Source organism: Pseudomonas sp. ARP3 (assembly GCF_001029595.1).
Taxonomy (GTDB): Bacteria; Pseudomonadota; Gammaproteobacteria; order Pseudomonadales; family Pseudomonadaceae; genus Aquipseudomonas; species Aquipseudomonas rhodesiae.
In genome coordinates this window covers 1-81,206 of sequence record NZ_LEKF01000030.1, presented here as the reverse complement: position 1 = coordinate 81,206, position 81,206 = coordinate 1, and the positions used below count along the sequence as shown (strand labels likewise).

Sequence of the window (81,206 nt, the reverse complement as noted above, 5' to 3'; positions counted from 1 at the left end):
AGCGCGGGGCAAGCCCGCTCACCACAGAGTTATTTCAGCCTTAGAAACGTGTGTAGAGATCTATGGCTATTGAGGCCAGATGCGCCGAGTTGCCGGGTGGTGGCCCAGAGGAATTTAACTCTGGGAGGGGCTCACCACAGAGCTATTTCAGCCTTAAAACGTGTGTAGAGATCTATGGCTATTGGGGCCAAATGCACCGAGTTGCCGGGGGGTGGCCAGAGGAATCTAACTCTGGGAGGGGGCTTGCTGTGGTGAGCGGGCTTGCCCCGCGCTGGGCTGCGAAGCAGCCCCAACCCCAGGCACCTCGGTGTGTCAGCTAAACCACATCGCCTGGAATGGGGCCAAATGCACCGAGTTGCCGGGTGCTCGCTCAGAGGAATCTAACTGTGGGAGGGGGCTCGCTCACCACTTGCGAGCCTGTTCACCATAAGCAAGCCCACTCGTCCCGGACAGGGTACGAGGTTAGAGGGGGACGATGGGCAGCGCGCGTTTGTGTGCGGTCTTGCGGTAGGCGCTTTCCACTATCGTGCGTACCTGCTCACTGACGGGTTCGCCCATCAGGTAGGCATCGATATCGTCATAGGTGCAGCCGTAAGCGACTTCGTCCAGTTTTCCCGGCGCCAGTTCTTCGAGGTCGGCGGTGGGGGCTTTTTTGACCAGGTTGGCCGGGGCGCCCAGTGCGGTGCCGAGCAGGCGTACCTGGGTCTTGGTCAGGCCGGACAGCGGCGCCAGGTCACAAGCGCCGTCGCCGAACTTGGTGAAGAAGCCCATCAGCGCTTCGGCGGCATGGTCAGTACCCACCACCAGGCCGTTGTGCAGGTTGGCCACGGCGTACTGCGCGATCATGCGGGCACGGGCCTTGACGTTGCCTTTGATGAAATCCACCTGCGCAGCGCTGGCTTCGCTGGCCGCCAGGCTGGCCATCAAGCCGTCGACACTGGCGGCGATATTCAGGGTGTCGATCTGGTCCGGCTTGATGAAGTCCAGGGAGGCCTGAGCATCGTGCTCATCGGCCTGGCTCTTGTAAGGCAGGCGCATGGCGATAAACCGCGCGGGATAACCATCGTCACGCAGTTGTTCGGCGGCCAGCTGACACAAGCGGCCTGCCACCAGCGAGTCGACGCCACCGCTGATGCCCAGCACCAGCGCTGTGCAGCCGGACTGGCGCAATGTGTGTTTGATGAAATCGATGCGACGCTGGATTTCCTGGGGCTCACCGCCCTTGACCAGCGCGCGGTTGATGTTCAGTTCCTGAGCGATGCGGTCCTGGGTTTGCATGTCACACCTCCACTTTGCCAACGTTGAAGACTTGCGCGGCGTACTGCAAAAACGAGGCGTCTTCGCAGACGTTTTTCACCGGGTCATCGGAAAACTTCACCACCGGTTCGCCGTGGACCCGCACCAGTTTCATCACAATGCTCAGCGGCTCCACGCCGTCCACATCGCAGGCCAGGCTGGTGCCCATGCCGAAACCGAAGCGGGCCTTGCCGCGAATGTGGCGCAGGATCGGCAGGCATTTTTCGAAGTTCAGCCCATCGGAAAACATAAGGTCTTTGGTCATGGGGTCGATGCCAAGTTCCTTGTATCTGGCCAGCACTTTATCGGCCCACACGATGGGATCACCGGAGTCCTGGCGCAGGCCGTCGTAGAGCTTGGCGAAGTACAGGTCGAAATCCTTGAGGAAAAAATCGGTGCTGATGCAGTCGGTCAAGGCAATGCCGAGGCGGCCGCGATATTCACGTACCCAATTTTCCAGCGCGGCGTTCTGACTTTCGCGCAGGCGCCCCAGTTGCTGGTGCACCATCAGCCATTGGTGGGCCATGGTGCCGATCAGCGGCAGGTCAAACTCGTAGGCCAGGTGGGCGTTGCTGGTGCCGACAAACTGGCCGGGGAAATCGCGGCGCATGATGTCTACCACTTCGCGTTGGGCCTTGAACGACAGGCGCCGACGGGTGGAAAAATCGGACACCCGCAGGTCGGCGAGTTCCTCGCGGCTGAGGTTTTTTTCCAGCCAGTCGAATTTCTGATAGAGCTTGCGGGTGACGTCTTCCAGAGTCACGTCGGGGTATTTATCGCGGTTGCGCAGTTCGCTGACCAGGGCCAGCACCGGTTGCTCGAACATGATGCAGTGCAGCATCGGGCCGATCACGCGGATGTTGAGCTGGCCGTCCGCTTCACTCACATGGATATAGCGCAGGTTGAAGCGGAACAGACCGAGGAAGCGCTCGTAGTCGGGTGTAAGGTATTCGCGAAAACGCGGGTTGAACAAAAAGCGCAGCTCGCCTTCGCGCATTTGCAGGCCAGCGAGTTTTTCCAGCTCGGCGCGCAGTTCGGGGATCAAGTGGCCGAGCTTTTCCTTGGAACGCACGATGAAGTTGTATTCGACATCCACGTTGGGGTGCTGGTGCAACACCGCTTGCATCATGGTGAAGGTGTAGTAGTCGGTGTCGAGCAAGCCCTGAATCACCGGGGATTCGTAGTCGTATGCACTTTCCATGGTGTCTCTCCTTAACGCGTGGCCATCGCGGCCAGTTCTTCGCGGGTGCGGCTGATAACGGCCCCCGCCTTGAGCAACTCATTGACGGCCTGCACACCGCCCTCCTCGCTGATCCCACGGCACGCCGGCAGGTGCAGGACCACTTCCAGGCCGGCCTTGAGCAGTTGCAAGGCGGTGGTCTTGACGCAGAAATCCAGGGCCAGGCCGCCGACGATCACACGGGCCACGCCGTGGGCTTTCAAATATTCGATGACACCAGTGGACAGCTTGTCGTGCAGGTCGTGGTAACAGGCGCCGTAGGGATGCAGGTCGGGTTCGACGCCTTTCCAGACGAAGTAATCGTAGTCATACGGGGTGGGCAGTTCGTCGAGCAAGGTAAAGCCTTCGGTGCCCGGCACGCAGTGGCTGACCCAGGTGAGGTCGGCGTGCTCCAGGCCGGTGGCTTGCATCATGTCGCTCTGCTGCTGGACCACCCACGGAGCGTTAGGGGTGTGCGCATCTTTGCTGCCGATACGATGGCCGACCAGGCTGGCCATGTAGTTCAGCTCGGCACCGATCTGATCACCGCCGGCCACGGGCAACTCGTTGGGGCACAGGGGCGTAAAGCTTTTCTGGGCATCGACGTCGAATGAAGCAATGGCAGTTTTGGAAAGGGTCATGGCGGTTCTCCTGTGGCGTGGAAACAAAAGTACACGTCATGTACTTTCATTGCAAGAAACATTTATTAATATGTATGGGCGCAAGTACATGACATATTTTTTCGATCCGTTAGACTGTGCCCCACCGCTGTTTAGAAGGAAGCCCCATGTCACTCAGCCCCTACCTCCACACCGTCGACCTGTGCGTGCTGTTTTATTGCCGCGAGTCGGGAGAGATCAAACTGCTGCTGAATCAGCGCGAAGCCGAACCGTTCGCCGAGCACTGGGCGCTTCCGGGGGTGGTGGTCAATGGCGACGTGCAAGATCTGAGCCTCAAAGATGCCGTGGAGCGATTGCGCGCCAGTGACAAGGTCGGCCTGGAACTGGCCTGGTGCGAACAGGTCGGCACGGTGGGCGATGCGTTTCGCGACCCGCGCTGCTGGTCGTCGTCGACGTATTACCTGGCAATCGTGGCGGGTGAGGTCAGCCTGGGTGAGCGTCAGGGCTGGTTTTCACTCAATGCCGTGGCGGACGGCAGGATCCGGCTGCCATTCGATCACAACCTGATCGTCGCAGCCGTGCTGGAGCGGTTGTTGTCCAAGTCGCTATACAGCAGCTTGCCGTTGATGTTCCTCGGGCACGAATTCAGCGCGCCGCAAGCGACGGCGATCTTTTCCGTGGTACTGGGCAGACCGGTGCTCAAGACCAGTATTCGTCAGCGTTTGTTGAAGCTGACCGAGGCGGGCTACCTGCGCGAGACTGGCCGTAAAAAGCCGGGCGAAGGCGGCAGGCCCCAGGCGACGCTGCAACAACTGAAGCCTGGGGCGGTGTACTTTTTTGATCGCAGTTTTGCCGAGTAGCCTGGCTGCCCGGCTGGCTCAGCTCATCCAGTTACCCCCGTCGACGTTGTAGGTCTGGGCCACCACGTAATCAGCGTCCTTGGTCGCCAGGAAGATCGCCATGCCGGTCAGATCCTCGGCAGTGCCCATGCGCCCGAACGGTACTTCGGTCCCCACGCGTTTTTTCTTCTCGCCCGGCGCCAGGCCCTCATGCCGGGCGAACAGCGCGTCGACGCCATCCCAGTGCTCGCCGTCCACCACGCCGGGGGCGATGGCGTTGACGTTGATGCCGTGTTGGATCAGGTTCAGCCCCGCCGATTGCGTCAGGCTGATCACCGCCGCCTTCGTCGCGCAGTACACCGCCACCAGCGGTTCGCCGCGCCGTCCAGCCTGGCTGGCCATGTTGATGATTTTGCCGCCGTGGCCCTGGCGGATCATCTGTCGCGCAGCCGCCTGCAGGGTGAACAGGGTGCCGGCGACGTTGATCGAGAACAGCCGTTCGAAGCTTTCGCGGGTGATGTCGACGATGGGCGCCAGGTCGAACAATGCTGCGTTGTTGATCAGAATATCCAGCTTGCCGGCGTGGGCCACCACGGCGCCAATGGCCGCATCGATGGAGGCTTGCTCGGTCACATCCATGGCCACCGCATACGCCTGGGGGCCCAGTTCGGCAGCGGTTTGCCGCGCCTGTTGCAGGTTGATGTCGGCGATGGCGACCGTGGCGCCTTCCGCGATATAGGCCTGGGCAAACGCGCGGCCAATGCCCCGCGCCGAGCCGGTGATCAACGCGCTCTTACCGTCGAGTCGTTTCATGGTGATGTCCTGATCATTATTTGGGATAGCCGGCGCGTTTCATCTCGCGTTCGGTGCTGGTTTGCGCCTGCTGCAAGGCTTGGTCGACCGACATGCCGCCCGTCAACGCGGCCGAGAACAGCTTGCCGACCGACGTACCGATGGCCTGGAACTCGGGGATGGTCACGTACTGAATGCCCACGTACGGCACCGGTTTAAGCGACGGATGGGCGGGGTCGGCGTGTTGCATCATCGCCAGGGTCACTTGGGCAAACGGTGCAGCTTTAAGATAGGCCGCGCTATAGGTGGACTGGCGGGTGCCCGGCGGTACGTTGGTGATGCCGTCTTGATCGGCGACCCATTGTATGTACTCCTTGGACGTAGCCCAGGTGATAAAGGCCTTGGCCGCATCCTTGTGCTTGGACGTGGCCGGAATCGCCAATGACCAGGCGTATAACCAGGAAGAGCCTTTGTCGGTGACTTCGGTGGGCGCCGCCGCGAAACCTACGCGGTCGGCGACCTTGCTCTGACTTTTGTCGGTGGTGAAAGAACCAGCCACGCTGGCATCGACCCAGATCGCGCATTTACCGCTGTTGAACAGCGCCAGGGTTTCGTTGAAACCATTGCTGGACACGCCCGGCGGCCCGTACTGCTTGAGGGTGTCAACGTAGAAATTGGCCGCCGCCGTCCACTCGGGGCTGGTCAGTTGCGGCGTCCATTGCTCGTCGAACCAGCGCGCACCGAAGGCATTGGCCATGGTACTCAGCAGTGCGATGTTCTCGCCCCAACCGGCTTTGCCGCGCAGGCACATCCCGTATTGGCCCTGGGCTTTGTCGGTGAGTTTGGCGGCGAATTCGCCGAGCTGGCTCCAGGTAGGGTGCGCGGGCATGCTCAGCCCGGCTTGCTGGAACAGGTCGGTGCGGTAGTAGGTCACGGTGCTTTCACCGTAGAACGGCAAGGCGTACAGGGTGTTATTGACCGACAGGCCCTGACGCACCGAGGGGAAGATATCGTCGACATCGTAGTCGGGCGGCAGTTGAGTGAGCGGCTCCAACCAGTGCTTGGCGCCCCATAACGGCGTCTCGTAAGTGCCAATGGTCAGCACGTCGAACTGCCCGCCCTGGGTGGCGATGTCGGTGGTAAGGCGCTGGCGCAAGACGTTCTCTTCGAGCACCACCCAATTGAGTTTGATGTCCGGGTGCTGCTGCTCGAACACCTTGGACAAGCGCTGCATACGGATCATGTCGCTGTTGTTGACGGTGGCGATGGTCACGGTGTCGGCAGCTTGGCTGGGCAGTGCCAGGGCCAGGCCGCTGAGCGCGAACAACGCATGGGCAAGTGTGGTTTTGCAGGTTGGGAGCATGGCGGTTTCCACCTGTTGTTTTTGTTGTTGAGCGCCGATTACAGCAGCTTGGTCACGCCCTCACAAACCCGTGGCGGATGCCCTTCTGGTACTTTTTTAACCCTTGGCGTAGAGGCAAAAAAGTATCAGTGGCGGGCCGAGGCGCGGGTAGCGCACGGGTGACCAGCGGCGTATTTTTAGGCATTCCCCTCCAACAAGAGGCATCCCCATGCCCGTCAGCCGCGCCACCCTGTTCGAACATCGGCCCGCCGAGCGCGAAGTGATCCTGCCCGAGCCGGACCATTGCTTTCGCTGGTTCGAACACGACTATCCCTATGAACTGGCGCGCTGGAACCATCATCCCGAGTTTGAAATCCACCTGATCCGCCACGGCAGCGGCAAGTTGGTGGCGGGCGATTACATTGGTGCGTTCAACGCCGGGCACGTCGCGCTGATCGGCCCCGACCTGCCCCACGACTGGATCGGCGACCTCGCCCCCGGCGAATACCTGGCCGGCCGCGACGTGGTGTTGCAATTCGACGGGGCTGCCCTGCTCGCCTTGCGCAACACCCTGCCGGAACTCGGCGACTTACAACGCTTGTTCGAACAGGCGAGGCGCGGCCTGGCCTTCAGCGGCGACACCGCCGTGCGGGCCGCGTGCCTGATGGAAGACATCGGTCGCGCCCATGGCCTGCAACGCTTGATCCTGTTCCTGCAATTGCTCGACACCTTGAAAAACGCCCCGACGCATCAGATGCAAACCCTGGCCAGCCCCTGCTACGCCCCCACCCTGGACGCACGCAGCGCCGAACGCATCCACAAGGCGTTCGACTACCTCATGCGCGAACTGACCGGCGACGTGCGCCTGTCGGAAATCGCCCGTCAGCTGGACATGAGCGAGCCGGGGTTCTCGCGTTTTTTCAAGCGCAACACCGGCCATGGTTTTATCGACCTGATGCGCAAATTTCGCGTGCAGCGCGCCTGCCGCTTGCTGCTGCAAAGCGAGATGTCGGTGGCGGATATCTGCTTTGAAGTGGGCTACGCCAACCTATCCAATTTCAACCGGCACTTTCGCATCGAGATGCAGCAAACCCCCAGCGACTATCGGCGCGACACCGCCGTGCACCTGTTCGACAGCAGCAAAAAATGACACCCAGCCAATGTTGATCAACAGGTCTACTATTAACCGAATTTCCCAGTTATTTCAGTGCGCTAACCAAAGTTGGTACAGCCTGTGCAAACGTTTGCGCTAAGAACTTGCCAGACAAGTTCCGAGCTGCCCGAAGAATCGGGTTCAAACCGCGCAAGAACAGGGATTTTCAATGCATCGCACCTCTCGGCTCCCCGCTCCTTTGGCTGTTTCTGTACTACTGGCCGCCGTTACGGGACTACTCAGCGCACCCATTTTGGCGCAGGCCAAGCCCACCGATGACTCAGCACAGGGCGAAACCCTGGCCCCCGAAGCCAGCCCGGCGAAAAAAGGCGTGTACCTGTCGGACTGGTTCAACCAGGACCTCACGCTGATCGGCAGTAAAGACATCAGCTTCGGCCCCAAGCCCACCGATGACATCTACCTGGAATACGAGTATTTCGGCCGCAAAGGCCCGTTCGAGCTGTATGGCTATATCGATGTGCCCAAGATCCTCACCATCGGTAACAGCAATGACAAAGGCGTATGGGACCATGGCTCGCCGGTGTTCATGGAGCACGAACCGCGAATCTCCATCGACTACCTGGCCGGCCGCAGCCTGGCCGTCGGCCCGTTCAAGGAATGGTACGTGGCGTTCGACTGGATCTACGACCACGGCAGCAACAAGGAAAACCGCGCCAATACGCTGTACAGCGGGCTGGGCACCGACATCGAGACCCATTCGCGGGTCAACCTGTCGGCCAACTTCTACGGGCGCTACCAGTGGGAAAACTACGGGGCCAGCAACGAATATTCCTGGGACGGCTACCGCGCGCAGATGAAGTACATCGTGCCCATCGGCAAGTTCGACAACGGCGCCTCGCTGACCTACATCGGCTTCACCAACTACGATTTCGGCTCGGACCTGCACAAGGACAACCCGGCGCGCACCGCCAACGCCTTGGTGGCGACCAACGTGCTGCTGTATTCGTTCACGCACCTGCGCTTCACCCTGGTCGGCCGCTACTTTCACAACGGCGGCAACTGGGAGGACGGCAGCGAGTTGAATTTCGGCGAAGGCAACTTCCGCGCGCGTTCCGACGGCTGGGGTTATTACGCCGGCGTGGGCTACCAATTCTGATCTAAGGAGCACTCGATGAATGTATTCAACCGCCTCTCAATCGCCATCGGCCTCGCCTTGCTGGCCCCTGTGGCGCTGGCACAGGCGCCGATCAAGCCCAAAGTGATGCTGATCACCATGTTCGCCCCCGAGGCGCAAACCTGGATCGACCGTCTGGCGCTCAAGCAGGAAGTGCGCGTGCCGGGTCTGTCGGCCGAATATCCAGTGATCCGCTGCAACACCCAGGATGTGTGCCTGCTGGTCACCGGCATGGGTCAGACCAACGCCGCCGCGTCCACCCTGGCCCTGGCGTTGTCGCCGCAGTTCGACCTGCGCCAGAGCTACTTCCTGGTCGCCGGTATCGCCGGTATCAGCCCCAAGCACGGCACCCTCGGCACCGCCGCGTGGGCCCATTACCTGGTGGAATTCGGCACTCAATGGGAGTTGGATTCACGGGATGCACCCAAGGATTGGCCGACCGGTTACCTGGGTATCAACACCAAAGGCCCCAACGAAAAGCCACCGCTGGACTACAAGACCGAAGTATTCGAGCTAAACCCGGCGTTGCAGGCCAAGGCGTTTGCCTTGTCCCATAAGGTCGAACTGAGTGAAAGCAAAGAGTCGGCCGCCTGGCGCAAACACTACCCCGCCGCCCCGGCCAACCAGCCGCCGCAGGTCACTCGCTGTGACACCCTGGCAGGCAACACCTGGTTCTCCGGCACGCGGCTGAGCGAACGCGCCGAGGTCTGGACCAAGCTGCTGACCGACAACAAAGGCGAGTACTGCACCACCCAGCAGGAAGACAACTCCACCTACGAAGCCCTGCTGCGCGCCAGCCGCGAGGGCCGGGTAGACATCCAGCGCCTGGCGGTAGTGCGCGCCGGCTCGGACTTCGACCGCCCCTACCCCGGCTACAGCGAGGTGGATAACCTGCTCAAGTACGCCGACCAGGGCGGCTTCGTGCCGGCGCTGGAGAACCTGTACCGCGCCGGTAACCCGCTGGTGCAGGCGATTTTGAACAACTGGTCGGCGTGGGAAAAAGGGGTGCCAGACGCCTGAGCGGATGGCCCCGCGCGAGGGGCGCTTGCTCTAGCAGGCAAGCGCCCTGGCCCTCTCACGGCAGCAGAATGAATTTATCCGCGCTGCCCCGGTTCACCGCGTCGTAACAAGCCACCCCATCGGCCAGCGCCACCTCGCGCAGGCCCGTCGGCAACGGCAATGTACCTTCATCGAAGAAGCGCCCGAATTGCGCGAGCATCACCGCACATTGTTCGCAGTTGTAGAGCAATGAATTGATGCCCACCACCGAGCCGCCCTTGCGATACAGGGCCAGGGCCGGTAGCTGCACATGACCGTCCGCAGGCGCGGCGATGATCGCGATGCGCCCGAACGGGGCCAGACCCGCTACCGCCGCCGGCAGCCAGAAACCGGTAGTGTCGAAGATCACCTCAGCGCCGCCCTCGAACACCCCATGCACCTGGGCGCCCAGCGCATCAGGCTCGCCCAGGGCAATGGCGGTGTACCCCTCGGCCTGCAACATCTCGACTTGATCCGCACGGCGCACCGCCGCCAGTACCTGGGCCCCACGAATCTTCCCCAAGGCCAGGGCCGCGCGGCCCACGGCGCCATTGGCACCGATCACCAGCAACCGCGTGCCGCTGCCGACACCGCTGCGCTCCAACGCATCCCACGCGGTGGTGTACGGCACGCCGAGGCTGGCGGCCTGAGCAAAGCTCAACTGCGCCGGTTTACGCGCCACGCCTTGGGCCGACACGGTCAGATACTGAGCGTGGGAGCCGTCGGCAAAGAACCCCAGGTCCCGGCCGGTGCCCCACACTTCCTGGCCGAGCAGCGCCTGGGGGCCCTGCACCACCACGCCGGCAAAGTCGCGGCCAGGGATGCGTGGCAGAGTGGTGTAGGGGAAACGCCCGAGCACGTTTTTGACGTCGCTGGGGTTTAGGCCGGCGGCTTTGATCTGCACCAGCACGTCACCCGCGGCCGGAACCGGCGTGGGGATGTCAACCAGGCGCAGCGCGGCGAGGTCGCCGGTGGCGGAAAATTGCAATGCGTTCATGTTCACTCTCCAGCAGAAGAAAAGGCTTCAGGACAACCAGCCGCTGACCAGATGCCGGCCCATGGGCCAGAGCTTTTCGCCCAGCAGCATGCCCAGCAGGCCCACCAGGGCGATGGCCGGCGGTGCGGGCGAGCGGAAATCCAGGGCGCCGTAGAGCACGCCCACCAGCAGGCCGATGGCAAGGGAAATCAGATAGTCCATGGGGATTACGCCGTGTCAGTTGAAGCCGCCAGTCTAGGCAGCGCGCCGCGCCGGTATCGGCCAACTGCTTCAGGATTTCGGCCAACTCTTCAACTGCAGTACTGCGACGGCGCCACTCCCAGCTCGCGACGGAACATGTCGCTGAAACTGCTCGGCGAATAGCCCAGCGCGCGGGCGATACTACTCACCGATTGCCCCTGGATCAGCGCTGCCACCGCCGTGGCCAATTGCACCTGACGTCGCCACTCGGCGAAGCCCATACCCAAGTGAGTCTGGAACAACCGCGCCAGGGTACGCACGCTGGCACCCGCCGCTTCGGCATGCTGCTCGAACGCAATCGCCAGGGACGGAGCCGCCATAACCGCCTGGCACGCGTTGATCAGGCGGCGGTCGGCGCCTACCGGCATGGCGATGCGGATCGACGAACGCCGCGCGCGGTGCAGTTCCAGCAGGGCCAGGCCCACCACCGCGTCGTAGTAGGCGCCATCGCCGCTGTCACCCTGCTCCACCAGCGTGACGATCAGCTCGCGCAGCAGCCCTGCGACCTCAATCACCTGTACCTCGGCATCCAGCGTCGCCGCCAACGCAGGGCGCAGGTAGATGTTGCGCATCTGCAAATCCGACACCACGCGAATCCCGTGTTCCACCCCCGGTGGCAGCCAGACCGCACGCTGGGGCGGCACCACCAGGGCTTCGCGCGGGGTTTCCACCCACATCACGCCGCTCATGGCGTAGAGCAACTGGCCCCAATCATGGCGGTGCGGTTCGATGTACAAGCCGCGCGGGTAAGTGCGCGCCAACGGCTGCACGGGAACGGCGTGATCGGTGAGGTCGGGGGGCGAGGCCAGGGCCATGGTCGGTCAGTCGGTGGCGAATGAGCCGCCATGGTAAACAGCACCGCTCGACAGTCCGAGTGAATTTTTAGCGCGCCCCAGGATCACTTGCTTACACCACCAGGGACGATGGCCCCATGAATAACGCAAAACTGTTTGTGATCGACTACACCCTTCATGGCGAAGCCAAGTCATTCATTATCCGCCTGGAAAAACTCGACATGCTGGAAGCCTGGCATTGGGCCAGTTGTGACGCGGGCGTCGGCCGTATTGGCCGCTTCGCGCGGGAACAGGTGAAAAAAACCAGCCCGGCCCAGGCTGAGAAATACGGCATCCAGAATGTGCAATGGCGCCGCTCGGACGCGCGCGCCCAGGCGTGAACAAGGAGATAACCCCATGGTTTTACCGCAAAGAGTCAACGGCAAGGCGCGGATCGATTACACCCAAGACACCCTGTTCGGTCCGCTGGCCAAACATGCCGAATGTCAGGTCAGCCTTCAGCACACACCCGATTGGCTGGTACTCGACGTGTTCCAGCCTTTACCTGAAGATCTTCAAGACGCGCAGACCGTGGTGTTCGCACTGGAGGGTCGACGCACCAGCGCCGTGGTCAAAGACCGTCAGCGCCTGGCCGACCATAGCCTGCGGTTGGAGCTGGAGACCCAGTAACGCCTGGAGGCCTGCGTGGCGAGCAAGGCTGCTCGCCACCATCACCGAACTTACGGCGCCTTCAGGTTTTCGCCGATTTGGCGCACTCACACCCCGTGGCCGAAGCACAAGGTTCACCGTGGGCATGGTGCTCGGCACAGCCCTGGCAGCAATAACCCTTACCGTCCTTCATTACCGCATCGACGCCCAGCACACATTTGCAGTGTGGGCAGGCACAGGTTTGATCTGGCATGGTCAGACTCCTCGTTCATGGTCGTCACGGTGCGGCGAGCGCCGGCACCATAAGCACTGACTGCCAGCCTGCGCGGATCGTTCCAACCATCAGTCGGTGCGCGTATTGCTGCGGTACATGAACACCAGCGCCAAGGCCAGACAGGCCATGGCGACGAGACGGCTGCCGGACAGTTCGATGGCCGGGTTGCCCAGCCAGCCGAAATTGTCGATCAGCATGCCCATGCCCAATTGCCCGACGATCACCGCCACGGTGGCCACCGCCGTGCCGACCACCGGCACCGCGCCCACCATGACCATCATGTACACCACGCCGAACAACGCCCCGGTCAATTGCCACTTCGGCACGTCCAGCAGGCTTACGGCCTGGGCCGGCTCAAAGAAGAAAATCAACAGCGCCGTGGTCAATGCACCGACCGCGAAGGTCAACAGGCTGCTGCGCAGCACGCCGACTGTCTGCCCCAGGCGGCCATTAATCGCCGCCTGCACGCTGAGGACCGCGCCGGCGGCAATCACCAATATCAGTAAAAAAATCAGATTCATCGCCTTACCCTCGTGCAATCAAAACAAGTGCCGCCACGATCAACGCCAGCGCGATCCAGCGCTCGCCATTAACCCGCTTGCGCGCCGTGCCGAACCAGCCGAAATGGTCAATCAGCACGCTCTTGCCCACCTGCCCCGAGAGGATCGCGATCATCGTCATTGCAATGCCGATGTGCGGCGTGGCCAGGGTCAACACCACTACGTACATCGGCCCGAGGAAGCCGCCGATCAACTGCCAGCGCGGCAGTTCGGTGAGCGCCGGGCCTTTTTGCGGGCCACTGAACAACAGCAGCAAAAACAGAATCGCCGCACCCACGCCGAAAATGCTTAAGGTCGCCCACAAATGCCCCACCTGCTCGCCCAACGGCCCCAGCAAACCGGCTTCCACCGATAAGCCCATGCCGGCCAGGATCACCAGCGGCAACAGCAGCAAGCGCAATAAATTTCTTTTCGGCCTGGCCTGGGCCGCGTCTTCGATGGAACTTGCCTGCATACATCACCCGCGTTTCAAGATTGAAAAGATGGCGGGGATTATCCGGTGGCCGCGCTGTGCGATAAATGGGAGTATGCGGACAACACCTTTGCGCAAAACGCACAGTACGGAGCCGCCATGCAGGGTTTGAATGAGCTGAGTTTCAAGGCGTTGCGCCTATTTGTCGCGGTGCTGGACCACGGCAGTTTTTCCGAAGTGGCGCGTCGCGAGGGCCTGGCGCCCTCTTCGATATCGCGGCAGATCCAATTAATGGAGCAGGCCCTCGGGCAACAGTTGCTGTATCGCCACACCCGCGCGGTCAGCCCCACCGAGGCCGGGCGCCTGCTCGGGCGGCATGCGCGCCTGGTGCTGGAGCAATTGGAAGCCGCCGGGCAAGCCCTGCAGGAGCAGGAGCGCGAACCCAGCGGCCTGGTGCGCATCAACGCGCCGATGGTGTTCGGCCAGCGCCACCTCTCGCCATGGCTGGGCGAGTTATGCCGGCGCTATCCGAAGCTGCAACTGGATATCCAGCAAACCGACACCTACGTCGACCCCTTGCAGGACGGTACCGACCTGCTGTTTCGTATCGGCGTGCTCAACGACTCCAGCATGCAGGCGCGTATTTTCGCGCCGCAGCGCTTTCGCATCGCCGCCAGCCCCGCGTATCTGGCCCGGCACGGCACGCCCAGTCATCCCGACGAACTGGTCCAGCACCAGTGCCTGGCCTACAAAGGCGTCACCGGCCAGCAACGCTGGTTCTTTCGCCGCGCCCAGGGCGACTGGACGCCGTACAGCGTCAAAGGCCCCATCACCGGCAACCACGCCGACACCCTCACCCACGCCGCCGAACAGGGCCTGGGGCTGGTGGTGTTCCCCTCCTGGTTGATTGGCGACAGCCTGCGTGCCGGGACCTTGCAGGCGGTACTGACCGACTACGAAGTGGCAACCACCCTCGAACCGCAACAGATCGCCGCGTTGTGGCCGGGCAGCCGGCGCCTGTCGCTGAAGGTGCGTACGGTGATCGATTACTTTGTGGAGTGTTTTGGCGCAGTGCCGTATTGGGACAGGTGACCGGTACCTATGACGAGGCGTGCGACTGTTGAGGATTTTTCTGATGGAAAAAAGTAGGCTCGTTCTGATTTCACGGGCCACTATTTAAGGGCAAGTACGGGTTACGGCAGACTTTGGCGACATCTTTTCAGGAGAGGCGCCATGGGCTTGACCTATAAAAAACACTCACGCACTGAGCGGGCCGCTGCGGTAAATGCTGGGTCCGTTTCCGATAGTTCACAGGGTTTTGGCTATAGCTGGCCAAAGGACGCGCAACGTCGGCGGATTGGCGCCATGAAAGGAAAGCTGGAGATCCCCGATGACTTCGATGATCCACTGCCAGATGAGTTGCTATCTACGATTGAGGGCAGCCTTCCATGAGAGTGTTGTTGGACACTCATATCCTGCTCTGGGCCTTGTGCGACCACTCGAAGTTATCCCACAAGGCCCGAAAACTGATCGAAAGTGCCACAGAGATTTACATCAGCGCTGCGACATTCTGGGAAATGGCGATCAAGGTCGGCCTGGGAAAACTCGATGTGGACCTGGAAGAAATGCGTGAATACTGCCTGGAAAGTGGCTTCCTGGAACTGCCCATCACCTCAGAGCACGCCATCGCGGTAAAAAATCTCGACCATCACCACAAGGACCCGTTCGATCGCCTGATCGTCGCAACCGCTATGAATGAGCCGATCAAACTGTTGACTGCCGACCTGCGCCTGACTCAATACACTGCATGGGTGATCCTGGTGTGACGATGCCTGGATTCAGAACAACCACTGCCCAATCAACCACGCATTCGCGCCACTGATCAGTGCGAACAGCAGCCACGCCAGCAAACGCGTCGGTAGCCGATTCACAAAGGGGCCCATCAGTTGTTTGTCACCGGTCATGCGAATCAACGGGTACAGCGCAAACGGCAATTGCAGGCTAAGCACCACCTGGCTGAGCACCAGCAGTTTGCCGATCGCCTCATCGCCCATCAGCCACACCCCGACAAACGCCGGGATCAGCGCCAGCCCACGGGTGATCAGGCGGCGTTGCCAGCAGGGAATGCGCAGGTTGAGGTAGCCCTCCATGATCACCTGCCCGGCGATGGTGCCGGTAAAGGTCGAACTTTGTCCGGACGCCAGCAAGGCGATGCCGAACAGAATACTGGCGAAGGCGCCGCCGACCAGAGGGTCGAGCAGGTGATAGGCGTCCTGGATTTCCACCACATCGGTGTGGCCAGTCTGGTGAAACGCGGCGGCGGCCAACACCAGGATCGCGCCGTTCACCAGCAGGGCCAGGGCCAGGGAGCCGATGGTGTCGATGCGCGCCAGCTTCACCGCGTCCTGTTTGCTGGCGAGGTCCTTGCCGATCAAGCGGGTTTGCACCACGGAACTGTGCAGATAAAGGTTATGGGGCATCACCGTGGCGCCCAGGATGCCGATGGCCAAGTACAGCGGCGCCGCATCGCTGATCGCCGACAATGACGGCACGAAGCCGCTGAATACCTCGGGCCAATGGGGTTTGATCAGCACCAGCTCGACAAAGAAACACACGCCAATGGTCGCCACCAACGCCAGCATGATCGCTTCCAGGCGACGGAAACCGCGGTTTTGCAGGGCCAGGACCAACAAGGTATCGAATGCGGTAATGACAATGCCGGTGGTCAGCGACACCCCCAGCAGCAAATGAAACGCCAGGGCGCAGCCAAGCACTTCGGCCAGGTCGGTGGCGATGATGGAGATTTCCGCCAGCACCCACTGGGTGCGCGCCGAGCGTCGGCTGTAGCGTTCGCGGCACAGTTGCGCAAGGTCTTTGCCGGTGGCGATGCCCAACCGCGAGCACAGGCACTGCACCGCCATGCCCGCCAGGCTGGCCAGCAACACCACGAACAACAGGCTGTAGCCGTAACGCGAGCCCGCTTCGATGGCCGTGGCCCAGTTGCCCGGGTCCATATACCCGATGGAGATCAATAGCCCAGGGCCGGCGAACATCAGGGCGCGCTTGAAAAACGACGCCTTGGGATCAACGATGACGGAGCCGGCCACTTCCGGCGGGCAAAAAGGGGCGGTAGCGATTTTTGGCAGGCTGAATTTCACGCGGTATCCCAGGCAAACGCACTCGACAAGCGTGCAGCTTATCAGTCGGACGCGACCGTGCGCATCACCGTCTCCCGAGGCAGGTCATACGCTTCCACCACCTGCACCACCAGGTCCAGCTCCTGATTCAGCGCTTCGCGCTCCATGCGCTGGCGAATCGCGCCGATCACCAGCACCGCCAGGGTGGTGACCGAATACGCCGGGCCGGAAAACGCCCGCACACCCGTTACCAGCAGCATCGCGGCGGCCAACGCCTGGCCCACCACCGGAATAGCCGTGGCCGCCCCACGCCGCAGGATAAAACCGGTCAACCCGGCCAGGGCGGTGCCGCTCAATGCTGCGGCGGCCGAACGCCCCTTGTCGAAACGACTGAAGACGCCCTGCTCTTTCTGCGCGGCCACCTTGAGTTCCGCATCGAACACCAGCCGGTCGGCGTTGCTGAGTTTGTCTTTGTACTGCGCGATCAGTTTTTCCGCGATCCGGGCCTCAAGGTCAGCCAACGCCAGGGTTTCGAGTGGCGCGTCGAATGTGATGCCCACGCGCTGCGCCACATCGTCGGCAATTTGCCGATAGCTCACGCCATGGCCACGGGCAAGGTTCATAAAGCTGTCACCGCCCATGCGTTGCAAGGCGATGGTCAACTTGAGCGGGTCACGCACCGTGGCGTCGATCGAGGCACTGCGTTTTTGCGCCAGCAGCTCGGCCAGAAACTTCAACTCCTCCGGCCGCCCTTGCACCAGGGCCGTATACAGATCCGCGTCCTCCTCCGCAAAGCGCACTTCGCTGCTGCGCTGGTCTGAACGGATCATGCCGCGCCGCTCGTGCAGCAGGTCGGTGTACTGCACCACTGTTCGCAATTGCGGCCAATAAGCCGCGTGATCGAAGGTGGCCAGGTGCACATTGCAGACCTTGGCTTTAAGCGCAGGGGTGACCGGGATCGGATAGCGGCCGATGCAACGCTCGGTGTCCGGCTTGATGGCCAGGGCCCAGTCCTTGCTGGAATGGCAGTTGATCACCCGCCCTTTCAGCAGCGCCGACACCTCATCCCACGGGCTCGACGTGCAGATCGCCCCGCCCATCAGCAGCAGGTTGTCCAGCGGCAACTCGCGAGCGGTGTCCGGGTTGGCCAGCAGGCTCTTGACCAGAATCCGCGCGCCCAGGGAATGCCCGATCAGGTTGATACGCTGCACCGGCAACGACGCTTGCTGCAGGTAGCTGGCCAATTCAGGCAGCAAACTCTTGGCCACTTCATCGACCCGCGCCTCAACGCTCTTGTAGTGATCGAGGAAATAGGCAATGGCCTTGCCTACCCCCACTGTCGCCGCGCCCAGGCTACCGCCGCCGAGCATGGCCGTGATCACGTCCTTGAACGGCGCGAACAGGTTCTCCAGAAAATGTCCCGCTGGCCAGAACAGCATCAGGTTGGTCGAGCCTTCGATGCCGGCCAGTTGTTGCGTGAAATTGCCCAACTGCTGCCGGTTGAAGAATGCCGAATACCCATGCACGTAGAGATTGAGCACCTCGCCCTGGGGTTCGCCGCACAGCAGAAACGTGGGCTTGCGGGTGCGGTGCATGTCATCCCACTGGTGCTGCATGGGGTAAAGACTCCGGGTAACGAGGGACGGCGATAGTAACAAACTGTGAGTGACGGCAAGGTGAATCCTGACCGGCGTGGCCGTTTCTAATGCTCGGCCTCCATGCATAAGCCCGAGACAGGCTCAGGCGATGGCAAAACGCCCAACTGGCGAAGTTATCGATTTTCCCCTGCCCATCCGGGAAGGTCGCCACCTGCTACGCAGCAAAAACACAATTCTCATCCTGTAAAAAGCGCTCTAATACCCGCCTGTTGATTGGTTTTGAAGATTTTGGAGTTCGCAATGCCCCATGAAGGCAACCTGTTACAAGCAGCCGTGGTGTTTCTGCTCGCGGCTGTGCTCACCGTGCCCCTGGCCAAACGCCTGCAATTGGGCGCGGTGCTGGGCTATCTGTTCGCCGGGGTGATCATCGGCCCGTCGGTGCTGGGTCTGATCGGCAACCCGCAAAGCGTGGCGCAGTTTTCGGAACTGGGGGTGGTGCTGCTGCTGTTTATCATTGGCCTGGAACTGTCGCCCAAGCGCTTATGGGTGATGCGCAAGGCGGTGTTCGGCGTCGGCCTGGCCCAAGTGCTGTTGACCGGTCTGGTGATGGGCGTGGTGGCACTGTGGCTATTTGGCCAGACATGGAACAGCGCCATCGTGCTGGGCCTTGGCCTGGCGCTGTCGTCCACGGCGTTTGGCCTGCAAAGCCTGGCCGAACGCAAGGAGCTGAACCAGCCCCATGGTCGTCTGGCCTTCGCGATCCTGCTGTTCCAGGACATCGCCGCGATCCCGCTGATTGCCATGGTGCCGCTGCTGGCCGGTAGCGATCACCCCACCACTGAAGCCCAGGGCCTGCAGCATGTGTTGCAGATCCTCGGCAGCATCGCCGTGGTAATCGTCGGCGGACGCTACCTGTTGCGCCCTGTGTTTCGTATCGTCGCCAAGACCGGCTTGCGCGAAGTGTCCACCGCCACCGCACTGCTGGTGGTGATCGGCACGGCGTGGCTGATGGAACTGGCGGGCGTGTCCATGGCCCTCGGCGCCTTCCTCGCTGGCCTGCTGCTGGCGGATTCGGAGTACCGCCACGAGCTGGAAGCGCAGATCGAACCGTTCAAGGGCCTGCTGCTGGGGCTGTTCTTTATCAGCGTGGGCATGGGCGCCAACCTCAGTCTGCTGCTCAGCTCACCGTTGATTGTGATCGGGCTGACCCTGCTGCTGATCGGTCTGAAGTTGCCGTTGCTGTACGCGGTCGGCCGTCTGGTGGGCGATCTCAATCGCGAAAGCGCCCTGCGCCTGGGCGTGGTGCTGGCGGCCGGCGGTGAGTTCGCATTCGTGGTGTTCAAGATCGGCCGCGACCAGGGCCTGTTCGAGCCGCACCTCTACGACGTGCTGGTGCTGACCATCACCCTGTCCATGGCCGTCACGCCGCTGCTGTTGCTGGTGTGCCCAAAGCTGTTCAGGCCCAAGGTCAAACCGGTGGAAGTGCCCGAGGAATACCGCGCCATCGAAAGCGACGCACCGCGCGTGGTCATTGCCGGCATGGGCCGAATGGGCCAGATCGTGGCGCGGATCCTGCGCGCGCAGAACATCTCCTTTATTGCCCTCGACACTTCGGTGGAAACCATCGAATTGACCCGCAGCTTTGGCGGCATGCCGGTGTTCTACGGCGATCCGCAGCGCCCCGAGATCCTGCACGCGGCCAAGGTCGACCAGGCGGAGTTCTTCGTGATCGCCATGGACGACCCGGAGATCAACATCAAGACCGCCGAGCTGGTACGCAACCTCTACCCGCACATGAAAATCATCGCCCGTGCCCGTAACCGCCAGCACGTCCATCGCTTGGTGGACCTGGACGCCTCACCGGTGCGCGAGACCTTCTACTCCAGCCTGGAAATGAGCCGCCGCGCCCTGGTCGGCCTGGGGCTCAGCCAGGCCCAGGCCGATGCGCGCATCGCGCGCTTCAAGAACCACGACCAGCAAGTGCTCGCCGCCCAACACGCGGTGTACGACGACGCCGCCAAAGTCATGCAGACCGCCCAGGAAGCCCGGGCAGAGCTGGCGCGGCTGTTTGAAATGGACCGACTTGAGGAAGAGTCCGACAAGGTGTGAGGTGAGGGATAAACGATCTTGCGAAATTTCTGACAGAATACGCCGCAATTTCGTTTATCCCTGGAGCGCTTCATGGCCACTTTCACCAAGACCGCCGTCCTGCTGGCCCTTGCGCTTACCGCCGGCAGCGTATTTGCCGCCGCCAAACCGACCACGCAAACCATCACCACCCTGGGCGGTAAGTTCAGCTTCACGCTGCCCAAGGCCTATGCCGCCGACACCCTGCCGCCGGACAAGGCCCAGGACGGCAGCGGTGTCACCCAAGGCACGATGTACGCCAACCAGACCACGAAAAGTGTGGTGATCGTCGCCGAAACCGTACGCAACGACGCTATCGACATCCAGGACAACGACCCGCAGTTCCTCGATGGCGCCGTGGCCGGCTTCGTCAAGGACCAGAGCGCCGCTCTGCCCGACTTCAAGAAACTGAGCGAGAAAAAACTCACCTTCAAGGGCCTCGGCCTGCGCCAGGTGGACAGCACTGCCACCCAGGGCGGCGGCAAGACGCTCAACTCCACGTTCCTTGGCGGTTCGGGCAACCATCTGCTGGTGATCCAAGCGATTTCTCGGGCCGACGACGCGAAGGGTCATGCGGCACTGGTCAAGCAAATCACCGGCGGCAAATAACCCGACTTGCTAGTTGTGCAGAAGATGAGTATCGCCCCATCGGGGGCAAGCCCCCTCCCACATTCTCGACCTACTGTAGGAGGGGGCTTGCCCCCGATGGCGGTGTGAAGTGCGCCCCAAAAGTTAGCTCAGGCATTACTTCAGGCTGTCTTCCAACCACAGCTTCACGTCCTGCACTTCCGCCTCGCTGATGGTATGCGGCATCCCCGGATACCCATGAAACGACGGTTTAAGGCCCAGCCCCCTCAACACCTCGTCCGCCCGCGTCGCCGATGCGTAGGGCAGCGCCTGATCCAAGGTGCCGTGGCCGATAAAGATCGCCAGTTCATTCAAGCGCGGATCGGGCTTGAGCTCAGCCTTGAGCACGGGCAGAACGCTGCCGCTCAACGCTGCGATGCCACGCACCCGCTGCGGATCACGCAACGCCACTTCATACGCCATGATCGCGCCCTGGCTGAACCCAATCAGGAACACCCGATCGCTGCGGGTATGGTATTTGGCGGTGGCCTGGCCCACGAAGTCCTGGATCAGCGCGGCACTGCGCTGCAGGTCGGCGATCTCGCCGTCGTATTCGCCCTCACCCGGGGTCTTGGTGAACCAGCGATAACCGCTGGGCGCCACCGGCATTGGGGCGCGTGCCGACAGGTAAGTCCACGTCGACGGCAGCGCGTCCTTGATGCCGAACAGATCTTGCTCGTCGCTACCGAAACCGTGCAGGAAAATCACCAGCGGCTGGTTGCGCGCCTCGCTCTGGGTCTGTTCCAGATAGGCCAGGGGCAAGTCGGTGTGCAGCTCGGTGTCGGCATTGGCGGCGCCGGCCATCATCGCCAGCGCCAGGGCAAAGAGTTTGAACATCGGGCGTTACCTCAGGGTTTGCGCAGCAAATAGGTGTCCATGATCCAGCCATTGGCTTGGCGCGCGGCCTTGCGCACCCGTTGGATATCTTCGGCCACGTCAGCCACTTTGCCGCTGATGAGGATTTCATCCGGCGTGCCCAGGTAGGCGCCCCAGTAGATGTCCAGGTCTTGATCGGCAACGGTGCGGTAGGAGTCTTCGGCGTCGAGCATCACCACCAGGGTATCGGCATCGCTGGCCTGCCCCGCCGCCAGGCGTCGCCCGGTGGTGATCTCCACGGACTTGCCGATGCGGTTCAACGCCACCTTATGCTGGGCCGCCAGGGCCTGCACGCTGGTGATGCCGGGGATTACTTCGAACTCGAACACGCATCGGCCACTGGCCAAGATCGCCTGCAGGATGCGAATGGTGCTGTCATACAGCGCCGGGTCGCCCCAGGCCAGGAACGCACCGACTTCGCCATCAGCCATTTCCTCGTTGATCATGCGCTCGAAGGTGGCTTGCTTGTCACGGTTCAGGTCTTGCACGGCGGTGGCGTAGTCGATATCGCCGCGCACGCGCTCGGGGCAGTCGGCCTCGACGAAGCGGTAGCCGGGTTCGGTGATGTAGGTCTCGCAGATCTCGCGGCGCAGGTCGATCAACTTGTCTTTGCTCTGGCCTTTGTCCATCAGGAAAAACACGTCGGTGCGATTCAGCGCCTTCACGGCCTGCATCGTGATGTAGTCAGGGTTGCCGGCGCCAATGCCGATGATCAGGATGCGTTTCATGGGGTGCTCTCAGTGCGGGGCGTGGATTTTGCCATGTTCATGGCTTGGGCGTGAGTTTCCAGACGCAGGCGCCACACCTCATTGAAGCGCAGCTCGGTGGCCGACAGTGGCTCGACATCGATGCGGTAGAACATCGACATCGGCAACGCCATAACCGATAGCAGCGCGGCACGAATCACGAACGGATGGGTGACGGCCACCACATGGCCCGGTTGCCCTTCAAGGGACTTCAGCCACAGCGCCACCCGCGCGCGCAGCTGGTCGACCGACTCGCCAGCATGGGGCGCACTGGCGCTGTCGGTGTGCCAGGTACTCAACTGGGCCGGCTCGATCCGGCCAATATCCCGGCCCTTCCAATGCCCCAGATCGAGATCGCCCAGGGCCTGGTCGATCTGCACCGCCGCGCCGAACAACCCCGCCGTCTGCCGGGTACGCGCCTCCGGCCCACTCAACAGTTGCGAATTTGGGCCGTATTGGTCGGCCAGGGATAACGCCGCGCTTTGCCAATCCATAAGCACCGACTCGTCATCGGCAAAGCGCCCCTGCTTTTGGTGGGGGGTGACGGCATGGCAGATCAGGGTCAAACGGGTGGCGCGCATCGCAGGCGGCTCCAACGCAGCAGTCAAGACCGGCAAGCCTGGCGCAGTTGCCGCCAGGACGCAACGACGGCTGCCCGATGGCACTAGTCAAACCAGTCGCGCCGCCCCTCAAATGTTCCGACGATCAGCTCGACGATCATCTGCACCGCTTCGGGGTGGCGCACCTGCGCATTCACCGCCAACCAGACCTGGCGCTGCATGCTGTCGGCCAGTAACCCCGGCAGGGCCACCAGGCCGCGGTCGACACTGCTCATATACTGCGGCAACAGACCGATGCAGGCGCCGCAGCGGATCATTTCCAGCATCAGCGCATAAGCGTGCACCTGCACCATGGCGGCCAGCCGTTGCTGCACCAGTTGGTTCCACGGTTGCAGCGCATCGACCTGGGCATCGGGTTGCCATTGCACCAGCATGTAGTCATCCAGGTCTTCCACACTGTCCGGGCGGGTGGTCAGGCGTGAATAACGTTTGGCGATATGCGGCAGGTAGCGCAGGCGCGCCAGGGCCTGGGGCGCGTGGGTGGCAAAACTCGGGCCGGATGCACGCTCGTCCATATCAGCCAGCCACAGCACCACGTCTGCCTCCACCGCGTGCAGGGATAGATGGCTGTCGAGGGCGATGATCTCCAGGCGCACACTGGCGTTGCGTCGCAGCAAGGCGATCAGGTCGCGCCCGAGGATGTCATGCAGAATCGGCGCGGCCACCGCCAGGCGAATCAGCGGCTGCTCCACCACCGGTAAACGCCGCTCATTGGCCAAGGCGAGCAGTTGCGCCTGCAAGTGCTGACCGTCGCGGCTGAGCACCAGGCCGTTGCCGTGGTAGCTGAACAGCCCACGGCGCAGCTGTTCTTCCAGTTGCGCCAGGCGTTTGCGCAGCAGGGTTGCCTTGACGTTCAAACTGCGCGCCGCCTGCATAAAACAGCCGCAACGGGCGCTCACGAGGAAATAGCGCGCCACCTCCGGGTCGATCTCATCGGCCAATGCCAGCCAATTGCGCCGCGACTCGGCGGGCACGCGATAGGCGGCGGTGCCCTGTGGGCCGGACGGTTCCAGTAATGCCATGGCAGACTCCTTGTCTTGTGGGTCGGTGCATCCAATGCCGCTTGCCGCGTGTTACTCCAGCACTTTGTTGAGTTCGGCGCCGTCGATGCTCAGGGTCGCCGTGTTGAGCATGCCCTCCAGATAAGCCTTGGCGATCTGCTCCTGGCGTTGGGCACGCAGGGCTTGGGTCAAGCGTTCACGCACCTCGTCGAGGGTGGCGGTGCGCGCCGGTTGCTGGGCGGTGAGTTTGAGCACATGGAACCCAGCGGCGCTTTGCACCGCGTCCGAAACCGCGCCGACCTTGAGGCGCGCCACCGTCTCGCGCACCTGAGGCACCAGTTGTTGCAAGGGTTGCAAGCCCGAATCGCCACCGCGTGCGGCGGTGTCCGGGTCCTGGGAAAACTGCGTGGCCAGGGCGGCGAAATCCGCCGGCGCGGCCTGGGCCTTGCGGCTCAGCTCTTGGGCCTGGCGGCGTACCGTCTCAAGGCTTTGCGGGTCATTCACGCTGAGGAAGATCTGACTGACGCGGTACAACGGCGGCGTCACCCATTGCGCCTTGCCGCTGTCATAGGCTTGCTGCAATTCGGCGGCGCTGGGGTAATCGGCCGGCACCTGACTGACCGACAGCATGTAATCGCGGAACACAATCTGCTCAGTGGCGGCGCGAGTCTGTTGCTCGACCTCCGGGCGTTGCCGCCAGCCCTGGGCGTCGGCCTGTTCGAGCACGGCCTTCTGCGCCAGGCGCGAGCGAATCCAGATTTCCAGCGCGCCGCGGTTGCCGCGCAGTTGCTCGCGGGTTTCGGCGGGCAGGCTGGCCAGCACACTTTTCAGCTCTTGCGGGTCGATCTGCTGGTTGCCCAGACGCGCCACCGCCGGGCCCGCAACGCTGGGGCTGGCCACCGGCGCCGGGGCTTGTGCGGCGACCGGGTCGCTGCCCGGGCGCAGGCTCAACCCCACGGCCACCACCAACAGGGCCAGCGCACCCGCGCCGACCATCAGGGTTGGCTTTTTCACAGCGTTGCCACCTCCTCTTCAGCCACCGCCGGAGCGGCGCTTTGCGCCTGCAGCTGCGCGGCGTTCTGGCTGTATTCGCGCAGGTAGACGATAAACTCCTGCAACAGGCGGTCCCACAATTCCAACTGACTGCGCAGGTGAGTGGCCGCGACACCCGCCACCACCACGTCCATTTCCATCAGCAAAAACTCGCCTTGCAGCGACAGCCGGGCGAAACGGCGCGAAGCGTTCCACACCTGGGCCAGGCCCTCAGGCAACTGGCCCTGCACCCGCAGAGCGCAGCTGTAGGTGAAATCCACATAGGCGCCCTGCTCCGTCGCCGGGTTGCCGAAGCGCACGGCAAACCCGATGCCCTGGCTGGCGCTGAGCAATTGCACGATGCCGTTCTGGTCGGTCTGATTGACCCGGTAGCCGGCCTCTTGCAGCAATTCGGTCAGGCTCTGGGCGGTGACGTGATTGATCAATGCGTTCATGTTCGGTGCTTCCTTGTCGATCAGGGGTGGGCGCCCGCCTGGGGCGCATCGAAACGGCTCTTGTACAAATCGTCGCCAAAGCCCTGGGCCAGTTCTTCGAACTTGACCCGCGCGCTGCTGGCGAAGGGCTGGCGGATGCTCATCACCTCGGCCACGTCGATTTTTTCGTAGGCCGCCAGCAGCTGCCGGGCCACGCCGTACATCTGTTGATTCTTGACTGAACATTGCTGCACTTGTGTGTCACGTTCGGCCAATTGCGCCTGCAAGCGCGCACGCTCGGCCTCCTTGCCCTTGGCCAGCACCAGCAGTTCGTCATAAGCCTTCTTGAACTTGCCGATCTGCTCGTTACTCGCCGCCACTTGGGCCTGGGCCTGGTTGTGCAGGCTCTGTTGCTGGCCGGCCAGTTGCTCGGCCACGCCGCGCGCCTTGTTCAGCTCGGCGGTCAGTTGCTGGATTTGCACCTGGGCCTGCTTGGCCTGGTTTTCGGCGGCCAGCCGCGCGGCACTGGCCTGGGCTTGCTCGCTTTGCAGGGCCTGCAATTGCTGGGTGGTGCTGCGCAGTTGCGTGCGCAGGCGCTCCTCCATGCCTTCGGCCGAGGCCGCGCCGGCGACCAGCAGCAATAACAACCCGCAGATTCGCGTGTTCATGGGGCATCTCCGTGCGCATCAGAAGCGCGTGTTGAGTTCCAGTTGCATCACATCGACTTCGAACGGCTGGCCATAGACTTCCGAGGCGCTCAACCAACGGGCGCTGGCGTAGATGTTCTTTTCGATGCCGTAGTTGGCGCCGATGAAATAGCCCTTGGCGTTGGTGCCGCCCAAGTGGAACGAGGAGTCGTTAAACCCGTCTGGCAAGGCGTCGGGCTGGATGTACTTGTAGCCGGCCAACAGGTTCCAGTCGCCGCGCTTGCGCATCTCCAGCGCGCTGCCGAGGGTGAACGAAACCATCAAGGCATTGCCGCCACTTTCAAACTGGCCGTTGCTGTTGATGTTGTTGACGATCTGGCCTTCGCTGCGCTTGAGCATCTCGCCCTTGTCGTAGGCCAGGTTGTGGATGAAGTTGGCCTGGGTGCGCAGCTTGAAGTCGCTGGGCAACTCGCTGTCCCATACCGCGTTGAGGTCCAGCACGTTGAACTTGGAGGCCAAACCGACGTATTGCGGTTCCGGCGTCGTGCCGGGCGTGGCCGGGTTGGGCGTGATATTGCGCAGGTTGAACACGCTGTTGCCCTTCTGCATAAAAGCCACCCGCGAGCCATCGGTGTCGCAGCCGGGTTGACCGGCCCATGGGCTGCACGGGCTGGAGCGCTCGCCTTCGATGTCCTGGAACTGGTAATAGGCCGCCGCGAGCTTGAGCGTGTTGGCGCGGTTGATCTTCCAGTCCGCGCCGATCTGCCCGCCAAACAGCCACTTGGTGTCGCTGCTTTCCTTGTCGATGCCGTTGCTGCTGGCGGTGTCGGAGGTGTATTCCACGGGGAAAGCGCCAAGGGTGCCGAACAGGCCCCATTCGTTGTTCAGCCGGTGATTGAAGATCGCCGCCACACCGTCGAAGTTGAGGTCGTTGGAATACATCATGTCGGTGGAATAGAACGGGTTGCCGATCCGCCCGCCGGTCAGCGTCACCCCGTCGGCGGCTTTCCAGCTCAGGTAACCCTGATCGAGCCAGATGTCTTTTTTGCCAAAGCCACCGCCCAGGGTCTGGGTGGTGGACACTGGGTTGTTGTCCGAGCCCGTGCCCAGGCGAATGCCCGCGGTCCACTCCGGCGAAATCACCGCTTTCATGCCCAGGCGTGCGCGCAGGCGGAACAGGTTGGAGCGGTCCTCGCGGGTATTGAGCAACGGCGGGAAGCGCGTATTGGAGCTGGGGTTGACGTCATACGGGCCGTTGTCGTTGAGCTTGGCGTAGTCGGTGATGGTGTCGTCGTTGCGCCCCGAGAAGTAACGCGACTCGTCACGCAAGCGGATATCGCCATCGAAACTCACGCGGGACACCCAGTCCGGGAACGTGTTGGGTTGCGCCCAGTTTTCCTGTTTGGCGGTGGCCATGACCTCAGCCTTGACCTGGTCGCGGATCTGGTCGCGCACCGCCTGCGGCACATACTGCACGCGCACATCCCCAGGCGCAGTGGGCGGGCCGCTGGCGACCACCGGCGCGGCATTGGCCTGGCGCGCCTGCTGGGCCTCTTTTTCGGCCTGGGCGATCAAGCCGTTGGCGGTGTCCTGGGTGAGCACACCTTGCTGCACCAACAGGCGGATCAGGTTGACGGTGACGTTTTCCGAGGGCGCCACCGGCGCTGCCGCCGCGGTGCCGACGAGGGTCGCGATGACCATGCCGACCGCCAGGGTCAGTCGATTCACGGGGGAAATCATGTGTACGCAACTCCTGTAAAAAACCGTAGAAAAAGGGTTCGATCAATCCGGGCGACGGCCCTTGAGCGCCAGGCGCACCGGCATGGTCACGGCCGCCGGCACTCGCTGTGTGGCATGGGGCGCACGCAGCGCCGCCAGCACCTGGGCGTCGGTCTGGGCATCGCCGCTGGACTTGACCAGCTCGGCGCGCACCACCTGCCCCTCGGCGTTCAGCCATAAATCCGCCTGCACCGCATACGCCTTCTTGCGCAGCTCGGGGTCGTCGCGCAGCAAGCGTTGAAACACGCCCGCCAGGTATTGCTTGTAAGTGCCGGTACCCAGGCCACCGCCGCCGGACCCGGCCATGCCGCCGCCCTTGCCCGCGCCGATGTTGAAACCGTCGGTGCCGGACTGGGCGTCGCCGTCGATCTGCATCGGGTTGGCCAGGTCATCGGCCGGTGACGGCGGTGCTTCCTCGGCCGGCTTGACCTCTTCCGGCGCCGGAGTCGGCTCCGGCTCAGGGATTTTTTCTTCCACCTTGGGCTCCGGTTCCTTGGGTTTTTCCGGCGGCGGTGGTGGCGGAGGCGGCAACGGAATGATGGTCGGCACCTTGGGCGCCTCGCGGCGTACGCCGCTCATGTCGTTGGCCCACTGCCACAACAACCAGGCGGCCACGGCGCCCAGCAGCAGGCCGGCGCCCCACTTCAGTGGGCGCAATGGCCGTGGGGTCTTGGTCGGCGGTGTGATCGGCATCTGTGCGGTCATGGCTCAGCCCTGGCTCGGTTTGCCGGTGACCAGCCCGACCTGGGACAGCTCCAACCGGCGCAGCAGGTCGAGCACTTCGATGACTTTCTGGTACTGCACCATGGCATCGCCGCGCACGATCACCGGGAAGTCCGGGTTCAGCGCTTTTTCGATACGCAGGCGCTCTTCCAGCTCGCCGAGGGTCACCGGGTAGGCATCGAGAAACACCTGGCCGCCGTCGTTGACGGAGATGGCCTTGGTCTTGGCCTCCGATAACGACACCGAGGCGCTGGCCTTGGGCAGGTGAATCTGGATCCCCGACACCTGGGCGGTGGCGGTGAGGATAAACATCACCAGCACCACCATCAGCACGTCCACCAGGGGCGTGATATTGATGCTGTCGACGGCGGCGTCATCGTCATCGTCGTGGGAGGCATTTACGGAAGCCATGGCGATTCTCCTCAGGCCGGAACAGATGCGTGCGGCGCGCGCCGATGCTCCGCTTCACTGTGCTGGCTTTCGCCGTGCATCTCGGCCAGGCGGGTGATGAACTCGTCGACGAACACCCGCATGTCGGCGCTGACTTCCTTGTTGCGCGTGATCAGGCGGTTGTAGCCGAACAGTGCCGGGATCGCGACGAACAGCCCCATGGCCGTGGCCAGCAAGGCCGCCGCCATGCCGGGGGCGATGGCATTGATATTGACGTCACCGGCCATGGCCGTGCCGAGAAACACCACCATGATCCCCAGCACCGTACCCAGCAGGCCGATATACGGGCCGCCGGCGATGGCGTTGGACAGGGTCGAGAGCTTGGCGCTGAGGGCCTGGTTTTCGCGGGTGCGCACACCGTCCATGGAGCAACGGATGGCTTCGATGGTGGCCGCCGAGACCGACGAGGTGTCAGCGCCCTGGGCGCGGCGGGTGCGGATTTCCTTGACCGCCACGCAATACAGGCGCCACAGCGAGGAGTGGCTCAGGCGCTCGGCGAGCAGCGCATCGTCGTAATACATTTCCAGGCGGGTGCCGATTTGCGCGAACTGCTCACGGAACGCTTCGTTGGCGCGGCTGACCCGGCTGACCTGGCGGTTCTTGCGCAGCATGATGAACCACGACTGCACCATCATCGCCACCAGCACCAGAATGATTACCCAGGCATCCACCGGCACCGCGTTGAGCAAAAAGCCCAAGCTGCCGAAGCCAAAGCCGGACTGTTCTTCATCCACGCCATACGCCACCAGCTTGGACTCGGCGCCCTGGGCACTGGCATCGGCCAGCAACAGGGCCGCCGGCCGCGCCACCTTGGAGAGGCGCAGCTCATCGATAGCCCCGGCGAACGGCAGGTGCCTGCTCGCGGCGTCCGGCAGGTCGGCGCCGATGGCCAGTGGCGTATTGAACGCCGGCAGCGCCACGCCCAGACGTGCGGTTTCGCGGCCGTTCACAAACAGCAGCCCATTGGCGCCCTCGGCGGTGAACGCCAGGTGCTGCCATTGGCCGGGGTTCAACGGCTGGGTCGACACCGCACGTTGCCCATCGACTTCCACAAACGGCACACCCTGGTTCAACCCCAGCAGCAGGCTGTGAGCACCGTCGCGGCGGGCCAGGACGATCTGCTCGCCACTGGCCTGGTCCAGACGCAGCCAGGCACTGAAGGTAAACGCCGCGCCGGCAGCGTGTTGCAGCGAGGGGCTGGCCGGCAGCAACAGCGCCTGGCCGCCAAATTGCAGCGCGCGGCCGATCACGCCGTCGATGCTGCTGCCGGTGGCGTTCGACGCGGTGTTGGCATAGGCCGTGGTGTCGCGCGGCGGTGTGGCCGGGGCTCCGTCGAAGTGGTACAGCGCGGTGTAATCGGGGTCGAAGGTCAGTTGGCCATTGGCGGTGGCCGGGGCCTTCTGGTTGCCGTAGTACATCCAAATGTCCTGGCGTTGGCCGCCTTCGACCTTGGGCACATCGACCCAGATCAGCGCCATGCCCATCAACGGGTCGAAGCTTTCGATCTGGTGGTTGAACACGGTCTTGTCATCGGCACTCACGAAGCGCAGGTCGGCCCCGTCTTCCTTGACCCCGTCAAAGCTGAAATTGCCGGTATGCAGGCGCACCAGCAGCGCGGTACGGCCCAGGGCCTGGTTGATCGCGGCGCCTTGGGCGGTGGTGTCCACGGAAATCTGTTTGCGGTAATGCCAGTCATCCTGCCACCAGGCGTGGGCGGTGGCCGGGAGCGCGAAGCCCAGGCAGATCAACAGGCTCAGAAATAGGCGTTGCATGGGTGAAGTCTCCGGAAGAAAAAGTCAGAAAGTCGCCTGCACACTGAAGTGCAGCCGCGAGTCCTGTTTCTGGGTGTTCGGTCCATCGAGCAGCGGGTAGCCCCAATCCAGGCTGCCGGACAACCATTTGCTCAAACTGGCGCGGGTGCCCAGGCCGACGCTGGCCAGGCTGTATTCGTCTTCTTGCTCGGGCAGCGGGTCGTGCAGACGCAGGCGCGCCCCCTCGGCGAAGGCGTAAAAGCGCCACTCCTGCACATAACTGCCGAGGAACTTGGCCAGGGACGGCGTGCGCAGTTCCTGGGAGAGCAAATACCCCTCGTCCCCGGTGCGCTCGGCCGCCAGATAGCCGCGCACTGACGTGGCGCCCCCGGCCGAGTACTGCTCGTTGGACACCAGCGGCCCCGAGGCCAGCTGGAAGCCGGCCTTGGACGCCGATTGCCAGTCGTTGGCGAAGGTGTAGGTGTAATTCAGGTCGCCCTTGAGCACGGCAAAACTGGCGCTGGCCTTGTAGCGCTTGTACGCAAATGCGTCGTCGTCGCTGCCGTAGCCAAAGAACGCACGGGTGCCGACCACCAGGTTCAGGCCCAGGCCCAGTTGGGACTGTTCGGTGTAGCGATAGCCGTTGTAGCCCAGGGTCAACGGCGCGTACTTGAGCGGCACTTGATCGCCGCTGGCGCCGAAGTTGAGCTGCTCGTCGAAGTCCTTGAAATCCACGCCGAGGGAGAACGAGTTGGCCCAGTTGTCGGCGGCCGGCAGGTTGTAGATCGCCGACACTCCGTACGAATGCCCCTTGCCCAGCACGTTGCTGCCGCCGATGGTGGCGATGTTGCTGTCGGACTGATAACCGGAGAACTGCAAGGTCCAGCGCTCATCCAGCGGCGCGCTGTAGGTGGCCGACCAGACCTTGGCGTTCTCGGTGTCCTGGGGCGCCGTGAAGTAGGTCAGGGAAATGCTGTGGCCCAATTGCCAGAGGTTGTCGTAGCCCAGGGTGGCGACCGAACGCAGCTTCTCGGTGTCGGCGCTGTAGTCGTTGTTCAGCCCCAGGCTGGCGTGCCAGGGGTTCTGGTCTTCCACTTGCAGGTCCACGTCCATGGTGCCGGGCCGCTGACCTTCGCGCACCAGCGGCGTAACCTGGCGCCCCGTGCCGCGATTGAGGCCGGCCAGTTGGGTTTGCACGCTGGCGAAGTCCGGCACGGCGCCCTCCTCCAGGGCCGGCACCTGCTCGCGGATCTCCACCGGCGAGTAATGCTTGGCGCCCACCACGCGCACCCGGCCGACCTTGGTTTCGCTGACCTGCAAATAGACGATACCGTCGTCGACCTTCTGCTCCGGCAGCTCGACGAACACCGACTGGTAACCGCGCGCCTGGTAGATCTTCTGCAACGCATCGCGGGCGCCTTCGATATCGTCCAGGGTCTTTTGCGGGCCCAGGAACGGGTACACCGCTTCCTCGATGGTCGCCGCGTCGAGCACGGTATTGCCGCGCACGAAGTACTCGTTGACGTCCACCCGGCGTACCGGGGCGTCGCCCTCGGCCAGCGCCGGTTGAACCGCACTCCACAGCACCAGGCCGCACAGCGCCAGCGTTGATTTGAACAGATGCTCCACACCGCCCCCTGAACTAGTTATGTTGTGCGTCGCCGCGCTTTGCACTGCGTCTGGCCGGTTCAATGGCTGGCGATCGCAGGGTTGCCATGCCGTGCCAGCCAGGTGTGCAACAGGGCGAAGTTCAAGGAGAACTCCGGCATGTGCAGCAAGGCGCCACAGAACACTTCACCGATGATTTTCTGAATCAGTTGCACCGCGCGCGGGTTGCTCAGCAGCGTGGCGATGTCGCGGGTCAACACCTGGATGCTCCAGACCTTCTGGTTCAACCCCAGGCCGACGAACCAGCGGAACAACAGGTTGTAATTGAGTTGTTCATGCAGTTGCTGCTCGCTGGGCACCGAATACAGCAATTGCAGCAACAGGATCTGCAGCACGGTCTGCGGCGCGATCGTCATCGACGGCTCGGCCGCCAGCCAGTCGCGGTGCTGGTCGAGCGCCTCGTCGATCTGCGGGCGCAGCAGCACCAGGGAATGACCGGCGGGGATATAGCTGGAGACCTCTTTCAACGCGCCCTGCCAATCTTCCTGGGACACGATCCACACCCAGGGAGCACCGTAGCGATAGACCGACACCGGCTTCTTGCGCGCCGCTTCGACGATCTTCGACAGGCGCTGATCAAGCTCCTGCATGCCCACTTTCGAATAACGTTCCATAGTTCCCATTGCCCCACTCCTGGCCTGCCGCATGCGCGTGATGAGCACCTTGTGGATGCTGTCGAGCGCGTTACACAGGAGAGACGGGAGTGGCCATGGGCTACCGAACTTTTGTCATGAAAGCTTCATTTGGGATTGGGTCGGGGGCATTTACGCGCTGATCACCCAGGGCTGCGCGCCCCAAAAAAACGGGGCGATCATAGATCGCCCCCAAGGTCCATCGAGAGGTTCTTGCACCCCGTCAAAGGCTGATCTGTCTGCGCTCCTCGTCGGTCAACCGCGCCCGCGCCTGTTCGCTCAGCGGCCCGGCACCCAGCACCTGCACAGGGCTGTCGGGGTTGTAGGCCGAGGTTTTCTGCTGCTCCTGCGGCTCACGCGGCACCGGCTCGGAGCCAAAGCTCAACACCTCCACGGTGACGATCGACGCCCGGCTCTGCCTGGCCGCCGCCTGCTGGCTGCGGGCCGCGTCTTCCGCAGCCTGGGAGGCGGCCGCCCCGGCGGCGCTGGCCGAACTCAGGGCGCCGGTATTGACCGTGGCCGTCACCGGCACGCCGCTGGATTTGCCCTGGGTCTGGATATTCGTCGCGTTCACCACTCGCAAGGCGGCGATGTTGACGTTGCCGGACACGCGAATGCCCGCCTCGCCCGCATCGATAGTGCCCAGCGGCGCGATCAGGTCGATATCCCCCGCCGGCACTTCCGGGATCGGGTTCAGGGTGGCGATCCCCGCCCCGGTGCTCGGTACCGAGGGCGACAGGCCGACGTTGCCCCAGTTGTCATAGACACGCTTGGGCGGTGTGTACACCACGGTGGTCTTGGAGCCACGGCCGGCGTTGATATCGCCCTGGGCGGTCCAGCCCAGGATCGAGCCGCCGAAGGTGGTCATGATGCGGCTTTGCCCCAGGAGAATGCTGCCCATCGAGTACAGCTGGATATCCCCCGCGCCTTGGGTGATCACACCCGCCGTCGACGGTGGCGCCGCGCCTTCGATACCGAAGGTCTGGCTACCGCCCGGAGTGAGCATCTGAATCGCTCCGCCAGCGTTGGTGTGCACACCCGAGCCGTTGAACAGGGTGATATCGCCCTGATACGTGATCGGGTTGCCGGCCACGTCCTTGGTCGGGAACAGCGCTGCAATCGCTGCGCGACCTCGCACGTAACTGCCCTGGCGCACGCCGCCGGCCTGGGTGTATTCGCGACCGGCGGCCTTGAGCTCGGCGAAATACACATCGCGGGCAAACACCCGTTGCTGCTCGGCGGGCAACGCAACGTAGTAGGCGCGAGCCTGGACGGTGTCGCCGACAAAGCCGAAGCGCTCGGCGAGCCAACTGACCAGTTCATCGTCGTAGGTCTTGGCCACTTTGCCGCTCTGCAAGGATTCACCGGCCTGCGCCTGATTGAGCGGGTTCAGGTAAGCCTCGACGAACCGACTGTAATCCGGCCCGCTGGCGCCCACACCGGCCTGCATAACGATGCTCGCGCCGGGGCGGTTGTCGCCCGGCAACACCGCGCCGAGGCTGGTTACGCTGTGCTCACCGCCGACACCGGTAAGCAGGATATTGCGCCCGGCCGAGACTTCCAGCAGGCCAGGGCCGGCCACCTGGAAGCTGCTGTAGAGAATGTCGCGCCCCGCGGCCACGATGGAGATGTCCTGGGTCGCGTCGTGCATAAACAGGTTATTGCTCGAACGGCCAAACATCATGTCATCGCCGAACGCGCGCCCGCTGCTGACGATATCCCGCCCGGCCAGCATGCGGACCGGGCCGCTGCCTTCGTACCAGGTCTGACCTTCATGCAAGCTGCCAGGGGAGGTGTCGAACCGAATGATCCGGCCACTGCTGACGCCCACCAGGTCGCCGTCCATGGCATAAAACCGCGCGGGCTCACCACGCCCGCCGGTGGATGCGGACGTGGTGCCGGGCCCGAACGCAAATAGCGCACGAGCATCCAGGTTGCCGCTGGCCGACAGGTTGCTCGCCACCACCTGGGTGCCTAGCATGCCCTGGAAGGCCGGATTCCACGGCGTCGCCATGGCACTGCTGGCAGTGCCGGAGCGGCTGACGGTCATGCCGCCGGCGTAGATCGAATCCTGGGCAAGGAACTGCAACTGGCCATTGTCGGCGGGCGCCAACAGCAAGGGGAACATGTAGGTGTTATCGCCGTTGGCCTGGGCCTCGGCCGCTTTACCGTAATACAGGCTGCCGCCGGCGGCGGTGGCCCTGAGGATCGAGGGATACACCACCGCCAAGTCGGGGAGCGCGTCGATGCGGCTGAAGGGCGTGAGGTTGCCGCCCAGGGAAAACAGGTCGATGGCGGTGTCTCGGGTCCACAGCGTAAACCAGCTGGAACCGCCACCAAGTGAGGCGCCTTGGGCAAACGGCGACACATGGGAGAGCACCACCCGGCCTGGGTCTTCGACGTTCTGCACCACCAGGTCGCCCAGGGTCTGCAGGTTGAACGTGGCATCACCGGGGACCAGGGTCATGCCGCCACGGGCAACGCCACGGGTCGCGACCTGCGGGTCGAACGCGCGGGTTTCACCCGGGCTTTGGCTGCGCGCCGTGCTGCCGTACAGCAGGTCGACACTGCCCACGGTAGCGCTGCGCAACTGCACGTCGCCGCGCAGGTTGACCAACACGCCGTCACGGTGGTCCGTGGTGGCGGCCACGCTGGCGGGGTTCAGCGCGCCGCCGATGCGGACACGCAAATCGCCGCCACCGGTCAGCTGCTGGCTGCCATCGGCGGCGATCCGTCCGGTACTGCCGACGGCCAGGACCAAGCCCTGGCTATGGGGGTTCACCTCGGGGCGATACACGCTGTAGCCCAAGGTATCCAGCACCCCGGCGTTGCCGCTCACATTGACGTCTAGGTTGCCGCCGCCCAGGGTGCCGAAGCCGGTGAAACCGAGCAGTTTGTCCGCCGCCGCGGTTGCGGTGTAACTGCCGAAGTTGATCCACCAGGCCGTCGGTTGCGCCGGCCCGCCCGTCGCCACGGCACCGCTGCCCTGGCGCCATAGCCAGTTGCCGACGGCCGCCGAGTCGACCCCGACATCCTTGGGGTTGGGGCGCACGCTGCTGGCTACGCTGCTGGTGATATGCCCGGTCAGGTCACCGCCCACATTCAGGGTCAGATTGCCGCCGGCTTCCGGGTACCAGGCGCGGTACAGACTGGTGGACGAGCCGTTGACGAACTGTTCGAAGAAGCTGCCGGCATCGTTCAGCACCGTACTGGTCAACGGATCGGCGCCCGCCCGTTTTGCCTTCGGCAGGTTGTAGGGGTCACCGGCGAAGGTGCCGGTCGATGAGGTGCCCGCGGTGTACACGCCGAACAACGAGTCCATCTGCAGGTTGCCCGCGCTCAACAGTTCAAGGTCGCCGCTGCCGGTGCGGATCACACTCCAGCGCGTACTCGACGGCGTGGCGCCGTATTCGGTCTTGCTCTGGGCCGCGCAGTAATCCGGCGCGACGGCGCACAGCTCGTCCACACCCGGCAACTGCAGGCTGGCCAGGAACTCCTCGGTGATCACCCCCCCTACCGGAACCACGATACTGGCCTGTTCCAACAATTCATCGGCCGCTTTCTGAGTCCACACGTAGGTCACTTTCATTGCGCAGTAGTCCGGCGAACTGGCACAGAAATCCTCGATCGAACCCTGGCCCATCGCGTCGAGCAACGATTGCTCGATGGGGTCACCTACCTTGACATCCACACCCGCGCCACTCAGTTCAGCCACCGCCAGGGCGGTCCAGGTCTGAATGCCCTTGCTCGGCAATTGCTTGGCGAACATCCCGTAGTGGTTGTCCGCCAAGTGCATATCGCCGCTGCGCGGATGGGCTTGCAGCAGACGGCTGTCCGCCGCCTCGGTATCGGCGCCCGCCACCAGGCGCAACGACCACGACTGGGTACCTTCGGCCAGCATCGGCGAAATCGCCCAGACCTGCCCGGCAGGGCCGGAAACCCCGACGCGCAGGGCGACCGAGGTCGCATTGTTGGGCAGTTTCACATCGGTCCCAGCCGGGATCAGTGCGCCCTTGGGCAAGGCTTTGCTGCCACTGAGCTGCACCGTGTTATTGGCCGGGTTCGCCTGGTGTATCGCCGGCAGCGGCACACCCTTAGGCCAGGTCATACCGTCCAGTCGGGTGCCTTGGGCCAACAGTGTGCCGGCGCCCAATTGGGTGCCGATCGCCAGGGTCTGCGCCTCACGCAACAAGGTGCCCGCAGCGAGCAACAGGTTGCCGCCGGCATCGCGCACATCGGCCGAGACCACGCTGCCCGCTGGCAATACCAGCTCCTGGCTCAACGTCGCGGCCACCGGCAAGCGGGTGCCGGCGGCCATCGTCAGCGCTTTGATAGGCAGGTCGTAATTCAACGTGCTGCCGGCCGGGAACGCCGTGCCATCGGCCAGGGTCACGCCGTTGCCCGGCACCACGATGGTGCCGCCGCTGAAGTCGACGCCCGGTAGCAGCACCCAGCCTTTGTCATCCTCGGACACCGGCGGTTTGGCGAAGCCATCGTTGAGGCTGCCGTAGATATTCAGGTCGCCGCCGGCGCGCAGGGTCAGGCTGCCGGATTCACCGGAGCCGTAGACCGCGTTGTCCTTGACGCTATGGGGGTTGAGGCTGGCATAGCGGTAGCCGGACAGGTCTAGGTCACCCTGCACCACCAGGTCGCCATCCTGGGTTTTACTGACGATTTCCACCCCTGGGCGCAGGTGCAAGGCATCGGCGTAGGTGGCGTTGTTCAGGCCGGCGAGTTTGTTATCCAGCAGGTTCTGATTGAGCAGCGCCGCATTGATAAAGGCTTCGCTCAGGGCGTGTTTCTGGTCCAGGTAGCCCTGGGTGATTTCCTGGTACGGCCTGCCGCTGGCGGTCGGGTCGGTTTTTTCCGGCGCATCGTCATAGCGCGCCATGCCGTTGAGGGTGATGGAACGCGCGCCTTGGATGGCTAACCGCCCGTGAGCGTCGATGGCCACGTCATTGCTGCTGCCATCCGGGTTGACCAGGCGCGGCGCATTCAGCTCCAGGGTGCCGCGCAGGTGCCCGTCGTTGCCGGTGGCGGCGGTGCCGTGGCGCAGGTCGATGCGCACGCCGTCGGCCAGGGTCAGTTGACCATCGCCGGACCCCAGCACCACCATGGCGCGGTTCGGCGCGTCGATGATCTTGCCGTAGCTGTCCACCCGCAACTTGCTGCCGTGGGCATCGAGCACGGCGCTGCCGTCCAGGGTCAGGCCGTGCTTGCCGGCCAGGTTGATACTGCCGACGCGCTCGCCGCTGGCATCCACCAGGCCAGTGACCCGCAGGCTGCCGTTGTCCACCGACACACTGATGCTGCCGGCCTTGAGCCCATCGCCGATGGTCAGGTCGCCTTGTTTGAGTTGGAAACTGCGCGCGCCGAACACCTGGCCCTGGTTCAGGCGTTGGTTGAGGTCAGCGAACTGTTGGTCCAAAGCACCGCTGCTGCCCAGGCGCTGCGCCTGGATCTCCACGCTGCCCGCCGGTTGCGGCATCGAGGTGCCGCCGGCGTTGAAATAGCCACTGCTGCTGCCGAGGATCTTGCCTTGCAGATCGACGATACCGCCTGCCGCATCCGTGGCCACCGCGCGCAATTTGCCGGCCTGGTTATGCTGGGCCGACAGATCGATGGTCGAGCCCGCCGCCTGCAGGATATTGCCGCTGCGGCTGTCCAGCAGCACGTCGCCGCCCCAGCCGTATTGGGTCACGTCGTTGAAGCGCATCGCACGGCCGGCCACATCGATCAGGGCGTCGTCGGTCAGCACCAGATCACCCCGTGTACTGAGGCTGACTTTGCCGCTGGGCAATACCACCGCACTGGCCACGCGCAGGCTGTCGCCTTGCAGGGACAGTTGCGCGCCCTGGCCGTTGGCGTTGCCACGGGGGCCTGACGACGCACCGATGTCAATCGCACCGCCGGCCTTGATGCTGTTCACCGAACCGGCCTCACCGGTCATCAACGGCGTGCGAATGGTCAAGTTGCCACCGCTGTACTGGTAACCGCTGACCGAGTCATAGGCACCCTGGCGCTGGTACACCGACAGGCTGCCTTTGTGGTTGGCGGTAATGCGTTCGCTGGCGTTGAGGTTCACCGTGGCAAAGCCCAGGGCCAACCGGTCGAAGCTTTTCACGTTGCTCGGCTGACCGAAGGCGCCATACCCGAACTCAATGCGCTCGGCGTTGATATCCAGGCGCCCGCTGCCGGTGCCCGCACCGCCCGTTACCACTGCGCCCGGGGCCTGGGTGGCGCCCAGCCAGATCAGATTGGCGGTGTGCAGGGTCGCCACGTCGTTGGCGTCGCCGGCGCCGTACAGCGCCGGAGTGGACAGCATCAGGTTGCTCAGCAGCGATTTGCCGGTCAGCGGGTCATAGGTGTCGAGGCTGGCGTTGCCATACAGGTTGAACCCGTCGCGCGCCGACAGTTGCAGAGTTTCCAAGGCCGGGGCGCCGAGTTGCGTGTCGCCGCGCAGCAGGCGGTCGAGCAGTGCCTGGTTCAGGGTCAAACCGGCCGGCAAGCGGTTGCCGGCGGCCGCCGCGGCCAGGGCTTCGACGCTGCCCAGGTTGATGGTGCTCACGCCCAGGTTGAGGTGACGGGTGCCATAGCGCACTTGGTCGCCCAGTTGGAACGTGCCGTCGGTCAGGGCCACGATACTGCCCTCGGAGTACAGCCCGGTCTGGCCGACGCAAGATTGGGCAGCGCAGGCGCCGATGTTGATCCCCTCGCTGATCACACCGCCGGGCCGCGAGGCGCTGACCACGTTGAGCAAGCCGTTGGACACCCCGAGCATATTGGCGACCTGATAAATAAACCCGTCGCGGGCATCGTAGCTGGCCTTGCCCCGGCCCAAGGTGTTGAGGGAGGCGCCCTGCTCCACCACGATGGCGCCGGTGTCGCTGACCAGGAACACTTCCGGCGCCGCCAGGGTGGCACCGGCCCGCACAGTGATGTTGCTGTTGGCGGCATTCACCCCGCTGGCCAGGCTGATGAAGTTACCCGACTGACCGTAATCCACCACCGTCATGCCGCCGATCATCAACCGTGCGGCACCGATAGCATTGAGGGTGTCGGCTCTGAGGCTAATGCCGCCGAAACCGGCGGTGGCAGACGCCTGCGGCGCCACCACCTCGATACCCAACCGGCTCTGGTCGAGCACCGCGACCGTACCGCCGTAGCCGCCGGTGGCGGCGTCAAAGCGCCCGATACCGTTGAATGAAAACCCATCGGCCCCCGCGCCGGGGCGCAAGGCCAACTTCAGGGTTTTGGCGTCGGCTTCCAGCAGAGGGCGCGGTACGCCCAACCGGGCGGCATCGGCCTTGGCGAACTGGGCGTAACTGGTTTCGTTGTATTGGGAATAGCGGCGCAGGGTGTCCGCCGAAGTCAGGATCAACGGGGTGGCGACGCTGTTGCGGATGCCTGTATGGGCAATCGACAACTGCCCGGAGGTGGCCCATGAGCCGTTGCGCATCAAGGTGGTCGCGCTGTCGCTGCCCAGCCCCGCCAGGCCATTGATCTCCACGCGATAAGCCCCCGGCATCAGCGCGTAGGTGGACGGCATCAAGGTGTAGGTGCCGGCCGGCAAGCCCGGCACCCCGGCGCCGATGGTGACCTGTTGGCCCACCAACGGCGCCACGGCACCGCCCTCGGCCGCTTCCGGCGCCGCACCCGGCTGCGCCCCCGGCACAATGGCGTAGACCGGGTTGGTGGACAGCCCCGGCAGCACGAACCCGGCACTGGCACCGAACTGCACCAGCGGGTTGTAGCGCGCATCCGTGGAGCCGCCGCGTCCGGAGATAAACCCGGCGCCCAGCAGCTCGCCACCGCCCGACAGATCGACGACCGCCCCCGCCTGCACGGCCACCGACTGGCCGCCCAGAATCACGCCGACGCTCAGGTCGCTGTTGGTATTGACCAATCCGCCCTGCCCGAGAAAGGCCACGGTCTTGCCGTTATAGGTGTAGACCTGCCCGTCCAGGGTGCCGCCATAGGGCAGCACCAACCCCTTGCCGCTCACCGAAGTGACGCTGCCCGGCAGCAATTGCACCTGGCTGCTGCCCATGCTGCCGATATTGATCAAGCCCAGCGGCGCGCGCACCACGCCGCCTTGCTTGACGGTGGCGGCGCCCAGTTGCAGGCGCCCGAACGCCGAATACGGCAACGCCGCCTCCGTGCTGCCGACGCGGCCAAGGGTCAAGCTGCGCAGCGGATTAAAGTCCAGGCCCTGGGTAATGGTGCTGGACTCACCGAGGTAGCCGGCAATCACTCGGGCACTGACGTCCGTGGCGGGGTACACCTGCGCCGCGCGCAGGGTCATGTCGCCCTGGGTCAGCAACTGGGTGCTGACGCCGGTGATGATGTCGTTCACGGAAGTCCCCGCTAGAAAGCGCAAGTCGCCCTGGCTGGTCAGGTTGACCTGGTCGAAGCCACGGCGCTCAAGGCTGGCCTGGCTGGCGTCGGCGCGGTACAGACTGCTGCGGTTACCGAAGATCACATTGCCACGCACTTCGACCAACTGCCCCTCGGCGTTGAACTGCGCCTGAGTGGCACGCTGGGACGGCACCGGCAGCACCGGCACCGGACGCACGTAGAAATCCTTGCCGCTCTCGGGGGGCGGCAGATAGCCCGCCAGCAGCAGGTGCGGCGCCGACAGGTCGATGCGTGCCGTGGCGGCGGCGTTGTCGCTCAGGCCATAGCCACGGCTGTACAGACGCAGGCTCTGGCCCATATTCAGGCGGATGTCGCCGTCAAAGCTCAGCAAACCATTGCTCAGCAGCGCGAGGTTATCGAAGCCGCCGGCCTGGACTTGATCCACGCCCAGACGTGCGTGCCCATAGTCCAGGCTATCGGCCGCCGCTTCGGCCGTGCCAGCCAGAGCGCTCGGTGAATGCCCTTGGCCGAGCACCAGTTCACGCACCTTGAGCACCCGGTCAGCGACCCCGGTCTTGGTGTAATACGGACTTTCCAGCGCCAGGTTAAGACTGCCGCCCGCCGCGCCAGCGCCACCGGCCCTGGCCATCACGCTGCCCTCCAGGTACAGGCCGTTGTTGGAGGCCAGGCTGATGCTGCCGCCGTTACTGGCTACCGACACCGTGCCCTGCCCCGGCACTGTCAGCTCGGTTTGGGTGCCGGAGGCGTCCAGTCGTGCGCCGTCGCGGACCACCACGAACAGGTCGCTGGCCTTGGCCAGGCCGGTGTTCAGGTCCAGCGTGCCGCCCAGGCTGATGCTGCCGCCGTCACGCACCACGCCATAACGGCGCCCTTGGCTGTCCACCGCCGTGGCTGCCCGCGCTGCCACGTCGATCAGCGCGTGCTCGCCAACCCAGATCGAGCGGCCATGACCGGCCGCATTCACCGCTTCCGAAGTGGCTGCAGTCAGCCCCTCAAGGCTGACGCTGCCGCCCCAGGCATTGAGCGTGCCATCCATTGTCAACTGACCGACGCTGCGCAAGTTGATGGCCTGCCCAGGATCGACGTTGATCACCGCCCCCTGGCCCACGGTCAAGGCCGTGCTCGCCAGTTGCGCCGCCGTGGCAAACACATTGCCGGCGGTAAGGCTCAAACCGGCGCCGCGACGCTGGGTCAGCACGCCTTTGGCGGCATCTTCCTGATACAGCGGCGAGGTCCACTGCTCCAGGGCCGCCGTCGGTGCGCCGCCGGTCGCCACCGTGGACGCCTGCATGCCCAATCGATAGGTCGGCAGGCTGACATTCACTTGAGTGCCGTCGGTGACGATCAGCCCTTCGTTGCCGGTGATGTCGTAGGCCGAGAAGCCCTTGTCGAAGAAGTCGCCGGCCAGGTGCAAGGTGTCCGGGTCCATCGCGCCGACACGGTTGCCGATCTGCACCGTGCGCGCCTGCAAGGCCAAGGTGCCGCCGCCATTGACGCCATAACCGCGCACGTCGCCATCCAGGGCCAGAGCGCCGAGAGCGCCCAGGGTCACGTTGCCGCCTTTGCCGCCGATCAACTTGCCGTCTACCCCCAGGGTGGCCCCGGAGGACACGTACACCCCACTGCCGGCCGCCAGGTTCAACTGGCTCGAACTGCGCAGCGAAACCTTGCCGCCGTTGATATACGCAAGGCCGCTGCCATTGCCGGGTTCCAGCAGCAGGTTATTCCAGCGCCCGCTGGTGTCGAGTTTGACGCCTGCGCCCAGCGTGACCTGCGCGCCACCGGCCAGGGCGGTGTCCTCGACCACGCCGGCCTTGAACGGGTTGACCTGGCTGAGAATGTTGCCGGCGTTAAGGCTGCCGCCGTGGGCCGTGAGGTTGGCATTGATGTCGACGCGCGGCCCGAACAGGGTGATATCGCCGCCGTCGGCCACGCGCAGCGCGCCATTGACGCTGACCTGCTGGCGAGCCGCGACCTTGATGGCGCCCAACGGCGCGGCATTGAGCAGGTCGCTGTCGAGCACGATCTTGCCCTGGCGGTCGGCCGGCAATGCATTGGCAAGGTCCAGGTCATCGGCAATCGCTTGCGTGTCGTTTTCGAGCGTCACCTGATCGGCGTTCCCCCCCAAGGCGTAGCGCAAGGTGCCGTTGGCTTTGTTGTAGAACGGCGTGTACTGGCCCACGATCAACTGCGCGAGCTGGGCCATGGCCTTCTGGGATTGCTGGTAACCGTCCAGGTTGGGCATGGGTGCCTGAGTCTGGCGATCGCCTTGGAACACATCGCTGATCAGGCGGCCTTCCAGTACCGCGCTGGAGGTGCCGACCACCAGTTTGCCGGCGTCCCGGCCCACGGTGTACCCGGCCTCATTGCGGCCTTGGGGGGCGATCAGCGGGTTGTAGTAATACTCGGTCTGGCCCCAGCGCACGCTAGTGTCTTCGTAACCCTTGTAGATACCGGAATAGAGAATGTCGCCGGGCGCTTTGGACAGCTCGTACAAACGGCGATTCGGCCCTTTGAGCCAGGTTTGGCGGATATAGCCGCCTTGCACGTCCACGGTGCCGCCCGACAGATTGATCTGCGCGCCCTGTTGGGTCACCGCTTCCTTGCCGGTAAAGGTCACGGTGCCGCCCTGGGCCATCCATTCACCCACCGAATGGCCCTGGGTGCCGAGGTAACCGCCGACTTCCAGCAGGCCACCGGCGGTGTACCAGCGGTCGGTGGCGTAGCCGTTGGTGCCGGCGGGCACAAACACCAGGTCGCGAAGGTCGACCCACACATCGCTGTTGATCAGTTGGCCGTTGTCGCGGTTGACCGACGCATCGCGCTGCTCGTTACCCTGCACGTTGATCTTGATGTTGTTGGCTTCCATCGCCACCTTGACGCCGACGGCCCCCGATACATCGATCATCGCCCCGTCGCGCACCAGGCTGCGCTGGCCGGCACTGACGGCCACCTGGCCGCCGGTGGCGAGGGTGATCGAGCCCTTGCGGAAATCCACAGTGCCGCCGCTGACGATCTCGATCCGTGACTGGTCCGTGCGGTCGACTACCGCGCTGAGGTGGTTGAACGCGCCGCCGATCAAATTGGCGGGGCTGCCGTCGAGTTTGATCAGGCCATTGTCTTTCTGACTGTTGAGTGCGGTGCTGCCACTGGCGTCCAGCAGGATCGCGGTGGTGCTGCCCTCCCCCAGGCTGACGCTGCCGCTGCTGTCGCTGGCCGCGTTGAGCAAGTGCACGGTGCCGCGGGTGTCCACCGAGGTGCTGGCCAGGGCCACGCCGTTCTGCTGCACCTGATGGCCGGTCAGGGTGACGTCGCCGGTGGACGCCATAATCAGGCCGCTGTTGGTCACCGCACCCGCCGTGCTGCCCGCCTTGAGGCTGGTGGCGACTTCATTGCCACGGGTGGTGGAACGCTCGTTACCCGCCGTGCCCACGCCTTTGCGGATGTAGAAACTGTCACCGGCCGCCAAGGTAGTCTGGCCCTTGGCGGTGATGATGGTGCCGGCGTTTTCCACGTCGCTGCCCAGCAGCAAGGCATAGCCGCCGGCGTCGGTGGAAGTGGCGGCGTTGTGGGTCTGGATCAATGCGCCGCGCTGCACCTGAACCTTGCCCGCCGCGTCGGTGAATGTCGGTTGGGTGCCATTGGTGTCGACATACAGGCCGCGCTGGGTGAATTGTTCATCGGTGATGTTCGCCGCCGCCGCTACCAGGTTGCGCACGTTGACCTGGCTGGTGCCGCTGAACACCACACCGTTACGGTTCATGATCATCACCGTCCCGGCGCCCTTGATCTGGCCCTGGATTTCGCTGGGGCGAGCCTGGGCGTCGTTGACACGGTTGAGTACTGCCCAGGTGGACTGCTGCTGGAAGTCCACCGTGGTGTTGCGCCCGACGTTGAAGGTTTCCCAATTGAGGATCGCCTTGTCGGCGGTCTGCTCGATGCTCACCGTGGTCTTGCCGCCGGCCTGGGTCTGGGTCGGCGCCTTGGCGTTGGTCCAGCCCTGGGTCAGGCTGTTGTCCACTTGCAGGCCGCCTTTGCCCAGGCCATCGGGAATCGTCGACACCTGGCCGAACGCCGCTTGCCGGCCGGCGGCCTGAGCGGCCTGCTGCGCCGCAATCGCCGCGACGCTGGTGTTCAGGGTGCTGATGGAACGCGCCAACTGCTGATTGACCCGCGCCTGCTGGTTCAAGGTCGGCACCGACGGCATTTGCCCGGCATTGATGCGCGCCGCCGTGGTCGCCTGGGTCGCCCCCTTGGCCGCGAACCAGGCCGGACTGAACGCCGTCGCCGCCGAGGCGTTGCCCGCCACCACCCATAAGGCGATGACCTGCGCCAGCGGCTTGAGACGCAACACAGTCTGGGCCCGTGAGCCCTGGGCATTCAGCTTAAGCGTGGGTTTGCAGCGGACCATCGGGACACTTCCTTCTTTGTTATCGCCAGGAGCAACACAGGCTCACGTATGAGGGTTAGGCGGTTGGCGAGGGGCCGGACTGAACTTCTGTCACGCAAAGTTCATATACGGCTGTTAGCGCAAAAAAAATCAGCAACGGCACGGGCCGTTGCTGATCGGTAAAGCGGTGCTGAACAGCGGGGGTTACAGCGGACGACCGATGGCGTTGCACACGCTGGTGTTGCCGATGCCTTGAGCGCTGGTGGCAGTGGCGAAGGTGTCACGCACGGCTTTTTTCCAGTTCGCTGGCAGCGGCACGAAGCGGTTGTTGTTGATGGCGGTGTCGTTGTTCACCAGGCTGCCGTAGTGGCGGTTGAAGAAGCCGCGCACTTGGGTGGTCTGGGTCGCATCGGCGTAGCACTGGCTGAAGATCAGGTTGGTGAAACCCAGGATCGGGTAGCCGCTGGAAGGGTAAGCGAAGGTGGCTGAGCCGCTGGCCGTGGCCGCGAAGACCGGTACCCAGTTGTCCTGGTTGGTCGCGTCGATGAACGAGCCGTCAGCCCGTGCTTCGGTGGGCGCAGGAATCTGGCCGATGGCGGTCGACACGTTGGCAGGCGCAGGGGAAACACCGGCGACTTTGGCGACTTTGGTGGCGTCATCCAGGCCGGCCAGGGTGGTCGCGGCGTAATCCGGGCTCATGTAGGTGATACGTCCTTGCGCTGCATTCAGCGCATCCATCACGCCCTGGCTACCGGCGGCGGCGACAGCGGTCGACGGCAGGCCACCACCGTAGCTGGACGAGAACGTGGTGGTCACGGCGAACGGTTGAGCTTCGGCGCACTTGGCGTTCAGGAAGCGCGTGAACAGTTCAGTGGTGCCGCTGGACTCGCTGCGATACACCAGGGTGATCGGGCCGGTGCGGCCAGCGCCGGTGATCTGGCTCCAGTCGGTCAGGCGGCCGGAGAACACGCCGCACAGTTGGTTGACGCTCAAATCGACAGCGTTGGTGCCCGTTTTGTTGAATGGAATCGCCACCGACGTGGCCACCGACGGCACCTGGATTAATTTGCCCCAGGTCGGTTGCTTGTTGGTTTTGTAAGCCAGCAACTCAGCGGCGCTCAGCTTGGAATCGCTGCCGGCCCAGTGCACGTTCTTGTTAGTCACGCCGGCCACGAACTTGGTGTAGTCGTTGTTCAGGAACGCCGACTTGCCGTTGCCGCTGCCCACACCGATGTAGGGTGCGAAGCCGGTGGTGAGTACGCCAGCGGTCTGGTACAGCGGTTGTGGCAGCGTGGCGCCACCGCCGTTGATGTCCGCCATGGCCGCCTGGGCCGAGCACAGTGCAGCGAGGGTCATGGATACCGCGAGAACGTTGCGCTTAAACATGAAGAATCTCCTTTCATCGTGTTTGTACGTTTGGGGTAGATGGCTCTTGCATGACGCCATGGCTTCGGACCCAGGCCGTGTTCCGGGGGTGGCGAAGGCGGAGGCCATGGGTAGGAAATTTCGCAGCATCCGATGACAGCTAAAGGAAAAAACCTCGGGAGAAAGCACTTGATTTTGAAAAAGATTCTCGGGTGTTTCGGTCATCGTTTTGAGCGGTTTGGGCGCCGCCGAGCGCAATGGTTTTCGCCACTGGCCGCAGGGCCATGCACGGGGTTGAAAGATGACGGAATGAGGAACCCGAGCTTGGCCCCGCGCCATCGGGAGCCAGGCAAAACCCGGCGCGTATCAGGTGACCAATTGGTTGATTTCGATGATCGGCAACAGCACCGCCATCACGATCACCAGCACCACCGCGCCCATCACCACGATCATCAGCGGCTCCAGCAGCGCGGTCATACCCATGGCGCGACGTTCGATATCCTTGGACAGGGTTTGCGCGGCGCGTTCGAGCATCGGCGGCAGCGACCCAGTTTTTTCGCCACTGGCGATCAGGTGGATCAGCACCGGCGGAAAGACTTTCTCCACCGCCAGCGCCGGCGCCAGGTTGACCCCTTCGCGCACCTTGGCCGTGGCGTCGCTCACGCATTGGCTCAGGCGCTCGTTGGACAGGGTTTGCCGCGCCGCTTCCAGGGCGCGCAGCAACGGCACGCCGGCACCGCCGAGGATGGCCAGGGTCGAGGCAAAGCGTGCAGTGTTCAAGCCCAGCACGAAGCGCCCGATCAGTGGCAAGCGCAGCACGCGGCTATGCCAGTTGAGGCGCGCCAGCGGATTGCGCAGGTATAGGCGCCAGCCCCAGAACGCACCGACCAGGCCGGTAAAGCACAACCAGCCCCAGGCGCGAATAAAGTCGCTGGCGTTGAGCATGGCCAAGGTCAGCCCCGGCAGGTCCTGGCGTGCCTGGGAGAACGCGCTGACCACCTGGGGCACCACGTAGCTGAGCAGGAAGATCACGATGCCGATGGACACCAGCCCCACCACGCCGGGGTAGATAAACGCGGTGAGGATCTTGCCCCGCAGGTTGTTGCGCTCTTCGATGTAGTCGGCCAGACGCTCCATGACCTGGGCCAGGTCGCCGGACTCCTCCCCCGCTGCGATCAGCGCGCGGTAAATCGACGGAAAATCCCGTGGCCGCGCAGCCAGGGCATCGGCCAGGCGCATGCCGCCGCGCACATCGGTGCGTACCGCACTGAGGGTCTGGGCGATGTGTTTTTTCTCGGCCTGCTCCACCGTGGCGCTCAAGGCCGCTTCCAGGGGCAGGCTGGCACCGAGCAGGCTCGCCAATTGCCGGGTGGCCCAGGCCAGGTCGTTGTCGGAGAGCTTGGCAGTGAACAGGCCGCCGCCTGCCGCTGCCGGGGTTTGCTCCTGCAACGCCAGCACGGTCAGGCCGCGACCGCGCAACAGGCTGAAGGCCGCGCTCTGGCTGTCGGCTTCGGTTTGCCCGGTCTCGATGCGGCCGCTGGCATCGGCGGCTTCATAGCGATAGCGATTCATCCGGCGTCCCGGGTCACGCGCAGGATTTCTTCCGGCGCGGTGGTGCCGCTGCGCACCCAGCGCTCGCCGTCTTCGCGCAGGCTGAACATGCCGGCGCGGCGTGCCGCCACTCGCAGGTCCTGTTCCCCGGCACCTTGATGGATCAGCCCGCGCACCGCATCGTCGACATAAAACAACTCATGGATCCCCGTGCGTCCGCTGTAGCCCACCTGATTGCACTGCGCACAACCCACCGGGCGCCAGGTGCCCGGCGCGGTCGGGTCCGGCTGCTTACAGTGCGGGCACAGCCGCCGCACCAAACGCTGGGCCAACACCCCCAGCAACGACGACGCCAACAGAAACGGTTCCACGCCCATGTCCACCAGGCGGTTGACCGCCGACACCGCGTCGTTGGTGTGCAGGGTGGCGAGCACCAGGTGCCCGGTCAGCGAGGCTTGCACGGCGATCTGCGCGGTTTCCAGGTCACGGATCTCACCGATCATGATGATGTCCGGGTCCTGGCGCAGGATTGCGCGCAGGGCCAGGGCGAAGGTCATGTCGATCTTGGCGTTGACCTGGATCTGGCTGATGCCCGGCAGGTCGTACTCCACCGGGTCTTCCACGGTGAGGATATTGCGCGTGCTGGCGTCCAACCGCGCCAGGGCGGCGTAGAGGCTGGTGGTTTTGCCGCTGCCGGTGGGGCCGGTCACCAACACGATGCCGTGGGGTTGGCGGATCAGCGTATCGAGGCGCGCCAGCAACTGCGGGTCCATGCCCAGGGTTTCCAACTGCAAGCGCCCAGCCTGTTTGTCGAGCAGGCGCATCACCACGCGCTCGCCGTGGCCGGTCGGCACCGTCGACACGCGGATATCAATCGGCCGCCCGGCCACGCGCAGGGCGATACGGCCGTCCTGAGGCAGGCGTTTCTCGGCGATGTCCAGCTGCGCCATGATCTTGATCCGCGACACCAACGCGCCGTGCAACGCCTTGCGCGGCGACACCACATCGCGCAGGGTGCCGTCGACGCGGTAGCGCACCACCGAGTGGCTTTCATAGGGTTCGATATGAATATCGCTGGCCTCGTCCCGCGCAGCCTGGGTCAGCAAGGCGTTGATCATGCGGATCACCGGCGCGCCGTCCTGGGTGTCGAGCAGGTCGGTGATCTCGGGGATGGCCTGCATCAGGCGGTCGAGGTCGACTTCGTTTTCCGCCGCGCCCACCACAGCGGCGGCGCTGCCGGTGTCGGCGTAGGCCGTGGCGAGCAGGCCGTCCAGTTCGTCGTCGCGCACCTGCTCCACGGGCGACTCGCCGAACTGGCGGCGCGCTTCACCGATGGCCCAACCGGGTGTCGAGGGGCACACGGTGAGCAACATGCCGCTGTCGCCGTGGCGCAGCAGGATGCGTTGGGCCTTGGCCCAGGCGTAAGGGAGAAGGCTCACAAGGCATCTTCCTGACCGAGCACGGTGCAAATGTGGGAGCGGGCTTGCCCGCGATAGCGGTGGATCAGTTTGTACGTCTGTGGCTGGCACACCCTCAGCGGGGGCAAGCCCCCTCCCACATTTGGATCTTCATTTAAATTCATGGTCGTGCGCCCACCGGCACTGCGCGGATAGCAGCCCTCGGCCCCGGTTGCGCGCCCGGAATCGCCCTCTCCACCGCCGGCAACTGCGGCGCCTGCACGTCCGGCATGGCCCAACTGTGTTCCGGTTGCAATGCGCCCTGGGCGCGGCGCATGAAGTTGTAGCGGTTCACGGTGATGCTGCGCCCGGCGCCGCTGTCGCGGATGATGTAGGGCCGCAGGAACACCATCAGGTTGGTCTTGTTGACGCTGCGCTTTTGATTGCGGAACAGCGCCCCCAGCCCGGGGATATCCGACAGCCACGGCACCGCGTCGTTGCTCTGGCTGTAGCCGTCCTGCAACAGACCGCCGAGCACCATGATCTGCCCGTCATCCAAGAGGATGCTGGTGTCGATCGCGCGCTTGTTGGTCACCGCGCCGGCACTCACGGTTGCCCGCGCATCCAGGCTGCTGACCTCTTGATAGATATCCAGCTTCACCGTGCCGCCTTCGGAAATCTGCGGGCGTACGTTGAGCTTGAGCCCGACCTCTTCGCGCGTGACGGTCTGGAACGGGTTGTTGCTGGTGCCTCCGCCGCCGGTCACATAGCTGCCGGTGACGAAGGGAATGGTCTGGCCGACGAAAATACTCGCGGCTTCGTTGTCCAGGGTCAGCAGGTTCGGCGTGGACAGCACATTGGTGCCGCCTTTGCTTTTCAACGCACGGGCCAGCACCTTGAGGTCCAGCACTTTGCCGATCCCCGGGATATCCACGGTGCCGTCCACCAGGCCGATATTCAGGCCCTTGGGCAGCACGTCGATAGTGGTTTTGCTGGCGGGGCTGCCATTGATACCAGTGCCGCCCAGGTTGACCCCGCCAAACGCGCCGTTGCCCCCCAGGTTGCCGGCCTGCCATTGCACGCCAAACTCGGTGGCGTCATCTTCCCCCACCTCGACGATGAGGCTTTCGATCACCACCTGGGCGCGGCGCTGATCGAGCATGTCGATCACCTCGCGCAGGTTGCGGTACAACGGGTCCGGCGCGGAGATCAGCAAGGTATTGGTGGTGGCGTCGGCCTGGATGGTCACCCCGCCGGCACTGAACGCGGTGTTTTGATCGCTGGCGGCGCTGGTGCCGCTGGTTGCGGTGGTGGCCGCGCCGGTTTGCCCATAGACGGGCTGCACGCCGCTGCCGGTGGGCGTGCCGCTACCGGTCTGGGCTGCGCCGCCGGCTGTCGTGTTCAGGCTGTTGCCGCCCATGGCGCTGAGCTTGTTGCGCGCTTCATCGCTGACACCCGACTCACTTTCGCCGGTCAGCAACCCACGCAATGACTGCGCCAGTTTGCCGGCCTGGGCGTTGCGCAAATACACCACATGCATATTGCTGGGGTTGCTCTGGGCGTTGTCGAGTTTGTAGATCAGGTTGCGCGCCAGCTCGGTGCGCTCGGGGCTGCCGGCGCGGATGATGATGGAGTTGGAGCGCGGGTCGCCCACCACATTGATCTTCTGGGTGGGGTCCGCGCCCTGGGTCTCCAACAGTTCGGCGACCATGGCCGCGATGTCCACGGCGATGCCGTTCTGCACCTGTACCACATCGGTGTCGATGGCACTGGGGGTGTCGATACCGCTGATGATCTGCGCGACGCGCGCGAGGTTGTCGGCGTAATCGGTGATCACGATGCTGTTATTGCCGGGGTATGCGTTGATCGGGTTGTTTGGCGACACGATCGGGCGCAGCACCGGGATCAGGTTGACCGCGTTTTCATATTGCAGGCGAAAGGTGCGGGTCTGCATGCCGCTGCTGCCGGCGCTATAGATCGGCCCGCCGAGCAGCTTGGCATCCGCCTCCGGCACCACCTGGGCCACCCCACCCACGTCCACCACGCTGAAACCCTGCATGCGCAGTGCCGCCAGCAGCATGTCGTAAGCCTGATGGGCCGGCACCTGGCCTTCGCTGACCAGGGTCAGGTTGCCTTTGACCCGAGGGTCCACCAGGAATTGCTGGCCGGTGGCACGGGACAACGCGCGCACCACAGCCTGGATATCGGCATCGACAAAGTTGAGCTGCACCGGCTGGTCCCCCAGCGGGTTGCGCACCTTCACGGTGGCCGGGGCCTGGCCACGGGCGCTGCTGGTCACCGCGTGCTTGACCGGGGGCCTGGCGGCCGGCTCGCGTTGGCGATCCAGCGCGGTTGCACCGCTACGGCGAGTGTCGGCCAAGGGCTGGCCGAGTTCGCTGTCCACCAGCAAGGGTTTGTGCGCCTCCTGGGAACTGCACGCACTGAGGGCCAGCAACAGCAGCGGCGCAACGGTGCGAAACGGGGGGACTGACCACTTCATGAAGCGTCCTTAGCGCCAAGCGCCTGATCCATGCGAACGGTCCCGGACACAGTGCCGGCCGAGTTGTCGACAGCATCCTCGGCACGTTGTAGACGCGCTTCGGACACCTCCAGAGAAAACGTGCGTACATTGCCCAGCAGCCAGCCCAGCGCCGCGTCGGCCGGGGCATTGTCGAAGGTCAGGCGCCATGCGCCGGGGTCCAGCGCCTGCAATTGGTAATGGCCGCGCAGACCGGCGCCATCAAGGGCCTGGCGCAGCGCGTTGTCGTCGGCGACCTGGGGTGCGGCGACATCCTGCAGCAACACCTGCAGGGCTTCGGCCTGGGCGCGCAGCTTGGGGGTTTCGGCCTGCCAGTAAGCGATTTTTTTCAAGGCCGGCTGCACCAGCACCAGCCAGGTCAACAGGCTGGCCAGCAGCAGCCCGGCACCGATCAGCAGGCGTTTTTCACGCTGGGCCAGACCGGCCCAGAACACCTGGGCCTGGCCGCGCACGCGCAGCCACTTATTCATCGCTGGCCTCGGCGTTCTCGACAGGTTGTGTGGGGCCGATGCTCCAGCCCTGCTCATCGCGCGTGGCGGCAAAGCCGGCCTGGGCCAACGCCGCTTGCCAATCCCCCGGCTGCGCCGGCTGACGACTGCCGACCAGCAGCGCCAAGTGCAGGCGGCCTTGCTCGAAGGTCAATTGCTCAACACTGCCGACCATAAACGGCAGCTGGTTGCCGACCAGTTGCAGCAAGGCGCTGAAACGCGGGCCGGTGTCCGTACCGCCCTGGCGCGCGGCCAATTGTTGTCGCGCCTGCTGCAAGGGGTTGAGCACCACCGGCAATTCGGGAAACGCCTGGCGCACTTGCTGGCTCATCTGCGTCTTGAGCCGTTGGCCTTCGTTAGCCTGCCGGGCAGCGTATAGGTTGAGGCCGAGGGTCCAGAGGGCGACGGCCAGCGCGACGCACGCCAGCGCCCTACCCCAGCCGGCGCCCGACGGTTGGCTTGGGCGCGCTTGCAAGCCCCAGCCGGGCAGCGCACCGCTCCAGCGCTGCGCGGGCTCCAGCGGGGGCGTCGCCAGTGGCGGCAAGCCCAGCGGATGCACCGTCGCCAGGTGCAGGCTGTCGCGACTCAGGCCGTAGCCGTCCTCTAACGCTGCGCCGCCCACCGGCAAGGCATAGGGCGCCGGATACAGACCGCGCAGCTTCAGTTGCGCCTGGCTCAACACTTGAGCCAACCGCGCCAGCCCGGCCTTGGGCACCCAGCCCACCTGCACGCGCCCATCGCTGCCCCGTGGGCCGTGAGCGACGTGCATCTGCTCCAGCGGCCCCAGCACCAGCGCCTGCGCCGCGCAGGTCACCGCTGCATGGGTTTTGCTCGGCGGCAGCGGCGGCAGCTCCAGACAGGTCAGCAGGCTGTCACGCGGGTGCAGAAAACAGTCCAAGGGCTGGCGAGTCTTGCCCAGTTCGGCCAGGCTGGCCTGCCCGTGGGCCACCACCGCGCCACGTTCAAGCCAGGCGAAGGTCACCGGGCTGTCGACACTCAGTTGGTCGAGGGGCGGCAAGCCGATACGCAGACGCTTCATGCCCCCACCCGCGACCAGATCACCTGGGGCTGGCGATTTTCCGGGCGGTGCAACAAGGCGTCGAGGGTTACCCGGCGCTGTTCGCGGCGGGTCTGGCCTTGCAGGCGAAACCACTCACTGGTGATGCCCACCAGCACCGACTCCACCGCCACCTGGGGCAAGTGCAGGCGGTTGACGAAATCGCCACGGTTGATAAACCAGCGCCCGCCGTCCCGTTCGGCCACCAGCGCCTGGGCCTGGCTCAGGCTCAACCCCGGTACCACCGCGCTGAGCACTTCGGCGCGGGCGGTGTTGCCGTTGACCCAGGTGACCCCGGGCAACACGCTGACAAACCCCTGCATGCGCTGCAACAGCAGCGGGTCGAGCCCTTCCACACTGCTCAGGTCGTCAAGGCTGCGCAGCATCGGGTACTTGGCCGGTTGGTTGGTTTGGTCATACGAGGCGATCACCCGCTGACTGATGCGGCGACTCAACGCCCCGTCAACGCCGATCAAGCCGCACAACCGTTCGAAGTTCTGCACCTGCTCGGCATCCGGCCGCCCCCGGTTGACCAGATTGCGCAGGTTGAACTTGCCCTGCTCGTCTTCCAGGCGCCCTTCAAATAGGCCTTTTTGAGCACGCGCCCACGGTTGGTCGAGACGGGTCAGCACGTCCTTCTGACGCGCCTCCCATAGCCGCTGCCGACTGTCCTCCAACGCACCAAGCAATAACCACTGGCCCTGGATACGCAATTGCTCGGCCTCCAGGCTGCGGGTGAACACGCGCTGGCGCGTCAGCAGACCGGCGGCAATCACCGCCACCACCGCCGCGATCAGCAAGGCGCTGATAATCGCCATGCCGCGCTGCTTCGCCGTCATGGGCGAATGCCGTTTCATGGCGGGCCTTACAACTGCCAGGAGCCGATATCGGCATTTACACCGTCGCCATCGGGTTGGCCGTCGGCGCCCAGGGAGAACACGTCGATTTCACCATTGGCACCCGGGTTGAGGTAGTGATACGGGTGGCCCCAAGGATCGTTGGGCAAGCGGTCGAGGTAGGCGCGCCAGTTGCTGTTCTTGGCATCCGCCGGGCGCTCCACCAGCACTTTCAGGCCCTGGTTCATGCTCGGGTAAGTGCCGTGATCGAGGCGATAGAGCTTCAGCGCCTGCATCAACCCGCCGATGTCCTGCCGGGCGGCGGTGGCGCGGGCCTGATCCGGACGGTCGAGCACTTTGGGCACCACCATTGCGGCGAGAATCCCGAGGATCACCACCACCACCATGATCTCGATCAGGGTAAAACCACGCTGGCCGCGAGGGCTGGGCAGTGGGCAGGTCAGGCGCGCGATATCCATCTCGACATTCCTTGGGGTGAGTGCGGTTCGGGGCGCAGTGTTGCAAGAAGACATGTCAGTCGTATTGAAAATCCTCGGGAGCTTCGGTCGCCAATCGGTCAACTCGCCGCGCTAGTCTGCGGGCCTGTTTCCGGGCTTGGAGAGCGCCATGCACGGCTATCGCCACGCGCAAGGTTTTACGTTGATTGAAGTGCTGGTGGCGCTGGCAATTATCGCCGTGGCCATGGCCGCTGCCGTGCGCGTGGCCGGGGTGATGACCCAGAGCAACGGGCTGTTGCGGGACAAGTCCATGGCTTTGCTCGCGGCGCAGAGTCGCCTGGCGGAGCTGCGTCTGGAGGGGCAACTGCGCAGTGGCAGAAAGACCTTCGACTGTGATCAGGGTCGCTTGAAATTACGCTGCGAGCAGACCATCGAACGTGCGGGCCCGCTGTATCAGGTGCAGGTGCAAGTACTCGACGCCAGCCGCGAGGCGCCACCGCTGGCGCGCCTGACCACCCAGGTCAGGGCCGAGTGAGCGGCGCCAGCGCCGGCGCATCCGGCAATTTGTTCATCTTGACCTGCAGGGTTTCACCGCCGCGCTCGATCTGCACCGCGTCGCCTTCAATGAGCGTCAAGCGCACCCCTGGGGCGAGGCGTTCGCCCACCTGGAAACTGCGCGGCGGGCCGTCATTGAGGCTGAGGATCGCCACCGCGCCACGGGCCCCGGCCAGCACCCCGGTGACCTTGACCTGCACCGCCGTCGGCGTGGTGGAGAACCATTGCAATGCCGGGTTATCGCTGCGCGCCGCCAGGGCCTGGGGCGTGGCAGCGGGCGTATGGGATTCGGCGGACGTGAGCAACAGCGGCGTCCACACCACCACCGCAGCCAACGCGGCCAGCAGCGCGCCGACCTGCACGCCGTGGGCTGCGCAAAGACGCAGGGAAATTGCCATGAGCGGGACCTCCTGTTTGTCCGTGCCATCAGCCTACCGCGCAATTCGCACGTTTTTATTTCACAAACACCCTGACTTACCGGGCACCGACCGATGAACCAACGCGGCTTCACCCTGATCGAGCTGATGGTGGTGCTGGTGATCATCGGCATCGCCAGTGCCGCCATCAGCCTGAGCATCAAGCCCGACCCGCTGCACCTGCTGCGCCAAGACGCCGAACGCCTGAGCCAATTGCTCCAAGTGGCCCAGGCCGAAGCCCGCGCGGACGGTCGCCCGATTACCTGGCGCGTGGACGCCAAGGGCTTTCGCTTCAGCCGCCGCAGCGACGATGGCTTGAGCCTGGACACCTTCCAGGGCGACCCTCAATTGCGTCCGCGCCCGTGGCAAAGCACCCCCATGCACATCGATATCGAGCCCCGCCAAACCCTGGTGCTTGACGCCGAATGGATCAACCCGCCGTTGCGAGTGCTGCTGTCAGACGGGCAACACCGCCTCAGCCTGCAACGGGACGCCGCCGGTGTGCTGCGCGTGGTGAGCGCACCATGAACCGCGCGCAGCAAGGCTTCACCCTGATCGAAGTGATGGTGGCGATTTTGCTGATGGCGGTGGTCAGCCTGATCGCCTGGCGCGGCCTGGACAGCGTCACCCGCGCCGATCAACACCTACAGGCAAGCACCGAACAGACCGAAGCATTACTACGGGCCTTGAACCAGCTTGAGCGCGACATCAGCCTGCGGGCCAGCGTGGAATTGAGCGTTCCGACGGACGAAACCAAGACCCCGGACGGACTGGCCGCGCTGACGGTGCGCAGCTCCGACACCAAGGGGTTCAGGCTAGAGGTGATCCGCAGCGCCGCCATCCCCGGCACTGGCCTGCAACGGGTGCGCTGGTGGCTCAAAGGCGACGACCTGTACCGCGCGGCCGCGCCGGCACGCGCGCGCTTTCCATTGCCGGCGGCCAAGGATGGGGTGCTGGTATTGAGTGGCGTCAGCGACCTGCAAGTGCGGGTATGGGAAGCCGACAAAGGCTGGCGCCAATTGAGCGGCAACCGCCGCGATGACCCTTTGGGGCTGGAGATCCGACTGGTCAGGCAGACACCTCAAGGCGTGGAACGCTATCGCCAGGTGGTGGGGCCGTTGCGGTAGCGTTTCTGCCCAGCAAGAGCAAACTTTGGGAGGGGGCTTGCCCCCGATGAGGGCGTGTCAGCTGATACAGGTATGGCTGACCCACCGCCATCGGGGGCAAGCCCCCTCCCACAGTTAAATTCCTCTCGGCCACCAACCGGTGGCTCGGTGCATTTGGCTCCGATAGCCCCTACACAGGTTTCAAAGGTTGAGCTAACTCTGTGGTGAGCGGGCTTGCCCCGCGCTGGGCTGCGAAGCGGCCCCAAACCCAGGCACCTCGGTGTGTCAGCTAAACCACATCGCCTGGGATGGGGCTGCTTCGCAGCCCAGCGCGGGGCAAGCCCGCTCACCACAGCAAGCCCCCTCCCACAGTTGGACGTGTTCAAACAGTTCAAAAGGTGGGAGGAGACTTGCCCTCCCACAGTTAAATTCCTCTGGGTCAGAAAGGGATCACCCAACACTCAACTCAGCAACACCACCCCACCCGGCAACTCCGTGCATTTGGCCCCGTAGGCATCGCGGATCAGCAGGGCCACACCGGCCAGTTGCTGCAAGCTGAAACGCGCCTGCACGCGGCGCTGGCCGAGTTGTTTGTTGAGCAGCACCAGCATGCCCGGCCGGTAGCGGTTGATCTCATCGACCACAGTGGCCAGGGTGGCGTTGTTGAACACCAGCACCTGCTCGCGCCAGGCCACCACGGCCTGGGTGTCCACCGTCTGGGGTTCGCCCAGGCCGGCGGCGCCATAGGTGAGCTGCAGGCCGCTGTCCAGGCGCACGTTACGTCCGCCGACGTCCACCGACAACGCGCCGTCCAGGCAGGTCACGCAGACATTGTGGTCGGTGTGCCGCACATTGAAACGCGCCTGCGCCGCGCTGATCCAGCCGGCACCGGCCTGGACCTTGAGCGGCTGCGCGGCGCGGGCGATGACTTCCACTTCGCCTTCAAGCAATTCGATGCCCTGCCCGACCCGGCTGATGCGGGTCTGGGTGTTGAGTTCCAGGCTCACCCCGTCACTCAAGGCCACGTGCCGTTGCTCGCCGACGTCGGTGCGGTAATCCGCCGTCAACCCAGCCAACCCGCCGGGCACGCCGACATGCACCATAAACGCCGCCGCCGACGCCGCCAGCGCGCCGCCGAGAAACGCACGGCGCCCCATAGACCGTGGGCGCTCGGCCTGCTCGGCGGCCACGCGTAATTGCTGCCACAACCCTTTGGCCTGTTCAAATGCCTGGGCATGCGCAGGGCTCTGGGCGCACCACGCTTTGAGCGCTTTGGCATCGGCCACGGTGGCGCGGCCCGAGGTCAGCAGGACCAGCCAGTCGCGGGCTTCATCGTGCAAAGGTTCGGCAGGCGTTTGCCGGGCGGTGGGAAAGCGGAAAATATTCAAGCGCGCACATACTCACGGTTTTATCAGGGACTCAACACTAAGACGGTTTTCCGGCGCCGGGACCGAACCGCTGAATCGCTTTTCTTTCCAGGCGCTTGGCACAGTGGCCGAGGGCAGCCTTGATTTCTTTCTCGACCATGCGCGTGGAAATGCCGAAACGCTGGGAGATTTCCAGGTGCGGCGCCTCCTCCAAGCGCGCCGCGATAAGGATCTTGCGGCGCCGCGCCGGCAGCTCGTAGAGGGCCTTGACCAGGGACTGGATTTCTTTCTGGCCGCCCACCACCCGCAACGGGTCCTGGGCTTCATCGGCACTTTGCAACAGTTCTTCCACCTCGCTGCCGGTAAGCAGGCGCGCATCCGCCTGACGACGGTCGGCGGCGATATTCAAGGCCATGCGGTACAGATAAGCATTGGGTTGCGCCAGGTTGGGCGGCACTTGCATGCGGTCCACCCGCAGGTAGGTTTCGTGCAGCACGTCGTTGGCCAGGTCCTCCGAGCCCAGGCGCTTGCGCAGGCGGACTTTGAAGTCCTCATAGGAGGCCAGGAACAAGCTGACCATCGTGCTGTGCCCGGTATCTTTCATCCGCTCCAGGCTCCTTTTGCTGCTGTGCATTCCATGCGTGTTCCTGTTGTGTCGGGCATTAAAAGCAACGTTACCGGTTGGCGCAGCGAACTGGGCGCCGGGCGCTCGACCCGGGTAGCGGCCAGGCTGCGAACCAGAGCGTCATCGCGTTGTTCATCACCGGTGGAGCTGACCAGCCGGCTGTGTTCGATCAGGCCATCGCGGTTGACCCACACCTGCACCAGCGCACGAAAACTGCCGGGGCGGGTCAGGGGCGAACGGCACAGGCTGGCCTCGATGGCCTGTTGCAAGGCCGTGGCATAACTGTTGTTGATCCGCGCCGCCTGACGCGCCGCCGCGCCTTGGGTGGGCGTCGGCGGGCTGATCTCGGGGATCTGCAAGGTAAACGCATCGCTGCGTGCATAACGGGCCATCAGGCCACTCCCTGTCAGCAACATCGCCAGTGCGTCCTGCGCGGTGAAACGCCCGCGCACCGCGATGGAACGCCGGCCCCGCGTCAACTCGCGGTCCACCAGCACCGCCATGCCGGTGGCGCGGCTGTAGGCTTGCAGGGCGTGTTCCAGGTCCTGCGCCGGCAGGTTCAGTGTCAGCAGCGGCGCATCGGCCTGGGCCACGCCGCCACCGGCCAGCAGGCAAAGCAAGGCCAGGGCGCATACGGCGCGCCGCCAGGCCCTTTGTTCACCCCACGCTTTGCCTCGCTGCACGGTCGACGCGCCCTAGAAAACCGTCATCCTGAGGCCAGTTTATGAACCTGATGTTACGGTCAAAGCAAAAAAAACATCACGGTGACGTAAGGCGCGCTGCACTAGACTGGCGAGCGTGAAAGCCATTGCCCACGACCCGCCAGGAGGCCCTCGATGAAACGCTTGATGTGCATTGCCAGCCTGTTGCTGTGCGCCACACTTGCCTCACTTGCCCACGCCGCCGCCCCCCCAGCCAATGGCTGCGCCGAGGTAACGGTGGATGGGTATAAAGCGCCCGACTATGCCTGCTTGAGCCAGCAGATGGGCAACGACACACGGGCGGCCAAGGCGGCCAGCAAGAACCGTGAAGCGCAGAACATCGGGGTGGATAAACGGCCGCCGAACAAAGTGGGCCTGGCCACCCCGGCAGCGACCAGCGTGCGCATGGGCAATACCTTCGGCACCTCGGGCAAACCACAGCGGCCTTGAATTATTCGATAACTGTTTGAGCCAATCAGACCCCCTGTGGCAGGGGGTCTAGAGGGGTTGGCAGATTGAGTTTCAAGCCGCGTGGCTTTCCTTTTTCAAGCTGTCCATATCGATCACGAAGCGGTACTTCACGTCGCCCTTGAGCATGCGCTCATAGGCTTCATTGATGCCCTGGATGTCGATCATTTCCACGTCCGAGACAATCCCATGCTTGGCACAGAAGTCCAGCATGTCCTGGGTTTCCTGGATACCGCCGATCAGCGAACCGGCCAGGCTGCGGCGTTTAAAGATCAGGTTGAAGACCGTCGGCGACGGGTGCGGGCTGTCGGGGGCACCGACCAGGGTCATGGTGCCGTCGCGCTTGAGCAGGTTGAGGAACGCATCGAGGTTATGCGGCGCGGCTACGGTGTTGAGGATGAAGTCCAGGCTGTTGGCCACGGCGGCCATTTCGTCCGGGTTCTTCGACACCACCACTTGGTCGGCACCCAGGCGCAGGCCGTCTTCGCGCTTGTTCGGCGAGGTGGTGAACAAAGTCACATGGGCGCCCATGGCATGGGCAATTTTCACTGCCATATGGCCGAGGCCACCAAGGCCGACCACGCCGACTTTTTTGCCCGGCCCAACCTTCCAGTGATGCAACGGCGAATAGGTGGTGATGCCGGCGCACAGTAGCGGCGCCACGGCGGCCAGGTTGCTGGCATCGTGGGAGATGCGCAGCACGAATTTCTCCTTGACCACGATGTTGTCCGAGTACCCGCCATAGGTGTTTTCACCACCGAACACCGGGCCATTGTAGGTGCCGGTAAAGCCGTTCTCGCAGTACTGCTCCTCGCCCTCGGCGCACGATGCACAGTGCTGGCAGCTGTCGACCATGCAACCGACGCCCGCCAGGTCGCCGACTTTGAAATTCTTCACATTGGCGCCCACCGCCGTCACGCGGCCGACAATTTCGTGGCCGGGTACCGAAGGGTAAAGGGTGTTGTTCCATTCGTTGCGCGCGGTGTGCAAATCGGAGTGGCACACGCCGCAATAGAGGATGTCGATCTGAACATCGTCCGCCCCTGGCGCGCGGCGCTCGAAGGTAAAGGGCTTGAGCGAATCCTTGGAGTCCCGAGCGGCGTAGCTGTAAGTCTTGGCCATTTCGTTCACCTATGTGATCTGACGTTGGAGGTCAGTGGACTAGCATAGACGCTGAAACGTTCAACCGAGCACGCCCGTACAATTCCCCCTGCGCACCGGCGCCTAACCTCACGGCTTTCGATCATCTAGAACGCTGGAGAATGGGCATGGTTAACAAAGCAATCAGGGCAAGCCTGGCAGTCACGCTGCTGGCCGGCGCAATGATGGGCAACGCATTCGCGGCGACACCAAGCGTGGCCGTAGCGCCGCAATATGACACCAGCCACGTGTACGTCGCCCCGGCGGATGTGGATCGGTTTGCCCAGAGCTTTCTCGCCACCTTCGGCGGGAAAAGCACGCTCCAGGTGGTGGTAAACGTGTTGCCGGTGCCGAGCAGCACCACTTCGCAATTGCTGCAGACGCCGGCCGGCACCGTGTCGCTGTTCGGCTTTACCACGCCGATCCCGCACCCCTTCGGCCAGGAACGCAACGGTTATCTGGTCAAGGACATGGACGTGGCGCTCAAGGCCGCGCGGGCAAACGGCGCGGCGGTGATCGTCAGCGACTTCCCCGACCCCATCGGCCGCGACGCCGTGGTGCAGTGGCCAGGCGGTGTGAACATGCAGCTTTACTGGCACACCAAGACCCCGGACTACGCCGCGTTCCAGACCGTGCCGGAAAACCGCGTGTACCTGTCCGCCGACCGCGCCGATGAGTTCATCAAAGCCTTCCTGGGGTTTTCCCACGGCAAAGTTCTGGGTGATGACAAACACGCACCCGGCGTAGAGGTGGGCCAGGCCAACGGCACCTACCGTCGCGTGGACATCGAGTCGCCGTTCGGGCGCATGGCGGTGCTGGTCACCAACGGTCAACTGCCCTACCCGTTCGGGCATGAAACCACCGGCTATCAAGTCGCCGACCTGAGCGCCACCCTGGGCAAGGCCACCGGTTCCGGCGCGAAGGTGCTGGTGCCGACGTTCGACGGCAAAGGCCGGCGCAGCGCACTGGTTGAATTCCCGGGTGGCTACGTCGCCGAGATTCACCAACTCAACGCGGCCCAATGATTCGTCGTACGGGCTGGAGCCTGGCCGTGCTGTGGCCGCTGCTGGTCGGCAGCGTCCACGCCGACCCGCAGCCGGCGCGCCCGACGATCAAGACCAATCGCTGGCAGGAAGACTGGTCGGTACTCAAGGATCCGGCGCTGCGCACGCAGCCGCTGGACAACCTGAAGTACATACCCTTGTCCAGCGCCAACCCGTTCACCTACCTGTCGTTGGGCGCGACGCTGCGCGAACGCTTCGAGATGAACGACGCCAGCGGTTTCGGTGTGAAGAACGTGGCCCGCGATCGCTATTTGATCCAGCGCTTTCAGGTACACGCCGACCTGCACCTGAACGAACACTGGCGACTGTTCACCCAGCTTGAAGATGTGCGGGCCTACGACAAAACCACAGTGGGCGGGGCCGACCAGAACCGCGTTGACTTGCGCCTGGCGTTCGCCGAATACGTGAAGCGCTTCGACAGCGGTACCCTGAAAGCTCGCGTAGGGCGCCAGGACTTTGCCTTCGACCTGCAGCGTTTTATCTCATCGCGGGACGGGCCGAATGTGCGCCAGTCGTTCGATGCGCTGTGGGCCGACTGGGAGACGGCGGACTGGCGTTTTATCGGCCTCGCCAGCCAACCGGTGCAGTACCAGGACGGCCGGCACTTCGACGACAAGTCCAACAGCGACGCGCGCTTTCACTTACTCCGGGTGGAGCGCCTGGTGGGCGGCAAGAATGAGCTGTCGGCCTATTACGGCGTGTACGAACGCAGCTCCGCGCACTACCTGGACGCGGACGGCAACGAAACCCGCCACCTGGTCGACGCACGCCTGGGCGGCGCGGCCATGGGGTTTGACTGGGACATCGAAGGGATGCTGCAAAGCGGCGCGGTGGGCAGCAAGGATATTCGCGCCTGGGCCGGTGGCAGCCGCACTGGCTACACGTTCGACAGCCTGGCCTGGAAACCGCGCATCGGTCTGCAACTGGACATCGCCTCGGGCGACCGCAAGAGCGGTGACGGCACGCTCGGTACGTTCAACCCGCTGTTCCCCAATGGCTATTATTTTTCCCTGGCCGGCTACACCGGGTACAGCAACCTGATCCACGTCAAGCCGTCCATCACCGTCAAGCCGATCGACAAGCTCAGCGTGCAAACCGCCATCGGCTTGCTCTGGCGCCAGACCACCGAGGACGCGGTCTACACTCAGCCCAACCTGCCGGTCGCCGGCACTGCGGGCCAGGGCGAGCGTTGGACCGGGGCCTATGCACAACTGCGCACCGACTATGCCTTTACCGGCAACCTCAGCGGCGCCGTGGAGGCGGTGCATTATCAGGTCGGGCAAACCCTGCGCGACGCCGGTGGCGATGACAGCAACTACCTGGGGGTCGAACTCAAGTTCAGTTGGTGACCCTCAAGCAAGCACAGGCGTACAAGCCGCCCATTCGCTTTACCCCAATAGTGACGGTTTTCACCCACCCAGGAGTTTTCCATGAGCACATTCGTTGCCAAAGACGGTACCCAGATCTACTACAAGGATTGGGGCAGCGGTAAGCCCGTGTTGTTCAGCCATGGCTGGCCACTGGATGCCGATATGTGGGAATACCAGATGGAATACCTCAGCAGTCGCGGCTACCGCACCATCGCCTTCGACCGCCGTGGTTTCGGCCGCTCCGACCAGCCGTGGACCGGCAACGACTACAACACCTTCGCCGATGACATCGCGCAACTGATCGAACACCTGGACCTGCGCGACGTGACGCTGGTCGGTTTCTCCATGGGCGGCGGCGACGTAGCGCGCTACATCGGGCGCCACGGCAGCGCACGGGTTGCCGGCCTGGTGTTGCTGGGTGCGGTCACGCCGATTTTCGGCCAGGCTGCGGATTACCCGCAGGGCGTGCCGGCTGAAGTGTTCGACGGAATCAAGGCCGGCCTGCTCAAGGATCGCGCGCAATTTATCGCGGACTTCAACACGCCGTTCTTCGGCCTGAACAAAGGCCAGACCGTCTCCGACGGCGTGCTGTCGCAGACCCTGCAGATCGCCATGCTGGCGTCCCTCAAGTCGACCGTGGACTGCGTCAGCGCGTTCTCGCAAACCGACTTCCGCGCAGACATGGCCAAGGTCGATGTACCGACCCTGGTGATCCACGGCGACGGTGACCAGATCGTGCCGTTCGAAACCACCGGCAAGGTGGCCGCCGAGATGATCAAGGGCGCCGAGCTGAAGGTGTACAAAGACGCCCCCCACGGTTTTGCCGTGACCCACGCCCAGGCACTCAATGAAGACCTGCTGGCATTCCTGAGCCGCTGAAACACCCTCTCGTTTTGGCCGGGCTTGCCCGGCCTTTTTTTGCTCAAGAGAAACGCTGGCCCACCACCAACCGCCCAGGCCCGGCGATCAGAAGACTGGTGAAGATGATCAGCAGCAGCCAGCCGAATTGGCCCTCCAATAGCGTCCACTCCGGATGCACCACCAGCATGGCGATCACTAAAACGGCAATGATCGGCAGGCACGCCAGACGCACCAGCACCCCGGCCACGATCAGCAGCGGGCACAGCACCTCGGCGAAAATCGCCAGCCCGAGGGTCACGTGGGCACCGAGGTGGAACGGGTCTTCGATAAGCGTCAGTTGTTCCCTGTAGTGCAGCACCTTGGGCAAACCATGCACCCACAGCAGAAACAGCGCCCCGCTCACGCGCAAAAAGAGCAACCCGAAGTCCTGGTTTTTGCCGTCATTCATATATGCTTCCTGTTCGTTGGCCTTTTGGTGCCACCGATGGTGCGGGCAGATGCACACCCACGCTTGCAGCCTTGTGCTGACCTGCTCACCGTCGCGCGCTGAACCGCCGGCCGCTTGGCGCGGTCCCACCCCATACGCTCATCGCTGCAGGAACGTTCGAATGACACTCCCAAAAGAAATGACCTTGATCGAAATCACCACCCCCGGTGGCCCCGAGGTGCTGCAACCGCGTCAGGCGGCGGTGCCGGAGGCTGGCCCCGGTGAGATTCTGATTCGTGTGCACGCCGCCGGGGTCAATCGCCCCGACGCTCTGCAACGCGCCGGCAAGTACCCGATGAAACCGGGCATGAGCCCGATCCCCGGGCTGGAAGTGGCTGGGGAAGTAGTGGCGCTGGGCGACGGCGTTAGCGAATACGCCATCGGCGACAAGGTCTGTGCGCTGACCAACGGCGGCGGTTATGCGCAGTTCTGCGCGGTTCCGGCCGGCCAGGCGTTGCCGATCCCCGAAGGCATGGACTGGATCCAGGCCGCCGCCGTACCGGAAACCTTCTTCACCGTCTGGGCCAACCTGTTCGGCCTGGGCGATGCCCATACCGGCCAGCGCGTGCTGATTCACGGCGGCACCAGCGGTATCGGCACCACCGCGCTGATGCTGTGCCGCGAGTTTGGCATCCAGGCGTTCGCTACCGCCGGCAGCGCCGACAAATGCGCGGCCATCGCCAAACTCGGCGCCGAACCGATCAATTACCGCGAGCAGGACTTCGCCGATGTCATCGCCCAACAGACCGACGGCCATGGCGTAGATGTGATCCTCGACATCATGGGCGCCTCGTACCTGAACAATAACCTCAAGTCCCTGGCCATGGACGGGCACCTGGTGATGCTCGGCTTCCTCGGCGGCGGCAAAGCCCATGACGTGGATCTGCTGAGCATCCTCGCCAAACGCGCGGTGATTACCGGTTCCCTGCTGCGCGCACGCACCGGCGCGGAAAAAGCCGCCATCGCCGAGCAACTGCGCGAGTACATCTGGCCGGTCCTCACCGCCGGGCGCTGCCTGCCGATCATCGACAAGGTCTACCCCTACACCGACGCCGCCCAGGCCCATGCGCGGATGGAAGGCGGCGATCATATCGGCAAGATTGTGTTGCAGGTCGCCTGATTCAAAAACACTACAAACCAATGTGGGAGGGGGCTTGCTCCCGATAGAGGTGGGTCAGTCAATGATGCTGTGACTGTCCTATCGCTATCGGGGGCAAGCCCCCTCCCACATTGTCCGCGTGATTATCTGAGGTAGGTGGGGTAGTCGATATAGCCCGCCTCACCGCCACCGTACATCCCCTCTTCCCGCAGCGGGTTCAACGGCCAGCCATTGAACAGGCGCTGGGGCAGGTCCGGGTTGGCGATAAAAGGCCGACCGAACGCGATCAAATCCGCCAACCCCGCCTGCACCAGACGCTCGCCGCGTTCGGCGGTGTAGCGCCCGGCGTAGATGATGCGGCCGCTGAAGGTGCTGCGTACCGCTTCGCGGAAGCTGTCGGGCAGGTCCGGCGCGTTGTCCCAGTCGGCTTCGGCGATGGACACATAGGCAATCCCCGATTCTTCCAGCACCTTGATCGCTTCGATGTAGGTGTGATGGGGGTCTTCTTCTACCAGGCCGATGTACACGCGGTCCTGATCGGTGCCGCTGAACAGCGGCGAAAAACGCACGCCCAGGCGTTCCGGGCCGACCACTTTGCACACCGCTTCGACAATCTCGCGCAGGAAGCGCAGGCGGTTGTGCAGCGAGCCGCCGTATTGGTCGTCGCGGGTGTTGGAATGGGCCGAGATGAACTGGTTGACCAGGTAACCGTTGGCCGAGTGGATCTCCACGCCGTCGAAGCCGGCGTCCAGCGCATTGCGGGCCGCTTGGGCGTACTGCGCGACTAATTCTTCGATTTCCAGCGTGCTCAAGGCGCGCGGCACCGGCGGTTGCTTCAGCTCGCCGACGCCCGGGCCGGTCTGGATAAAGGCTTTGGCCTGCAAGGCCGGGAGCGCGGAGGGTGCCACCGGTGCCGCACCGTCCGGTTGTAAGGCGTTATGGGATACGCGGCCCACATGCCACAGCTGGGCAAAGATCACCCCGCCGTCGGCGTGCACCGCATCGGTGACTTTGCGCCAGCCATCGATCTGGGCTGGTGAGTAGATACCCGGCGTCCAGGCATAGCCCTGTCCGCGCGGTTCGATCTGGGTGCCTTCGCTGACCATAAAGCCGGCGCTGGCACGCTGGCGGTAATACTCGGCCATCAGCGCGGTGGGGATGTCGCCCGGTTGCGCGCTGCGCTGGCGGGTCAGGGGCGGCAGCACGACGCGGTTGTTCAAGGTGTGATGCCCGAGTTTTACCGGGGTGTTCAAGAGACTGTCAGTCATTGCGTTATTCCAAATTCGAGGCGAACAAAAGCATTGGCGACTCGTTGGAGTCGCCAATGAATACAGCGCAGGGGGGTTAACTTAAGCGGTGAGTTTCAGCAGGGCCTTGGCCACATCGGCAGAGCTGGCCGGGTTCTGGCCGGTGATCAACAGCCCGTCCTCAAGCACGAAGGACGACCAGTCGGCGCCCTTCTGGTAGTGGCCGCCGAGCTTCTTGAACTCATCTTCAATCAAGAACGGCACCACTTCGGTCAGGCCCACGGCAGCTTCTTCGGAGTTGGAGAAACCGGTGACGCGACGGCCCTTGACCAGCGGCTCGCCATTGACCGCCTTGACGTGGCGCAACGCCCCCGGTGCGTGGCAGACAAAACCGATGGGCTTGCCGGCGCGCTCGAAGGCCTCGATCAGTGCGATGGAGGTCGGCGACTCCGCCAGGTCCCACAACGGGCCGTGGCCGCCTGGGTAGAACACCGTGTCGAAATCGGCGGCGTTCACCGAATCCAGCTTGACCGTATTGGCCAGCGCCTGTTGCGCGGCCGGGTCGGCGGCGAAACGGCGGGTCTGTTCGGTTTGCGCATCCGGTGCATCGCTGACCGGGTCCAGCGGCGGCTGGCCACCGGCTGGGGATGCCAGCACCAGCTCGGCGCCGGCGTCCTTGAACACGTAATACGGCGCGGCAAACTCTTCGAGCCAGAAGCCAGTCTTGCGCCCGGTATCGCCGAGCTGGTCGTGAGAGGTCAGTACCATTAATACTTTCATTTTCCAGTGCCTCGATCGGTGTGAATGTCAGTGTGTTCGGGGCCGCCCAACAGGTGCTGGGTCAACCCGAGCGCCGCGTCGAACGGCGCCGATGTACGGGTGATTTTGCTCATGACGCTGCTGCCCAACCACAACGCATAAAGACGCTGGGCCAGGTGCTGCGGGTGCTGCGTAAAGCTGAGGGAGCCGTCGTCGATGCCACGTTGCAGCGCCACCCCTAGTAAATCGATGGTGCGCGACGTACCGCGTTGCAACGCCAGACGCATCGGCTCTGAAAGGTCTGACACCTCGGCACCGAGTTTGACGGCAAGGCATTTGCCCGCATCGGTGCAGCCGGTCTGGTTGTCGATCCAGGCTTGCCAATAACGCATCAATTTGGCGTGCTGGCTCAGCCCCGGCTGATCGAACAGTTGCTGCATGCCCAGTACGTAATGGTCGAAGTAGGTGTCGAGCAACACCACGCCGAACGCGTCCTTGGAATCGAAGTAGTGATAGAACGAGCCTTTGGGCACATCGGCGGCCTGCAGGATTTCGGTCAGCCCAACCGCGGAAAAACCCTTGCGCCCGACAATCGCTTGCGCGGTTTGCAGAATCGTCTGGCGTGCGTCTTTACTGGGGTTGCTCATGCTTCACTCCTGCCGATTAGACCAGTCGTCTAGTGCGTGGAGCCATGGTAGGAGGCAGGCCGGATGCCCACAATGTCAGATCCGCAAGGATTCCGGACATGCTATCCACGCCAGTTGCCGTTTACTCGGTACACGCCGACAATCCCCCCTCACGCGCCCCTTGGAGAATGACGATGCACAGCGTTGCGCTGATGGTCTACCCGAACTTCCAGTCCCTGAGCCTCAGCCTGGGTTCGGTGTTCGAGTGCGCGAACCTGATGCGCGGCGAGCCGGCCTATGAGTTTCACTTGGTATCGGAAAGCGGCGGCGCGGTGATGACGTCCCAGGGCTTTTCGGTGAACACCTCGCCGATTCGCCCCCAGGGCTACGACACGCTGATCGTCAGCGGTTATCTGGAATTCCGCCTGCCGGAAGCCAACCTGCTGGACATGGTCAAGGCCGCGTCCGCGCAATCACGGCGCGTGGCCTCGCTGTGCATGGGCATCTTCGTGCTGGCCGAGGCCGGCCTGCTGGCGGGCAAGCGCACCACCACCCACTGGATTCACGCGCCGGCCTTTCGCAAGCGCTACCCGGACATCCGCCTGGAAGACGACAAACTGTTTGTGGTGGACGGCCAGGTCTGGACCGGCGCCGGCATGAGCGCTGGCGTCGACATGGCCTTGGCCATGGTGGAAAACGACTTGGGCAGCGACCTCGCCCGGCGCATCGCACGCAAACTAGTGATCGCCCAGCGCCGTGGCAGCGAGCAGTCACAACTGTCGGCGCTGCTGGAACTGGACCCCAAATCCGACCGCGTGCAGTTGGCCCTGGCCTACGCCCGCGAGAACCTGACCCATGACCTCTCCGTGGAGGCATTGGCCGATGTGGCGCGGTTGAGCCCGCGCCAGTTCAGCCGAGTGTTCCGCGAGGAAACCGGGCAAACCCCGGCCAAGGCCATCGAAGCCCTGCGGGTGGAAGCCGCGCGGGCGCTGATGGAAACCAGCCGGCACCCGGTGGAAGTGGTGGCCCGCGAGACCGGTTTCGGTGATCGCGAGCGCATGCGCCAGGCGTTTCTACGGGCGTTCGGCCAGCCGCCCCAGGCGATGCAACAGGCGTTTAATGCAGCGCCGCTCGGGTAATCAAAAAGCTCAGCAGTTGCGGGTCGTCATCCAGCTCAAGCATCTGCACTGGGCGTGGCAGGTTATCCAGCACCGTGCGCCAGAACGCCTGTGACACTTCATCCTGATCATAAAAGCGCACCAGCCAATTTGTCTGGCCGCTGCAGAGCACCTGGTTGGCAATGGCGCGGCCGATGCCTTTGCGGCGGTAGCGCTTGAGAATAAACAGGTCAGCCAGCTCCAGCGCGTCGATGCCGGGCAGCTCGCTGTCTTCGATCAGCAGGAAGCCGGCGATATAGCCGTCCACCAACAGCAGGTTGGCGCTCCAACGCGGGTCTTGCCAATAGCGGGCCAAGTGTTCGTCGTGAATGTAAAAACGGCCATCGGCCTCGACATCTTCCTGCTCCCAGTCCGACGACTCGTAGGCGTAGTACTGGTAGAGATTGCGGATCAACTCGGCCTCTTCGGGGCCGGTCTGGATCAATTCCACGGTGGTTTCAGGCATAGGGCGCTCAGTCAGAAAAAAACAGGGCGCCATTGTTCACAAAACCCCGGCAGGGGCCAAGCGCGCGGCGAACCTTTCTGCTGGCTGAACGGATCGCAGTTAGCCATGGCCTCGGCCAAATTCTTGAAACATTTCGAATAGACTTCGCCGGTTCGCCACTTTTTCAAGGACACGCACTTTGACCAACGTCTGTACCGCCGGCCTGGATGTAGGCTTCGCCTCTCTGGATTACTTGCAGATTTTCATCCTGGGCGTGATCCAGGGCATTACCGAGCTGCTGCCGGTGTCCTCCACAGCCCATATGCGCGTGGTACCCGCCCTGCTCGGCTGGCAAGACCCCGGCTCGGCGTTCTCCGCCGCCATGCAGTTGGCGGCGCTGGCGGCGGTGGTCAGCTACTTCTGGCGCGATGTGCGCCAGGTGGTCAGCGGCAGCATCGGTGCAGTACGCCAGGGCGACTACGACAGCCCGTGGTTCAAGCTGGCGGTGGCGATTGTGCTGGCGACGGTGCCGATCTGCATCGCCGGATTGGCGTTGTCCTCGACCCTGAACGCCTGCAACTCGCCGCTGCGCGGACTGATGGTGATCGGGATTTCCTGTGTGGTGATGGCGGTGCTACTGGCGGCGGCCGAGCTGCGAGCCCGGCATACCCGTGAGGTCAGCCAGATGCGCCTGCGGGATGCGCTGATCGTCGGTGTCGCGCAGATTGGCGCGTTGATTCCGGGCGTATCGCGTTCCGGCTCGACCCTCACTGCGGCGCTGTTCCTCAACTTCAAACGCGAAGAAGCCGCGCGCTTTTCCTTCCTGCTGGGCCTGCCGGCCATCGCCCTGGCGGGGTTGAAGGAGCTGTGGGTGCTGCTGCACGCCGAGCTGCCTGCCCATGCCTGGCCGCATTTGCTGTTCGGGCTGGTGGTGGCCAGTGTCTCGGCCTTCTTCGCGATCTGGGGCCTGATGAAATTCCTGGAGCGGTTCTCCACCTGGCCCTTCGTGATCTACCGCGCGCTGCTGGGGGTGTTCCTGATTGTGGCCGTCAGCACCGGGCTGCTGAGTTGATATAAAACCCGTCTCAACCCGGCATAAATCTTATGTGGGAGGGGCTTGCCCCCGATGGCGGTGGATCAGCTAAGTAGATGTCAACTGACACTCCGCTATCGGGGCAAGGGTATCTACGTAACCTTTCAGCCCCTGACAAATCTCCCTGTGGCGAGCGGGCTTGTCCCGCGTTGGGCTGCGCAGCAGCCCCAGCCAAGAAGATCGCGGTGTATCAGACACTCTGTAGAGGCTGGTTTTGGGGCTGCTGCGCAGCCCAGCGCGGGACAAGCCCGCTCACCACGACAGCCCTATCCGCCGCGCTTTTAGCGTTGAGCCAACGTTGTGTAGGTACCTACGGCTATCGGGGGCAAGCCCCCTCCCACATTTATGCACCGCAAAAATCTGCAGCATTCAGCCCGAACCGACTCATCTTGTTGTACAGACCGCCCCGGGACACGTTCAGTCGCCGGGCGGTCAGGCGGATGTTGCCGCCGGTGCTTTTGAGAGCGGTGACGATGGCATGCCTTTCGTGGCTGCTCAGGTCCTGGCCCCTGTAACGGTAGGAGCGGCTTGCCCTCCTACCGTGTTGGCCTTCAGTCCAGATCACTCGCGTCATGGCGCTCGGGCAATTGTGCATCGCCCGAGACCCGATTCACTCGCCGCCCACGTTGCACCGCCGGGCGCGCATCAATGGCGTCCGCCCAACGCAGCACATGTTTGTATTCATGCACCGACAGAAACTCCGCTGCCTCATACAGACGACCTTTCACCAATCCGCCATACCAAGGCCAAATGGCGATATCGGCGATGGTGTATTGATCGCCGGCGATGTACTCGCTCACCGCCAGGCGCTTGTCGAGCACGTCCAGTTGACGCTTGGTTTCCATGGCGAAACGGTTGATCGGGTATTCCATCTTGCTCGGCGCGTAGGCATAGAAATGCCCGAAGCCACCGCCCAGGTACGGCGCGCTGCCCATCTGCCAGAACAACCACGACAGGCATTCAGCCCGCGCCGCAGGCTCAGAGGGAAAGAACGCGCCGAATTTCTCGGCCAGGTACTGCAGGATCGCGCCGGACTCGAACACGCGAATGGGCTCGGGGCCGCTGCGGTCCATCAGCGCCGGGATCTTGGAATTGGGGTTGACCTCGACAAAGCCACTGCCGAACTGATCGCCGTCACCGATCTTGATCAGCCAGGCGTCGTATTCCGCGCCGCTGTGCCCCAGGGCCAGCAACTCTTCCAGCAGGATGGTGACCTTCTGCCCATTGGGCGTGGCCAGGGAATACAACTGCAGCGGGTGCTTGCCCACCGGCAGTGCCTTGTCATGGGTCGCGCCGGCAATCGGCCGATTGATACTGGCGAAGGTGCCGCCGCTTTCAGTGTCCCAGGTCCAGACTTTAGGGGGTACGTAGTCGGTCATGCTTACGGCTCCAGAGGCATTGGCTATCAACTGAGCGCGTCAGACTAAACCAAAGACCGGGGGTGCGTCACACTCCCCTGCGCGTTATGCACGGGCACCCGCACACGCACTGCGATCAACAATGCAGCCAGTAACATCAAAATACCCGCGCCCAGAAATACGCCGCCGATACCCGTGGCACTGAACATTGCGCCCCCGCCAGCGGCGCCCGCCGCGATTGCCGATTGCACCGACGCCACCACCATGCCACCGGCACTTTCCGCCTGATCGGGAACCGCACGGGCCACCCAGTTCGACCACGCCACTGGCACGCCACCGAAGGCCATCCCCCACAGCGCCAGCAGCATCGCTTGACCAGGCAATGACGCGGGCAGCAACACCAGGGCCAACGCCGCTACCCCCACCAATACCGGCATCAGCACCAACGTGCCGCGCGGGTTACGTACCAGCAACCCGCCGGCCAGCAGCGTACCGACGAAATTCGCCGCGCCGAACCCCAGCAACATCAGCGCCAGGCCCTGGGTCCCGACGCCCGTGGTGCTTTCCAGAAACGGTCGGATATAGGTGAACAGCGCAAAATGCGCGGTATGCACCAGCACGCAGCCGAACATGCCGATGGCAATGCCCGGGCGCAACAGCACTTCCAATACGGTGCGCAGGCGCGCCGTGCCATTGGGGGCCAGGCGTGGCAGTGTGATGAACTGGAACGCCAGGGTGACCACCCCCACAGCCGCAGCCGCGATAAATGCGCTGCGCCAGCCATACAGACCGCCAAGATAGCTGCCCAGCGGAACGGCGACGACGGTGCCCACCGCAATGCCGCTGAAGATGATCGACAGGGCGCGCGGCAGCGACGCGGCCGGCACCAGACGCATCGCCACGGCCGCCGCCATGCTCCAGAACCCACCGAGGGCAATACCCAGCAGGATGCGCATCAACAACAGCACCACCAGGCTGGACGAGAACGCCACCAGCAGGTTGGACGCAATCATCAGCGTGGAGAACCCCAACAGCACCAGGCGCCGGTCGATGCCGCGCGTCAGGCCGGGCACCAGCAACCCGGCGAACAAAGCCACCACCGCGGTGACCGTGACTGCTTGGCCAGCCAACGCTTCCGACACGCCCAAATCCAGGGCCATCGGCGTCAGCAGGCTGGCCGGCAGGTATTCGGCCGTGAGCAGGCCGAACACCCCCATCGCCAGGGAAAACACCGCCATCCAGGCCGGAGTGCTCGGTTCAACCCCGCAATTGACAGGGGCGTGGGACAGACAATCATTCATCACAAGACATCCTCAGGCTTTAGCGAGACGATCAGTCTAGGTATCGCCATCTGGATGATCTATGATTCAAACCCTTAACTTTTTGACCGAAACCCCGATGCCAACCGACACCGCGTTCACGCTGTCTTCCGAACTGATCAACGAACTGCTGCGCAGCATGCGCCTGCGCGGCGTGCAGTACCGGCGCATCCAGGCCGGGCCGGTGTTCGGTATCGGCTTTGCAGCTAAACCGGGTCACGCCTATTTCCATTTCCTGGCCGCCGGCTGCGCGACCTTGCGTATGGAGGACGGCAGCCTCTTTGAACTGTCGGCGGGAAATGCGGTGTTTATCGCCCACGGTGGCGCGCATGCGCTGTCATCCCAACCGGATGCCCCCGTGCAGGACATCGCCAGCTTCGACGCAGCGTCGCTGGGCGATACCGTGTGTGCCGTCAACGCCTCACCCGATGAGCCTGCCAATACCCTGCTGTTCAGCGCCTGCATGGAGTTCGAACTCGACAGCATCCAGGGCCTGGGCAACCTGATGCCGGCCTTGATGCTGATCGACGCCGGCGGCCAGCGTTACCCCGGCCTGATGCCGATCCTGGCAGTGATGGAGCGCGAAGTTTCCAGCGCCCGCATCGGCTATGCCGGCATCCTGGCGCGTCTGGCCGATGTGGTGGCAGCGATGATCGTGCGCGGTTGGGTCGAATGTGCGTGCGCCAATGCGTCGGGCCTGGCAGCGGCATTGCGCGACAACCGCCTGGCGGGCGCCCTGCTCGCCCTGCACCAGCAACCGGGCCGCGACTGGAGCGTGGCCGAGCTGGCGGCGCAGTGTCATACCTCGCGCTCGGTGTTCGCGGACCGTTTCCAAGCCACCCTGGGGGTGCCACCGCTGCGTTACGTAACCGAACTGCGCATGCGCCTGGCCAGTCAATGGTTGACCCTGGAACGCCTGCCCATCGAAGAGGTGGCGTACCGCCTGGGGTATACCTCACAGGCCGCTTTCAGTCGCGCCTACAAACGCATCACCGGGCAACCGCCGGGGGCCAGCCGCCAAGGTTTCAGAAGCCCGGCATAAGACATGCCTCGTCGACCGACTGAGCCATGCAAGCATTGCGCGGGGCGACCGAGGAACCTTAATCTCCAAACCCATCACCCTGACAGCAATGGAGGCTTCATGAAACTGATCGGTATGCTCGACTCGCCCTACGTACGCCGCGTCGCCATTTCTCTGGATCTGTACGGGGTGGATTTTGTGCATGAGCCCTTGTCCGTGTTCCGCACCTTCGACGAATTTGCGCAGATCAATCCGGTGGTCAAGGCCCCGACCCTGGTGCTGGACGATGGCACGGTGTTGATGGACTCCAGCCTGATCCTGGAGTACCTCGAAACCCTGGCCCCGGCTGACAGGAAGTTGTTGCCCCAGCAGCCTGGCGCACTTGCCCGCGACCTGCACATCCTTGGCTTGGCCCTGGCAGCTTGTGAGAAAAGCGTGCAGATCGTTTATGAGCACAACTTGCGCCCGGCCGAGAAGCTGCACGCGCCGTGGCTCGAACGCGTCAGTGGGCAGTTGCTCGCGGCCTATGGGTTGCTGGACAAACAGTTGGGCGACAGCGAAGCGCTGACCCAGGCGTCGATTACAGCCGCCGTTGCCTGGTCGTTCAGTCAGTTCACTGTGGCGTCGGTGGTCAAGGCCGATGCGTTTCCCAACCTGCAACGGCATGCCGAGCGGCTGGAGCAGCATCCGGCGTTCAAGCGTTACCCGATCGCCTAAGCGCCGCAGTTCAAATGTGAGAAGGGACTGGCCCCCGATGGCAGTGGGTCAGTCACTGATGCATTAGCTGACCCACCTTCATCGTGGGCAAGCCCCCTCCCACATTGATCTGGGTTGTTTGAACTGCAGTGTTCGGCTCAGACCCAGCCGCCATCAACGATAAAGTTCTGCGCCGAACACATCGCCGACGCGTCGGAGGCCAGGAATAGCGCCATATTGGCGATATGTTCCGGCAGTACGCTGCCGGGCAGGCACTGGCTGCGCGCGATCAGGTCCTTGGCGGCGTCATCGACCCACATGGCCAGCTGTTTTTCGGTCATCACCCAGCCCGGCACCAGAGTGTTGACGCGGATGCGGTCCGGGCCCAGCTCGCGGGCCAGGGCACGGGTCATGCCGTGGGCGGCAGCTTTGCTGGCGGCGTACACCGGGTAGCCGGCGGAGGCCATCATCCAACCCACCGAACCCAGGTTGATAATCGAGCCGCTGCCGGCGCTTTTCATCATTGGCACCACGGCCTTGGCCGCAAAAAACGCGTGCTTGAGGTTGACCGCGATAAGCCGGTCGAAGGTGTCCGAGTCAACTTCTTCCAGGGTGTGACGCACATCGTTGGCGGCGTTGTTGACCAACACGGTGATCGGGCCGAGGGACTGTTCGAAGCGGCCGATGGCGGCCTTGTAGGCGATCTCGTCGGTGATGTCGCAGCAGACAAACTCCACCGCGTCCCCGCGTGAACTCAACAGCGCCGCCAGGCGTTCGCCCTGGCTTTGCGCGCGATCCACAAAACCAACCTTGGCGCCCTGGGCGGCAAACGCGCGAACCATGAATTCGCCGATCCCGGAGGCGCCCCCAGACACCAATACAGTCTTGCCCTTGAGGTCGGGGTAAACGGCGTGCTCAGTACTCATACAGTGATGCCTCGCTTAATTAGTCTTATTTTATTTTACGAAACGACGGTTAAAGGCTATAAATTCGCTGTCATAACGACAAAATATCGCTATTAGTAGAACTATTCCACTCAAAACAACAAAAGGAAGTTCGATCATGAAGCACCCTCGATACCTGCTCTCCGGCCTGGCGCTGTCGATGTTGATCGCCAGCGGCGGCGTTCAGGCGGCCGGCTTGTCCAGCGAGCACAAACCCTTCGGTAAAACCAACGACGGCACGCCGGTCGAACAGTACATCCTGCGCAACAGCCACGGCATGCAAGCCACAGTGATCACCTACGGCGGCGTGCTGCAGTCGCTCAAAGTGCCGGACAAGCATGGCAAGGTCGACGACGTGGTGCTGGGCTTCGACGACGTGCAAGGCTATCAGAGCGGTACCGCGTTTTTCGGCGCCACCATCGGACGCTTCGGCAATCGCCTGGCCGGCGGTGCTTTCGAACTGGACGGCAAGCGCTACCAAGTGCCCCTCAACGACGGCCCCAACTCGCTGCATGGCGGCGCCCAGGGCTTCGACAAGCAGGTGTGGAAAGCCGAGCCGGTCAAGGACAAAGATTCGGTCGGCGTGAAGCTGAGTTACCTGTCCAAGGACGGTGAGATGGGCTTCCCCGGCAACCTGACCACCGAGGTCACCTACCGCCTTAACGACAAGAACGAACTGCACATCGACTACAAAGCCAGCACCGACAGACCGACGGTGCTCAACCTCACCAACCACAGCTACTTCAACCTCGCGGGCGCGGGCAACGGCGATATCCTCAAGCAGGTCGCGACCTTGCACGCCAGCCACTACACCCCGGTGAATGCTACGTTGATTCCGACCGGTGAACTGGCGCCGGTCAAGGGCACGCCGATGGATTTCCTCAAGCCGACGCCTATCGGTCAGCACATCAAAGAAGACCATCCGCAGCTCAAGTTTGCCGAGCCGAAACAAGGCGGCTTTGACTTCAACTGGGCCCTGGACACCCAAGGCGACGTCAAGCAACTGGCTGCCGAAATCCACGACCCCGAATCCGGTCGGCGCTTGCAGCTCTACACCAGCGAACCGGGCGTGCAGTTCTACACCAGCAACTTCCTCGACGGTTCGGTGAAGGGCAAAGCCGGCAAGACGTACCTGCACTGGAGTGGTTTTACCCTGGAGACCCAACACTTTCCCGATGCGCCGAACCAGCCCAAGTTTGCCTCGACCCGCTTGAACCCTGGGCAGACCTACACCCAACATACGGTGTTCAAGTTCAGCGCTGATTAACAGCGCTTTACTGTGGCAGGGGGCTTGTCCCCTCCCACCTTTTGATTTCACATGACCAGGGCTCAGCGTTGTTTCATGGGCTCGATCACCGCTGCCAGCAACAACATCGAACCGCTTTACTGTGGGAGGGGGCTTGCCCCCGATTACGGAGTGTCAGTCTGCATTTTTGCTTCTGATACACCGCCATCGGGGGCAAGCCCCCTCCCACCTTTTGATTTCACATGACCAAGGCTCAGCGTTTTTTCATGGGCTCGATCACCGCTGCAAGCAACAACATCGAACAGCCTTACTGTGGGAGGGGGCTTGCCCCCGATTGCGGAGTGACAGTCTGTATTTTTGTTTCTGATACACCGCTATCGGGGGCAAGCCCCCTCCCACCTTTTGATTTCACATGATCAGGGCTCAGCGTTGTTTCATGCGGTCGATGACCACGGCCAGCAGCAGGATGGAGCCGCGGATTACATACTGGTAGAAGGTGTCGATGTTCTTCAGGTTCATCGCGTTTTCGATGATCGCCAGGATCAGCACGCCCGCGATCACGTGGCGGATCATGCCGATACCGCCGCTCAGCGACACGCCGCCCAGTACGCAGGCCGAGATGACGGTCAGTTCGAAACCCTGGCCGATCATCGGTTGGCCCGAGGTCATGCGTGAGGCCAAAATCACGCCGGCCAGGGCACCGATCAGGCCGTGTACGGCGAAGATCAGGATCTTGGTGCGGTCCACATTCACGCCCGCCAGCAGCGCCGCTTCCGGGTTGCCGCCGATGGCCATGGTGTTGCGCCCATAGGTGGTGTAGTTGAGCAGCCAGCCGAAAAACACGAAGCACGCCAGGGTGATCAGGATCGGCACCGGCACGCCGAACAGTTGGCCGTTACCGAAGATAAAGAACTGCTCCTGGGACACCCCCACCGCTTTGCCGTCGGCAAAAATGTAGGCCAGGCCGCGCACGATTTGCATGGTCGCCAGCGTGGTGATCAGCGCGTTGACCCGCAGTTTGGCGATCACGATGCCGTTGATCAGCCCCACCACCAGGCCCATCAGCAACGCCGCGCCAATGCCCAGCATGACGCTGTCGGTGTCGCGCATGACGATGGCCGCGACCACCCCGGCGCAGGCGATCACCGAGCCCACCGACAGGTCAAAATGCCCCGAGGCCAGGCAGAACAGCATGGTGCACGCGGCGATGCCCACGGTGGAAATCGCCAAACCCAGGCCGCGCATGTTCAGCGGCGAGAGGAAGTTGTCGATCAGCAAGGCGCACAACACGAAGATGGCGATGGCCGCCAGCAGCATCGCCCAGTTGTCGAGCAAGGCGCGCATGTCCAGAGGTTTGCGTGCCGTGGGCAGCGCGTTGTTTTGAGTGGTCATGGTTTTCTCTCAGTTCGTCACGCGGCGCGGCAAGGCCAGCTGCAGCAGGTTGGATTCAGTGGCGTGTTCGCGCGGGTGTTCGCCGCGCAGCGCGCCTTCGCACAGCACCAGGATGCGGTCGGCGATGCCCATCACTTCCATCAGGTCGCTGGACACCACGATCACCGCGATGCCCTGCGCCGCCAGGTTGTGGATGATCTGGTAGATCTCGGCCTTGGCGCCGATGTCGATGCCGCGGGTCGGTTCGTCGAGCAACAGCACTTTCATCGGCATCGACAGCCAGCGGCCCAAAATGGCTTTCTGCTGGTTTCCGCCGGAGAGGTACAGGATCTTCTGCGCGGCGTTCGGGGTTTTGACTTTCATCGCCTGGATCTGCTGCGCGGCGTTGCCCTTTTCCCAGCCCTCGCGCAGCAGCCAGCCGAACCGCGAGTGGGCGCCACGAGCACTGATGTTGATGTTTTCGGCCACGCTGGACAGCGGGATGATGCCTTCCTTTTTGCGGTCTTCGGGGCACAGCAGCACCCCGGCGGCGATGGCGTCGCGCGGCGAGCGCAACTGCAATGGCTCACCCTCCAACTCCAGGCTGCCGGCGCTGGCACGCTCCAGGCCGCTGAGCAGACGGAACAGCTCCGTGCGCCCGGCCCCCACCAGGCCGAACAGGCCGAGGATTTCGCCTTTGCGCACCTGGAAACTCACCGGCTCGCGCAGCCCAGGGCCGAGCAGACCGTCGACCTTGAGCGCCACCTCGCCGTGCTCGCGCGGGCGGTAGTCGTAGATGTCCTGAATATCGCGACCGACCATGCAGGTCACCAACTGGTCGTGGGTCAGCGCGCTCATGTCATCGAACGTGCGCACGTAGCGGCCGTCCTTGAACACCGTGACCGCGTCGCAGATACGGAACACTTCTTCCATGCGGTGCGACACGTAGAGCACCACTTTGCCCTCGTCGCGCAGGCGCGTGATGATCGCCATCAAGC

Annotated in this window: 74 protein-coding genes and 1 pseudogene; 24 read left to right on the top strand and 51 right to left on the bottom strand. The window is 63.7% G+C overall.

Annotation, left to right across the window (positions count from 1 at the left end; all coding sequences use genetic code 11):
- Window positions 1-462: 462 nt before the first annotated feature.
- Genes nadE through ABX75_RS25750 form a run of 3 tightly spaced genes read right to left on the bottom strand, consistent with a single transcriptional unit; the run spans window position 463 to window position 3,156 of the window.
- Entirely contained in the window at window positions 463-1,278 is an 816-nt protein-coding gene (gene nadE, locus ABX75_RS25760; RefSeq protein ID WP_034096953.1) for an ammonia-dependent NAD(+) synthetase, read from the bottom strand.
- Window position 1,279: 1 nt separating this feature from the next.
- Window positions 1,280-2,497 (bottom strand): nicotinate phosphoribosyltransferase, encoded by a 1,218-nt coding sequence (gene pncB / locus ABX75_RS25755; RefSeq protein ID WP_047882908.1) that lies wholly within the window; start codon window positions 2,495-2,497, stop codon window positions 1,280-1,282.
- 11 nt (window positions 2,498-2,508) lie between these two features.
- Window positions 2,509-3,156 (bottom strand): nicotinamidase, encoded by a 648-nt coding sequence (locus tag ABX75_RS25750; protein ID WP_034096951.1) that lies wholly within the window; start codon window positions 3,154-3,156, stop codon window positions 2,509-2,511.
- A 146-nt stretch (window positions 3,157-3,302) separates the two neighbouring features.
- On the opposite strand from ABX75_RS25750, the gene ABX75_RS25745 reads away from it, so the two are divergent.
- Window positions 3,303-3,995 (top strand): NUDIX hydrolase, encoded by a 693-nt coding sequence (locus tag ABX75_RS25745; RefSeq protein WP_034096950.1) that lies wholly within the window; start codon window positions 3,303-3,305, stop codon window positions 3,993-3,995.
- 18 nt (window positions 3,996-4,013) lie between these two features.
- Here ABX75_RS25745 and ABX75_RS25740 read toward each other — a convergent pair whose 3' ends face one another.
- Together ABX75_RS25740 and ABX75_RS25735 are read right to left on the bottom strand one after the other, a co-directional pair.
- Window positions 4,014-4,787: an L-iditol 2-dehydrogenase gene (locus ABX75_RS25740; RefSeq protein WP_047882907.1), complete on the bottom strand. Its 774-nt coding sequence runs from the start codon at window positions 4,785-4,787 to the stop codon at window positions 4,014-4,016.
- A gap of 16 nt (window positions 4,788-4,803) precedes the next feature.
- Entirely contained in the window at window positions 4,804-6,129 is a 1,326-nt protein-coding gene (locus ABX75_RS25735) for a sugar ABC transporter substrate-binding protein (RefSeq protein ID WP_034096948.1), read from the bottom strand.
- Window positions 6,130-6,337: 208 nt separating this feature from the next.
- On the opposite strand from ABX75_RS25735, the gene ABX75_RS25730 reads away from it, so the two are divergent.
- The 3 genes from ABX75_RS25730 to ABX75_RS25720 all read left to right on the top strand — a co-directional run bounded on the left by ABX75_RS25730 (window position 6,338) and on the right by ABX75_RS25720 (window position 9,416).
- A complete protein-coding gene (locus tag ABX75_RS25730) occupies window positions 6,338-7,258 on the top strand; it encodes an AraC family transcriptional regulator (RefSeq protein WP_047882906.1) in 921 nt (306 codons plus the stop codon).
- 172 nt (window positions 7,259-7,430) lie between these two features.
- On the top strand, window positions 7,431-8,378 hold the full coding sequence (locus ABX75_RS25725) for a nucleoside-specific channel-forming protein Tsx (RefSeq protein ID WP_034096946.1): 948 nt from the start codon (window positions 7,431-7,433) through the stop codon (window positions 8,376-8,378).
- Between the two features lie 15 nt (window positions 8,379-8,393).
- Window positions 8,394-9,416 carry a purine nucleoside permease gene (locus tag ABX75_RS25720; protein WP_047882905.1) on the top strand — a complete coding sequence of 341 codons (1,023 nt, stop codon included), beginning with the start codon at window positions 8,394-8,396 and terminating at the stop codon, window positions 9,414-9,416.
- A gap of 55 nt (window positions 9,417-9,471) precedes the next feature.
- On the opposite strand, the gene ABX75_RS25715 is transcribed toward ABX75_RS25720, so the two are convergent.
- The 3 genes from ABX75_RS25715 to ABX75_RS25710 all read right to left on the bottom strand — a co-directional run bounded on the left by ABX75_RS25715 (window position 9,472) and on the right by ABX75_RS25710 (window position 11,486).
- Complete coding sequence (locus ABX75_RS25715) at window positions 9,472-10,431, bottom strand: zinc-binding alcohol dehydrogenase family protein (RefSeq protein ID WP_047882904.1); 960 nt, start codon at window positions 10,429-10,431, stop codon at window positions 9,472-9,474.
- A gap of 27 nt (window positions 10,432-10,458) precedes the next feature.
- Entirely contained in the window at window positions 10,459-10,632 is a 174-nt protein-coding gene (locus ABX75_RS28835; RefSeq protein ID WP_080758717.1) for a DUF1427 family protein, read from the bottom strand.
- An 89-nt stretch (window positions 10,633-10,721) separates the two neighbouring features.
- Window positions 10,722-11,486: a helix-turn-helix transcriptional regulator gene (locus ABX75_RS25710; RefSeq protein ID WP_047882903.1), complete on the bottom strand. Its 765-nt coding sequence runs from the start codon at window positions 11,484-11,486 to the stop codon at window positions 10,722-10,724.
- A 116-nt stretch (window positions 11,487-11,602) separates the two neighbouring features.
- Here ABX75_RS25710 and ABX75_RS25705 point away from each other — a divergent pair, with 116 nt between their 5' ends.
- Window positions 11,603-11,845: a DUF6555 family protein gene (locus ABX75_RS25705; protein ID WP_034113055.1), complete on the top strand. Its 243-nt coding sequence runs from the start codon at window positions 11,603-11,605 to the stop codon at window positions 11,843-11,845.
- 16 nt (window positions 11,846-11,861) lie between these two features.
- Entirely contained in the window at window positions 11,862-12,134 is a 273-nt protein-coding gene (locus ABX75_RS25700; RefSeq protein WP_034113054.1) for a hypothetical protein, read from the top strand.
- A gap of 61 nt (window positions 12,135-12,195) precedes the next feature.
- Here the strand turns inward: ABX75_RS25700 and ABX75_RS28830 are convergent, their stop codons facing one another.
- From ABX75_RS28830 to ABX75_RS25690, 3 genes are all read right to left on the bottom strand, one after another.
- A complete protein-coding gene (locus tag ABX75_RS28830; protein ID WP_080758716.1) occupies window positions 12,196-12,366 on the bottom strand; it encodes a metallothionein in 171 nt (56 codons plus the stop codon).
- An 89-nt stretch (window positions 12,367-12,455) separates the two neighbouring features.
- Window positions 12,456-12,908 carry a DMT family transporter gene (locus ABX75_RS25695; protein ID WP_034096940.1) on the bottom strand — a complete coding sequence of 151 codons (453 nt, stop codon included), beginning with the start codon at window positions 12,906-12,908 and terminating at the stop codon, window positions 12,456-12,458.
- Window positions 12,909-12,912: 4 nt separating this feature from the next.
- Window positions 12,913-13,401 (bottom strand): DMT family transporter, encoded by a 489-nt coding sequence (locus ABX75_RS25690; protein ID WP_034113053.1) that lies wholly within the window; start codon window positions 13,399-13,401, stop codon window positions 12,913-12,915.
- Between the two features lie 117 nt (window positions 13,402-13,518).
- Between ABX75_RS25690 and ABX75_RS25685 the strand changes: the two genes are divergently transcribed.
- The 3 genes from ABX75_RS25685 to ABX75_RS25675 all read left to right on the top strand — a co-directional run bounded on the left by ABX75_RS25685 (window position 13,519) and on the right by ABX75_RS25675 (window position 15,185).
- Window positions 13,519-14,451, top strand: a complete 933-nt coding sequence (locus tag ABX75_RS25685) for a LysR family transcriptional regulator (RefSeq protein ID WP_047882911.1) — start codon at window positions 13,519-13,521, stop codon at window positions 14,449-14,451.
- Between the two features lie 141 nt (window positions 14,452-14,592).
- Window positions 14,593-14,811 carry a hypothetical protein gene (locus tag ABX75_RS25680; RefSeq protein ID WP_034096938.1) on the top strand — a complete coding sequence of 73 codons (219 nt, stop codon included), beginning with the start codon at window positions 14,593-14,595 and terminating at the stop codon, window positions 14,809-14,811.
- Window positions 14,808-15,185 carry a type II toxin-antitoxin system VapC family toxin gene (locus ABX75_RS25675; protein WP_047882902.1) on the top strand — a complete coding sequence of 126 codons (378 nt, stop codon included), beginning with the start codon at window positions 14,808-14,810 and terminating at the stop codon, window positions 15,183-15,185. The genes ABX75_RS25680 and ABX75_RS25675 overlap by 4 nt, the downstream gene beginning before the upstream one ends.
- A 12-nt stretch (window positions 15,186-15,197) precedes the next feature.
- On the opposite strand, the gene ABX75_RS25670 is transcribed toward ABX75_RS25675, so the two are convergent.
- Window positions 15,198-16,517 (bottom strand): Nramp family divalent metal transporter, encoded by a 1,320-nt coding sequence (locus tag ABX75_RS25670; RefSeq protein ID WP_034096936.1) that lies wholly within the window; start codon window positions 16,515-16,517, stop codon window positions 15,198-15,200.
- 41 nt (window positions 16,518-16,558) lie between these two features.
- Window positions 16,559-18,112, bottom strand: a complete 1,554-nt coding sequence (locus ABX75_RS25665) for a DUF726 domain-containing protein (RefSeq protein ID WP_047882901.1) — start codon at window positions 18,110-18,112, stop codon at window positions 16,559-16,561.
- A 282-nt stretch (window positions 18,113-18,394) separates the two neighbouring features.
- Here ABX75_RS25665 and ABX75_RS25660 point away from each other — a divergent pair, with 282 nt between their 5' ends.
- On the top strand, window positions 18,395-20,203 hold the full coding sequence (locus tag ABX75_RS25660; RefSeq protein ID WP_034096934.1) for a monovalent cation:proton antiporter-2 (CPA2) family protein: 1,809 nt from the start codon (window positions 18,395-18,397) through the stop codon (window positions 20,201-20,203).
- A gap of 72 nt (window positions 20,204-20,275) precedes the next feature.
- Complete coding sequence (locus ABX75_RS25655) at window positions 20,276-20,830, top strand: hypothetical protein (protein ID WP_034096933.1); 555 nt, start codon at window positions 20,276-20,278, stop codon at window positions 20,828-20,830.
- A 135-nt stretch (window positions 20,831-20,965) separates the two neighbouring features.
- Here the strand turns inward: ABX75_RS25655 and ABX75_RS25650 are convergent, their stop codons facing one another.
- The 22 genes from ABX75_RS25650 to gspG all read right to left on the bottom strand — a co-directional run bounded on the left by ABX75_RS25650 (window position 20,966) and on the right by gspG (window position 55,688).
- A complete protein-coding gene (locus tag ABX75_RS25650; protein ID WP_047882900.1) occupies window positions 20,966-21,685 on the bottom strand; it encodes an alpha/beta hydrolase in 720 nt (239 codons plus the stop codon).
- Window positions 21,686-21,696: 11 nt separating this feature from the next.
- The gene (cobF, locus tag ABX75_RS25645) at window positions 21,697-22,452 is read right to left on the bottom strand and encodes a precorrin-6A synthase (deacetylating) (protein WP_047882899.1); all 756 of its coding nucleotides are present in this window, start codon (window positions 22,450-22,452) and stop codon (window positions 21,697-21,699) included.
- Window positions 22,449-23,051, bottom strand: coding sequence for a histidine phosphatase family protein (locus tag ABX75_RS25640; RefSeq protein ID WP_047882898.1), 603 nt, complete (start codon window positions 23,049-23,051; stop codon window positions 22,449-22,451). Before ABX75_RS25640 ends, cobF begins: the two co-directional genes overlap by 4 nt.
- Window positions 23,052-23,134: 83 nt before the next feature.
- Window positions 23,135-24,112: a LysR family transcriptional regulator gene (locus ABX75_RS25635; RefSeq protein ID WP_047882897.1), complete on the bottom strand. Its 978-nt coding sequence runs from the start codon at window positions 24,110-24,112 to the stop codon at window positions 23,135-23,137.
- Window positions 24,113-24,163: 51 nt separating this feature from the next.
- Window positions 24,164-25,105, bottom strand: a complete 942-nt coding sequence (locus ABX75_RS25630) for a peptidylprolyl isomerase (RefSeq protein WP_047882896.1) — start codon at window positions 25,103-25,105, stop codon at window positions 24,164-24,166.
- Window positions 25,102-25,578: a YbjN domain-containing protein gene (locus tag ABX75_RS25625; protein ID WP_034138689.1), complete on the bottom strand. Its 477-nt coding sequence runs from the start codon at window positions 25,576-25,578 to the stop codon at window positions 25,102-25,104. Before ABX75_RS25625 ends, ABX75_RS25630 begins: the two co-directional genes overlap by 4 nt.
- Window positions 25,579-25,598: 20 nt before the next feature.
- A complete protein-coding gene (locus ABX75_RS25620) occupies window positions 25,599-26,225 on the bottom strand; it encodes a hypothetical protein (protein ID WP_047882895.1) in 627 nt (208 codons plus the stop codon).
- Between the two features lie 18 nt (window positions 26,226-26,243).
- Complete coding sequence (locus ABX75_RS25615; RefSeq protein ID WP_047882894.1) at window positions 26,244-27,944, bottom strand: putative porin; 1,701 nt, start codon at window positions 27,942-27,944, stop codon at window positions 26,244-26,246.
- A 42-nt stretch (window positions 27,945-27,986) separates the two neighbouring features.
- On the bottom strand, window positions 27,987-28,688 hold the full coding sequence (locus ABX75_RS25610; protein WP_034113041.1) for an energy transducer TonB: 702 nt from the start codon (window positions 28,686-28,688) through the stop codon (window positions 27,987-27,989).
- Between the two features lie 3 nt (window positions 28,689-28,691).
- The gene (locus tag ABX75_RS25605) at window positions 28,692-29,117 is read right to left on the bottom strand and encodes a biopolymer transporter ExbD (protein ID WP_010211136.1); all 426 of its coding nucleotides are present in this window, start codon (window positions 29,115-29,117) and stop codon (window positions 28,692-28,694) included.
- Window positions 29,118-29,128: 11 nt separating this feature from the next.
- Window positions 29,129-30,928, bottom strand: coding sequence for a DUF2341 domain-containing protein (locus ABX75_RS25600; RefSeq protein ID WP_047882893.1), 1,800 nt, complete (start codon window positions 30,926-30,928; stop codon window positions 29,129-29,131).
- Window positions 30,929-30,952: 24 nt separating this feature from the next.
- Window positions 30,953-32,536, bottom strand: a complete 1,584-nt coding sequence (locus ABX75_RS25595) for a ShlB/FhaC/HecB family hemolysin secretion/activation protein (protein WP_034096923.1) — start codon at window positions 32,534-32,536, stop codon at window positions 30,953-30,955.
- Window positions 32,537-32,595: 59 nt separating this feature from the next.
- Entirely contained in the window at window positions 32,596-33,189 is a 594-nt protein-coding gene (locus ABX75_RS25590) for a transposase (protein ID WP_034096922.1), read from the bottom strand.
- Window positions 33,190-33,430: 241 nt separating this feature from the next.
- Complete coding sequence (locus ABX75_RS25585; protein WP_047882892.1) at window positions 33,431-45,997, bottom strand: filamentous hemagglutinin family protein; 12,567 nt, start codon at window positions 45,995-45,997, stop codon at window positions 33,431-33,433.
- A 183-nt stretch (window positions 45,998-46,180) separates the two neighbouring features.
- Window positions 46,181-47,362, bottom strand: coding sequence for a substrate-binding domain-containing protein (locus ABX75_RS25580; protein WP_034096920.1), 1,182 nt, complete (start codon window positions 47,360-47,362; stop codon window positions 46,181-46,183).
- Between the two features lie 345 nt (window positions 47,363-47,707).
- The gene (gspF, locus tag ABX75_RS25575) at window positions 47,708-48,913 is read right to left on the bottom strand and encodes a type II secretion system inner membrane protein GspF (RefSeq protein ID WP_047882891.1); all 1,206 of its coding nucleotides are present in this window, start codon (window positions 48,911-48,913) and stop codon (window positions 47,708-47,710) included.
- Window positions 48,910-50,331, bottom strand: coding sequence for a type II secretion system ATPase GspE (gspE, locus tag ABX75_RS25570; protein ID WP_047882890.1), 1,422 nt, complete (start codon window positions 50,329-50,331; stop codon window positions 48,910-48,912). The genes gspF and gspE overlap by 4 nt, the downstream gene beginning before the upstream one ends.
- Window positions 50,332-50,470: 139 nt before the next feature.
- Window positions 50,471-52,789, bottom strand: a complete 2,319-nt coding sequence (gspD, locus tag ABX75_RS25565) for a type II secretion system secretin GspD (RefSeq protein WP_047882889.1) — start codon at window positions 52,787-52,789, stop codon at window positions 50,471-50,473.
- On the bottom strand, window positions 52,786-53,298 hold the full coding sequence (gspM, locus tag ABX75_RS25560; RefSeq protein WP_047882888.1) for a type II secretion system protein GspM: 513 nt from the start codon (window positions 53,296-53,298) through the stop codon (window positions 52,786-52,788). Before gspM ends, gspD begins: the two co-directional genes overlap by 4 nt.
- Window positions 53,291-54,355, bottom strand: a complete 1,065-nt coding sequence (gene gspL, locus ABX75_RS25555) for a type II secretion system protein GspL (protein WP_047882887.1) — start codon at window positions 54,353-54,355, stop codon at window positions 53,291-53,293. Before gspL ends, gspM begins: the two co-directional genes overlap by 8 nt.
- A complete protein-coding gene (gspK, locus tag ABX75_RS25550; RefSeq protein ID WP_158248579.1) occupies window positions 54,352-55,230 on the bottom strand; it encodes a type II secretion system minor pseudopilin GspK in 879 nt (292 codons plus the stop codon). Before gspK ends, gspL begins: the two co-directional genes overlap by 4 nt.
- A gap of 8 nt (window positions 55,231-55,238) precedes the next feature.
- Entirely contained in the window at window positions 55,239-55,688 is a 450-nt protein-coding gene (gene gspG / locus ABX75_RS25545) for a type II secretion system major pseudopilin GspG (RefSeq protein WP_034096914.1), read from the bottom strand.
- 148 nt (window positions 55,689-55,836) lie between these two features.
- On the opposite strand from gspG, the gene gspI reads away from it, so the two are divergent.
- Complete coding sequence (gene gspI / locus ABX75_RS25540) at window positions 55,837-56,202, top strand: type II secretion system minor pseudopilin GspI (protein WP_034113028.1); 366 nt, start codon at window positions 55,837-55,839, stop codon at window positions 56,200-56,202.
- Here gspI and ABX75_RS25535 read toward each other — a convergent pair.
- On the bottom strand, window positions 56,189-56,620 hold the full coding sequence (locus ABX75_RS25535; protein ID WP_034096912.1) for a type II secretion system protein N: 432 nt from the start codon (window positions 56,618-56,620) through the stop codon (window positions 56,189-56,191). The two genes, gspI and ABX75_RS25535, sit on opposite strands and share 14 nt — an antisense overlap.
- Before the next feature lie 93 nt (window positions 56,621-56,713).
- Between ABX75_RS25535 and gspH the strand changes: the two genes are divergently transcribed.
- On the top strand, window positions 56,714-57,166 hold the full coding sequence (gene gspH, locus ABX75_RS25530) for a type II secretion system minor pseudopilin GspH (protein ID WP_047882886.1): 453 nt from the start codon (window positions 56,714-56,716) through the stop codon (window positions 57,164-57,166).
- Window positions 57,163-57,765, top strand: coding sequence for a type II secretion system protein J (locus ABX75_RS25525; protein ID WP_034113026.1), 603 nt, complete (start codon window positions 57,163-57,165; stop codon window positions 57,763-57,765). The genes gspH and ABX75_RS25525 overlap by 4 nt, the downstream gene beginning before the upstream one ends.
- 440 nt (window positions 57,766-58,205) lie before the next feature.
- Here ABX75_RS25525 and ABX75_RS25520 read toward each other — a convergent pair whose 3' ends face one another.
- From ABX75_RS25520 to ABX75_RS25510, 3 genes are read right to left on the bottom strand one after another with little or no spacing between them, the layout of a single operon-like run.
- Window positions 58,206-59,132: a FecR domain-containing protein gene (locus tag ABX75_RS25520; protein ID WP_034096909.1), complete on the bottom strand. Its 927-nt coding sequence runs from the start codon at window positions 59,130-59,132 to the stop codon at window positions 58,206-58,208.
- A 37-nt stretch (window positions 59,133-59,169) separates the two neighbouring features.
- A complete protein-coding gene (locus tag ABX75_RS25515; RefSeq protein WP_034096908.1) occupies window positions 59,170-59,715 on the bottom strand; it encodes an RNA polymerase sigma factor in 546 nt (181 codons plus the stop codon).
- A complete protein-coding gene (locus ABX75_RS25510) occupies window positions 59,712-60,356 on the bottom strand; it encodes a secretin and TonB N-terminal domain-containing protein (protein WP_034096968.1) in 645 nt (214 codons plus the stop codon). Before ABX75_RS25510 ends, ABX75_RS25515 begins: the two co-directional genes overlap by 4 nt.
- A gap of 216 nt (window positions 60,357-60,572) precedes the next feature.
- Between ABX75_RS25510 and ABX75_RS25505 the strand changes: the two genes are divergently transcribed.
- Complete coding sequence (locus ABX75_RS25505; protein ID WP_047882885.1) at window positions 60,573-60,887, top strand: hypothetical protein; 315 nt, start codon at window positions 60,573-60,575, stop codon at window positions 60,885-60,887.
- 72 nt (window positions 60,888-60,959) lie between these two features.
- Here the strand turns inward: ABX75_RS25505 and ABX75_RS25500 are convergent, their stop codons facing one another.
- On the bottom strand, window positions 60,960-62,027 hold the full coding sequence (locus ABX75_RS25500; RefSeq protein ID WP_034096906.1) for an NAD(P)-dependent alcohol dehydrogenase: 1,068 nt from the start codon (window positions 62,025-62,027) through the stop codon (window positions 60,960-60,962).
- A gap of 146 nt (window positions 62,028-62,173) precedes the next feature.
- On the opposite strand from ABX75_RS25500, the gene ABX75_RS25495 reads away from it, so the two are divergent.
- The 3 genes from ABX75_RS25495 (at window position 62,174) to ABX75_RS25485 (ending at window position 65,358) form a co-directional block, all read left to right on the top strand.
- Window positions 62,174-63,070, top strand: coding sequence for a VOC family protein (locus ABX75_RS25495; protein ID WP_047882884.1), 897 nt, complete (start codon window positions 62,174-62,176; stop codon window positions 63,068-63,070).
- A complete protein-coding gene (locus tag ABX75_RS25490; protein WP_047882883.1) occupies window positions 63,067-64,458 on the top strand; it encodes an alginate export family protein in 1,392 nt (463 codons plus the stop codon). The genes ABX75_RS25495 and ABX75_RS25490 overlap by 4 nt, the downstream gene beginning before the upstream one ends.
- 81 nt (window positions 64,459-64,539) lie before the next feature.
- A complete protein-coding gene (locus ABX75_RS25485; RefSeq protein WP_047882882.1) occupies window positions 64,540-65,358 on the top strand; it encodes an alpha/beta fold hydrolase in 819 nt (272 codons plus the stop codon).
- 43 nt (window positions 65,359-65,401) lie between these two features.
- Here ABX75_RS25485 and ABX75_RS25480 read toward each other — a convergent pair whose 3' ends face one another.
- Window positions 65,402-65,788, bottom strand: coding sequence for a DoxX family protein (locus ABX75_RS25480; protein WP_047882910.1), 387 nt, complete (start codon window positions 65,786-65,788; stop codon window positions 65,402-65,404).
- Window positions 65,789-65,948: 160 nt separating this feature from the next.
- Between ABX75_RS25480 and ABX75_RS25475 the strand changes: the two genes are divergently transcribed.
- A complete protein-coding gene (locus tag ABX75_RS25475) occupies window positions 65,949-66,947 on the top strand; it encodes an NAD(P)H-quinone oxidoreductase (protein WP_034096901.1) in 999 nt (332 codons plus the stop codon).
- Window positions 66,948-67,069: 122 nt separating this feature from the next.
- On the opposite strand, the gene ABX75_RS25470 is transcribed toward ABX75_RS25475, so the two are convergent.
- The 3 genes from ABX75_RS25470 to ABX75_RS25460 form a co-directional block, all read right to left on the bottom strand.
- Entirely contained in the window at window positions 67,070-68,194 is a 1,125-nt protein-coding gene (locus ABX75_RS25470; RefSeq protein ID WP_040267957.1) for an alkene reductase, read from the bottom strand.
- Between the two features lie 81 nt (window positions 68,195-68,275).
- A complete protein-coding gene (locus ABX75_RS25465; protein ID WP_034096899.1) occupies window positions 68,276-68,953 on the bottom strand; it encodes a type 1 glutamine amidotransferase domain-containing protein in 678 nt (225 codons plus the stop codon).
- Window positions 68,950-69,579 (bottom strand): TetR/AcrR family transcriptional regulator, encoded by a 630-nt coding sequence (locus ABX75_RS25460; protein WP_034096898.1) that lies wholly within the window; start codon window positions 69,577-69,579, stop codon window positions 68,950-68,952. Before ABX75_RS25460 ends, ABX75_RS25465 begins: the two co-directional genes overlap by 4 nt.
- A gap of 173 nt (window positions 69,580-69,752) precedes the next feature.
- Between ABX75_RS25460 and ABX75_RS25455 the strand changes: the two genes are divergently transcribed.
- A complete protein-coding gene (locus ABX75_RS25455; RefSeq protein WP_047882881.1) occupies window positions 69,753-70,697 on the top strand; it encodes a GlxA family transcriptional regulator in 945 nt (314 codons plus the stop codon).
- Here the strand turns inward: ABX75_RS25455 and ABX75_RS25450 are convergent.
- Window positions 70,675-71,181, bottom strand: a complete 507-nt coding sequence (locus ABX75_RS25450) for a GNAT family N-acetyltransferase (RefSeq protein ID WP_034096896.1) — start codon at window positions 71,179-71,181, stop codon at window positions 70,675-70,677. The two genes, ABX75_RS25455 and ABX75_RS25450, sit on opposite strands and share 23 nt — an antisense overlap.
- A 178-nt stretch (window positions 71,182-71,359) precedes the next feature.
- Between ABX75_RS25450 and ABX75_RS25445 the strand changes: the two genes are divergently transcribed.
- Complete coding sequence (locus tag ABX75_RS25445; protein ID WP_034138714.1) at window positions 71,360-72,232, top strand: undecaprenyl-diphosphate phosphatase; 873 nt, start codon at window positions 71,360-71,362, stop codon at window positions 72,230-72,232.
- A 364-nt stretch (window positions 72,233-72,596) separates the two neighbouring features.
- On the opposite strand, the pseudogene ABX75_RS28825 reads toward ABX75_RS25445, so the two are convergent.
- From ABX75_RS28825 to ABX75_RS25435, 3 genes and pseudogenes are all read right to left on the bottom strand, one after another.
- Window positions 72,597-72,758: pseudogene (locus ABX75_RS28825) on the bottom strand (helix-turn-helix domain-containing protein); the annotation flags it as partial.
- A 46-nt stretch (window positions 72,759-72,804) separates the two neighbouring features.
- Entirely contained in the window at window positions 72,805-73,632 is an 828-nt protein-coding gene (gene yghU, locus ABX75_RS25440) for a glutathione-dependent disulfide-bond oxidoreductase (RefSeq protein WP_047882880.1), read from the bottom strand.
- 44 nt (window positions 73,633-73,676) lie between these two features.
- Window positions 73,677-74,912: an MFS transporter gene (locus tag ABX75_RS25435; RefSeq protein ID WP_047882879.1), complete on the bottom strand. Its 1,236-nt coding sequence runs from the start codon at window positions 74,910-74,912 to the stop codon at window positions 73,677-73,679.
- A 97-nt stretch (window positions 74,913-75,009) separates the two neighbouring features.
- Between ABX75_RS25435 and ABX75_RS25430 the strand changes: the two genes are divergently transcribed.
- Window positions 75,010-75,972, top strand: a complete 963-nt coding sequence (locus ABX75_RS25430) for an AraC family transcriptional regulator (RefSeq protein WP_047882909.1) — start codon at window positions 75,010-75,012, stop codon at window positions 75,970-75,972.
- A gap of 99 nt (window positions 75,973-76,071) precedes the next feature.
- Window positions 76,072-76,668, top strand: coding sequence for a glutathione S-transferase family protein (locus tag ABX75_RS25425; RefSeq protein WP_040267951.1), 597 nt, complete (start codon window positions 76,072-76,074; stop codon window positions 76,666-76,668).
- 137 nt (window positions 76,669-76,805) lie between these two features.
- Here the strand turns inward: ABX75_RS25425 and ABX75_RS25420 are convergent, their stop codons facing one another.
- On the bottom strand, window positions 76,806-77,573 hold the full coding sequence (locus tag ABX75_RS25420; protein ID WP_047882878.1) for an SDR family NAD(P)-dependent oxidoreductase: 768 nt from the start codon (window positions 77,571-77,573) through the stop codon (window positions 76,806-76,808).
- A gap of 136 nt (window positions 77,574-77,709) precedes the next feature.
- Between ABX75_RS25420 and ABX75_RS25415 the strand changes: the two genes are divergently transcribed.
- Window positions 77,710-78,858: an aldose epimerase family protein gene (locus tag ABX75_RS25415; protein WP_047882877.1), complete on the top strand. Its 1,149-nt coding sequence runs from the start codon at window positions 77,710-77,712 to the stop codon at window positions 78,856-78,858.
- Window positions 78,859-79,260: 402 nt separating this feature from the next.
- On the opposite strand, the gene araH is transcribed toward ABX75_RS25415, so the two are convergent.
- Together araH and ABX75_RS25405 are read right to left on the bottom strand one after the other, a co-directional pair.
- Entirely contained in the window at window positions 79,261-80,229 is a 969-nt protein-coding gene (araH, locus tag ABX75_RS25410) for an L-arabinose ABC transporter permease AraH (protein ID WP_034138983.1), read from the bottom strand.
- Window positions 80,230-80,238: 9 nt separating this feature from the next.
- Window positions 80,239-81,206: ATP-binding cassette domain-containing protein (locus ABX75_RS25405; RefSeq protein ID WP_047882876.1), on the bottom strand; the 968-nt coding region annotated here is incomplete at its 5' end.

Coding starts and splice junctions, on each gene's coding strand:
- nadE (WP_034096953.1), bottom strand. CDS start 1,278: ATGCAAACCCAGGACCGCATCGCTCAGGAACTGAACATCAACCGCGCG.
- pncB (WP_047882908.1), bottom strand. CDS start 2,497: ATGGAAAGTGCATACGACTACGAATCCCCGGTGATTCAGGGCTTGCTC.
- ABX75_RS25750 (WP_034096951.1), bottom strand. CDS start 3,156: ATGACCCTTTCCAAAACTGCCATTGCTTCATTCGACGTCGATGCCCAG.
- ABX75_RS25745 (WP_034096950.1), top strand. CDS start 3,303: ATGTCACTCAGCCCCTACCTCCACACCGTCGACCTGTGCGTGCTGTTT.
- ABX75_RS25740 (WP_047882907.1), bottom strand. CDS start 4,787: ATGAAACGACTCGACGGTAAGAGCGCGTTGATCACCGGCTCGGCGCGG.
- ABX75_RS25735 (WP_034096948.1), bottom strand. CDS start 6,129: ATGCTCCCAACCTGCAAAACCACACTTGCCCATGCGTTGTTCGCGCTC.
- ABX75_RS25730 (WP_047882906.1), top strand. CDS start 6,338: ATGCCCGTCAGCCGCGCCACCCTGTTCGAACATCGGCCCGCCGAGCGC.
- ABX75_RS25725 (WP_034096946.1), top strand. CDS start 7,431: ATGCATCGCACCTCTCGGCTCCCCGCTCCTTTGGCTGTTTCTGTACTA.
- ABX75_RS25720 (WP_047882905.1), top strand. CDS start 8,394: ATGAATGTATTCAACCGCCTCTCAATCGCCATCGGCCTCGCCTTGCTG.
- ABX75_RS25715 (WP_047882904.1), bottom strand. CDS start 10,431: ATGAACGCATTGCAATTTTCCGCCACCGGCGACCTCGCCGCGCTGCGC.
- ABX75_RS28835 (WP_080758717.1), bottom strand. CDS start 10,632: ATGGACTATCTGATTTCCCTTGCCATCGGCCTGCTGGTGGGCGTGCTC.
- ABX75_RS25710 (WP_047882903.1), bottom strand. CDS start 11,486: ATGGCCCTGGCCTCGCCCCCCGACCTCACCGATCACGCCGTTCCCGTG.
- ABX75_RS25705 (WP_034113055.1), top strand. CDS start 11,603: ATGAATAACGCAAAACTGTTTGTGATCGACTACACCCTTCATGGCGAA.
- ABX75_RS25700 (WP_034113054.1), top strand. CDS start 11,862: ATGGTTTTACCGCAAAGAGTCAACGGCAAGGCGCGGATCGATTACACC.
- ABX75_RS28830 (WP_080758716.1), bottom strand. CDS start 12,366: ATGCCAGATCAAACCTGTGCCTGCCCACACTGCAAATGTGTGCTGGGC.
- ABX75_RS25695 (WP_034096940.1), bottom strand. CDS start 12,908: ATGAATCTGATTTTTTTACTGATATTGGTGATTGCCGCCGGCGCGGTC.
- ABX75_RS25690 (WP_034113053.1), bottom strand. CDS start 13,401: ATGCAGGCAAGTTCCATCGAAGACGCGGCCCAGGCCAGGCCGAAAAGA.
- ABX75_RS25685 (WP_047882911.1), top strand. CDS start 13,519: ATGCAGGGTTTGAATGAGCTGAGTTTCAAGGCGTTGCGCCTATTTGTC.
- ABX75_RS25680 (WP_034096938.1), top strand. CDS start 14,593: ATGGGCTTGACCTATAAAAAACACTCACGCACTGAGCGGGCCGCTGCG.
- ABX75_RS25675 (WP_047882902.1), top strand. CDS start 14,808: ATGAGAGTGTTGTTGGACACTCATATCCTGCTCTGGGCCTTGTGCGAC.
- ABX75_RS25665 (WP_047882901.1), bottom strand. CDS start 18,112: ATGCAGCACCAGTGGGATGACATGCACCGCACCCGCAAGCCCACGTTT.
- ABX75_RS25660 (WP_034096934.1), top strand. CDS start 18,395: ATGCCCCATGAAGGCAACCTGTTACAAGCAGCCGTGGTGTTTCTGCTC.
- ABX75_RS25655 (WP_034096933.1), top strand. CDS start 20,276: ATGGCCACTTTCACCAAGACCGCCGTCCTGCTGGCCCTTGCGCTTACC.
- ABX75_RS25650 (WP_047882900.1), bottom strand. CDS start 21,685: ATGTTCAAACTCTTTGCCCTGGCGCTGGCGATGATGGCCGGCGCCGCC.
- cobF (WP_047882899.1), bottom strand. CDS start 22,452: ATGAAACGCATCCTGATCATCGGCATTGGCGCCGGCAACCCTGACTAC.
- ABX75_RS25640 (WP_047882898.1), bottom strand. CDS start 23,051: ATGCGCGCCACCCGTTTGACCCTGATCTGCCATGCCGTCACCCCCCAC.
- ABX75_RS25635 (WP_047882897.1), bottom strand. CDS start 24,112: ATGGCATTACTGGAACCGTCCGGCCCACAGGGCACCGCCGCCTATCGC.
- ABX75_RS25625 (WP_034138689.1), bottom strand. CDS start 25,578: ATGAACGCATTGATCAATCACGTCACCGCCCAGAGCCTGACCGAATTG.
- ABX75_RS25620 (WP_047882895.1), bottom strand. CDS start 26,225: ATGAACACGCGAATCTGCGGGTTGTTATTGCTGCTGGTCGCCGGCGCG.
- ABX75_RS25615 (WP_047882894.1), bottom strand. CDS start 27,944: ATGATTTCCCCCGTGAATCGACTGACCCTGGCGGTCGGCATGGTCATC.
- ABX75_RS25610 (WP_034113041.1), bottom strand. CDS start 28,688: ATGACCGCACAGATGCCGATCACACCGCCGACCAAGACCCCACGGCCA.
- ABX75_RS25605 (WP_010211136.1), bottom strand. CDS start 29,117: ATGGCTTCCGTAAATGCCTCCCACGACGATGACGATGACGCCGCCGTC.
- ABX75_RS25600 (WP_047882893.1), bottom strand. CDS start 30,928: ATGCAACGCCTATTTCTGAGCCTGTTGATCTGCCTGGGCTTCGCGCTC.
- ABX75_RS25590 (WP_034096922.1), bottom strand. CDS start 33,189: ATGGAACGTTATTCGAAAGTGGGCATGCAGGAGCTTGATCAGCGCCTG.
- ABX75_RS25585 (WP_047882892.1), bottom strand. CDS start 45,997: ATGGTCCGCTGCAAACCCACGCTTAAGCTGAATGCCCAGGGCTCACGG.
- ABX75_RS25580 (WP_034096920.1), bottom strand. CDS start 47,362: ATGTTTAAGCGCAACGTTCTCGCGGTATCCATGACCCTCGCTGCACTG.
- gspF (WP_047882891.1), bottom strand. CDS start 48,913: ATGAATCGCTATCGCTATGAAGCCGCCGATGCCAGCGGCCGCATCGAG.
- gspD (WP_047882889.1), bottom strand. CDS start 52,789: ATGAAGTGGTCAGTCCCCCCGTTTCGCACCGTTGCGCCGCTGCTGTTG.
- gspM (WP_047882888.1), bottom strand. CDS start 53,298: ATGAATAAGTGGCTGCGCGTGCGCGGCCAGGCCCAGGTGTTCTGGGCC.
- gspL (WP_047882887.1), bottom strand. CDS start 54,355: ATGAAGCGTCTGCGTATCGGCTTGCCGCCCCTCGACCAACTGAGTGTC.
- gspK (WP_158248579.1), bottom strand. CDS start 55,230: ATGAAACGGCATTCGCCCATGACGGCGAAGCAGCGCGGCATGGCGATT.
- gspG (WP_034096914.1), bottom strand. CDS start 55,688: ATGGATATCGCGCGCCTGACCTGCCCACTGCCCAGCCCTCGCGGCCAG.
- gspI (WP_034113028.1), top strand. CDS start 55,837: ATGCACGGCTATCGCCACGCGCAAGGTTTTACGTTGATTGAAGTGCTG.
- ABX75_RS25535 (WP_034096912.1), bottom strand. CDS start 56,620: ATGGCAATTTCCCTGCGTCTTTGCGCAGCCCACGGCGTGCAGGTCGGC.
- gspH (WP_047882886.1), top strand. CDS start 56,714: ATGAACCAACGCGGCTTCACCCTGATCGAGCTGATGGTGGTGCTGGTG.
- ABX75_RS25525 (WP_034113026.1), top strand. CDS start 57,163: ATGAACCGCGCGCAGCAAGGCTTCACCCTGATCGAAGTGATGGTGGCG.
- ABX75_RS25515 (WP_034096908.1), bottom strand. CDS start 59,715: ATGAAAGATACCGGGCACAGCACGATGGTCAGCTTGTTCCTGGCCTCC.
- ABX75_RS25505 (WP_047882885.1), top strand. CDS start 60,573: ATGAAACGCTTGATGTGCATTGCCAGCCTGTTGCTGTGCGCCACACTT.
- ABX75_RS25500 (WP_034096906.1), bottom strand. CDS start 62,027: ATGGCCAAGACTTACAGCTACGCCGCTCGGGACTCCAAGGATTCGCTC.
- ABX75_RS25495 (WP_047882884.1), top strand. CDS start 62,174: ATGGTTAACAAAGCAATCAGGGCAAGCCTGGCAGTCACGCTGCTGGCC.
- ABX75_RS25490 (WP_047882883.1), top strand. CDS start 63,067: ATGATTCGTCGTACGGGCTGGAGCCTGGCCGTGCTGTGGCCGCTGCTG.
- ABX75_RS25485 (WP_047882882.1), top strand. CDS start 64,540: ATGAGCACATTCGTTGCCAAAGACGGTACCCAGATCTACTACAAGGAT.
- ABX75_RS25480 (WP_047882910.1), bottom strand. CDS start 65,788: ATGAATGACGGCAAAAACCAGGACTTCGGGTTGCTCTTTTTGCGCGTG.
- ABX75_RS25475 (WP_034096901.1), top strand. CDS start 65,949: ATGACACTCCCAAAAGAAATGACCTTGATCGAAATCACCACCCCCGGT.
- ABX75_RS25470 (WP_040267957.1), bottom strand. CDS start 68,194: ATGACTGACAGTCTCTTGAACACCCCGGTAAAACTCGGGCATCACACC.
- ABX75_RS25465 (WP_034096899.1), bottom strand. CDS start 68,953: ATGAAAGTATTAATGGTACTGACCTCTCACGACCAGCTCGGCGATACC.
- ABX75_RS25460 (WP_034096898.1), bottom strand. CDS start 69,579: ATGAGCAACCCCAGTAAAGACGCACGCCAGACGATTCTGCAAACCGCG.
- ABX75_RS25455 (WP_047882881.1), top strand. CDS start 69,753: ATGCACAGCGTTGCGCTGATGGTCTACCCGAACTTCCAGTCCCTGAGC.
- ABX75_RS25450 (WP_034096896.1), bottom strand. CDS start 71,181: ATGCCTGAAACCACCGTGGAATTGATCCAGACCGGCCCCGAAGAGGCC.
- yghU (WP_047882880.1), bottom strand. CDS start 73,632: ATGACCGACTACGTACCCCCTAAAGTCTGGACCTGGGACACTGAAAGC.
- ABX75_RS25435 (WP_047882879.1), bottom strand. CDS start 74,912: ATGAATGATTGTCTGTCCCACGCCCCTGTCAATTGCGGGGTTGAACCG.
- ABX75_RS25430 (WP_047882909.1), top strand. CDS start 75,010: ATGCCAACCGACACCGCGTTCACGCTGTCTTCCGAACTGATCAACGAA.
- ABX75_RS25425 (WP_040267951.1), top strand. CDS start 76,072: ATGAAACTGATCGGTATGCTCGACTCGCCCTACGTACGCCGCGTCGCC.
- ABX75_RS25420 (WP_047882878.1), bottom strand. CDS start 77,573: ATGAGTACTGAGCACGCCGTTTACCCCGACCTCAAGGGCAAGACTGTA.
- ABX75_RS25415 (WP_047882877.1), top strand. CDS start 77,710: ATGAAGCACCCTCGATACCTGCTCTCCGGCCTGGCGCTGTCGATGTTG.
- araH (WP_034138983.1), bottom strand. CDS start 80,229: ATGACCACTCAAAACAACGCGCTGCCCACGGCACGCAAACCTCTGGAC.